This window comes from Mesorhizobium sp. M6A.T.Ce.TU.016.01.1.1, from assembly GCF_003997065.1.
In the GTDB taxonomy this organism is placed as follows: domain Bacteria; phylum Pseudomonadota; class Alphaproteobacteria; order Rhizobiales; family Rhizobiaceae; genus Mesorhizobium; species Mesorhizobium mediterraneum.
This window is the reverse complement of sequence record NZ_RZTJ01000004.1, coordinates 238016-353358: the sequence shown is the minus strand read 5'-3', so window position 1 is coordinate 353358 and position 115343 is coordinate 238016. Positions and strand designations below refer to the sequence as shown.

Sequence of the window (115343 nt, the reverse complement as noted above, 5' to 3'; positions counted from 1 at the left end):
GCTCGCGCGCCGAGGAAATGGCGATCTGCGTCGCATAGTCGTCGACCTTCTCGACCACTTCCATCAGCCGCTGCAGCTTCATCTCGCCGGTGTTCGGATTGATGTCGGCACGGATGTTGGTTTCCTGGCCATAGCGCGAGCGCGCCGCCTTCTGGATCGCATCGGCCATGGCGGCGATGACGATCGACTTGTCGATCGACTTTTCACGCGCGACCGCGTCGGCGATCTGCAGCAGTTCAAGCCTGTTGGCGCTTACAACCATCTTTTTTCTCCCGAGCTTGTTGCCGAGCCTTTGCGCCCGGCAGCCCAATCACATTTCCTGTTCGGTTTCGTCTTCCGCGCCCGCTTCTACGCCCTCTGGCGCGTCTTCGGGTTCGCCGCGGCGCTTCTTGGCTTCCTTGCGCGCCCTGTTGTCCTTCGACAGCGCATCGCGGATAAGGTCATCGGTCAGGATCAGCCGCGCTTCTGCAATCGCATCGTAGGGCACGCGCACCGTCGGCTCCTCGCCATAGGCCGCCTTGTCGCGCTCGATCAGCACGCCGTCCGCATCGCTCTCGGCGATCTTGCCCTTGAAGCGCTTGCGGTCGGCGACAAGGACCGACGTTTCCATCTTCACCAGATGGCCCGTCCAGGTCGCGAAATCCGACTTGCGGACCAGCGGCCGGTCGATACCCGGCGACGACACTTCGAGATGATACGCCTTTTCGATCGGATCATCGACATCGAGGGCCGGCGACACTGCCCGGCTGACCTCTTCGCAATCCTCGACGGTCATGGTGCCGTCCTCGCGCTCGGCCATGATCTGCAGCGTCAGCCCGTTCTGGCCCGTCAGATGCACCCTGACAAGGCGAAAGCCGATGGCACGCAGCACCGGCTGCACGATCAGCGCGACGCGCGCATCGATGCCGCTTTCGCGGATGATGCGGTCGTCGCTGTCGGTCGCCGTTGCGGTCATTCTATTCCTGTCGCTTCATTGGCGGTCGGAAGGTAACAAAAAAGAGCGGGACCGGGTGGACCCACTCTTCGCCATACCGACCAAGAATTTGAGCTTGATATAGACGATCGCGGCCGTCGTTTCAAGTCCGCATGCGGGGTCTGTCGTAAGCAGACGAGTTGCCCGGATTAGGTAGCACACCAGTTGTCCGGTTTTCTGTCTCCGTGAGGAGGCAGCAGCGTTGCACAGGACGCATGGCGGCCATGCGGCAACGTCCCTGTGATATCAGGCAATACGCGCCTATCTATGTTGCGCTGCACAAATTCAGTCACATTGCAGCAGGCGAAAGGGCATAATCATGACCAACCGCAAGGTTTTCTCGGCCATCGGCGATTTCTTCACTGTGTTCGGCAGCGCCGTCGCCGCTTCGCACGCCGTCGAAGCCGGCCGCAAGCCGCGCGCGCACGATCTGCGCAATCTCGGCGTGGATCCGGCCGCCTTCGACAAGATCGGCCGCTTCTAAGACCTGCGAAGCAGGACGAGGACGTCCTTGGTCCTCGTCGACGGCAAAGCGCGCGATGGGGCGCTGCTTAACTTGGTCGCCTATCTTCGGACGAAGGTGAGATAGGCAGGCCGACGGCCTTCGCGAATGGCCTTCGCCTCGTAGCGCGTACCCGGCCAACCCTCATAGGGCCGATGCCAATCGGCTGCCTCTTCAGCCTGCCATTCAAACGCATCATGCGCCCGGCAGTGCAGCAGCGTCCAGTTCACATAGCTATCGATATCGGACGCAAAGCGGAATTTTCCGCCTGACTTCAGGACGCGCGCGAAACGGTCGAGATTGACCGGACTGACGAAGCGGCGCTTCCAGTGTTTCTTTTTCGGCCAGGGATCGGGATAGAGAAGGTCGATGCCGTCGAGCGAGGCTTGCGGGAGCCAGTCGAGCAGGCGCGTGGCATCGTCGTCATAGACCCGAAGATTGGCCAGCGGCCGTTCCCTGACCGCCATCATCATCTTGGCCATGCCGTTGACGAAAGGCTCGACGCCGATAAAGCCGGTCTCAGGAGCTGCCGTCGCCCGATGCAGCAGGTGCTCGCCGCCGCCGAAACCAATCTCGAGATGAATGGCGCAGACATCCGCTTCGAACAGGCTGCGCAGTTCGGCTGGCGGTCCGGCCATCAGATCGAGCCGGTAGGTGCGGAAGCCGCTTTCCAGTGCCGCCGCCTGCTGCGGACGGATGGTCTTGCCGCGCCGGCGACCGAAAAATGCTTCGGTCGCACGGCTTGGCCGGTCTTTCGGATCCACGTCTTTCGGATCTATGGACGCCGCGGCTAGGCCGCGACTGCTTCGGCTGGCGCTTCGGCGAGTGCATCCTTGAGCGCCTTGGCGAGGTCGGTCCTTTCCCAGGAGAAGGACCCGTCGCGGCCGGCCTTGCGGCCGAAATGGCCATAAGACGACGTCTTGGCATAAATCGGCTTGTTGAGATCGAGGTGACGGCGAATGCCGGACGGCGACAGGTCCATCACGGTGCGCAGCGCCTGCTCGAGCTTCGCCTCATCGACCTTGCCGGTGCCGTGCAGGTCGACATAGACCGACAGCGGCTGGGCGACGCCAATGGCATAGGAAAGCTGGATGGTGCAGCGATCGGCGAGCTTCGCCGCCACCACGTTCTTGGCCAGGTAGCGTGCCGCATAGGCCGCGGAACGATCGACCTTGGTGGTGTCCTTGCCGGAAAAAGCACCGCCGCCATGGGGCGCAGCACCGCCGTAAGTATCGACGATGATCTTGCGTCCGGTCAGGCCGGCGTCGCCGTCGGGGCCGCCGATGACGAACTTGCCCGTCGGGTTGATGTACCAGTTGCAGCTGTCGGCGATCTTCAGCTCGCCCAGCGCCTCGCGGATATAGGGCTCGACGACGTTGCGGACCTTCTTCGAATCCCAGCTGGCGTCGAGATGCTGGGTGGACAGCACGATTTGCGTCACTTCCGCCGCCTTGCCGTCGACATAGCGGACGGTGACCTGGCTCTTGGCGTCCGGCCCGAGCCGGCCGGCATCGCCGTTGCCCTCATGGCGCGCGGCGGCCAGCAATTCGAGGATCTTATGGCTGTAGTAGATCGGCGCCGGCATCAGATCCGGTGTCTCGCGGCAGGCATAGCCGAACATGATGCCCTGGTCGCCGGCCCCTTCCTCGCCTTGCCGGTCGGAGGCATTGTCGACGCCCTGGCCGATATCCGGCGACTGGCCGTGCAGCAGAACCTCGATCTTTGCCGTCTTCCAGTGGAAACCGGCCTGTTCATAGCCGATTTCGCGGATCGCCTTGCGGGCGGCCGACTTGAACTTCGCCGGATTGACGAGCGGATGACCGGCGGCATCCATCAGGATATTGCCGGCCTTGTCCTTCTTGAGCAGGGTCTCGGGGACGCGCACCTCGCCGGCGATGACGACGCGATTCGTGGTCGCCAGCGTTTCGCAGGCGACGCGGACCTTCCAGGGGTCCATGCCGGTTTTTCTGGCCTCGCGATAGACCAGATCGACGATCTCGTCGGAGATACGATCGCAAACCTTGTCGGGATGACCCTCGGCAACGGATTCCGAGGTGAATAAATAGTTTTGCCGCGTCACGGGTGTCCCCTCTTGAAAAAATATCGGCACGCTGCCGATTGGCGCGCCACGTGTTAGCTGTGCCGGGCGGCGCTCGTCAAGCGGCGCGGCCATTCTGGCATGAAAATCGCGCTATTATCTTGCACCACTGCGACCAGCGGCAGGATGCCGCCGGCGAGCTTAGTTCCAACACGTTGGGCGTCGAGCAAAATCGATTTCCTCTCCGGCCTGCCTACAGGATGTAAATTCCGCGATCAGCGAGGTCGTGCCCGGCTACGACATCCTCGCCATTTCCGGCTTTAAACTGCCTGCCAACTCAATCGGCCCAATCAATCGACCTCGTCGGTTGAAAGGGCCTTCACGAGCTCGATGATCTTGCGGCGTATCTTGACGTCGCCAATCTTGACGAAGGCCCGGTTGAGTTGAAGCCCTTCAGGACTGCCGCAGAATTCGACCGCAAAAGTCATTGATGCATCCTCGGCAAATCCGCGGTTGCCCACGGCCTCCTGGCCCGGCGCGTCCTCGAAAAAGAAAGCGACAGGAACACCGAGTATCGAGGCTATTGCCTGCAAACGGCTGGCGCCGACGCGATTGGTTCCCTTCTCGTATTTCTGTATCTGCTGAAACGTTATGCCGAGGTTCTCGCCCAGCTTCTCCTGACTCATTCCCAACATATTGCGGCGAAGCCTGATGCGACTTCCGACATGGATGTCGATAGGATTCGGCTTCTTCTTGTTTTCTTCTGCCATTTTTTCCTCGCCGAATTTTTCCGGCTTTTTGTGTTTTTCTGCCCAAACGAAGCCGGCGGCCAGTGCCCCAACAGAACGACGTACCGACTTCGAGAAATTTCAGGCGGTTACAGTATGAGTTTCTAATGTGTCGACTGTCAATTCACCCGTAGCCTTTGCCTTACATTCAATGCGAAAGCGGCCAGGCCAAGCAGCAACATGATCAGCAGTCCGTTAATGCGCCTTTGGCTGGAAGAAACGACGGACTGATTGGAAATCGGCACATGGACATCGATGGCTCCGCGTGCGTCGATCGCCAGTGCGTCAAGGATGCGTCCGCGCGGATCGACTACAGCGGAGATGCCGTTATTGGCTGCGCGCAACAAGGGCACCCCGTTCTCCACGGCGCGAATCTGCGCCTGCCTGAAATGCTGGTATGGACCCGGCGTGTCACCGAACCACGCGTCGTTCGTGACGTTCACAATAAGCTCGGCTGACGTAGCGTCAACCGCCACCAGATCGGGAAAGATGACTTCATAGCAAATGAACGGAAGCGCGCGGATACCGCCGGGCAGCGCGATCGGATGTCGCTCATTGCCCGCCGCATAGGTCATCGGCCCGGCGACAAGCTGTTTGAGCCCGAAGCGGCCTAGCAGGTCGGCAAAAGGCAGATATTCGCCAAAGGGCACCAGATGAACCTTGTCGACGGCATCTGCGATTTCACCCTTGTCGTCGATCGCCACCACCGAATTGTAATACCGCCTGTCGGCATTTGCCGCCGAGCCACCCTCCTCCCGGACAACACCGGCGATCAGCATCTGGCCGTCGCCAAGCATCTCGCCCAGCGCGGTCAGCGCATCGGGACGCTGGGCGAAAAAGAACGGCACGGAGGTCTCCGGCCATAGGATCAACAGCGGCTTGTCATGGCCAGACTCCGGCGCTTTGGCCGAAAGTCCCATCAGCGTGGCGAAGATCCGGTCGGGCACCGAAGCGTCCCACTTCTCGCTGAGGTCAACGGCCGGCTGCACAATGCGGACATCGAGGCTGCGTTCCGCAGGCTTCTCCGGAGCAGCAAGCCTGATATAGCCGAAGCCGACATGGGCCGAGACGAGAACGACAAGCAGTGCAGCCCCCAGGCGGACATGCCGGCGCGCCGCAAGCAGGGCCGGCAATGAAAAGACGAAGACCGTTAGCGCGTTCATGCCAACCATGCCGGTCACCGACACGCTCTGCATAAGCAAGGGCGCCGGCATCGCCGCGTAGCCGACGGCATTCCAGGGAAAGCCGGTGAATAGAAAGTCGCGCAGCCATTCCGCCAGGGCAAAGCCGAAGCCAAGGGCAGCGATGCGGCCGATGTCGTTGCTCCACAGCAACCGGGCAACCGCTGTCGCGAAGCCGTAGAAAAAGGCGAGCGCCAGCGGAATTCCGACCACTGCGAGGGGAAGCGCCCAGGCGAAGCTGTCGGCCTCGACCAGAAGTGCCGAGCCGATCCACCACAGGCCAGCGAGAAAATAGCCGAAGCCAAACCACCAGCCGATGGCGAAAGCAGGCCGCAAACGCCGGAACCAGCCATCGGAGGCTTCGCCGGTCGCGCCGTCGAGAAGCCAGACCAGCAGCGGGAACGAAACGAAACAGACGGCGAAGAAATCGTAAGGCGCCTGGGCAAGAACCGCCAGCGCCCCGGCAAGAAACGCCACAAGCGCGCGGCGCCAGCCCCACAGCAGAATTATCCGGCCGGCCAGGCGCTTCATCGATGCTTCCGAGTCGTGCGAATCACGGAGCAAGATTTATCAGGCCGCGGTCCGCGCTCCAAACGGCCACCGCTTCAGCCAACGTGCCGGATTGAATTCGGCTCGCGACTCCTTGCGGACGCCTGATGCTACGAGCCCGATGACGCGGGCCAACCTTCGCCGAGAACGGAATGAAGAACCGCCGCGTTGCCGCAGCAAGGGTTTGCGATATCGACCGCCTCCCCAAACCACAACCGCGCCTATCGGCGGAGTACCGAATTGGCCGGCTGAGCCGTCGCTATCGGATCGGCATGACGATGCACAATCTTCCAGAGACCATCTTCTGGACGAAAGACTCGTCACGCGTAACGCAAGAGGCGTGACATCGCTGCGACCGCCAACCTTGGACCTGAGCCGCTCTACTTCGACGAGGTATGCCAGCTCAGACGTCACACATGTCGCTATGTTCTCGAAACCGGTAGCGTCGCCGTCCCTATAATTCGATGCCGCTTGCTCCATCGTCTCAACGACCTGCTTCCATCCATGCGCGAAAGGGCCAAAGGGATTGCCCAGTGTTACATCGTCTCGTTGAGAAAAGAGCTTCTTCGCAGGCGCGGGGTTTCCTTTCATGAACTCATCCAAAGCGAGGTGGTATTTTTCAACTGCTTGAGCGAAATCAGTGGCGTCGAGGGACATGTCATCCACCATGTCATTTTATTTTCTGATCTGGACTGGCGACTCCCGCAGGTTCCGCGCCGTGAGGCATTTCCCTAACTGCGGTGCAGTGCAGGTCGGCTTGGTCAGTATAGCACGGCGCGGGACAAGTTTCCGCTACAGCGTGTTGTGACGGCTGGCAAATGGCCGCTTACCACCCGTGCAGAAGTTCGCGGGATCAGCGCGCAGGGTTGCGTGCTTGAAACGGATCGTCGACCGTCATCGGTCGAGCGGCGTCTTCAAGCCTGCTCGGCGCGCACCGCGCGCCGGCGGCGCTCGCCCTTTTGGGTCTCCACGATGCGCACGCGCTTGACGCGGCGCGGATCGGCGTCGAGCACAAGGAATTCGAAACCAGGTATGGCCTGCACCACTTCGCCGCGGGCCGGAACACGGCCAAGCGTGTTGAAGATCATGCCGCCGATCGTGTCGACATATTCGCCATGCTCGCCGGCGGCGAAATCCTCGCCGATCATCTTGGTGACTTCGTCGATCTCGGCCTTGCCGTCGACGACGAACACGCCCTCGCCGGTCTGGGTGATCATCGGCTCGTCCTCGTCATGCTCATCCTCGATGTCGCCAACCACCATCTCGACGATATCCTCGAGCGAGGCCAGGCCATCGGTGCCGCCATACTCATCGATGACCAGCGCCATCTGGGTGCGCATCGCCTGCATCCGCCCCATGAGATCGGAGGCGAGCATCGACGGCGGCACGAAAAGCACCGGGCGGATCAGGTTCAGGTCGCCGATGGTGCGCGCGAGATCGACCTTGGCAAGATCGAGAAGCGTGGTGGCGGCGGCTTTCCTGGTCGTCCTGCCCTTTCTGACGCGGGCGATCTTGGTGATGTGAGCGAGCACGTCGCGGATGTGGACCATGCCGCGCGGATCGTCGAGCGTCTCCGAATAGACCGGCATGCGGGAATGGCCGGATTGCTCGAACAGTCCCAGAAGATCGCCGAGGTTCGTCGTGATCTCGACCGCCTCTATGTCGGCGCGCGGCACCATGACGTCCTCGACGCGCACCTCGCGCAAGCGCAGGATGTTGTTGAGCATGGCCCGTTCGCCGGGCGAAAAGGCGCCGGCATCGCTCGCGGTTTCGGCAAGCGCGTCGGCGATCTCCTCACGCAGGCTGGTGCCGTTGCGCTGCCTGAACAGGCCGAGCACGCGATCGAACAGGGAAGGACCGGCAGGCGATGGCTCGCTGGCGAAGCTGCCGGTCGTGGTACTCGGACTAGAGCCCTCTTCCGTCTGTTCGGATGGCTTGGTCGCACTGCCGGCGTCTGGGCGGGCGGCAGTCTCTGGTTTGTCGTTCATCGTCGTCCGGTCATTTGATCTTTTTAGTTACGCGTAGGGATCGGGAATGGCAAGCCTCGCAAGCGCTGCGCGTTCTTTGGCTTCCATTTCCTCGGCCTCGGCGTCGGTCTCGTGATCGTAGCCCAGCAAATGCAGCAGGCCGTGGATGACGAGATGGGTGATATGGTTGTCGACAGGCTTGTCTTCCAGTGCGGCTTCCCGCGCGACCGTCTCGGCGGCCAGGACGATGTCGCCCAGCATGTGCGGCAGCGGACCGCCCTTGGCGAGCGGAAACGCCGGGAAAGACAAGACGTTGGTCGGTTTGTCCTTGCCGCGCCAGCCGGCATTGAGGCTGCGGATATGGGCATCGTCAGAAAAGACGATGCTGAGCTCGGAGCGGCCGGCGGCGCCGGTTTCGGCAAAAGCGGCGGCAACGGCGCGATCGACCAGCCGCGTCAGCGCGGCCTCATCCGGCCAGTCGCCCGCTTCAACCGCTATATCGATGTCGACGGGAACCGAAAGATCCCCGCCTACAGACTTTTTGTCCTCAGCCATAAGGCCGCATCTTCACATCAGCCTTCGGTGCCCAGGCCCCGGGCCAGCTTGCCGTCGCGGTCGTAGGCCTTGACGATCTCGGCGACCAGCGGATGCCTGACGACGTCGCCTTCGTTGAAGCGCACTGTCACCATGCCGGTGACGCCGTCGAGGATCCGGAGCGCCTCGACCAGACCCGATTTGGTGTTTTGCGGCAGGTCGATCTGGGTCGGATCGCCGGTGACGATCATGCGCGAATTCTCGCCGAGGCGGGTCAGGAACATCTTCATCTGCATCGGTGTGGTGTTCTGCGCCTCGTCGAGGATGACGGCGGCGTGCGCCAGCGTGCGGCCGCGCATGAAGGCTAGCGGCGCGATCTCGATCACCTCGGCGGCAATCGCCCGTTCGACCTTGTCGGCCGGCATCATGTCGTAAAGCGCGTCGTAGAGCGGCCGCAGGTACGGATCGACCTTCTCCTTCATGTCACCGGGCAGGAAGCCAAGCCGCTCGCCGGCCTCGACGGCCGGCCGCGACAGCACGATGCGCTCGACCATGCCGCGCTCGAGCAGCATCGCCGCATGCGCTACCGCCAGATAAGTCTTGCCGGTGCCGGCCGGGCCGATGCCGAAGACGAGTTCGGACCGCTCCAGCGCGCGCATATAGGCGTCCTGGTTGAGCGAACGGGCATAGATCGTCTTCTTGCGCGTCGATATCTGGGCGGCGGACACCTTGCCCTTGCGCTCCAGCGTCGGCAGCGTCAGCTGGTCGTCGGCGGCGATCGCCATGCGCACGGCGCCGTCGACGTCCGACTGGCCGATGTCAGCGCCTTTCTGGAGAATGCCGTAGAGATTATCCAGGGCGCGGCGCGCCTGCTCGGCGGCCGAGGCGGAGCCCTTGATGGTCAGCTGGTTGCCTCGGGATCGGATATCGACGCCAAGCTTCTGCTCGAGCCTGGCCAGATTCTCGTCGAACTGGCCATAAAGGGCGCTGGCAAGCTTGTTGTTGTCGAAAGTCAGAACGATGTGCGCCATATCCGAAGCCCCCGATGGTAGGTTCTGGGGCAGGTTCTTCACTTCCGCAGCGCTCAACCGTCTCTCCTCATCTGCCGAGACCTTCAGGCCAATTCGGCGAACAGGCTGTTGTAACCCGTCTTCGTGATTCGTACCTGGATAATCTCACCGATTTCGCCGGACTTTTCATCAACAATAACCGGCTGCAGCCACGGCGAGCGGCCGACCTTCTGGCCGGCTTGACGACCGGGCTTCTCGATCAGCGTGTCGATGGTGCTGCCGACCAGGCTCGCACCGAAATCCTGCTGCTGCTTCAGCAGCAGCGCCTGCAGCCGCTGCAGACGTTCGTCCTTGACTGCTTCCGGCACATGATCGGCCATCTCGGCGCCCGGCGTGCCGGGGCGTGGCGAATATTTGAACGAGAAAGCCGAGGCATAGTTCACCTGGCGTACAAGGTCCATCGTTGCCTCGAAATCCGCTTCCGTCTCGCCGGGAAAGCCGACGATGAAGTCGCCCGAAAGCGCTATATCGCTCCGCGCGGCGCGGATCCGGTCGAGCAGCGTCAGATAGTCCTTTGCCGTATGCCTGCGGTTCATCGCCTTGAGGATGCGGTCGGAGCCGGATTGCACAGGTAAGTGCAGATAGGGCATCAGTGTCGGCAAGTCACGGTGGGCGGCGATCAATTCGTCGTCCATGTCGCGCGGGTGGCTGGTGGTGTAGCGCAACCGCGCCAGCCCGGGAATCTCGGCCAGCCGGAACAGCAGGCGGCCAAGACCCCATTCGTCGGCGTTTTCGCCCTCGCCATGCCAGGCATTGACGTTCTGGCCAAGCAGCGTCACCTCGCGCACGCCGGCTTGCGCCAGCCGCTCGGCCTCGGCGACGATCTGCGCCACCGGCCGCGACACTTCCGAGCCTCTGGTGTACGGCACGACGCAGAAGGTGCAGAACTTGTCGCAGCCTTCCTGCACGGTCAGGAACGCGGTGACGCCGCGCCTGATGATCTCGGCGCGCTTCGGCTGCGGCAGGTGCTCGAACTTGTCCTCGATGGCGTAGTCGGTCTCGACGATCTTTTCGCCGCCGCGCACCCGTGCCAGCACATGCGGAAGCCGGTGATAGGTCTGCGGGCCGATGACCAGATCGACGGCCGGCGAGCGACGGATGATCTCGGCTCCTTCCGCCTGCGCCACGCAGCCGGCGACTCCGACCAGCATCTCGCGGCCGGCCAGAGCCCGTTCGGCCTTCATCTCACGAATGCGGCCGAGTTCGGAATAGACCTTTTCGGCGGCTTTCTCGCGGATATGGCAGGTGTTGAGCAGCACCAGATCGGCCTCGCCGATAGCATCCGTCGCCGCATAGCCATCAGCGGCCAGTGCGTCGGTCATACGCTGCGAATCATAGACATTCATCTGGCAGCCATAGGTCTTGACGAAGACCTTCCTGGTCGCGGCAGATGGTACGACCGCACTTTCGGCCGCACTTTCGATGTCGTCCCGTTCTATCGTATTCAGTTCCATCCGGCGGCTTCTAACGCCTTTCCCAGACAAAAAACAGACGATTCTGCTCCATAGAGCGGGATGCATTTGGATTGGACGGGGCATCCGGCTCTATTTGTTTGTTTTAGCCGCATTTGTGCGACGCCAAATGATTCCACTTGGCAGCAAAATGCTCTAGCGCCGCGTGTCCTCTTGGATGCGCAAAGAACTATGGAGCACGTGAGCCTTTCCGACCTATCGGCTCGGGCGCGGATCGGCGAGCGCCATGTGCACCATATCACGCACCCGACTTTCCATCAGCCGTGCCGTTTCCTTGCGGTTGGAGCCCTTGGAAAAGGCGACCGGCTCGCCGAAATGCACTTCGACGTCGAGCCCGCCCTCTGCCATCAGAACCTTGAGATGCGGCATCAAATCCTCGTCACCGATCCAGGCGGCAATCGGTCGGTGCCTGCGGCCGAGCGGCACGCCATGCAGGCGCGTGTAGACGATCGCCACCGGCTGGATGAAGACCTTTTCGGCCGCCCCTTCCGAAATCGCCATCGAGGCGGCGCCGAACAGCGTGCTCTTGAACGGCAAGATCATGTTGCCGTCACCGGTCGAGCCTTCGGCAAACAGCACCATGGCGTCGCCCTTGGCCATGCGGCTGGCGATCTCGCTCGCCTGGTCGCCCGACGAACGCTTGCGCTCGCGCTCGATGAAGACGGTGCGCTGCAGCTTCGACAGCATGCCGATCAATGGCCAGCCGGCCATGTCGGCCCTGGCGATGAATGTCACGTCGACCATGGACCCCAGCACCATGATGTCGGTCCAGGAGACGTGGTTCGAAGCAACCAATAGCGGGCGCTGGCTGGACAGGGTTCCCTTGACATGGATGCGCATGCCCAGCGCCCGGATGATGAGCCGGTGCCAGATCTTCAGGATGAACGTCTCGCGCCAGAGCCCGGTCTTCATCGATAGGATCTGCAACGGCACGAGGATCAACGAGCCGGCGACAACGAGGCCCAGCGCCAAGAAAATCCTGATTTTTCCGATCATCCGCTCTTGGCCCTGCCCCGAGTTCTGGCTAGAGCGCACAAGCACGCTCTAGCAATTTTGAATCTGCGCTAGCGAAGATCGCGACGCATGACAAGCGCGCCGGTCGGGCCGTGCTCTGGCGATCTGTAATAGTTGGCACGTTTGCCGACCTCGCGGAATCCGAGCCGCCGGTAGAGCGCGATCGCAGCTATGTTGGTCTCGTCGACCTCGAGGAAAAGCGCCTCGGCGCGTTGCGCGTGCAGTTCGCGCAGCACCGCATCCATCAATTGCCAGCCGAGCCCCTGGCGTCGATGGGAGCGCGCCACCGCGACAGTCAGGATCTCGCCTTCACCGGCAGCCAGGCGCGCCAGCACGAAGCCGACCGGCGGCTTGGCACCCTGTCCGGTCTGTCGCGCAGCATAACCGAACACCGTGTCCTGCTCGAGCAGCATGGCGAACTCGTCGTCGGTCCACGGCCGCACGAAATCCTCGCGATGCAGCACCGACATGGCCGCGCTGTCGGCAATCGTCAGTGGTTCGAGCGCAAAGTCCCTGCGGCGCGGCTGGAGGAAAGGAATGCGCATCAGTTTTTTTGCCTTGATAGAATAAACCCTGCCTGAGGCTTGGCGTCCGCCCCGCGCAGATAGAGCGGTTTCGGCTTTTCGCCCTCGCCGTTGGCAGCGGCCAGACGGGCATAGACGACAATGTCGGCCGTGGCACTTGTCGGGCCAATGTCGAAGGCGCGCCCGGCCGACGCGGCGATTTGCGTGGCCGCTGTGCCGGCCAGAACCGGAGAACTGTCCGCCGCGATAGTCGCGGCTTGCGAAAGCGTGCTCACGGCCGGACCATAGCGCAGAACCGACACTTCGTCGTAAAGTGCTGCATGGATCTCCTCGCGGCCGGCGTCGAGCGCGGCCAGCACGGCGCGGCCGGGAAATGTCGCTCTCGCTTGCGCCGCCAGCGCTTCCAGCGTCGTCACCCCGATTGCCGGGATTTTCAGCGCCAGCGCTAGGCCCCGCGCCGCCGAGACGCCGACGCGCAGGCCGGTGAAGGAGCCCGGACCGGTGGAGACGGCGATAGCGCCGAGGCCGGCATAGTCGGTTCCGGCCGCCTTCAACGCCTCTTCGATCACGGCCATCAAATGCTCGGCATGGCCTTTGCCAAGATCGAGCACCGAGCGGCCGAGCTCCTTCCCGGCCGCTGCGTCGTAGACGCAGGCGGCGCAGAGATTGGCGGCACAGTCGATGGCAAGCAACTTCATGAGACGGCCGGTTGGAGCACCCGCTTGGGCACAGGGTTCGAAAAACAATTTCCCTGTGCCTGCCATGGCTCATCCCCGCAAGGGGATAATGCATAAATCGTTTGACGGCTTCGCTTCGGCCTCGCCTGAAGACGGTAACTTCCAGCGAGCGCAACCGTTAGGGAACCGGTGCCGGAAGCGCTTATCCGGCCTGCTCGATGCGCAGCATGTGATTGTCCCAGACATAGTCCGGCTCAGACCGTGTCGCGCCGCCCACTTCGACGATTTCGCCGGTGCCCGTCGTCGCCATGAAGTTCGCCCCATCGGGCGCCAAACCGCAGACCTCGGCCAATGCGTTGGTGGTGACGATCCGGCCGCTGGCCGCATCGATCACCGCAAGCGAGTTGCCTTCCGGCGAGGACACCGCGACGGTGCCGGCGGCGGGGTTGGCGGCGACCGAGCCGATGTAGTTCCGGAAGCCGGAGAGGACGTCCTGCGGCATGTCGAGCAGTTGCAGATCCTTGCCACGCGCGGCGCGGCCGACCAGCAGCGGACGATCGGTGCCCGGCCCCCTGTACTGGCAGCCGAACCAGACCATGCCGGATCGGTCGAGATCCATGTGACGGATCGACAGCTGGTGCAGCTCCGGCGGCAGTTCGTGCTTTTCGATGAGGTCGCCGGTGAGGCGGTCGACCAGCACATAGGAAGGCTTCATCGTTGCGATGTTGAGTTCGGCGCGGCCGTAATCCGGATGCGTTTCGATGCCGCCATTGGCGACGGCGATCGTCCTGCCGTCACCCAGCAGCAGAAGCTCGTGCGAGCCCATGCCGTAGGTCGGGAACTCACCGATGCGCTTGAATTTCACGCGCGCGTCATAGACGCCGACCACGCCGACGGCATTGTCGAAATCGTTCTCGGTGGCGTAGAGCAGCGCACCGTCGGTCGAAAACACGCCGTGGCCGAAGAAATGCCGTCCACTGACGCTGGCAATGGTCAGTGGCTCGTCGCGGCCAGTGTGGTCGAAGACCACCGCGAAGGTGCCGGGTTGCCTGGCAAAGACCACGGAGCGCTTCGAGACCGGATCGAAGGTGACGTCGTGACCGCGGGCGGGCAGGTCGATGACGTGCAGGACCTTGCCGGCTTCGGACAGGATGGCCCCGCCATAGCTGCCGTCGCGCTTGACGAAGGCGGTGGCGAAGACGGCGTGCGTGCTAAGCGTCTTCGCCCATGCGGAAGGCGCCATCGCGGCAACAAAGCCGATGCCTGCGGCCCTGAGGAAATCACGACGATCAATCAGCGGCGTCTTCAGAGTCAGTCTCCGTCCAACGACGAGAAGCCAGCGGTCAGGCCGAATTCGGCGGTCAGCTTTGTGCCGATCAGGGTCGTCAGGCTGGACGTCACCAGCGAGAAATGATCGAGCTTCTGGCGCAGCGCCGGGTCGGTGAGCGCCTTGTCGATTGGACCTCTGATGGCCGTGGCGTCGGCGGCCCCGTTGACGAGCTGGATGTGGATCGATTGCGCCATCCAGCGCGCGTCAGGCGACAGCGCGTCGCCAAGCTGCGAGGCCTGGAACAGCGCGTCCATGCCCGAAAGATTGCCGGTCAACGAACGCGCGGTGTTTTGCGACCGCCAGTAGATCGCCTGTTTCGGCTTGTCGGCTTGCGGATTGCTGCCCAGAAAGCCTTTCAGGCGCACGTCGCGGACCATTTCCAGCTCGTTGATGAAGACGCCGACCAGTTCGGTCACCGCTTCGGTGCCGTCGCGGTAGAGCGCGTTTTGCGGGCCCGGATTGGCCCAAAGCGCTGCAAAACCGTTTGGCTTGTTCCAGGCGTCGCTGACGTCGGCGGCAATCGTCTCGATGTTGCCGGCGACGGCGGCGCCGTAAGCGCAGCGATAGGGATCGTCCTTGTCGGCGAGCCGCTCGGCGCCATCGCCGTAAAGCACGAATTCCAACGCGCCGAGCCCTTGCATGGCGACGCTCTTTGTCGCCAGTTGGGCCGGATCGGCGGCGGTCTGATCTTTATTGGCCAGCGCCGCCTGCACCTGCCTCAGGCCGATGCTCTTGCGGTCCGGCCAGAACAGCATGCGCTCCAGCCGGTTGTCCTGCGCGATCGGTCCGATGCGGATGATCTCCACGACCGACCAGGCATCCACGGTGCCGGAGAATTCGGCACGCGCCGCATCGAGATGGTCCTGCGAGGGCGCGTCGCAAAGCGTGCGCATTGCCTTTGTCAGGCTGTCCGCATGGTCATGCAGGCGTGCATAGGCCGGGCGGACAAAGCCATCGATCGCCCGCTGGATCACGTCGGAGGCCTTGACCGCGGCGGACGCCGGCAATGCGCCGGCGAGGACTAGCGGGAGAATCACAGCAAGCGCTAAGCAGGCATTCGTGGGCTGGCCCACGAATGCCTGCTTAGATTCTTTTGTTTGTCGCAGGTTCTTGCCGCAACACCGTGGGACACTTTTGCGGAACCTGCTTAGACGCTTCGACATCACAACGACTCCAGGAATTTGACCAGTGCGTCGCGATCGGCCGCATCGGCGGCGGCAAAGCGGTCGCGCGCCTTCTGCCCCTCGCCGCCATGCCACAGGATCGCCTCGGCCAACGTGCGCGCGCGCCCGTCATGCAGGAAGAAGCTGTTGCCGTTGACGGTCTCGGTAAGACCGATGCCCCACAGCGGCGGCGTGCGCCATTCGCTGCCGGTAGCCTCGCCCACCGCCTGCCCGTCGGCGAGCCCCGGCCCCATGTCGTGCAGCAGAAAGTCGGAATAGGGCCAGATCAACTGGAAGGCCTGCGCCTTATTGGGGGTGCCGCGACGGGTGACGAATTTCGGCGTATGGCAGGAAATGCAGCCCATGTCGTAGAACAGCTTCTTGCCGGCCAGCACTTCGGGCTTGTCGAGATCGCGCCGCGCCGGCACGGCGAGGTTTTGCGAATAGAAGGTGACGAGGTCCATGACCGGCGGCGGCGCCTCAACCGGGCCAAGGCGCTCCTGCACGCCGTTGGGCATGGCAAGACATGGCTTTTCGGCCGCGCTGCAATCGCCCCAGTGATTCGGCACTTCCGGCGTCGAAATGCCGATGTCGCCGGCGAATGCGTCCGCCGCTTGCTGGCGGATCGACGGCGTCTGCCCCTTCCAGCCGAAGCGGCCGAGCGTCGGCTCGCCGCTCTGGCCGTCGCGCACGATGTTGGGCTTGCCGGAAATGCCATCACTATTCCGATCGTCCGGATCGGCATTGGCGAGAATGTCCGCCGGGGCGATCTGCTCGACCAGGCCAAGGCCGATCATCGGCGGCGTCAGGCGCGGCGAAAGCGTGGTGCGCGGATCGAGCGGCCCGTTGGCAAGATCATCGACCGAATAGCTCGGCTTGCGCAGCGAAACCACGGTGCCGTCCGGCAGCGTGACTTTCTGCTCCTGATAGTCGACACGCATCCTGCCTTCGCCCCGTAGCCCCGGAACGGCCAGGTCCTGCAATTGCGAGCCGTAGACCGGATCGGGGAAGTTGAGCACCTTGCGGGCGGCCAGCACTGCCTTCTCCTCCTCGGTGCTCGCCTGCCGCGCCAGCCGCAGGAACATGGAGGTGGTCCCGCTGTCGCCTTCCGGCGGATGACCGCGGCCGTCCTTCAGATGGCAATTCTGGCACGCCCGCTCGTTGAACAGCGGCCCAAGCCCGTCCGATGCCTGCGTCGAAGAGGGCGACGACACCCAGTTCTTGCGGAAAAGGGCATTGCCGAGCTTGAAGGTGCCCTCTTCCTCGAAGGTGATATTGGCGGAGGACTGCGAGAAGGCGTCCTTGTTGACGTCCTTCCGCGATGTGCCGGCGCCGCCCTGCATCGGCTCGAACTGCTCGGGCTTGGAAAAATCTGATGTCGGCTTGGTGATGGCGATGACGCGCGCCAGATCCTTCGGCGTCAGATCGGTACGGCTGGTGGCAAGGCCCGCCGGTTCGGGCGCGCCGGCCAACGCCGAGGCCGTAAGCGCGACCACCACGGCAAGCGAAAGCCCGCGAAGCCATCCGTATCGCGGATTTTGCTGGGAAGGCAGGCCGTAATCCTCGGCCCGCCGCAAGCGGCGCAAGAAATCTAAGCGGCGCCGCATTCCCGCATGTCCCTAATCCGCCTCGTCGGCCGATGCGGCGTTGAGCTGGCCATATTTTTCCTCGCCGATCGAGGCGAGCAGGTCGAGTTGCGTCTCGAGGAAGTCTATGTGACCTTCCTCGTCGGACAGCAGATCTTCGAACAGCTTCATCGTCACGTAGTCGCCTGCTTCTTCGCAAATCTCGCGCGAACGCTTGTAGGCGGTGCGCGCGTCGTACTCGCCGGCAAGATCGGATTCGAGCACTTCCTTGACATTCTGTCCGATGCGCAGCGGCGCTACCGACTGCAGGTTCGGATGACCTTCAAGGAAGATGATGCGGGCCACGAGCCGGTCGGCATGGTGCATCTCCTCGATCGATTCCGCGCGTTCCTTCTTCGCCAGCTTGGCGTAGCCCCAGTCTTCCAGCAGCCGGAAATGCACCCAGTACTGATTCACTGCTCCAAGTTCCAGAAATAGAGCCTCGTTAAGCCGCTCTATGATCTGCTGTTCGCCTTTCATGGGTTCTGCTCCCGTATTGGACGCGCAGGCCTCTGACGCGATCCAGGTGTGAAACGATGTCCACGCCGCTCGCCTCCGAGCGGGTGTGGTAATTTTCGGTTACCCGAATGATCGTTTCGACCACATTTGGGAAGCAGCCGCAACAGCGACCACGCTTCTGCATGGCATGATAGATCTTCGCCGGCACGATAAGCTGCCAGGGATCCTGGTCCAGCAGCCCGACGATCGTCTGCTCAATCTCCTTCTCGGTGATGATGTTGCAATGGCAGATCAGCATTATTTGCTCTGTATGGCTGACGGCGCGTGCTCGGCGCCGTGTGGCTTATTTTCTTGGTCGAGCCTGATTCCGAAAACCGTTTTTCATTTGCTATGCGGACCCTCGGTTCGGGCTCGGGGCATCGATGACCTACTGGAACACCTTGTCTGGCGCATCGAGGCTGTCCGAACCCTCGAAGGCGATGGCATTGAGTTTCAGAGTGCCGACGGCGCGTTCGATCGACTTGGTCTGGTCGACCAGCGCATCGATCGCCGCCTGCACGGTGGCGTTGCCTTCGGTGTTGCCTTCGCCGATCTGCTGGTCATAGGCCTCGCCGCCAAGCGCCCGCGCCTTGATGGCTTCCATCTTGGCGACGGTGACATCCAGCTTGTCCGACAGCTCCTTGTCGATCGCCGGATCGGCCTCCTTGACCATGTCGGATACCGAGGGGCCTTCGACGACGGTGCCGTCGAGACGCGTGTAGCTGCCACGATAGGCGGCGCGAATGCCGACGGCATCGTAGAGATGAGAATCATAGGTGTTGTCGGAGAAGCAGTCATGCTCCTCTTCCGGATCGTGCAGCAGCAGGCCGAGCTTCATGCGCTCGCCGGCGAGTTCGCCATAGGACAGCGAGCCCATGCCGGTGAGGATGGTCGAGATGCCGGTCTTCGGCTCGCCATCGGCAAGGTTCTTGCGGGCGGCGCCGCCTTCCTTCCAGTCGTTGACCATGTCCTGCAGATCGGAAACCAGAAGGTCGCTGGCCGACTTCAGGTACTGCGCGCGACGATCGCAATTGCCGCCGGTGCAGTTGGTGAGATCATAGTTCGTGTAGGGCCGTTCGCCGGCGCCCGGGCCGGTGCCGTGCAGGTCCTGGCCCCACAGCAGGAATTCGATGGCGTGATAGCCGGTCGCCACATTGGCCTCGATGCCGCCGGCCTCCTGCAGCGTGCCGGAGAGGAATTCCGGAGTAAGATTGGTGGCGTCGATCTTCTTGCCGTCGATCTCGATCGACTTGTTGGCGATCACATTGGCGGTGTAGAGCGCATTGGCGTCCGACTCGGTGCCGTAGCCGGCGGCGACATAGTCGATCAGGCCTTCGTCCAGCGGCCAGGCATTCACCTTGCCTTCCCAGTCGTCGACGATGGCGTTGCCGAAGCGGTAGACTTCGGTCTGCTGATAAGGAACGCGCGACGCCTTCCAGGCCTCTCGGGCGGCAGTCAGCGTTTCCACCGAAGGCTTGGCGATCAGCGCGTCGACGGCCTTGTCGAGCGCCTGTGCCGTGGTCAGCGAATCCTCATATTTGGCGAGCGCAATATCGGAATAGGTCTTGATGACCGCCTTGGCATCGGTCTCGGCTTTGGCCGGCAACACGAATATCGCCGCCGTCAATGCCGCCGTGGCGCCGATCGCTGCAAGCCTGCTGCCATATCGCGCCGTGATCATCGCTCTCATGATTGTCATCTCCCTCGGGAATTCAGTGAAATGCCGGCGCCAAAGGCGCGTCGGCAGGCAATCGGCGCCATGGCAAGCCCATGCCATTGGGCGAAAAACAGGCCGCGACATAGCGCGGTTCGCGGAAGAAAGACATCGAAATGCCTCCAATCGAAAGGGTTCAAGGCCCAGACATCAAAGGGATGCGCTTGACACGCAAGCTTCCATAAAGCGATGAAGGCGCCGGAAGTCAATCAATTTCAGAAAGAAAAGCCAATCGAAACAACAGTTTAGAATAATTCTAAACTGCAAGTGTCAACTTTAGCCGCATATATAGTGCCGCCATTGAACAGCACTATTCACGGACCGCCGTTCCGGGTGCGACCCGCAAAGGCGGTCTTGCGGCGGCGTCAGACAATTGCCACTTGGCGAGACGTCCTAGACTTGGATTAAGGAATTGGGGCTGCGATGAAAAACGGTGTGGTCATTGTCGGTGCGGGTCATGCGGGCGTGCAAGCGGCCGCCAGCCTGCGCGAGGACGGTTACGACGGACCGGTGATCCTCGTCAGCGACGAGAACGAACTGCCCTACCACAAGCCGCCGCTGTCGAAGACCTTCATCAAGGATCAAGAGGCCAAACCACAGCCGCTGCGCGGCGAGGCCTTTTATACCGGCAGCGCGATCGACTACCGGCCGGGTGTCCGCATCGATCGCATCGATGCCGGCGGACGCAGGCTGGAAATATCAGGTGGTGGCGTGCTGCCTTTCGACCGGCTCATCCTGGCGAACGGTTCGCGACCGCGTATCCTGCCGCTGCCGGGTTCGGATTTTTCAGGCGTTGTGTCGCTGCGCTCGCTCGCCGACGCGCGCCTGATCCGCGAATTGAGCGCGCAGAGCGAGGATGTCGTCATCTTAGGCGGCGGCTTCATCGGGCTGGAGATCGCCGCGACGCTCAAAGCGGCCGGCCGCAAGGTCCCCGTGGTCGAGGCGGTCGACCGGCTGCTTGGCCGGGCGGTGGCGCCGATCATCGCGAGCCATGTGCGGCAGCGGCTGGAAGCGACTGGTGTGCGCATCCTCACCGGAACCACCATTGCGCGGCTCGAAGGTGAGAGCGGCCATGTCTCGGCCGCTGTCAGCTCGAACGGCGAGCGCCTGCCGGCGCAGATGGTCGTAATCGGCATCGGCGTCGTGCCCAACGTCGAGCTGGCGCAAGCTGCAGGCATCACCATCGCCAACGGCATCCGCGTCGACCAGCAAATGCGCACCTCGGTGCCCGAAATCCTCGCCATCGGCGATGCCGCCTCCTACCGGCACTGGCTGACCGGCGGCGATGTGCGGCTGGAATCGGTGCAGAATGCGACCGATCAGGCGCGGCTTGCCGCGCGCACCATGCTGGGCCATGCAGACGCGTTTGCGGCGGTGCCATGGTTCTGGTCCGACATCGGCGACATGAAGCTGCAGATGGTCGGCCTGATTTCGGGCGGCGACAGCCATGTCGTGCTGGGTGACGTCAACGAGAACAAATTCTCGATCTACCACTATGCTGGAAATCGTCTGCTCGGCATCGAATCGGTCAACCGGCCGGGCGACCATATGCTTGGCCGCAAGATGCTCGGCGCCGGCTTCTCGCCGACGCCGCAGACGGTTGCGACAGGACCGGACGGATTGAAGGCGGCGCTCGCCGTCTTCCAGCAGGAAGAGACTGTCCGCGCCGCTGAATAGTCGTATCGCTCAGGCGGCGCGAACTTCGCGGATCGAGCTTTCCAGGATGTCGAGCGCTTCGTTCATGACGCCGTCCTGGATGGTGATCGGCGCGAGGAAGCGGATGACATTGCCATAGACGCCGCAGGTGAGCAGGATCAGGCCCTTGTCGAGCGCCTTGAGCCTGACCGCATTGGCGATCTCGGCCGACGGCAAGCCCTTCTTCACATCGTTGAACTCGACGGCGTTCATGAAGCCGGGGCCTCTGATATCGACGATCTCCGGCGTGTCGTCGCGGATCGATTGCAGCCGCTGCTTCAGCCGGTTGCCCAGCGTGTTGGCGCGGTCGCAGAGCTTTTCCTCTTCGATCACGTCGAGCACGGCATGCGCCGCGGCGACGCCGATCGGGTTGCCGCCATAGGTGCCGCCGAGCCCGCCGGGGTTCGGCGCATCCATGATCTCGGCGCGGCCGGTGACCGCCGACAGCGGGAAGCCTCCGGCCAGGCTCTTGGCCATTGTGGTGATGTCGGGCGCCACTTCGTGGTGATCCATGGCGAACATTTTTCCGGTGCGGGCGAAGCCGGTCTGCACCTCGTCGGCGATCAACAGCATGCCGTGCTGGTCGCAGATCTTGCGCAGTGCCGTCATGAAGTCGCGCGGTGCCTCGTAGAAGCCGCCCTCGCCCTGCACCGGCTCGACGATGATGGCGGCGACACGGGCCGGATCGATATCGGCCTTGAACAGCCGGTCGAGCGCGGCCAGCGAATCGGCGACCGAGACCCCGTGCAGCGCCACCGGGAACGGCGCGTGGAAGACATCGGCCGGCATGGCGCCGAAGCCGACCTTGTAGGGCACGACCTTGCCGGTCAGCGCCATGCCCATGAAGGTGCGGCCATGGAAGCCGCCGGCAAAGGCGATGACCGCCGAGCGGCCGGTGGCGTTGCGGGCGATCTTGATGGCGTTCTCCACCGCCTCGGCGCCGGTGGTGACGAAGATCGTCTTCTTGTCGAACTTGCCCGGCAGCATTCCGTTCAGCCGTTCGGCCAGTCTGACATAGCTCTCATAGGGCACCACCTGGTGGCAGGTATGGGTGAAACGGTCGAGCTGCGCCTTGACCGCCTCGATCACCTTTGGGTGACGATGGCCGGTGTTGACGACGGCGATACCGGACGAGAAGTCGATATAGCGACGGCCCTCGACATCCCAGATTTCCGAGTTTTCGGCGCGGTCGGCATAGATCTGCGTGGTCATGCCGACGCCGCGAGAGATGGACTGGTTCTTACGTTCGGAAATGGCTGAATTCTTCATGATGTCCCTCGCCGGGCCGGCGCCCGTTCTTGTTTGGATGACTGCCGGGAATTGTTCTGGCCTTATTTCACGTTTTCCTCAAGTTGGCACTGGCGGCGGGCCATTGGGCCTGCTGCCGTTGCGTTCACTGGCGGCTTAAACAAACCGCCTATACGCGTACGAGGAGAGGTTTCCTTTTCGCGGGGATCAATTATCCTCGCCATTGTCCGCGCCGTCTTGCCATAGGGAGCGGCCCGCGCGGTTGAGGGAGCCATGAGCAGGAACGCGACATCGTCCGCCTCGCCGCCATCGGTCAAAACCCCCAGCCATTTGTCTTTTCCTGCATCCACAATTCTTGCCTGCGCGATGGCAACGCTGCCTTTGCTTCTGGCCGGCTGCCAGAAGCAGGAGGCGGCGGCGAAGAAATTGCCGGTCATGGTGCGCACGGAGACGGTGGCGATCGCCAACTATGCGCCAAGGACTTCGCTCACCGGCGCGATCGCGGCGCGCACGCTGAACAATCTGTCGTTCCGGGTCGGCGGCCGCGTCGCCGAACGGCTTGTCGATGTCGGCCAGCATGTCGATCAAGGCGCCGTGCTTGCCCGCATCGATCCGCAGGAACAGGAATTTGACCTGCGCTCGGCGCAAGCCGATCTCGACGCCGCGCAGGCGCAATTGACCCAGGCCGCCGCCGCCTTCGAACGGCAAAAGACACTGCTTGCCCGGGGCTACACCACCAGGCGCGACTATGATGCGGCCGAGCAGGCGTCGAAGGTGGCGCGAGGCAGCGTCGATGCCGCTCAAAGCGCGCTCGCCAATGCAAAAGAGAACCTTTCCTTCACCGAACTCAAGGCGGGTGCGGCAGGCGTGATCACAGTGCGCCAGGTCGAAGCAGGGCAGGTGGTGCAGGCGGCGCAGACCGTCTTCACCCTTGCCGAGGACGGCGACCGCGATGCGGTCTTCAACGTAGAGGAAACGCTGGTCGCCAAGACGCCGGCAGCACCGGCGGTGACAATCACACTGTTGTCGGATCCGCAGATCAAGGCGATGGGCAAGGTGCGCGAAATCTCGCCAGCGGTCGATCCGGCTTCAGGCTCGATCCGGGTCAAGGTCGCCATTCCCGACACGCCCGCAGGCATGCCGCTGGGCGCGGCCGTCATCGGCTCGGTCAGCGCCCAGCCGTTGAAAGCAGTGATCCTGCCGTGGCAGGCATTGACCTTGAGCGACGGCAAGCCGGCCGTCTGGGTCGTAGATCAATCGACCAAGGCGGTGACAACGGCACAGGTGGAGGTGCTTGCCTTTGGATCCGGCTCGGTCGTCATCGACAAGGGACTGGAGGCAGGTCAAACCGTCGTCACCGCCGGCGGCCAGTTGCTCAGCCCCGGCCAGACCGTCGAGATAGCGGGAGCGGGGCAATGAACCGGTTCCTGCGCAGCGCTACCGCGCTTGTCCCTGCCCTGTTTGGGCTGGTGCTCGGCGCCTGCTCGCAATCGGAAGAGAAGCCGCCCGAGATCATCCGACCGGTGCTGTCGGTGGTGGTCGAGCCACGCACCATAGAGACCTTCGGCTTCGCCGGATCCGTCGAACCGCAATTCAGCGCCGATCTTGCCTTCCGCCTGCTTGGCCGGGTCGTCGCCCGCGATGTCAAGGTCGGCGATATCGTCACCAAGGGCACGACGATCGCGGCGCTCGATCCGACGGCGCTGGAGCTTGCCGAGCAGGCGGCGAAGGCGGAACTCTCCAACGCGCAGGCGCAATTTGCCAATGCCGCCGCCAGCGAGGAGCGCCAGCGCCAGTTGCTTGCCGCCGCCAACACCTCGCAAGCCGTCTTCGACGCCGCGCAGCAAGCCAGGCAGGCCGCCGCGGCCGGCATCGAGCGGGCCAATGCGGCCCTTGCCAAATCGCAGGAGCAGCTTGGCTATACCAGGTTGTTCTCGGACTTCGATGGCGTGGTCACCGCCGTCGGCGCCGAGGTCGGCCAGACGGTCTCGCCCGGCCAGACCGTCGTCACGGTGGCGCGCTCCGACCCGCGTGAAGCAGTCGTCGACATTCCCGACCAGTTGACCGGCGATCTCGCCGTCGGCACGCCCTTCCAGATCATCCTGCAATCGCTGCCGACGATACGCAGCGAAGCCAGGCTGCGCGAGATCGCCCCGCAAGCCGAAGGTTCGACCCGAACGCGCCGCATCCGGCTGACGCTCATCGATCCGCCGCCGGCATTCAGGCTTGGCTCGACGGTGACGGCGACCCGCATGGCCAAGATCGCGCCGACGATCGAGTTGCCGCTTTCGGCGCTGCTGGAGAAGAACGGCAGACAAAAAGTCTGGATCGTCGACCAGCAGACATCGAGCGTGAGTGCCCGCGACATCAAAATTGCAGCCAAGGGCGCCGCCACCTTCACCGTCGCCGAGGGCCTCGATGCCGGCATGCGCGTCGTCACCGCCGGCGTCCACAGCCTGACCGAGGGACAGAAGGTCAAGATCCCTGAGGGAGGGGCTACGTGAAGGGCTTCAACCTCTCCGATTGGGCGCTGAGCCATCGTTCGCTGGTGTGGTATTTCATGCTGGTCTTCGTCGTGGCCGGCGTCTTTGCCTATCTCAATCTCGGCCGAGAGGAAGACCCCGCCTTCACCATCAAGACCATGGTCATCCAGGCCAACTGGCCCGGCGCATCGGTCAACGAGACGGTGCGGCAAGTAACCGACCGCATCGAGAAGAAGCTCGAAGAGCTCGACAGCCTCGACTATACCAAATCCGTCACCTCAGCCGGCAAGACCGTCATCTTCGTCAACCTGAAGCCGACGACCAGGGCGCGCGATGTCGTGCCGACCTGGCTGCAGGTGCGCAACATGGTCAACGACATCTGGGCGCAGTTTCCGCAAGGCGTGCAGGGACCGTTCTTCAACGACCGCTTCGGCGACGTCTACGGCAACATCTATGCCTTCACCGCCGACGGGCTGACGCCGCGCCAGTTGCGCGACTATGTCGAGGATGTCAGGACAAAGATCCTGGCCGTGCCGAATGCCGGCAAGGTCGATCTGGTCGGTGCCCGGGACGAAGCGATCTACCTCGAATTCTCGACCCGCCAGATCGCGGCTCTCGGCCTCAACCAGCAGGCGATCGTGGCCAGCCTGCAGGCGCAGAACGCGATCACGCCGTCCGGCGTCATCCAGTCCGGGCCGGAGCGCATCAGCGTGCGTGTGAGCGGCCAGTTCACCTCGGAAGAGAGCCTTCGCGCCATCAATTTGCGCGTCAACGATCGCTTCTTCCGGCTGAGCGACGTGGCGACGATTTCGCGCGGCTATGTCGACCCGCCGACGGCCTTGTTCCGCTTCAACGGGCAGGACGCGATCGGCCTCGCCATCGGCATGAAGCCCAACGCCAATCTGCTGGAGTTCGGCGAGGCCCTGCACGAGGAGATGAATAAGGTGCTGGCCGACCTGCCAATCGGCGTCGGCGTGCATCTGGTCGCCGACCAGCCTGTCATCGTCGAGGAGGCGGTTTCAGGCTTCACCCGCGCCCTGTTCGAGGCGGTCGCCATCGTGCTTGCCGTGTCCTTCATCAGCCTCGGCATGCGCGCCGGATTTGTGGTGGCGCTGTCGATCCCGCTGGTGCTGGCCATCACCTTCACGGTCATGGCCTATCTCGGCATATCGCTGCAGCGCATTTCGCTCGGCGCGCTGATTATCTCGCTCGGCCTGCTGGTCGACGACGCCATGATCGCGGTGGAGATGATGGTGGCGCGGCTGGAAGTCGGCGACAATCTGCGCAAGGCGGCGACCTATGTCTACACCTCGACCGCTTTCCCGATGCTGACCGGCACGCTGGTGACGGTCGCCGGCTTCATCCCGATCGGCCTCAACAACAGCGCCGCCGGCGAATACACATTCACGCTGTTCGTCGTCATCGCCGTGTCGCTGCTGGTGTCATGGATCGTCGCGGTGCTGTTTGCACCGCTGCTCGGCGTCACCATCCTGCCGGCGACGATGAAGCAGCATCATGAAAAGCCCGGCCGCTTCACCGCGCTGTTCCGACGCATCCTCGTCGGCTCGGTGCGTCATCACTGGCTGACCATCATCGCAACCGTGCTGTTGTTCGGGGCTTCGCTGGCCGGCTTCGGCCTCGTCCAGCAGCAGTTCTTTCCACCATCCGACCGGCCGGAACTGATCGTCGACTGGAACCTGCCGCAGAACTCCTCGATCGCCGAGACCCGGGACCAGATGGAGCGCTTCGAGCAGCGGGCTCTGGTCGGCAATTCCGATGTCGACCGCTTCAGCTCCTATATCGGCCAGGGCGCGGTTCGCTTCGTGCTGACCTATGATGTGCAGCCGGGCAATCCCTATTTCGGCCAGACCGTCATCGTCACCAAGAGCATCGAGGCGCGCAACCGGGTCAAGCCGGCCCTGGAAAAGCTGCTGCGCGACGAGTTCGTCGGCACCGACGCCTTCGTCAAGCCGCTCGAGCTCGGGCCGCCGGTCGGGCGGCCGGTGCAGTACCGCGTCGGCGGTCCTGACGTCCAGACGGTACGGACGCTGGCGCAGGAATTCGCCGGCATCATTTCCGCCAATCCGAAGCTGGCCGCACCCACTTTCGACTGGAACGAGCCCGAGCGCGTGCTGAGGGTCGACGTGCTGCAGGATAAGGCACGGCAACTCGGCATCACCTCTTCGGACATTGCCAGCGCGCTGAACAGCACGGTGGGTGGCTCCACCATCACCCAGGTGCGCGACGCGACCTATCTGATCAACGTGGTGGCCCGCTCGCGCGAGGCCGAACGGGGTTCGATCGGCACGCTGCAGAACATGCAGTTGCCGACCGGGACAGGCGAGGCGATCCCGCTCGCTGCGGTGGCGAACTTCCGCTACGAGCTCGAACAGCCGACGGTGTGGCGCCGCGACCGGATCCCGACCATCACCGTGCGCGCCGGTCTGGTCGGCGACGTGCTGCCCGCCACCGTGGTCAACGAGTTGAAGCCGTCTGTCGACGCCTTCATCACCAAATTGCCGCCGGGCTATTCGATCGCCACCGCCGGCTCGGTCGAAGAAAGCGCCAACAGCCAGGGGCCGATCGCTGCCGTGGTGCCGCTGATGCTGTTTGTCATGGCGACCATCCTGATGGTGCAGTTGCAGAGCTTCCAGCGTCTGTTCCTAGTCGTGGCGGTGGCGCCGCTCGGCCTGATCGGCGTGGTGGCGGCACTGGTACCGAGCGGGGCGCCGCTCGGCTTCGTCGCCATCCTTGGCGTGCTGGCGCTGATCGGCATCCTGATCCGCAACTCGGTCATCCTGATCGTGCAGATCGAGCAACTTGTCGCCGAGGGCAAGGACCGCTGGGCAGCCGTCATCGAGGCGACCGAGCATCGCATGCGGCCGATCGCGCTAACGGCGGCGGCCGCCAGCCTGGCGCTGATCCCGATCGCGCGCGAAGTGTTCTGGGGGCCGATGGCCTATGCCATGATGGGCGGCATCATCGCCGGCACGGCGATCACGCTGCTGTTCTTGCCGGCGCTTTATGTGACGTGGTTCAGGATCAAGGAGCCTAAGACGACGCCGGAAGACGACACGAGCCCAAACGGTGGCGACGAGGTTCCTACAGGCAGCGTGGCCTGACAGGGCGCTTGCGAATTGCGTCGCGTTCCTTCGCGCCCCCCTCTGTCCTGCCGGACATCTCCCCCACAAGGAGGGAGATCTGCGGTTTCGGCGCCGCGCTCACTCCTGTGACGATAGGCGAAGCCATCGATGACGGCCAATCTCCCCACCTGTGGGGGAGATGTCCGGCAGGACAGAGGGGGGCGCGACGGAGCTCGACGCAGAAAACTACACCCTCACAAACCCTTCGCTCGCCCTGAGCAGGTTGCGCGTGTAGTCCTTCGTCACGTGACGCCGGACGAGATCGTCCGCGGTGAGGTGTTCGACCGCCTCGCCATTCTGCATCACCATCAGCCGCTCGCACATATGGGTGATGATGGCGAGGTCGTGGCTGACCATCAGGAAGGTCAGCTTGCGCCGACGCCGGATCTCTTCCAGCAGGTTGAGCACTTCGGCCTGCACCGAAGCGTCGAGTGCAGAGGTCGGCTCGTCGAGCAGCAGGATCGACGGCTCGAGGATCAGCGCCCGCGCGATGGCGACGCGCTGGCGCTGGCCGCCCGACAATTGATGCGAATAGCGGAAGCGGAAGCCGGTCCCTAGGCCGACTTCGTCCAGCGCCCGCTGGATGCGTTTCTCACCATCCGCAAAGCCGTGGATGGCGAGCGGCTCCTGCAGCAGGCGGTCGACGGTCTGGCGCGGATGCAACGAGCCGTAAGGGTCCTGGAAGACCATCTGCACCTCACGATAGAAAGCCTTGTCACGGCGCGCGCCGAGTCTTTTTCCGTTGACGGTGATGCTGCCCGAAGCGGCCGGTGCGAGGCCGGCGATTGCCCTGAGAAGCGTCGATTTGCCGGAGCCGGATTCGCCGACCAGGCCGAAGGATTCGCCTGACAGCACGTCGAGGCTGACGCCCTTCAGCGCGCGAAAACGGTCGAAGATCACCTCCAGCCTGTCGACGGAAAGGGCCGAAGTCATGCCGCCCACTCCGGCTTGCGGTCGAGCACGGGCAGCGGGTGGCGGTCGGCACCGATCTTGGGCATGCAGTTGAGCAGCCCGCGCGTATAGGGATGCTGGGCGCGGCCGAGCTCCGACGCCGCCAGCTGCTCGACCACCTTGCCGGCATACATGACGATCACCCGGTCGCAGAAGGACGAGACCAGGCGCAGATCGTGCGAGATGAAGATCAGCCCCATGCCGCGCTCGCTGACCAGCTTGTCGAGGATGCCGAGCACGTCGAGCTGCACGGTGACGTCCAGCGCCGAGGTCGGCTCGTCGGCGATCATCATTTCCGGCCCGGCAATCAGCATCATGGCGATCATGGCGCGCTGGCCCATGCCGCCCGAGACCTCGTGCGGATGCAGGTCGAAGACACGGGCCGGATCACGGATCTGCACGGCCTCCAGCATGGCGAGCGCGCGGTCGCGGGCTTCGGCCTTGCCGGCCTTCTCATGCGTGCGCAGCGTCTCGACGATCTGGCGGCCGATGCTCATCACCGGGTCGAGCGAGTATTTCGGATCCTGCAGGATCATGGCGATGCGTTTTCCGCGCAGCGCCCGGCGGTCGCGGGGCGGCGCTGCAAGCAGGTCGATGCCGTCGAAGGCAAGTTTGTTGGCAGTGACCTCGGCCTGCGGCGGGGTCAGGCCCATGATGGCGCGGCCGGTCTGCGACTTGCCGGAACCGCTCTCGCCGACGATGCCGAGCCGCTCGCGACCAAGCGAGAAGGAGACGCCGCGCACTGCCTCGATCAGGCCGGTGCGCGTCGGAAAGGTGACGCGCAGATCGTCGACCTCCAGCAGCGTGCTCATTGGTCGCTACTCATTGATCACCACTCCGGGGGTCGAGCGCATCGCGCAGGCCGTCGCCGAGCAGGTTGAAGCCGAGGCTGACGATGAGGATGGCAAAGCCCGGCGCACCGGCCACCCACCACTGGTCGAGCACGAAGCGGCGGCCCGACGCGATCATCGCGCCCCATTCCGGCAGCGGCGGTTGCGCGCCGAGGCCGAGGAAGCCGAGACCGGCGGCGGTCAGGATGATGCCGGCCATGTCGAGCGTCACCCTGATGATCAGCGACGAGATGCAGAGCGGCATGATGTGGCGAAGCACGATGCGGAACGGCGAGGCACCCATCAATTGCACCGCCTTGATGTAATCCGAATTGCGCACGGTGAGCGTTTCGGCGCGGGCAATGCGCGCGTAAGGCGGCCACGAGGTGATGGCGATGGCGAGCACTGCGTTCTCGATGCCGGGGCCAAGTGCGGCGACAAAGGCCAGCGCCAGGATCAGCTTCGGAAAGGCCAGAAAGATGTCGGTGATGCGCATCAGGATCGCATCGATCCAGCCGCCGGCATAGCCGGCGACCGTGCCGACCAGCAGGCCGATAGGGGCGGCAATGACGGCGACGAGAATGACGACGTAGAGCGTCCATCGCGAGCCGAAGATGACGCGCGAAAGGATGTCTCGGCCGAGGTCGTCGGTGCCGAACCAATGCTCGGCACTCGGCGCCAGGAGGCGCGAGCCCTTGAGGTCGCCGATTGTCGGCGAATAGGGCGCCAGCACATCGGCAAAGGCCGCGACCACCAGCAAAGCGATGATGATGAGCAGGCCGAGAAACGCCAGCCGGTTGGCGGAAAAGCGCCGCCACGCCACATAGGCGCGGCCGAGCCTTGCCTGCATGCGCGATGCCGGCCGCTCGCTGAGCAGCCAGTCGCGACGGCTTTGTATCGCCTCTGCGCTCATCTCACTTTGGTCCTCGGATCGAGCACTCGGTAGAGCAGGTCGGACAGGAGATTGATGCCGATGAAGACCGAGCCGATGACGATGGTGCCGCCGAGCACCGCGTTCATGTCGGCGTTCTGCAGGGAATTGGTGATGTAGAGGCCGATACCCGGCCATGAAAACACGGTCTCGGTCAGCACCGAGCCTTCGAGCAGGCCGGCATAGGAAAGCGCAATCACGGTGACCATCGGCACCGCCGCGTTGCGCAGCGCGTGCCCCCAGATGATGCGTGTCTCCGACAGGCCTTTGGCGCGCGCTGCGACGATGTATTCCTGGGCAAGCTCGTTCAGCATGAACGAGCGAGTCATCCGGCTGACATAGGCAAGCGAGAAATAGCCGAGCAACGAGGCCGGCAGGATGATGTGGCGAAAGGCATCGAAAAACACATCCCACTGCCGCTGCCACAGAGCATCCAGAAGATAGAAGCCGGTGATCGGCGTGAAGGTGTATTCGTAGACGATGTCGAGGCGGCCGGGAAAAGCCACCCATTGCAGCTTGGCATAGAACAGCACAAGCGCCAGCAATCCCAGCCAGAAGATCGGCACGGAGTAGCCGACCAGGCCGATGATGCGCACGATCTGGTCGATGATGCTGCCGCGCTTGACGGCGGCCAGCACGCCGAGCGGCACGCCGATCACCGAACCGATCAGCGTCCCCAGCGTCGCCAGCTCGATCGTCGCCGGAAAGGCGCGGCGGATGTCGGTCATCACCGGATTGGTGGTCAGCACCGATGTGCCGAAATTGCCGTTCAGGGCATTCTTCACATAGATGTAGAACTGCTCGATCAGCGGCAGGTCGAGCCCCATCTCGCGGCGTGTGCGCTCGACGACATTGGCCGGCGCCCGGTCGCCGAGCACCGCCAGCACCGGGTCGATCGGGATCACCCGGCCGATGAAGAAGGTCACCGCGAGAAGACCGAGATAGGTGGTTACCGCGATGACCAGGAAGCGGGCGATCGACGACGCGACAGCGACAGCACGGGCGCTGCCGCGCCCTGCCGTCGCTTCGCTTTCAACAGTGCTCATGCGGCGCGTCCGCCGGCGTCATTCCTTGGAGATCTGGCCGACGAAGTTGGTGTCGAAGCTCGGGCCGAGCGCGAAGCCCTTGAGGTTCTTGCGCAGGCCGGCCACTTCCAGCTGCTGGTGAACGATGATGAAAGGACTGGTTTCGAGGATCTTCTTCTGCAGATCCTGGTACATTGCGGCGCGCTTGGCCGGATCCTTCTCGAGCAAGGCTGCTTCGGTTTCCTTGCTCAAGTCCGGAATGTCCCAGGCGTTGCGCCAGGCCAGCGTCTTGGTCTTGCCTTCATCCGAATTGTCGGGGTTGCTGGCGAAAGTCTGGGCGTTGGAGTTTGGATCGAAATAATCCTGGCCCCACTGGCCGATATAGATGTCATGGTTGCGGGCGCGGTATTTGGTCAGCGTCTGCTTGCCGTCGCCGGGAATGATCTCCAGCTTGACGCCGGCCTGTCCCAGCGTCTGCTGGAACGATTCCGCCATGCCGGTCACCGGCTGGGTGTTGCGCACGTCCATGGTGACGCTGAAACCGTCGGCGAGACCGGCCTTGGCGAGCAGTTCCTTGGCCTTGGCGAGATCGAATTTGAACGGGTTCTCGTCCAGTTCGCCGAGCACGCCTTTGGGCAGGAAGGTCTGGTGGATCTCACCGATGCCCTTGAGGATGGTCGAGCTCAAGGCATCATAGTCGACGAGATATTTGAAGGCCTGGCGAACCTCGGGCTTGGCGAGATTCGGGTTCTTCTGATTGAGGCTGATGTAATAGACCGTGCCCTTCGGCGCGCTGGTGGTGGTGAGATCGGCATTCTTGGCGATGGCGTCGAGGTCGTTCGGCTCCAGATTGCGGGCAACGTCGATGTCGCCGGCCTCGAGCGCCAGGCGCTGGCCCGAGCTTTCCTTCATGTTGCGGTAGATGACGCGGGCAAGCTTGGCCTTTTCGCCGTGATAATTGTCGTTGCGCTCCATGACGACGACCTCATTGGCCCGCCATTCGCGCAGCTTGAAGGCGCCCGAGCCGGCATAGCCGGTCTTCAGCCACGCGTTGCCGAAGTCATTGTCGTATTTGTAGTCGGCGCTCGGCGTGACCGCGGCGACATGCTCCTTGACGAGCTTGGCATCGACGACCGAGGCGACGGTCGCCGACAGGCAGTTCAAGACGAAGCTCGGCGCATAGGCTTTGTCGACAGTGAACTGGAACGTCGTGTCATCGACAGCCTTGGCTTTATCGGCAACGTTGTCGCCATTGATGCCGAACTGTCCGATGATGAAGGCCGGGCTCTTGTCGAGCTTGATGGCGCGCTCGAACGAATAGGCGACGTCCGCCGCCGTGATCGGATTGCCCGAGGCAAATTTCAGGCCGGGCTTGAGCTTGAAAGTATAGACCAGGCCGTCGTCGGAGACCGTCCAGCTTTCGGCGAGATCGCCCTTGACCTTGGACGTATCGCTCAAGTCGAGGCGGACGAGCAGGTCATAGGTGTTGCCGGTGACCTCGGCGGTCGACAGCTCAAACGCTTCGCCCGGATCCATGGAGATGATGTCGTCGATCGCGAAACCCTCGACCAGCGTGTCGGCGGGCGTCACGGCAAAGGCAGGCGCGCCGGCCAGAAGCAGCGCGGACATGGCTGCGCCCGCGAGCAAGAAGCGGGAGCGTAGAGCAAACTTTTCCATCATCATTTTTAACTGTTCCCTGTTTTGTTGACCTGAGTTCCCGGCTCAGGGTTGCAGCGTTCTTTGCCACATCGGCCCGAAAATCGGAATCGATTTTCGGAAAGCACGATGTGTAGTCCAAAGTCTTAGAGCGTCCTTTGCGCGTCCAACGGACGCGGCGCTCTAACCGAACGATGGCCCCTGGACCGGTTGTCGCGGCAATTTTTGCCCAGTTCCGCCTCACCATATCCGGCGCTTTCAAGCACGGCAACGAGCATTTGCAAAGCTGTTGGTTGGACCAGATCGGGCAGCCACCACGGCCGTGGCGCGACACCCGGAGTGCAGCTATTTCAACGCGGTGACCAAGTCGGCGTCGGGAAAACAGGTGGCGGCGCGACCGTTCCCGGCCTGCCACTTGCCGATCGAGCGGCGCGTCTTGAAACCGGGCAGGCCGTCGGCGCTGCCGACATCGTAGCCCTCGGCCTCCAGCGCGCGCTGCAAGGTGGCGATGTCCGACCTGTGGAGCCCGCCGACCGCGCCCCAGCTGCCGGAAAAATTGCTGTCGCCATGGGCGATGCGATCAGCGCCGTGGCCGATGAACAGGGCGTAGAGATCGCTGGTGTTGTATTGCTTCAGCACGTAGAAATTGGGCGTGACGATGAAGGCCGGGCCGCTACGGCCGGCCGGCATCAAAAGAAAGCCTTCGGCCTTCAACTCGCGCGCCGGAAACGGCTTTGCCGCGACCCGCTTGATGCCCATATCAGCCCATTCGGAAATCCTCTTGCCCTGGTCCGGACCTTCGAGCGAGCAGGAAACCGTTTCAGGCACAGTCACCTCGAAACCCCAGCCGCGGCCCTTCACCCAACCATAGTGGACGAGATAGTTGGCGATCGAGGCCAGCGTGTCCGGCACCGAGTTCCAGATGTCGGCCCGACCATCGCCATCGAAATCGACGGCATGGTTCAGGAACGAACTCGGCATGAACTGCGGCTGGCCGAGCGCGCCTGCCCAGGACGACTTCATCGCGCTGACAGGGGCCAGCCCACGCTCGACGATCTCGAGCGCTGCGAGCAACTCGGTGCGAAAGAAGTCCTTCCTGGTCGCCATGAACGCCTTGGTGCCCAGCACTTCGAAAGCATCGTAAGGCATTTTCGCCGCGCCGAAGCCGGTCTCGCGGCCCCAGATCGCCAGCAGCACCTCGCCCGGCACGCCGTAGCGTTTCTCGATCGCGGCGATCGTCCTGGCATTGGCCGCCGCGCGCGACCGACCGCCTGATGTGACGGCGCGAACCGTCTTTTCGGCGAAATAGGCGCCGGGCGAACCGAACTCCGCCTGATGCTGCTTCTGCGGTGTCGTCGCTTTTTTGCCCGGCATCACCAGGTCGGGCAGTTTGAGGTTCGGCTTGACGCCGTCGAAGGCGGCGTCGAAGGTTTTTCTGGAGATGCCTTTGGCGTTGGCTTCGGGCCAGAGGTCGCCTTGCAGCCAGGCGTGAAACTGGTCGTCGATTTTTGCTGCGGAGGCGGGGGTGGCGAGGAGGAGGACAACGAGCGTAGCAAGAAAGAACGCCAATCCGCAAAGTCGACGTTCTGTCGCGCCCCCCTCTGTCCTGCCGGACATCTCCCCCACTTGGGGGGAGATTGGCAGCTTTGGCGATGGCAGCTTTTCTCCAGCGTTGAAGGTTAGCGAAAGCCGGCGTGACGTCCGATCTCCCCCCGTGTGGGGGAGATGTCCGGCAGGACAGAGAGGGGCGCGAAAGAATGCAATCATCTCAAGAATACCCCTCCCCCAATCGCCTCAAAACGCCGTACGCGAGCGCAGCGCCGCGGCCAGCGTGCCTTCGTCGAGATAGTCGAGCTCGCCGCCGACCGGCACGCCATGCGCCAGCCGCGTTACCTTGATGTCGAAGCCGGACAATTGGTCGGTGAGATAGTGCGCGGTGGTCTGGCCCTCGACCGTGGCGTTGACGGCGAGGATCACCTCCTTGACCTCGCCGCCGGCGACGCGGTCGACCAGCGAGCGAATGTTGAGCTGCTCGGGGCCGATGCCGTCGAGCGGCGACAACGAGCCGCCGAGCACGTGGTAGCGGACATTCATGGCGGCCGCCCGCTCCAGCGCCCACAGGTCGGCCACGTCCTCGACGACGATGAGCGTGCCGGGGTCACGGCGCGGATCGGTGCAGATCATGCAGGGGTCGGACGTGTCGACATTGCCGCAGGTCGAGCAGATGCGCACCTTGTCGACCGCCTCGCTCATGGCGGCGGCGAGCGGCGCCAGCAGCTGCTCCTTCTTCTTGATGAGGTGGAGTGCGGCTCGCCTGGCCGAACGGGGACCGAGCCCCGGCACCTTGGCCAGGAGCTGGATCAGGCGTTCGATCTCGGGACCGGCGATTCGCTTCGACATCGCATCGGTTTAGGATTTTTCAATGGGTTTTGAAACACCGCAGCGGCGGGTGATGTTCAACGCAACGACGCTGCTGCGGGACAATCGCGTCGGCTTGCGCCGCCCCTCATTGCCCTGCCGGGCATTTCTCCCCGTATAGTGACGGGGAGAAAGGGCAGACCGCGACCTCGGCACCCTTCCTGCAAGGCTGACGATTGGCGAAATCATCGACGAGAGCGTCCTTCTCCCCGTCACTAATACGGGGAGAAGATGGCAGCCAGATGAGGGGCGGCGCCGACGTCGACCGCCTCAGTTTTCTTCCAGCGGCCGGGTCTGGCCGGCGATCATCGCACCGATGGCGTCGGTGTTCTCGGGGGTCGATTCAAACGCCATTGTCGGCTCGGCCGACGCGGCCGGGAACGAGGTGACAGGCCGGGTGTCGGCCGTGCCGCCGAAACGGGCCGCGTCCGGCTCCTGCATCGGTTCTTGCATCGCAACAAGGGTCGCCTTCTGTGGCGTCACCTTCTCCAGAGTCGGCTTTACCGGCTGCGATGCGATCGCGGTCACATAGGTTGCCTTGGCGGGTGTTGCTTTGGGAACCGGCGCCGCGGAGGCGACGAGCGTCACCGGAGCGGTGGCCGCCGGCGCCCGCGGCGTGGCTTGTGCCACCGCGACCGTGGGCTCGTCCGGCAGCGGCTTCCAGTTCCGGCCGCGCTTTTCATAGAAGGCGTTGCCGCCGGCAACCATCGTGTAGTGCATGTTCTTGTAGGGGAAGCGCAGGCCGGCGGTGTGAAAGAACATCGTGTTCTTCAGCTTGGCCTTGCGCTCGCCCTTGAGCACCGCCTCGGCGGCCTCCTCGACATCGGGCATCGCCTTCGAATTCATCCGCCGTGTCATCACGCCCGGCGCAAACTGCCCGCGCTCGCCGACCACCTGACAGATGGTGTTGCCGTGCTTGCCGGAGCGCAGCCGGTTCATGACCACGGTGCCAACGGCAATCATGCCGTCACGGCTCGACCGGTTGGATTCGAAGAACATCGCGCGCTGGAGGCACTCCTTGTCCTTCGCTGTGTGACTGGAGGGCCGGGACCTGACGGCATCGGTCAGACTGGCCACGGACAGGCCATGCGAGGTGGTCTGACTGCAGGCGGCCAAAAACAGCGGAGACGTGACGACGCCGAGCAACAACGGCATCTTCCATCGGGTAGAGATCAACAGGTATCCCCTCGTTTCTGCTGCCAGCCCGCCCAGGCTGCGGCAAGAATGAGACACTTTCAGGCAAAAAGATGGCTAAAGCGTTATTAAGCGGAAAGTGGCAGAACAGACACACCCGATAGAGGGCAGATTTAACTGGCTGACGGCACGAACCGTTGCCCGGGTTCGGCCTCATCGAACTCCTCCGAAAACAGCCCGCGTTGCAGGAACAGCATCCGTGCGACCGTCGCTTTCGGCGCAATCTGCCGCGGCCAGCCGCTTTCGACGAACTCAGCCTTGGTGAAATCGGGCATAGCCACGCAGGCTTCTTCTAGAAGATGGGCGATTTCCAGCACGATGGCACGTTCATCCTTCGACAGGACGGACATGCCGGATTCGATGGACGGACGATGGAGGAAATCGTCGAAGAGATTGAAATAGCCATTGATTCCAACGAGATTCACGCCCGCATCGCAGTCGGCCAGGATTTCCAGGATCTCATAGATCCTGTTTCGGAGGCGCTGCTCTATCAACCTGGCTGATGGCTCTTTGGTCATGGCGCCGCTGAACGCTAAAGCTCAGATCTAGAACGGCAGCTTCATTCCCGGGGGTATCGGCAGTCCCGCGGTCAGTGCCTGGGTCTTTTCCTGCATCATCTGCTCGACCTTGGCCCTGGCGTCATTGTGGGCGGCGAGAAGCAGATCCTCCAGAATCTCGACCTCGTCCTCCTTGAACAGAGACGGGTCGATTTTCAGCGACTTCATCTCGAATTTGCCGGTCAGCGTCACGCTGACCAAGCCGCCGCCGGCCTGCCCGGTGGCTTCCAGCGTGGCGATCTCGTCCTGCATGGCCTGGAACTTGGCCTGCATTTCCTTCGCTTTGCCCATCAGGCCGAGAAGATCTTTCATCGCGTGGTCCTCTAGATTGATCTGTATCAGGTTTCGTCGTCGTCCGCCGCCGGCTCGACCGGAACTTCGGCCTCGACCGCATCGGCTTCCGGTGCGTCGGGAATGCGCACGTCGATGATCTTGGCGCCGGGAAACCGCGCCAGGATGGCGGCGACGGTCGGGTCGCTCTTGGCATCGAGGAGGGCGTTTTCGCGTTTGGTCGATTCCATTTCGGCCAGCGTCTGACCGCCCTCTTCCTTCGACAGCGACACCAGCCAGCTGCGGCCTGTCCAGGCGCGCAATTTGGCGGTCAGATCGTTGAGCAGCATTTTCGGCGCGTCATCGGTCAAGCTGACGTCGATGCGGCCCGGCTCGATGCGCACCAAGCGCACGCAGCGCTTCACCAGCACCTTGAAGGCCATGTCGCGCTGGGCGTCGGCAAGCGCGACGATATCGGCCAGCGATTTCACCGGCACTGGCGGCGCATCCGCAATCGGCTCCGGCGCGGGAACGAAGGCTGCAGGCATCGGCTCGGGCTCGACCAGCCGCATGGTCTGCGCGCCGCCATTGGCCGTCGGCATCCGCGTCTGGGCCACGGCGCTGGCGCCGCCGCCATTACCGGCACTTGCTGGGCCGGGACTTGCCGGGCCAGTATTTGCGGGCGCACCATTCGAGCGTGGCGCGCCGTTCGGCACCAATGCTGTGCCCTCCAGCGATTTCAATGCCTCGTCCAATGTCGGCAAGTCGGCGGCATGGGCCAGCCGGATCAGCACCATTTCGGCGGCGCTGACCGGCCGATTGGAAGACTGCACCTCGGGAATGCCTTTCAACAGCATCTGCCAGGTCCGCGACATTACCCTGACCGACAGCGCCTTGGCGAAGTCGGCGCCGCGCCGGCGCTCGTCCTCGGACAGCGAGGCGTCATCGAGGGCAGTCGGCACGAAGCGCAGTCGCGTGACGAGGTGGTTGAACTCGGCAAGGTCGGTCAGCACCGCGGCCGGATCGGCGCCGGTATCGTATTGGTTGCGGAACTCGGCCAAGGCGGCCGCCACGTCGCCCTTCATCACATATTCGAACAGGTCGACGATGCGGGCGCGGTCGGCCAGCCCGAGCATGGCGCGCACCGCCTCTGCACTGACAGTACCGCTGCCATGGGCGATCGCCTGGTCGAGGATGGACAGCGAATCGCGCGCCGAGCCTTCGGCCGCACGGGCGATCATCGCCAGCGCGTCGTCGTCGACCGCAATGCCTTCCCTAGCGGCGATCGAGGAGAGATGCGCGACCAGCGCGCCGGCATCGATACGCCTGAGATCGAAGCGCTGGCAGCGCGACAAAACGGTGATCGGAACTTTTCTGATTTCGGTGGTGGCGAAGATGAATTTGACGTGCGGCGGCGGCTCTTCCAGCGTCTTCAGCAGGCCGTTGAAGGCCTGGGTCGAGAGCATGTGCACTTCGTCGATGATGTAGACCTTGTAGCGCGCCGACACCGGCGCGTAGCGCACGCGCTCGATGATGTCTCTGATATCGTCGATGCCGGTGTGCGAGGCAGCGTCCATCTCGATGACGTCGACATGGCGGCCTTCCATGATCGCCTGGCAGTGCTCACCCGGAACGGCAAGATCGACCGAAGGCTGGTCGACAGTGGTGGTCTTGTAATTGAGCGCCCGCGCCAGAATGCGTGCCGTCGTCGTCTTGCCGACACCGCGCACGCCGGTCAGCATCCAGGCCTGGGCGATGCGGCCGGTGGCGAAGGCGTTGGTGAGGGTGCGGACCATCGGCTCCTGGCCGATCAGCTCGGAGAAGTTCGCAGGACGGTATTTGCGCGCCAGAACGCGATAGGCGGCGGCCTTTTCCGTTCCCGAATTTCCGGCTTCGCTCATTCGCCCGTAAAGCTCCAAGGGCCGCCGCTGCAGGCGGCCGATTCCTGCGCATAGTTTCGCCCGCAGGGCTTGGCGCCGTCAATGTCGCCGAAGAAAGGCGGGTGGCGGGAGAAAGGCGAAGGCGGGAGGCTGGAACAATGACCCGTTCCGGGCTCGTTAGGGCTGCTTCCTTCCGGACCTGACCCGGTTGGCGAGTGGACCGTCCACCACCAACCTCCCGTTCTCCATATCGGCAATTCGGCGATGAAATGCAAGTGCGCAGGATCAATCAGCAGGGGTGACGCCGAAAGCTGAAACAAAAAACCCGCCTCGGAAGGCGGGTCATCGGCGCAAATCAGCACCATGCCCAAATCAATAGCATAACTGCCGTCACGGAGCAATGATTCGCTTGCCGCCCTCTTGCGGCCCCCCGGCAGCCGCTTTAGCGTTCATGAAGTTTAAAAAACACTACAAAAGCGAAGGAAACGCCGATGTTGCCGGGCCTCAAGGCCGGATTCACGCTGGATGCTCGTCTGGAGACGGACAGCGAACAGTTGATGTGGCTCGGGCTGTGCGAGTTGCGGGTGATGAACGATCGCCGCTGGCCGTGGCTGCTTCTGGTGCCGCAGCGACCGGGTGTGGAGGAAATCCACGATTTGACGCCGCTCGACCAGGCGATGCTGACCTTCGAGACCAATATGGTGGCGCAGGCTCTGAAGAGGGTGACTGGCTGCACCAAGATCAACACCGGCGCACTCGGCAACATCGTGCGCCAGTTGCATGTCCATGTCATCGCGCGCTCGGAAGGTGATCCCGGCTGGCCGGGCCCGGTGTGGGGCCACGGCCTGCGCGAGCCTTATCAGCGCCCGGACCTGCGCCGGTTTGCGCAACAGATAAAGGCGGCGCTATAAGCCTGTCCCGTGTCCATCCTGGAATCCAGAGTCTCCCATGAGCTTCCGCCTGTTTGACGCGCCCTTGCGCGAGCCGAGCCAGTTCGTCGGCTTCGCCGGCAATATGATCGACCGGCAATCCGAAAACCGCGCCGACGATTCCGTCGAAAAGGCACTCGCCGATCCCTCAGCCAGGCTTTTGCTGATGCATGGCGGGCGCCTTTATCTGAAGCTCGTTGGCGACGGCTTCGACCCCTGGTTCGGCGCCGAGGAGAGCCAGCCGCTCCAGGCGTCGCTCGACCATGGCGTGCTGCTCGGTTTTTCCGACAGCGGCCCGGTGCTCGCCGTGCCGGCTGGAATCGATCCCGAACAATTGCCGGAGACGATCAAGGCCATCGACTATCGTTCGGTCTACATGCAGGGGCTGATCGACGAAGCGGCGGCCGGCGCCATGGCGCAAGGGGCAGCGCTGCTCGCCTGGCATGCGAGCCACCGCTTCTGCAGCAAATGCGGCACCGAAGCCGAAATGCGGGCCGGCGGCTACAAGCGGCTTTGCCCGGCCTGCGCCACCGAGCATTTTCCGCGCACCGATCCGGTGGCGATCATGCTGACGGCGACGCGCGAAAAATGCCTGCTTGGCCGCGGCCGGCATTTCGCGCCGAGGATGTATTCGGCACTTGCCGGCTTCATCGAACCCGGCGAGACGATCGAGGCGGCTGTGCGCCGTGAAACGCTGGAGGAGGCCGGCATCAGGCTTGGCCGTGTCGTCTACCACGCCAGCCAGCCCTGGCCGTTTCCCTATTCGCTGATGATCGGCTGCTTCGGCGAGCCGCTCAACGACGACATCCAGGCCGACCTCAACGAGCTGGAAGACTGCCGCTGGTTCTTTCGCGACGAGGTGCTCTCGATGCTCGCCCGCGAGCATCCGGGCGGCCTGGTCACGCCGCCGAAGGGGGCGATCGCCTATAACCTCATCCGCGCCTGGGCCGACAGCGCGTAAAAGGTTTGTGGGACCAAAATGACTGGGCCATTTGGGTCAGAGCCTTCGGGCTTCGGCGCGGTTGCAGCGATATTGCAACTGCACCGAACCCTCGACCCTGACCCAAATCCGCCCCACCACAACACTTCAATCCGAGCAAGAATGCTGCAGGTCGGCCATAGCGATCGCCCGTCTGCCGCTATTGGAACTTCGATAGCCCGGTCTGAATAAGTTTGACGCCGGCCTGACGGAATGCGCCTCCGAGCGCCTCGTTGACAACCTGCGCTGCCGCGCTCTCGAACCGGACGCCCATTACCGCCAGGTCGGCGCCACTCAACTGCTCCTGCCACCACGGCGGCGGTGGAACGGGCTTAGGGAATTTGAGCCTGAGGCCGTTGCCGCAAAGCTCGTCGACATACTGCAGAAGACGGCCGCTGACGATGATGATGCCGCGCTGTTCCCCCTGCTGCGGCAGCCAGTCCGCGATTTCCTGAGCAGACGCTGCGCGCTCTATCAACCCGTCGGCCAGAGCGGCGGCGAAGGCGATGCGGGGCGGTAGCGGCTGCGGATTGAGCGCCACCCGAAACAGAGGGCCGCCAAGGATATCCCACAGTTCAGGATGCCGCTGGGCGATGACGTGAAACAGCGCCGTGGACCACCGAGCCGATGGCCCCGACCCGAACAGCGAGTGCCAGGGCTCCGGATGTGGACCGAACCATGCCATTCGCTGCAAGGCGGCAAAGATGATTGGATCCCAGGGACCTGGCGGCTGCGGTTCGTCTGGATTCGGATAGCTGCCCAGCAGGTCGCGGACGAAAGAAACAAACATGTCTCGCGAAATGCTGCCTGAGAGATGAGAAGATGAAACGTCATGCATGGTGAACCTCCGAGCAGTGAATTGTGCCCGTACGACCATGCGAGAAGCGCACTTACGGATGGCATACGGATGGGTGAATTCCGTTGCTTGCGTCTGCATCCATGGCTTTGGAACGAAGGCTATCGAACTGCGCTGTTTGAATTTCGATGGCTTTTTCGCCTAGTCGAGATGCGGGTGGGCGGCTACAAGCGACACTGCCCGGCCTGCGGCACCGAGCATTTTCCGCGCACCGACCCGGTGGTGATCATTTGTCCATCACCTGATCCGCGCATGGGCCGACAGCGCGTAAACGCTATGGGGAGCAGAAATTGATCCGTCACACTGTGGTGTTCAGGCTGAGGCACAGGGAGAACTCGGCCGAGGAGGTGAAATTCCTCACTGATGCGAAAGTGCTCGCGGCGATATCGGGCGTCGAAAAGTTCGAGCAGTTGCGGCAGGTCAGCCCGAAGAACGATTATCGCTTCGGCTTCTCGATGGAGTTCGCCGACCAGGCCGCCTATTCCCGTTACAACGACCATCCCGACCACGTCGCCTTCGTTCGCGACCGCTGGATCCCGGAGGTCGAGGCGTTTCTCGAGATCGACTACGAGCCGCTGACCTAGGACCAAAAATCCAATCGCTCTGAACGAGCAAGTTCGACCAGACGACGCCCGGCTCACCTGCCGCTCGGCGCGAGCAGGTAAGCCAGGTCGCCGCTTATCACTGGCCTGACGCATGCTGGTGGGACGCACCGGGGTTGTGATGCTCACAGGTCACCCGCGGGTTGAACTGGGCGAAGATGCCGTTCGGGTTTGCTCGATAGAGCCAGACGTGCCGGTCGTGATGCGGCTCGAAGTTATGCGCCTCATCCGCAGGCGTCGCCGGGTCGTCGATCATAGTGTCCCAGGGAATGCCGTGGAACGACGGCGGGGCGTCGTGGCCGGCTTCCTTCCACGCTTTCGCGAAGACGAGATTCTCCACCGCGATCAGCTCGAGCGATCCGTCGGCCTGCGGCTCGTAGACGAGGACCGCGGGCTTGCCGAAGTCCGTGTGCGTCCCTGTGCCGTCGACACGCGGATTGGGCGGAGCGGTGATGCCGAGCATATCGGGGCGAAAGTAGTGGAGGCCCATAGCCCCTAATTTCTGCGGCTGTCCTGTCATTTCGGCGGTCTCGCACATGTTGGCAGGATCGCGGATGTAGCCCTCCGCGAGCGCGACGTTGACATTGCGGAACCGCTCCGTTGCATGGCGGATTTCGGCAAGGCTCGGCTCGCCGGGCGCGGGGAACGACGATGCGTCGATCCGCGCTGCCTCCGCCGGTGTCAGCGGAGCGGCCGGGGCGGCGGCGGTGGTAGTCATGATCGCGATTGCAGACGCGACCAAGGTTGTTGATCTTGAGCTCATCTGGATGCTCCTGTATTCCTAGGCTTCTACGAAACATCTCGGATTCGGTTGGTGTAGAAAGTAAATATTTAATAGAAATACCTACCTCCATGTTCCGAGGGAAAATTGAATACCAGCCCAATATTTACGCAGTATGTCTCGAATGTTTCAGTTGAAATACATCAACTTTTTTGGTCGATAGTTCCATCTAGCTGGCGCAGCAGTGCGCGTCCGCGATAGCGATTTCGTCATTACTATTTCCTCGTCAGGCGTGAGAATTGAATGGTGGCTATGACGCGGATGCGGACGGCAGAGATAGCGGAGACTGTTCACTCGCCTGCCGCACCAGTTGCTCGACCTCCTGCCGCAACGCCTCTTCGGGCAGCGTCAAATCGAGCGGATCCCCGTAAGGCTGATCGAAGGCCATGCCGGTCGCCCAGTAGACTTCGACGAGATTTCCCTCAGGGTCTTCGAAATAGAACGCAAGCGATACACCGTGATTGAAGGCCATCTTGATCGGCAGCCCCATGTCGACGATGCGCCTGTAAGCGGCGCGCAAATCGGCCAATGTGCCGACCTTGAATGCGATGTGGCGCAAGGCAGGATTGGTGAAGATAGCGATCTGATGGGACTCTTCGGCCGGATCGCTGCTCAGGAAGGCGGTGGCGCCGAACGGGTTTTCTTCGCCACTGCCACCGACCACCTGAAGGCCGAGGACATCCTCATAAAATCGCGCAAGCGCAGCCGGGTTTTCGGCGACCATGCCGACGTGGCGAAGACCAACGATCCGTGGCGCGGTCGGCCTGCCTGTTTTCTTCGTAGTCATGGTGACAAACTCCGTGTTGACTCAAATTCCGTCCGCTCGGTCGATCCGATGCGAACGACGGCGGGGGCCAAAAATTCGCGGAGGGCGTTACATTCTGATTTCAGGAGGGCAGGAGTCTGCTTTCAATTGAAACACCTTCCGCGACCCGCCTGTCATGTACATGGCCGGTCGGCTCGTGATGGTGTGCAAAAGGGCCAACACCAGTCATCGCGCGAACGTCCGCTTTGGGAAACAACGAGAATGTCTGTCCGCCCAAAGCGGACCGCGACGCTAGGGTAAGCTGCCCTTTGCGATCGCCGGGGCGGGCCGGACGCTTCCGGGGTGGAGAAAAGCGATTGGCTACCTATTTCGGAAGGGAGCGGATGGGGAAGGCCGAAATCTTGGCTTCAAGGCGAAAGGAACCCGCAATGGCGAAGAATACGATCTGCCTCTGGTACGATAAGGACGCCGAGGCTGCCGCCCGCTTCTACTCCGCGACCTTTCCTGACAGCGTGGTGAGTGCCGTGCACCATGCACCCAGTGACTACCCAGCCGGCAAGGAGGGCGACGTGTTGACGGTCGACTTCACAGTTGCGGGCATTCCTTGTCTCGGCCTCAACGGTGGTCCCGCTTTCAAGCACAACGAAGCCTTCTCGTTCCAGATCGCCACCGACGATCAGGAGGAGACCGACCGCTACTGGAATGCCATCGTCGGCAATGGCGGCCAGGAGAGCGCGTGCGGCTGGTGCAAGGACAAGTGGGGCGTTTCCTGGCAAATCACGCCGCGCGTCCTGACTGAAGCGCTGGCGGCTGGCGGCGACGAAGCAAAGCGCGCGTTTGATGCCATGATGACCATGAGGAAAATCGACGTCGCCGCGATCGAGGCGGCGCGGCGCGGTTGACGGCCGGCTCACCGCCCAGTGCTCGTCAATCGTGCGTGACCGCCGCAACCGAGGCGCGTAGCGCGCCGGCGAAGTCGGGATGGCCATAGAGGTCGTTGTGGCCAGCCGCTATGGCGATGTGGCTGCGCAGGTCACGGGCGGCCTCACGCAGAGGTGCCGAGCGTGCCGCGGGAACGATGGTGTCGTTCTCGGCAGTGATGACGGCCGTGGGCACATCGAGGTCGCGCAGAGATTCTGCCGCTTCCATGCGGTGCCGCAGCAAGAGGCGCACCGGCAGCCAGGGATAGTGGTGGGCGGCGAGTTCCTTCAGCGAGTCGAAGGGCGTCACCATGACAATGCCGCGCAAGGGCCGGACGGTCGCCAGATCGACCGCAACCGCAGCGCCGATGCTAAGGCCGATGGCGACGATGCCGGCTTTGGCGTCGGTGGCCAGGTGGTCATGGGCGCGTCGGGCGTCCTCGAACAGGGCGGAGGCTGACGGGCTTCCGCTGCTCGGCGCATATCCGCGGTAGTGCAGCGCCGCGACCTCATGTTCGGGGAATAGCTGGTGCAGCATGAGGGCAAGCGCGTCGGCATTCCAGGCATTGCCGGCGAACCCCAGCAGGAGCGGGCGTGGCTCGGCCTGTCTTGCCGGCAGGCGCACCAGAACGAAGCGCTCGCCATCCTGCGTCGCCAACTCGACATGGCGGGCCCCGGCCGGCAGATCGGGTCCGAAAGCCGCAAAGCCGGCCGGAAAGATCAGCCAGGACTGAAGCACATACGCGACGGCGACAACCGCCGCATACAATCCAGCGGCTGCGAGCGCCAGTTTCAGGAGCCACATGCCAGGAATGTCGCCCGGCACTCGTCATCTGGCAAGGCGCCAGGTCAGGACGCCGCAGAGCTCTCGATGAATGCTAGCTAATCCGCCACCTTCCATTGCTCGCGCGATTCGCTGGCGGGATAGACACCCAGGATCCGCATTTCGCGCGAGAAGAAGCGCAGCTCGTCAAGCGCCAGCTTCACCAGCGGATCGTCGGGATGGCCCTCGATATCGGCATAGAACAGCGTCGCCGTGAAGGCGCCGAGCTGGTAGCTCTCCAGCTTGGTCATGTTGATGCCGTTGGTGGCAAAGCCGCCCATCGCCTTGTAGAGCGCGGCCGGCACGTTGCGGACGCGGAAGATGAACGTCGTCATCATCTTGGCGGCGTCGGATGGGCGTTCCGCCCATTGCCTGTTCTTCGTCAGCACGACGAAGCGGGTGACGTTGCTGTCGGTGTCCTCGACATTCTCCTCGATGATGTCGAGCCCATAGAGCGTCGCGGCCAGCGCCGGGGCAAGCGCCGCCATAGTGCGATCTTTCACCTCGCCGACCAGCTTGGCCGAACCCGCCGTGTCGCCGGCGACCACCGGCTTCCAGCCGTTCTTGCGGATGTATTTGCGGCACTGGCCGAGCGCATGGATATGGCTGTGCACGGTCTTGATCTCGTCGCGCCTGACGCCCGGCAAGACCATCAGCTGGAAATGGATCGGCAGGAAATATTCGCCGACGATGTGCAGCTTCGATTCCGGCAGGAGATGGTGGATGTCGGCAACGCGGCCGGCAATCGTGTTCTCGATCGGGATCATGGCGAGGTCGGCCTTGCCGGTCTCGACCGCGTTGAAGGCATCCTCGAAGGTCGGGCACGGCAACCGCTCCATATCAGGGAACATGTTGCGGCAGGCGGTGTCTGAATTGGCGCCCGGCTCGCCCTGGAAGGATATTCTGTTGGTTTTTTCAGGCATGCCAAATGTCTCGGGTTGACCAAATGTCTCAGGTTGAAAGGATGGTTCTGGCGCGTTCGAGGTCGTCCGGCGTGTCGACGCCGAACGGCGCAGACTGCACGATCTCGGCGTCGATGCGCATGCCGGCCTCCAGCGCCCGCAACTGCTCGAGCCTCTCGCGCCGTTCCAGCGGCGACGGCTTCAGCGCGACGAAGCGTTCGAGCGCTGAGCGGCGATAGGCGTAGAGGCCGATGTGGTGATAGAGCGGCCCCTCCCCCCAAGGTGCCGTGGCGCGGGTGAAATAGAGCGCCCGCAACCGCGTCTCCGACAGCGGCGAGCCGACGATCTTGACGACATTCGGGTTGGTCTTTTCGTCGTCGCGGACGATCTCGGTGCCGAGCGTGGCGATGTCGACCGTCGCATCCTCGAAAGGCCTCAGCGCGGCATTGATGATGTCGGGATCGATGGTCGGCAGGTCGCCTTGCACATTGACGATCGTTTCGACCTTGCGCCCGGGGTCCAGCGTGGCCAGCGCCTCGAAGATGCGGTCGGAGCCCGATTCGTGATCCGCCCGCGTCATGACAGCCTCGAACCCATGCGCGCGCACCGCTTCCGCCACGCTTTGCGTATCGGTGGCGACCACCACCCGGCCAAGCCCGGCCTCGGCGGCGCGGCGGGCGACGTGGACGATCATCGGAGCGCCGGCGATATCGGCCAGCGGCTTGCCCGGCAGGCGGGTCGAGGCCATGCGGGCCGGGATGAGGATGAGCGTGGACATCGGGTGACGAAGCGTTCGAAAAAGAGGATGGGAAAAGTGGCAAAAGGTCTCACTGGAAGCGCCCTTATAGGTGTTGCAACGCCAGAGCAAAAGACCTAGTTTCCGCCCGATTTGACCGCCTCGCGGGGTGGTTCACGATTACCGACGGACGGAGTGGACGGATCGGTCCGCCGGAAAAGGGAGCCTGGGGCGTATGGACTCTTTCGAAATCAACAAGCTGATCGGCGGGCTGCTCGGAACCGTGTTCGTCGTGTTCTCCGTCGGCATCGTGTCCGATGCGCTGTTCGCCTCCCCCGCACCGGAAAAACCCGGCTTCGCCATCGAGGCGACCGAGGAGCCTGCCGAGGGCGGCCCGGCAGCCCCGGCGGCAGAAGCCAAGCCGATCGCCGACCTCCTGGCCAACGCCAATGTCGAGGCGGGTGCCGCCGTGTTCAAGAAGTGCCAGGCCTGCCACTCCGGCGAAAAGGGCGGGCCTAACAAGGTCGGCCCCGATCTGTGGGACGTCGTCGATCGTCCAGTGGCCTCTCACGAGGGCTTTGCCTATTCGGCTGGCATGAAGGAATATTCGAAGGCCGGCGCGGAGAAGTGGACCTACGAGAACCTCGACCACTTCCTCTTGTCGCCCAAGAAGGACGTGAAGGGCACCGCTATGGGTTTTGCCGGCCTGCCGAAGGATGAGGACCGCGCCAACGTCATCGCCTATCTGCGCACGCTGTCGGACAATCCGAAGCCACTGCCGACGCCTGGCGCTTCGGCGGCTGCACCCGCTGAAGGTGCGGCGCCGGCCAAGCCGGCAGAGGGTGCAGCACCTGCTGCTCCCGCACCAGCCCCTGCTGCTCCCGCACCAGCACCGGCGCAATAACGCAATTGTCATGTACATATCTTTAGGAAAGCCGGGCTCAGCCCGGCTTTTTTAATGGGAAAAGCGCATCTGCGGCGACAAAGCCGGCCTGTCGCGGTTTTCATGAGCGTCAAATGATCTAGATTGTCCGCTAAACAGCCATCGCGAAGAGGAGAAGGCATGACGGTTGGCCGAACGTTTCTAAGATCGGTGCTGGTTATGGCGGCTTTTGCCGGCGGCCTGCAGGCAACCTTCGCGGACGAATGGCGCACCACCTCGTCGCTGATCGGCGAATCCAAATATGGCGATAATTTCCAGCACTACGACTACGTCAATCCGAACGCGCCGAAGGGCGGCACGCTGAATTTGGTGGTGCTCGGCACGTTCGACAGCTTCAATCCCTATATCGTCCAGGGTTCGCCGGCAGCCGGCTTCACACAGTTCGGCGGCGGGCTGCTCTATGACACGCTGATGGAGCAGGCGACCGACGAGGGCAGCGTCAGCCATCCGCTGATCGCCGACGCCTACAAACATCCGGACGACTATTCCTCGGCGACCTACCGCCTGGACCCACGGGCCAGGTGGCACGACGGCCAGCCGATCACCACCGACGACGTCATCTGGTCGTTTCAGGTGCTGAAGGCCAACAGCCCGATGTACAGTCGCTATTTCGAGAATGTCACCGATGCCGTCGCGATCTCGGACCGCGAAGTCGAATTCCATTTCAGCCAGAAGGGCAATCGGGAGCTGCCGAAAATCATCGGCGATCTCGTCGTGCTGCCGAAGCACTGGTGGGAAGGTACCGACGCCAATGGCAAGAAGCGCGACGTCACCAGGCCGACGCTGGAGCCGCCGCTGGGGTCCGCCGCCTACAAGATCGCCAGCTTCAAGCCGGGCTCGGAAATCATCTGGCAGCGCGTGCCCGACTATTGGGCAGCCAAGCTGCCGGTGAAGATCGGCCGGGAGAACTTCGACACCCAGCGTTTCAGCTACTTTCTCGACGATAATGCGGCGTGGCAGGCCTTCACCAAAGGCGGGCTGGATGACATTAAGCCGGAAAACAGTTCGAGGCGCTGGAACACGGCCTATAATTTCCCGGCAGTCCAGGCTGGCGACGTCATCAAGAAGGAATTCAAGACCGCCTCACCCGAACCGATGCAGGCGTTCATGCTCAACACGAGACGTCCGTTGTTCAGGGATCGCCTGGTGCGCGCCGCGCTGACTTACCCGCTCGACTTCGAGTCGATGAACCGCACGCTGTTCTTCGGTTCCAACACCCGTACATCAAGCTATTTCCAAGGCACCGAACTGGCATCGAGCGGACTGCCGCAGGGCAAGGAACTGGAGATCCTTGAGCAATATCGCGACAAGCTGCCGCCCGAAATCTTCACCCAGGAATTCAAGCTGCCGGTCTACGATTCGCCACAGGCGGAGCGTAAGTATCTGAAGACTGCGGTCGATCTGTTCGCCAAGGCCGGTTGGGTGATCAAGGGCGGCAAAATGGTGAATGCCAAGACGGGCGAGCCGTTCAAGTTCGAAATCCTCGGCTGGAACGACACCGACCAGGTCCTTTCCAGTCCCTACATCGCCAATCTGCGCAAGATCGGTGTCGACGCCACGCTGCGGCTGATCGACCAGACCCAGTACGTCAACCGCGTCAACAACTTCGATTTCGATGTCACCATATCGCAGCTGGGACAGTCGGATTCGCCAGGCAACGAGCAGCGTGACTTCTGGAGCTCGAAGGCCACCGACACGCCTGGATCCCGCAACTATGCCGGCATCAAGAACCTGGTCGTCGATGCGCTGGTCGACCGCGTCATCTTCGCCACCGATCGCGACGATCTGGTTGCTGCCACCCATGCGCTCGACCGGGTGCTGCTGTGGAATTACTATGTCGTGCCGCAACACCATCGGTCGGTGGTCTGGATGGCCTATTGGAACAAGTTCGGCATCCCGGAAAAGCAACCGGCCTATAGCGGCGTCGATCAGAATTCCTGGTGGATCGACGCGGACAAGGAAAAGGCGCTGGCGGCAAAATACAAGAGTGGCAATTGATGGCGGCGCTCCCCCGGCGCGACTCTCTGGCCCGCCGCGACTTTCTGGCTCTGGGCGCCGCGGCCACGGCGGCAGCGCTGCTGCCAGGCCGGGCCTTCGCCGCCATCCCGACCGGCGTAAAGCTGCACGGCCTGTCGGCCTTCGGCGACCTTAAATATCCCGCGGACTTCACGCATTTCGACTATGTCAATCCGGACGCCCCCAAGGGCGGCCAGATGAATTTCGCACCGCCGAACTCCACCTTCAACCAGAGCTTTCTGACGTTCAACACGTTGAATTCCCTGGTGTTGAGGGGGGATTCGCCGCCGCGCACCGAACTCTGTTTCGATTCGCTGATGGCAAGCGCACTCGATGAGCCTGACGCGGTCTATGGCCTGCTTGCCGAGTCCGTTACCTTATCGCCGGACCGCAATGGCTTCCGCTTCAGCCTGCGACCGCAAGCGCGCTTCCACGACGGCTCGCCACTGACCGCTGAGGACGTCGCCTTCGCATTGAAACTTTACAAAGACAAAGGCCATCCGAACCTTTCCCAAGCGTTGCGGCATATGACTGAAGCGGTCGCGGTCGATCCGGTTACCGTCAACCTCACCTTCAACGGCAAACAGTCGGCGCAGAATATCCTTGCGATCGTCGCAATGCCGATCGTGTCCAAAGCCTTTTATACGGTCAACGAATTCGATGCCTCGACGATGAAACCGTCGCTCAGTTCCGGACCATACAAGGTGGGGCGCGTGGCGGCCGGACAGACCATCGAATATGAACGTGTCGCCGACTATTGGGGCCGCGATCTGGCCGTGAACCGCGGCCTCTACAACTTCGACCGCATCCGTATCGATTTTTACATCAATCGCCAGGCAGCGTTTGAAGCCTTGAAAAAGGGCGACACGCATTTTCGCGAGGAATTTACCGCACGGGTATGGGCGACCGGCTACGACTTTCCGTCGCTGAAGGACGGCAGGGTCATCAAACGTGAATTTCCCGGCGAGAAAACGCCGGACATGCAGGCTGTCGCGCTGAACCAGCGTCGTCCGCAATTCCGTGATGTGCGCGTGAGACGGGCGATCGCCAGTTGCTTCGATTTCGAATGGACCAAGCGGGTTCTGTTTTACGGCGCCTACGAGCGTTCGCACTCGAACTTCGAACAGTCGGATTACAAGGCCGAGGGCCTGCCCTCGCCCGAGGAATTGACCCTGCTGGAGCCGTTCCGAGCCGAGTTGCCGCCGGAAACCTTCGGCGAACCGGTGATGCAGCCTGTCTCCGACGGTTCGGGCCACGACCGTAAGCTGCTGCGTGAGGCTTCGAGACTGCTTGCCGAAGCCGGCTGGAAGCGAGCGGGCAATTTCGTCGTCAATGAAAAGGGCGAGCGACTGCGGGTGGAAATGCTGGCCGAGGACGATGGCATCGTTCGCCTTTTCTCCCCGTGGTCCGAGAATATGAAGGCGATCGGGATCGACGCTTCGATCCGGCAGGTCGATTCGACGCAATACGAAGCGCGGCAGAGCAATTTCGATTTCGATTTCAACCTGTTCAGATGGTCGATCGGGGCGACGCCGACTGCCGACGGCCTGGAAATCCTCTATGACTCCCGGATGGCGAAAATGCCGGGGATGCGCAACTATCCCGGCACGGAAAGCAAAGCCGTCGACGCGCTGATCGAGGCAGCCGGCAAGGCGCAGAGCCGGATCGAGCTGGTCACAGCGCTCAAAGCGCTCGATCGGGTCTTGCGCGCGCGGCTAGACTGGATTCCAACATATCATCTCGCGAATCACCGAGTCGCCTATTGGGACATGTTCGGCTTTCCCGAGCAGAAGCCCGATTTCGGCTTTCCGGTCGAGGTACTGTGGTGGTTCGACAAGGATAAGGCGGCAACGATTGGCAAAGCCTGAAATTTTCGCTCAAAGAACGCAGAGAGCCTGATGGGCGCCTATATCCTGCGCCGCATCCTGCTGATGATCCCGACCCTGTTCGGCATCATGGCTATCTCCTTCGCCGTCATCCAGTTCGCGCCGGGCGGGCCGGTCGAGCAGGTCATTGCCAGGCTGACCAACCAGGGCGGCAGCGACCGCCTTGGCGGCGGCGGTGGCGACGCGGGCGGCAGCAATGTCGACGTGGCCGGCGACGTCGGTTCGAAATATCGCGGCGCGCAGGGGCTCGACCCCGAATTCATCGCCAAGCTGGAAAAGCAGTTCGGCTTCGACAAGCCACCGCTCGAGCGCTTCGGCATGATGCTGTGGAACTACATCCGGTTTGATTTCGGCGACAGCTATTTCCGCGACATTTCAGTGATCGATCTGATCCTGGAGAAGATGCCGGTGTCGATCTCGATCGGGCTGTGGATCACGCTCCTCTCCTACCTGATCTCGATCCCGCTCGGCATCCGCAAGGCAGTCAAGGACGGCTCGGCATTCGACGTATGGACCAGCGGCGTCGTCATTGTCGGCTACGCCATTCCGGGCTTCCTGTTCGGCATCTTGCTGATGGTGCTGTTTGCCGGCGGATCGTTCTACGACTGGTTCCCGCTGCGCGGCATCACCTCCGACAATTGGGACCAGCTGTCCTGGCCGGCGCGGATCGTCGACTATTTCTGGCACATGACTTTGCCGCTGACGGCGCTGGTGTTGTCCGCCTTCGCCACCACGACGCTTCTGACCAAGAATTCGTTCCTCGAGGAAATCCGCAAGCAATATGTGGTGACCGCGCGCGCCAAGGGCCTGTCGGAACGGCAGGTTCTCTACGGACACGTCTTCCGCAACGCCATGCTGATCGTCGTCGCCGGCTTTCCGGGCGCCTTCATCTCAGCCTTCTTCACCGGCTCGCTGCTGATTGAGAATATCTTTTCGCTCGACGGCCTCGGCCTGCTCGGTTTCCGGTCGGTGGTCGAGCGCGATTACCCGGTGGTCTTCGCCAATCTCTACATCTTCTCGCTGCTTGGCCTGATTGTCGGGCTTCTGTCCGACCTGATCTATACCTGGGTCGACCCGCGCATCGACTTCGAGCGGAGAGACGTCTGATGGCCGGGGCCGTAGCCGAAACGGCGCCGGACCGGATTGCCCGGCCTTGGCTGTCACCGCTCAACCAGCGGCGCCTGCAGAATTTTAGGGCCAACCGGCGCGGCTATTGGTCGTTGTGGATCTTCCTCGTGCTTTTCGTGCTGTCGCTGTTTTCCGAATGGATCGCCAACGACAAACCGGTTCTCGTTTCCTACAAGGGAGAGATCCTGTTCCCGGTCGTGGTCGCTTATCCCGAGGAGAAGTTCGGCGGCTTTTATGCGGTCACCGACTATCGCGACCCGGTCATCCAGGACGAGATCAATGCCCATGGCTGGATGATCTGGCCGCCGGTCCGCTACTCCTACCGGACCGTCAACAACGCCATCCCCGAGGCGGCACCCACCAAGCCGTCCTGGCTCTACGACGTCAAGACACGTTGCAACCAGTATCCGCAAGGTGCCGCCGATCCCAATTGCGTCGTCGGCAATTGGAACTGGCTGGGCACCGACGACCAGGCACGCGACGTGCTGGCGCGCGTCATCTACGGGTTCAGGGTCTCGGTGCTGTTCGGCCTGATCCTCACCGCCGGATCGGCGCTGATCGGCGTGACGGCCGGCGCATTGCAGGGTTATTTCGGCGGCTGGACCGATCTTCTGTTTCAGCGCTTCATAGAAATCTGGTCGGCGATCCCGGTGCTCTATCTCTTGCTGATCGTCGCCGCCATTCTGCCGCCCGGCTTCTTCATCCTGCTCGGGCTGATGCTGCTGTTCTCCTGGGTGGCGCTGGTCGGGGTGGTGCGGGCCGAGTTCCTGCGCGCCCGCAACTTCGAGTATGTCAACGCGGCGCGCGCGCTCGGCGTGCCCAATGGCACCATCATGTTCCGACATCTGTTGCCCAATGCCATGGTGGCGACGCTGACCTTCCTGCCCTTCCTGCTCAGCGGCTCGATCTCGACGCTGACCTCGCTCGACTACCTTGGCTTCGGCCTGCCTCCGGGCTCGGCCTCGCTGGGCGAGCTCCTGAAGCAGGCGCAGCGCAACCTCAACGCACCATGGCTGGGCATTTCCGGCTTCGTCGTCATCTCGCTGATGCTGTCGCTGCTGGTCTTCGTCGGCGAGGCGACCCGCGACGCCTTCGATCCGCGCAAGACGTTCAGATGAGCGAAGCTCCTATCCTCTCCGTCCGCGATCTCAGCGTCGCCTTCGTGCAAGAAAGCCGCCAGTCGATGGCTGTCGACCACATCTCCTTCGACATCGCCAAGGGCGAGACGGTGGCGCTGGTCGGTGAATCCGGGTCCGGCAAATCAGTCACGGCCCTGTCGGTGCTGAAGCTGCTGCCCTATCCGGCCGCCAGCCATCCGTCGGGAAAGATCCTGTTCCAGGGCGCCGACCTGCTCGCCACCGACGAGAAGGCATTGCGCCGCGTGCGCGGCAACAAGATCACCATGATCTTCCAGGAGCCGATGACCTCGCTCAACCCGCTGCACACGATCGAGCAGCAGATCGTCGAGGTCCTGACGCTGCACCGGGGCCTGGGCGACCGCCAGGCCAAGGCGCGCACATTGGAGCTGCTCAACGAGGTCGGCATCCGCGAGCCGGAGAAGCGGCTCGACGCCTATCCGCACCAGCTTTCCGGCGGCCAGCGCCAGCGCGTCATGATCGCCATGGCGCTGGCCAACGAGCCGGAACTGCTGATCGCCGACGAGCCGACAACGGCGCTCGACGTCACCGTGCAGGCGCAGATCCTCGAACTGCTTGAGGAGCTGAAGAGCCGCAAGGGCATGTCGATGCTGTTCATCACCCACGATCTCGGCATCGTCAGAAAGATCGCCGACCGGGTCTGCGTGATGACAAAAGGCAAGATCGTCGAGACCGGGCCGACGAAGGATATTTTCGCCAACCCGCAGCATAGCTACACGCGGCATCTGCTGGCCGCCGAACCGAAGGGCAAGCCGCCGGCGGCCAACGCTGCCGCCAAGCCTGTGATGACGGGCCAGGACATAAAAGTCTGGTTTCCGATCAAGAAAGGCTTTTTTCGGCGCACCGTCGACAATGTGAAGGCGGTCGACGGCATCGACGTCACCGTGCGCGCCGGCCAGACGCTCGGCGTCGTCGGCGAATCCGGCTCGGGCAAGACGACGCTCGGCCTGGCGCTGGCCAGGATGATCTCTTCGACCGGGACCATTCGGTTCAACGGGCGCGACATCAACGAGCTGACTTTCAACGCCATGCGGCCGCTGCGGCGCGAGTTGCAGATCGTCTTCCAGGATCCGTTCGGGTCCTTGAGCCCGCGCATGTCGGTCTCCGAGATCATCGAGGAAGGGCTGAAGATCCACGAGCCGAAACTGTCGCCCGATGAACGTGATAAGCGCATCGTCGATGTGCTCGGAGAAGTCGGGCTCGATCCCGCCACGCGCAATCGCTATCCGCATGAGTTTTCCGGCGGCCAGCGCCAGCGCATCGCCATCGCCCGCGCCATGGTGCTCAACCCGCGCTTCGTCATGCTGGACGAGCCGACCTCGGCGCTCGATATGAGCGTGCAAGCACAGGTGGTCGACCTTCTGCGCAGCCTGCAGGCGAAGCACGACCTCGCCTATCTGTTCATCAGCCACGATCTGAAGGTCATCCGCGCGCTTGCCAACGACGTCATCGTCATGCGCAATGGCAGGATCGTCGAGGCCGGCCCCTCCGAACAGATTTTCGAACGGCCGCAGACCGACTATACCAAGGCGCTGATCTCGGCCGCGTTCAGGATCGAGACGGCGCCGGTCGGCATCGTCAGCGAGTGACAGGGTCGCGTAAATAGGAAAAAGAATCCGAAATGGAAAAAGGCCGTATCCTGCTTGCCGTCACCGGCTTTCATCCGCAACGCTGGCGCGAACTCTTGTCGGCGGAACGCGAGGTGGTGCTCGAGCCGGACGGCGCCAGCGATCCCTCGATCACCTATGCGGTGGTTTGGAAGCAGCGGCCGAACCTTCTGTCGTCTCTGCCCAATCTGCGCGCCATCTTTTCGATCGGCGCCGGCGTCGACCACATCTTGGCCGATCCCACTGTGCCCGACGTGCCGATCGTGAAGGTCGTCGCCGACAACCTGACCCAGTACATGACCGAATATGTCGTCTGGCGGGTGCTCGATCATCACCGCCAGGGCATGCTCTACCGAACGCAGCAGAAAAGGAAGATCTGGCACGAGCCGCCGCAGCGCCCGGCCGGCGACATCTCTGTCGGCATCATGGGGCTCGGCACGCTTGGCCGCGCAGCAGCGTCGGTGCTTTTATCGCTCGGCTTTGCGGTCAATGGCTGGTCGCGCAGCGAGCGGCCGATGAAGGGCGTTTCGACCTATGCTGGCGAGGCCGGATTGATCCCCTTCCTCAATGCCACCGACATTCTGGTGGTGCTTTTGCCGCTCACGCCGCACACGCAAGGTATCGTCAATTACGGCGTGCTGAAGGAGCTGAGGAAACGCAACGGCCTCGGTGGCTCGGTGCTGATCAATGCCGGGCGCGGCCGCCTGCAGAAGGATGCCGACATCGCGCGCGCGCTGGAGGACGGCACGCTGAAGGAAGCGAGCCTCGACGTGTTCGAGGTCGAGCCGCTGCCGAAGACCAGCCCGCTATGGAGCCACCCGAAGGTGTTCGTGACGCCGCATGCGGCGGCGACCTCGGACCCCGTCCATCTGGCGCCGATCATGCTGCGCCAGATGGCCGCCTTCGAGCGCGGCGAGAAGCTCGAGAACCTGGTGGATCGCGACGCGGGGTATTAACTAGGCAAGCCAAGCTTGGTCTGCTTGGCCGGCTTGCCACATTCGCGGCGGGCGATCGACCGGTTCATGGCGTCGATCCGGCCGCTTGCCTGTTCGACGTCACGCTGGGTCTTGGAACGGACGTCCGGCGTGAATGGGCCGAGGCCCACCCCCGGATCGGAGAAGGACGGCTTGGCATCCTGCGAAAGGCGATATCGCTGCGCCAGCTCGTTTCGTTGCGCCAGCAATTGATCGCAAGGCACGCTATCATATTGCAGCGACGACTGGACATTCTCATCCTGTCGTTCGGCCATCGAGGCGCCGGCGCAGCCGGCCATCGCCAGGCAAGATGCCAAGACCACCAAGTTCCAGCGCATGGAATGTCCTCCGTATCGATGTCCCGCCCTTTCGGGCATGCGAATCGGGCTTTTTCGCAGCCTGTGCCACACGTGGCGCAGGTGAACGAAAAAGGGCGCCGGACGAGGCCCAAAAACGGAGGTCCCGCCGGCCGTTGCCTGTAGGCCGAGTCAGCAGTCACTTGCAACAGGCTTCCCGCGCCGGAATTAGCAACTATCTCTAAGCCATGCGCGCCAGCGACCTGCTTCATCCCCGGCCTGAGGGCCTCTATTGCCCACCCGGCGATTTTTTCATCGATCCGGTGCGGCCGGTCGACCGGGCGCTGATCACGCACGGCCATTCCGACCATGCCCGTTCCGGCCACCGCTCGGTGCTGGCCACACAACAGACGCTGGACATTATGGGGCTTCGCTACGGCGAAGGCTTTGCCGGGACGACGCAAGCGGCCGCACTTGGCGAGACGATTGCGCTGAACGACGTCACCGTAACCTTCCATCCGGCCGGCCATGTGCTCGGCTCGGCGCAGATCGAGGTCGTGCATCAGGGCACATGCATCGTCGCGTCGGGCGACTACAAGCGCCAGATGGACGCGACTTGCGAGCCGTTCGAACCGGTCAAATGCGACGTATTCATAACCGAGGCGACCTTCGGCCTGCCGGTGTTCCGCCATCCGCACGATACCGAAGAGATCGCCCGCCTGCTGAAATCGACGGCGCAGTTTCCCGAACGCGCGCATCTGGTCGGCGCCTATGCGCTCGGCAAGGCGCAGCGCGTCATGCGCTTGCTGCGCGATGCCGGCTACGACAGGCCGATCTACATCCACGGCGCGCTGGCCAAGCTCAGCGACTACTACCAGGGCCAGGGCATCGACCTCGGGACACTGGAGCCGGCGACGGTCGAAAGCGGTGGCAAGGGCGATTTCACCGGCGCCGTCATCGTCGGCCCGCCTTCGGCCTTCGCCGACCGCTGGGCGCGGCGCTTTCCCGATCCGATCTCGTGCTTTGCGTCCGGCTGGATGCGCATCCGCCAGCGCGCCAAACAGGGCGGCGTCGAGCTGCCGCTGATCATTTCCGACCATTCCGACTGGGACGAACTGACCGCGACGATCAAGGAGACCGGCGCCGGGGAAATCTGGGTGACGCATGGCCGCGAGGAGGCCCTGGTGCGCTGGTGCGAGCTCGAAGGCATTGCCGCGCGGCCGCTGCATCTCGTCGGCTATGAGGACGAGGGCGATTGATGGCGGGAGGTTCGGTGGTCACCTGCGCAGAGCTCTACGGCGCCCCCCTCTGTCCTGCCGGACATCTCCCCCTCAAGGGGGGAGATCGGATGTCGCGCCGGCTTTCGCCAATCACTGACGTTGCAGGACGGGCGGCAAGAACGAAACTGCCAATCTCCCCCCTCGTGGGGGAGATGTCCGGCAGGACAGAGGGGGGCGCGAAGGATCGCAAGCTTTCCCGATTGGCCTGGCGCGTACCCTCATGAACCGCTTCGCCGAACTCCTCGATCGCCTCGTCCTGACGCCGTCGCGCAATGGCAAGTTGACGCTGCTGACCGATTACTTTCGCAGCGTCGAGGATCCGGATCGCGGCCTGGCGCTGGCCGCCATCACCGGCGATCTCACCATCGCGGCGGTCAAGCCGGCGATGCTGCGCATGCTGGTGATGGAGCGCATGGACCCGGTGCTGTTCGGCTATTCCTATGACTATGTCGGCGACCTGGCGGAGACGGTGTCGCTGGTCTGGCCGCAATCGCCCGAGGATATCATCAACCACGAGCCGACGCTCTCCGAGGTCGTGGCAAAGCTGCAGGCGGCGAGCCGTTCCGATGGACCGAAGGTGCTGGCCGGATTGCTCGACAGCGCCAGCATCTCGGCGCGCTTCGCCATCATAAAGCTGGTGACCGGCGGCCTGCGCATCGGCGTCTCGGCGCGGCTGGCCAAGCAGGCGCTGGCCGATCTCGGCAAGGTCGACATCGCCGAGATCGAGGAGCTGTGGCATGGGCTGACGCCGCCGTATGCCGAGCTGTTCGCCTGGCTGGAAGGCAAGGCCGAGAAACCTGAGAAAACGGCGCTGGCGCTGTTCCGGCCGGTGATGCTGTCGACGCCGGTCGGCGACGGCGATCTCGAAAAGCTCGATCCGACCGACTACGCCGCCGAATGGAAATGGGACGGCATCCGCGTCCAGGCGGTTTGCGAAGGCGGTGTGCGCCGGCTCTATTCGCGCACCGGCGACGACGTCTCCGGTGCCTTTCCGGATCTCGCCGACGCTATGGACTTTTCCGCCACCCTCGACGGCGAGCTTCTGGTCGGCGATCCCTTGCAGGCGACCGGCACTTTCTCGGACCTGCAGCAGCGGCTGAACCGTAAGAGCGTGACGCTGAAGATCCAGCAGCAATACCCGGCCTTCATGCGCTGCTACGACATGCTTCAGATCGGCGACGAGGACTTGCGGCCGCTCTCCTTCCACGAGCGGCGCAGCCGCCTCGAAGCCTTCGTCAGGAGTCTCGATCCGAGCCGCTTCGATCTTTCGCCGCTGGTCGAGTTCACCGACTGGCAGGCGCTGGAGGAATTGCGCCGCAAGCCGCTGCATCCGGTCATCGAAGGCGTAATGTTGAAGCGCTGGGATTCGCCCTATGTCGCCGGTCGGCCGAAAGGCCCATGGTTCAAATGGAAGCGCGATCCGCACACGGTCGACGCCGTGCTGATGTATGCCCAGCGCGGCCACGGCAAACGTTCGAGCTTTTATTCCGATTACACGTTCGGCGTCTGGTCCGGGCCGGAAGGGTCGGAGGAACTGGTGCCGGTGGGCAAGGCCTATTTCGGTTTCACCGACGAAGAACTGAGGCAGATCGACAAATATGTCCGCGACAACACGATCGAGCGTTTCGGCCCGGTCCGCTCGGTGCGAGCCGACCGCAGACAAGGCCTCGTGCTGGAGGTGGCGTTCGAAGGACTCAACCGCTCGACACGGCACAAATCCGGCGTCGCCATGCGCTTTCCGCGCATTTCACGGCTGCGCTGGGACAAGCCGGCGGCCGAAGCCGACCGCATCGAGACGCTGCAGGCCCTGCTCGACCGTTAGAGCGACGTGCGTCCAATTGGACGCACAAAGTACGCTCTAACACTTTTGGATGCGTTGAAGCTCAAGGAACGATCGAGACGCGGATCTCGTAGATGTCGACCGACTTGCCCTGCTTGTCGAAGTCGGAATTGATGGCGATGGTGCCGGCAGCACCCGGACGCTTGTCGGGAAACCGCACGTCGAACAGATATTCGTTGTTCTCATGGCCGACCGCGTAGCGCTTGCGGCCGCAGTCACCGAGTTCGCCGAAATTGCAATCGACGGAGATCTGCGTCTCCTTGCCTTCCTCGGAGCGGGCGATGATGTCGAACACGGCGTGCTTGCCGGCGAGCCTTTCCAGCACGCCTTGCCCAACGTCAAAGCTGATGGCCGAGCCGGAGGCGCCCGACCGGATGCGCAGGAAGGAGCCGCTGTCGTCCTGCATGACTTCGGCCTTGGCATCCGAAGGCGCACTGACAAGCGCCGGGTCGCTCGGCGAAAACACATTGATCCAGTCGCGATCCTCATCCGCCGCACCGGGGGTCAGCGGCGAGGCCGTGTCGCTTGGCGGCGTGAAATCATCGTCCTCCACCGTCGGAGGCGCTTGCGGCGGCGCCGTGTCGAGTTGGGCCGCCGACTTGAAGACGCCGGTCTGCGCAGCGAAATAGAGGCCGATGCCGGCGGCGGCGAGCAACGTGACGCCGAGGAAGATTGCGGTGAGAGGCAGGCGGGGGCCTCTCACCCGCCTCTCGTCGCGGTCGGGCATCACCTCTGCGTCGTCGTCTCGGGTCGATGCAGGGGACGACATGTCGATCTCCGGCACATCGGCAGAAACCGCCTCGGGCATGATATCGGGAACGACCGGCAAGACGCGCGACCGGGGCATATCGGATGCACGAGGCCCTACCGGACCGTCGACAACGACGTCAGGCGACGGCGCGGGTCCAGCATCGGCATCCGCGCCCGGTTCGACATTGGCTTCAGCTTCAGCTTCGGCTGCGCTGTCAGCCGGCTTCTCCGTCGCCGGTGCTGCGGCGTCATCATCGGTCGGTAGGGCGACATCGGGAACCGCCGGCAGGAACTCGGATTCGATTTCCGTGATCTTGGCCTGCACCGCCTTGCGGCGCTTGATGGCGACTTCCACCGTCACGCTCGGGTTGGCCTGCAGGGCGCGGTCCAGTGCGGCGAAGGCCGATCGGTAGACCCGCTCGCGAAACGCCCGGTCGTCGGCATTGCCTTTTTCGAAGGCGTTCCGGATCGCTTTTTCGATCGCGTCCAAGCGGGATCCCTCTGCACGTACGGTCACATTGTCATGATCGTTAGCCGTAGGCGACCAATCAATCAACGGGCCAGCGGCCGCATTCTACCTTGGCGACGCATCCAAGGCCCATTTCGGCGATTTTCGGTAAAGGAATCAACATTTTTCACCGATTTTCTCGCCACGGCGCCAACGTGGCGGTCGCGCGACCTGCCGGTGCGGCATCACGCGACCGCATGGCGGATCGGTGCGGCCCCCTTATAGGCCCGGCATGAGCCCCAACGCGAAATGCCAAAGTCCCATCTTGAATTTGTGGCGGGTTGCGTTTATCACCCAGCGCATCTTGGAGGCCCTGGCTTCCCGGGCCGCTTTAGCTCAGTTGGTAGAGCACATCATTCGTAATGATGGGGTCAGGTGTTCGAGTCACCTAAGCGGCACCACTATTTCTCAAGGCTTTGCGGGTTCTGAGGGTATGGCAGAAACCGCGTGGTAGCACGCTGTCTTCAGCGGCGCCTTTTCGCCCCTTGCCTCATGTACAGGCTCGCCTCCGTCTTCCTCAATTTCAAACGCGCCCATCATCAGGATGCGAGCGACCCAGCGCACGATCCCGTCCGTCGGGATCTGAAAGACAAATGAGCGCAAATGAAACCCAATTGAGACACAACTGAAACACATCTACGCGCAGGCGACATGCACGCGAAACGTTTTGGCAGGATGTTCCGAGCCTCACAAGGCCAGCAACGCAGGAGCGTCGCCGATGACACCCGACCAGATCAGACTTGTCCAGGACAGTTTTCGCGAGGTCGTCGCAATACGCGTGGCCGCCGCCGCGCTGTTCTATGAACGCCTGTTCGCGATCGACGCGGATCTTCGCACGCTGTTTCCGGTGACAGACATGGCCAAGCAAGGCGCCAAGCTGATGGCGAGCCTGGGCTTCGTCGTGCACGGATTGGACCGTGCCGACACCATTCTCCCGACGGTGCGCGTGCTCGCCAGGCGTCACGTGACCTACGGCGTCAAGGAGCATCATTACCCGATCGTCGGGCAAGCGCTCATCGAGACGCTGGCGGCCGGCCTCGGTGAGGCTTTCACGCCGGCCGTGCGCGACTCTTGGGAGGCAGCCTACGGGTTGCTCGCAAGCGTGATGATCGCGGCTGCCCGCGAGGATCAGCTCGCAGCGTGATTTATTGGGATGCAGCCGAAGGCGACCATCCACCCGAACGACAATTCTAAATGGAGAGAAAAACGATGTTCAGATACACAGCTCTTGCAGCGCTTTGCGTTGCGGCAAGTTCCGCTTCTGCCGGCGAACTCACGGCCCGTCAGGGTGGGACCGTCGATCTCGGCAACTTTCACGGCGTCGTCTACTACACCGAGGCCGATGACGGCTATCGAGTGGTCACCACGATGGCGGCGGGCGAAGAAAACCTGCCCGTGCGCTTCGTCGCGACCCTCACCGAAGGCCAGGCGATGGTGATCTCGGTTCCGGGCGAGTTGGCAAAACCCGGCCAGACACTCGAAATCTCGCGCGCCAAAGGCAAGCTCGTCGTCGCGAAGGTCGAGTCCACCCAGTAACGGGTGGAAGTTGACGTCGCGACGCAACCGGGTAGTCTTGCGCTTGCTTTCCGCGCCTCCAACAACGCGAAGAGACAATCGGCACCACCTTTGGGATGGCTATCATTCCAACCTCGGAGAACGAGATGCTCAAGGTGCAACGCGCAGAAGTTCGATTTCGGCTTTTTGAGCGCGGACGATTTTTCCTTGTCCTGCTAGGCGCCGGTGCACTTGCGTCGGCCGCCTTTGCCGATGTCGTCGAGCCCCCGACCCTCGCCGTCGCGGATTTCGAGTTCAGGGATACGTCAGGCGAAGTCAGAGACCAGACCGCCGAACACGAAACGCGACTGAAGGCGTTTGGCGTTGCATTGCGGGATGGTCTTTCGGAGAAGATCGACCTCGTCGCATTACCCTGTCAGGCAGAACGGTGCACCATCAGGGACCCCGGCCTTGTCGATCTCTCGAAGCAGGCAAGAACAGCCAGCGCGAACTATCTACTGATCGGTCAGATGCACAAGATGAGCACGCTGGTTGGCTGGGTGAAGTTTGCAGTGCTGGATTTGAACAACAACAAGCCTGTCTGCGATCGATACCTGACTTACCGGGGAGATACCGACGAAGCGTGGCGACGAGCAGCAGAGTTCACGGCGCGCGACATCGAGAAGCACTGCATTCCGTAGGTGCGTCTCTATCACCAACGCATCTTGGAGTGCTTTGGCTTCCCCGGGCCGCTTTAGCTGAGTTGGTAGAGCACATCATTCGTAATGCGGGGATCGCGTGTTCGAGCCACGCAAGCGCACCAAAAATTCTCCAAACGAATCGGCCATCGAAAGGCCGCCGATCCAAGCCATTGTGACTCCGGCCAAACTTATCCCAACGCTTCTCGGTTAAGCAGCGTGTCGTCGCCGTGCCTCGGTCGTCGCCCTTCGAACAGGGCACTCTGGTCGCCGATCCGCGCAATCATATGTTCGCGAAAGACCCTCACCCGTTTGGTGCGCCGCAAGTCGGGATGATAGAGCAGCCATAGCCCCAGATCGTGTATCGGGTCAGGCGCGCGGAAGCGCTCCAACCGGTCGTCCCCGTCGCCCATGAAGCATGGCAGGTAGGCCAGCCCAAGTCCGTGTTTCATGGCTGCGAGCGTAAGCAACGTGTCGTCGACAAAAAAGCTGTGACGATGATCCGGGCAGGCCTCGTTGGTCCAGGATTGATGGAAAGCGCAGCATTCCACCCCCAGCCACCTTGGTTTGGCGCTGCCGGCGCGCAAAGCCTTGAGGTAGTTTCTTTCCCCGTAGACGGCTGATGCAACGTTGGCGAGCCGGGTACCGACCAGAGTGTCAAGTGGCGTGTTGGTCAGGCGAATGGCGATATCCGCGTGCCGCTCGGCGAGGCTGACATACTTGTTGGAAACCTGCACATGCAGCTCGATGTCCGGATAGCTTTCGTTGAAACTGGCAAATATGGGCATCAGCACGGATGATGCCATATTGTTGATCGCCGACACCCTCAGCTCGCCGGCAATCCGATTTTCCTGACCGCCGAGAGCGCCCTCGACTTCGAGGACCTCCATCTCCATCTTACCGGCCGCCATTTTCAATTCCTCGCCGGCCGCGGTCAGTTCGTATCCGGACTTCTTGCGCTCGATCAGGCGCGTGCCAAGCTGCGTCTCCAGCACCCTGATCCGGCGCGACACGGTGGAATGCTGAACGTTCATGCGTTTGGCGGCGCCGCTGATCGAGCCGTCGCGCGCGACCGCCAGGAAAATCCGCAAATCATCCCATTGCATCATGGAGCCCCGATCTGTGCAATTTTGCAAAATGGGCGTCTAGATTTCGAGAATTGAGCCGAAACTACGCGCCCAATATCGTTTCCTGCAAGACAATACTGTCTTCCGGATGCCGTCCGGTTTCCGAGGTTATGCGCCAGGAGGCGACCATGGATCAGCAGCAACCGACTTTCGATCCCGTCAAATTCAAGGAAACGACCCGCAAGCAATGGGACAGCGCGGCCGAGGCATGGAACCGCTGGGGTCCGCTCCTGTCCCGGTGGCTTGGACCGGCGACGGAACTGATGCTGGACATGACCGATGTAAAGCGCGGCAGTCGCGTCCTCGATGTCGCCGCCGGTGCCGGGGAACAGACATTGACCGCGGCGCGGCGCGTTGGCCCCGAGGGTTATGTGCTCGCGACCGACATTTCGGCCGGGATTCTCGATTTCGCCGCCAGCAACGCGAAACTGGCGGGCCATGGCAACATCGACACCATCGTCGCCGACGGCGAAATGCTGGGCGCCATATCCGCTGACCCCTTCGACGCCGTCATTTCGCGCGTCGGCCTGATCTACTTTCCGGATCAGAACAAGGCGCTGGGCGGAATGCGCGACCACCTCAAACCGGGGGGAAGGGTCGGTGCAATCGTCTATTCCACGGCAGACAAGAACCCGTTCTTTTCGATCCCTGTCGGTATCATTCGCCGCCGCGCCGCGCTGCCCGCACCACTGCCCGGCCAGCCAGGCCCATTCAGCCTGGGCGATCCCACGGTTCTAGCAAAACGTCTGATTGATGCCGGATTCCGTAACGTCCGGATCGAAAGGATCGATGCGCCGGTGCGGCTGCACTCGGCCCTGGAATGTCTGCAGTTCGAGCAGGAATCGTTTGGCGCGCTGCATCAGATGCTCGCCGGCCTGTCCGCCCGGGAACAGGACGACGCGTGGGCGGAAATCGAAGAGGCGCTTGGCCAGTTCGAGCGGGACGGACAATTCGCGGGACCATGCGAAATGCTAGTCGCGGCCGCCACAAGATAGGGACACGCCGGCCTCTGTGCCGAAGCGAGGAGGAACCTCATGACGAGAATTGCCATTGTCCAGGAACCGCCGGCTTTTCTGGATCGTGAAGGGACGATCGCCAAGGCAGTGCGGCTGGTTGCCGAGGCCGCGAATGGCGGCGCCGAGCTTGTGGTCTTCTCCGAGGCGTTCATCCCCGGATACCCCGCCTGGATCTGGCGCCTGAAGCCGGGGGCCGACGGCGGCCTGGCAGGCCAATTGCACGGGCGCCTGGTCGACAATGCCGTCGACCTCTCGTCGGATCAACTGCGCCCGCTGTTCGACGCCGCCAGGACGTTCAAGGTGACCATCCTGTGCGGCATCGACGAACGCGACAGCCAGTGGAGCCGCGCCACTATCTACAACAGCGTCATCGTAATTGGCCCGGACGGTTCGCTTCTAAACAGGCACCGCAAGCTCATGCCCACCAACCCCGAGCGGATGGTCTGGGGATTTGGTGACGCCAGCGGGCTGAAGGTCGTCGACACGCCTTCAGGACGGGTTGGCTCGCTGGTTTGCTGGGAGAACTACATGCCGCTTGCCCGGTACGCGCTCTATGCTCAAGGCATCGATATCCACGTCGCCCCAACCTACGACAGTGGCGACGGCTGGATCGGCACATTGCAGCATATCGCCCGCGAGGGCGGCTGCTGGGTCATCGGCGCCGGCAATGTCTTGCGGGTGGAAGACTTGCCGCGCGACTTTCCCGACCGTGACCGCCTCTATCCGGACGCGGACGAGTGGATCAATCAGGGCGACTCCGTGGTCATCGCGCCAGGGGGAAAAATCGTTGCCGGCCCTTTGCGCAAGGAAACAGGCATTCTGCATGCCGACATCGATCTCAAGGCGGCAATTGCCGCTCGCCGCAGTCTCGACGTCGCCGGGCACTACAGCCGGCCGGATATTTTCACCTTGCAGGTCAACGCAAAATCGCAAAGGCCGGCGGAATTCAGCTATTAGCTCTACTGCAGCGACGCCACGGTCTTCAGCGCACCATCGAGCATATCGCCCTTCTCGTCCTTTAGCGCGGCTTCGCGCAGGCGGCGGATCCAGTCGGCAGCATCCGCGCGGCCCTTGAGCAGGTCGAGCGCCGACAGCACCCGGTCGAATTTCGACTGCGCGCGAACATGGGTGTCGCTGTAGCCCTTGATCAGCCGGCGGCAGTTGAGGATCTCGACGGCAAGCGCGTAGTCTTCCCTGACATGGCCGAGCGCCAGCGCGTACCAGCGCTCGAGATGCGCGGTCTCGACCTTGTGGCGCAGCAGGCGGCGACGCCAGCGGCGCATGCCGCCGATGAACCAGAGGGCGGCAAAGCCGGCGAAGCTGTCGGTGCGGATGCGGCGGCCGCGATTGATACGGCGGTCGAGAAAGGCGGCAAGCTTCGGCCGCGCCTCGATGTAGCTGCCGAGCCCGGCCGGCAGCGTGCCGCAGAATTCCTCGATGCGCGGATGGAAATATTCGGTCACCTGGAGGATCGAGCCATCCTTGACGCCGACCTCGCGGCGCACGCGCTTGTCGCGAGTCGAGCGCGTCTTCAGGTCAGCGACGCGGATCATGTCGTCGTAGCACATGGCGTTGGCCAGATGCTTTGCCGCAGCGATCGACAGCGCGTAGTCGTGGCCGGCATTGTCCAAGACGACCGCCCGGTCTAGTCGGTCGAGATACTCGCCGCCACAGGCGATGTCCTGATAGTCGACGACCTTTTTCAGACCGCGAAACGCCATGTCGTGCAGGGGAAGCGGCAGCGCGTCGACGCGCGCCGCAAGGTCCTGCCAGCCCTTCAGCAGGCTTTCCGGGCCGCTCACCTTTGCCGCCGCGCCCGAGCCGATTTCGGCAGCTTTCGGCTCTGCGATCTTGTCGCCCAGAGGTGGCGCGTTCGTAATGCCGCGGGCGCGATCAAAGGCGGCGCCAAAAGCGGCGAGGCTGGCCTTGACGCCGCGGCCGCCGGCACTGACCGCCTGCTCATAGCTCTCGCGGGTGAACGGCAAGGCATCGGACCCCGCCAGTGCGCCGAGCAGGCTGGCCGAGATCATCGAGCCATTGTCGGCGGCGATCTTCTCCATGTCGAAGGCGATGAAGCGCTTGGCCGCGGCTTCGGCTGTCGCATGCACCTTTGGCGACGAGGCCCGGCCGTCGCCGGGCTCGATCTTTTCCGACACGGCGGCGATGCGGTGCGACGAGGCGATCAGCGTCGTGCGCTCGGGCGTGACGAAGCCACGGATGATGGCGCGGCCGGCTTCCATCAGTTCGGCGGCGATCAGTATGTCGACGTCGCCCTGCGAAGGCGACAGCGCGAAGACCGGCAGCCGGCCGGTGTCGCGGCACATCTCGACATAGTAGATGGTGGCGCCGGTGCGCTGGGCGACGCCGGCGACCGACGTCGACTGCGCGACATAGCCGTTGCGCTCGGCGACGTCGGTGATCCAGTCGGCCAGCACGCCGCCGCCCTGGCCGCCGACCGCCAGCACGGCAAGTTTGATGACGCCCTCGTCTTCGGGAGCGCCGGTTTTCAAGCGCGATGAGGGGACGGCGTCAAGCATCGGCGAATGTCAGGCGCCGGCTTTCACGGCGCCGCTGCAAGAGGCTGATCGTGGCGCGACGGGCGGCTTCCAGGAAACGGTCCCAGCGGCTCGGATTGTGCACCATGTCGGCGCGGTAGAAGGACGGGCACAGCACCGCCGCATCGGCGACCTCGCCGCAATTGCCGCAGCCGACGCAGCTCTGGTCGATATGCGCCACCGGATCGTCGCGCAGCGGATCGTCCAGCGACTTCACCGACAGCGACGGGCAGCCGGAAAGCCGCATGCAGGCATGGTCGCCGGTGCAGATGTCCTCGTCGACGCCGAATTTCGGCTTGACGATCCGCTCACCGCCCTTGATCGCCTTGTCGACCAGCGGCTTCTCGCGGCGCTGCCGGTTGAGCATGCATTCGGACGAGGCGACGATGACTTTCGGGCCCTTCTCGTCCGTCGTCAGCGCCTCGCGCAGCGTGTCCTGCATCTTGGTGACATCGTAGGTGCGGTCGATGTGGCGCAGCCATTTAACGCCCATGCCTTTCACCGCCTCGGTGATCGGATGCTTTGTCGATTTCGTCTTATTGCCGGCGCGGGATGAAAGAATATCCTGCCCTCCCGTCGCGGCAGAATAGAAATTGTCGACGATGACGATGACGCCGTCGTTCTTGTTGAACACCGCATTGCCGATCGACGAGGTCAGTCCGTTGTGCCAGAAGCCGCCGTCGCCGACGAAGGAGATCGAGCGGCGCTTGGCGTCGGGCGAATTGAACGCCGAAGCCGAGGCCGGCCCCAGCCCGTAGCCCATTGTGGTGGCGCCAAGCTCGAAAGGCGGCATGATCGAAAACAGATGGCAGCCGATGTCGGAGGCGATGTGGTGCTTGCCCAACTCCTGCTCGACCAGCTTGGTGGCGGCAAAGATCGGCCGCTCCGGACAGCCGACGCAGAAGCCTGGCGGACGGCCCGGGACGACATTGACTAGGTCGGCGGTATCGAGCCCGTCGCCGATCTTGTTCGGCGCGCGGACCTCGCCCGGCAGCAAATGGGGGATGGTGGCGCGCAGGAACGATCCGATGCCGTCGAGCATGACCTGGCCGGTATATTCGCCGGCCATCGGCAGATGTTCCTTGCCGACGAGCTTTGTGCCGCGCCCGGCTTTGTGCAGCATCGCGGCAAAGGCCTGCTCGATATAATTGGGCTGGCCTTCCTCGACGACGAGCACGGCGTCCTTGCCCTCGCAGAAGGACAGGAACTCGTCATCGACCAAGGGATAGACGGCATTCAGCACGTAGAGCGGCACGTCTGTCTCGCCATAAGTATCGGCAAGGCCGAGGCGCTGCAGCGCGCGGACGACCGAATTGTACATGCCGCCCTGCATGACGATGCCGACCGAGCCGTGCTCGGGACCGAAGAACTCGTTGATCTTGTTCTCGCGGATGAAATCCACCGCCGCCGGCCAGCGTTTTTGCACTTTTTCCTTCTCGTGCAGGAAGGAGGCTGGCGGCAGCACGATGCGGCCGGTGTCACGGCGCGGCGCGTCGAGCGCATCGGCCACCGTCATCGCCGGCCGCTTGTTGTCCTTGGCGATGAAATGGCCGTGGACATGGCAGCAGCGGATGCGGACCTGCAGCATAACCGGCGTGTTGGAAATCTCCGACAGCTCGAAGCCGTCCTCGACCGCCTTGACGATCGACGGCAGGTTCGGCCGCGGGTCAAGCAGCCAGACCTGGCTCTTCATGGCGAAGGCATGGCTGCGCTCCTGCATGATCGAGGAGCCTTCGCCATAGTCCTCGCCGACGATGATCAGCGCGCCGCCGGTGACTCCGCCCGAGGCGAGATTGGCGAGCGCATCCGACGCAACATTGGTGCCGACCGTCGACTTGAAAGTCGCCGCGCCACGGATCGGATAATGCACCGATGCCGCCAGCATGGCGGTGGCGGTCGCTTCTGAGGCGCTCGCCTCGAAATGCACGCCGAGCTCACCCAGAATATCCTGCGCGTCGGCCAGCACGTCCATCAGATGGCTGATCGGCGCGCCCTGATAGCCGCCGACATAACCGACCCCGCATTGCAGCAGCGCCTTGGTGATGGCGAGAATGCCCTCGCCGGAAAACTCCTCGCCAGCGCCGAGCCTGAGCTTTTCGACTTCCTTGGCAAAAGACCGTTCGGCCATTTTTTGGCTCCTTCCGTTACCGCCGGCATCCGGCAGCGCGTAAGATCAAATGTCGTGCTTGCGAATGTTCTTCAGCATCTTCTGCAGCGTCGCGATCAGCGCCGAATATTCGGCATCGTCGACGTCGTCGAACATCGCCTCGAACGCGTCATGCATGGCCGGCCAGGCGCGGGTGAACTCGGCGCGACCCTCGTCGGTCAGGAACACATGGCGGATGCGGCTGTCGGTTACCCCCTGCTCCCGCCGCACAAACCCTTGTCCTTCCAGCGTGTCGAGCGTCCGGCTCAACGTCGACTGCTCGATGACCGTATAGACCGAGAGATCGTTGACGGTGACGCCGTCGGCGACCGACAGCACGGCCAGCGTCCGGACCTGCGGAATGGTCAGGCCCTGCTTGCGGAAATCGTCGCGCAAGGTGGCGTTGTAGCGGCCCATGATGCGGTTCATCAGATAGGGCGCGAATTGCTGCAGGCCGATCTGGCCCAAAGTCGAGATGCGCTGGCGCTTTTCAACCTTCTGTTCCATCACAGCCTCCCCGCCAGCAGGAAGCCGGAGCCGCCGCCAAGCCCGGCGCCGGGATGGGTGGAGGCGCCGATATGGTAGAGGCCCTTGATCCCGGTGGCGTGATTACGGCTCGTCTTGAACGGCCGCCACAGGAACGACTGGTCGATGGTCGAGGAGCCACCATAGGGATCGCCGCCGACCAGATTGATGTTCATCGCTTCCAGATCGGCCGGCGAATAGGCGCGGCGTGCAATGACGCTGTCCTTGAGCCCGGCGATATGGCTGGCGAGGATCGCTTCGGCACGGTCCGCGTAGGCTTCGCGCAATGCCTCGGTCCAGCGGCCGTCGGCCGGCGTCGGCAGCTTGCCGGCGGCATCGCCCTTGATATGGCGTGGGGCCTCGGGCAGTTGCAGCCACAGGATCGCCTTTCCGTCCGGACAGCGCGAAGGATCGAGCGCATGCGGTTGGCCGACGCAGATGGTCGGAACCTCCGGCAGCATGCCGCGCGTGGCCTCGTTGCAGGCTTTCGATACACCGTCGAGCCCGGGGGTCAGATGCAGCAGCGCGACCTTGTCCAAGCCGTCGCCGCGCCATGCGGGTGGTTTGTCCAAGGCATAGTGGATCTGGAAATTGCCCTTGCCGTAGCGGTATTTTTGCGTCGCTTCGACGTCGGCTTTCGGCGCTGCGTCGCCGAGCAGCCGCTCGTAGAGCTGGGTCGGCGTGACCGAACAGATGACGCTCTTCTTCGCGGTGACCGTTTCGCCCGAAGCCAGCCGCACGCCGGTTGCTCGGCCTCCGCTCTGGATGATCGAGGCGACGTCCCCGCCAGTCCGGATCACGCCGCCGCGCTCCTTGATTAGCGCTTCGAACGCGGACAGCAGGTTCTTCGCGCCGCCCTTGACGATCGGCGCCCCGGCCGCTTCGAGCGCAAAGGCGATTACCCTGGCGATCTGGCCGGAGAACGCGTCTTCAGGCCCAAGGCCGGCATGCAACACCCAGGGCGCCCAGAGCGCGCGGGTGGTTTCGGATTGGTAGGTGCTCTCCAGCCAGCCGCGCGCCGGCACCAGCGCTGCGCCAAGAAAGGCGGCAAGCTCACGCGGGCCGCGGCGCCAGGCTTCGCCCGCCAGCAGCTTTGCCGTGGGGTACGACCACAGGCTGCCGCCAAGCAGGCCGAACAGCAGGCCGGCATTGCGCTCGATCTCACCGACATCGCTGCCGTGCCGGTCGCCGTCACCTGCCGTCATCGTATTCATCCCCGCGACATTGGCGGGGCGGTCGGTGCGCAGGATGGCATGGCTGCCGTCCGGGCGCAGCACGCCGGTCGGCGTGCCGGTGTTGCAGAATTCCAGGCCGTGCCGCGCCAGATCCTTGCCCAGCGCCGCATAGGCCGGCGAGGTGATGAACAGGACGAAGGTCGTCGCCATCACGTCATGGATGAAACCAGGCGCGGTGATCTCCTCGGTGCGCATGCAACCGCCGATGCGGTCGTTGCGCTCGAGCACCAGCACCTTCGCCCCCTTGCCGCTAAGCATCGCCGCGCAGACCAGCGCGTTGATGCCGCTGCCGACGATAATGTGATCGGGCGCGTTCATCGACGATTGCTCCCCGTCGGCAGGAGTTCAATTGGGGAGATTGGCGCTCTACGGCGCCCCCCTCTGTCCTGCCGGACATCTCCCCCTCTTGGGAGGAGATCGGCCGTCACTGCGGCCTTCGAAAATCTCCAAGGCTGTAGGAATGAGCTGGGCGTCGGAACTGCCGATCTCCCCCCTGGAGGGGGAGATGTCCGGCAGGACAGAGGGGGGCGCCGTAGAGCCGCAGCGTTACAAGGCTGCCGCTCCCAAATCGTCACTACAGCGTTACCTGCGACCATGATCTTCTCCCGAAGACCGCCACCTCGTCCTATTGTCTCGGCACCAGCGCCAGTGCGCGGATCGGGCTGCCGGTGCCGTGCTCGATCTTGAGCGGTGCGGCGATCAGGATCGCGCCTTTCGGCGGCAGCCGGTCGAGATTGCAGAGGCTGGCGAGGCCATAGCGGTTGGCCTTGTGCATCAGGCTGTGCGCCGGGAATGGCGGCTCCATTCCCCCTGCTTTGCCAGCATCCGTGCCGATCGTCTCGCTGCCCCAGCCCTTGATGTCCTTGCTGATCAGAAACTGGATGGCCTCGGCCGTCGGTCCGGGCGTGTGCGGTCCGGTCTCGTCGGCGTTGAGGAATTCGGCTTCCGAGCCGTTGCGCTTGTACCAGTCGGTGCGCATCACCACCCATTCGCCGGCATTGATCGCGCCATGCTCGGCTTCCCACGCCTTGATATGGTCGACGGTGAGCAGGAAATCATGGTCCGCGGCGGCTTGCTTTGAGCAGTCTATGACATTGACCGGTCCGACGAAGTTCTGCGCCGGAATGGTGTCGGTGGCGCCGTCCGGATAATCCTTGCCGGTGATCCAGTGCTGCGGCGCGTCGAAATGCGTGCCCGAGTGCTCGCCGAGCTTCAGCCAGTTCCAGGCCCACCACGGTCCGTTCTTGTCATAGGCGGAGATGGCGTGGATCTCGACCTTCGGCGTATCGACGGCGAGTTCCGGCGGCAGCTTGATCAGCGGCGTGTTCGGCCCAAGCGGGGCCGTCAAGTCGACCACCTGGATGGCGCCTGAAAGAAGCTGGCCGGCGACCTCGCCGAGGAGTTTTTGCGTGTCCATGGTCTCTGTTCCCTCTTCTTAGATGGCTCTGAAGGCTCGTTGCGGCCCTTAATATCCTACTAGACGAAAACATATGCATCTGCAATTATCTTTAAGCATAAAGGAAATGGGTTGGGTGGGGTGTGAGCGAGTTTGACGCCATTTTCGTCGGGGCGGGCCACAACAGTCTGGCATGCGCAGCGCATCTGGCGTTGAAAGGTTGGAAAACCGCGATTTTCGAGCGCAGCGCAACAATCGGCGGCGCCGTCCAGACCCGCGAATTCACGCTTCCCGGCTTCCGGCACGATTTCGGCGCGATGAATCTGAGCCTGTTCGCCGGCTCGGCCTTTCACAAGAAATATGCAAATGAATTGAAAAAACACGGGCTGGAATTTGCGCCGGTCGCCGACTGCTTTGCCAGCGCCTTTCCCGACGGACGCTGGTTCGGTGTCAGCCACGACCTGGAGAAGACCGCGTCGCGCATCGCCGGATTTTCGCAAGCCGACGCCGCCACCTGGCGCCGGCTGGTTGACGCCTTCCCGGCGGAGGCCGAGCATCTGTTCCGGCTGCTAGGAGCGCCGATGAGCGGGCGGGCGCTGGCCGGCACTGCATGGAACCTGTGGCGCAGGAAGGGCTTTGCCGGCACGCTCGACACCGGTCGCCTGCTGCTGTCGTCGCCGCGCGCGTGGCTCGAGGAGAATTTCGAGACGCCGCATGTCAGGGCGACGCTCGCCACCTGGGGCATGCATCTCGATTTCGCCCCCGACGTCGCCGGCGGCGCGGTGTTCCCATACCTTGAGTCCATGGCCAACCAGTGCTTCGGCATGGTGCTCGGCAAGGGCGGTGCCGACACCATCATCCGCGCCCTGTCGGGCATGGTAACCGCTGCCGGCGGCCAGATTATCACCGGGGCTGAGGTGGCCGAGATCACGGTCTCCGCCGGCAAGGCGACCGGCGTGCGGCTCGCTTCCGGCGAGACCCATACCGCCACCAAGGCTGTCGTCGCCGGGGTTGCACCAGGGGCGTTGCCCGGCAGACTGCTGCCTGATGGTTCCGGCGACGCCGGCTTCGACGCGGCGATGAAGAAATTCCGCCATGCGCCGGGCACGATGATGATCCATCTGGCGCTAGACGATCTGCCGGACTGGCGCGCCGGCGCCGAGCTTCGGCAGTTCGCGTATGTGCATCTGTCGCCTTCGCTCGACGCCATGTCGCGGACCTATCAGCAGGCAATGTCGGGCATGCTGCCGGACGAGCCGGTTCTGGTCGTCGGCCAGCCGACTGCGGTCGATCCGTCGCGGGCGCCGGAAGGCAAGCATGTGCTGTGGGTGCAGGTGCGCATGCTGCCCGCCGAAATGTCAGGCGATGCGGCGGGCAAGATCGCGCCAGCCCACTGGGACAACGTCAAGGAGCGCTACGCCGAGCGCGTTCTCGACATCATCGAGATCTATGCGCCCGGTCTTCGCCGGAAGATCCTCGGCCGCGCCGTGTTCTCGCCGCTCGACCTCGAACGCGAGAACCCCAACCTCGTCGGCGGCGACCAGATCTGCGGCAGCCACCATCTGGCGCAGAATTTTCTGTTCCGCCCGGCGCGCGGTTATGCCGGCTGGAACACGCCAGTCGGGAATTTGCATCTCACAGGCGCTGCAACATGGCCGGGCGCCGGCACTGGTGCCGCCTCGGGCTATATGCTCGCCCAACAGCTTGGCGGGAGGTAGAATTCAAAACACCCGTGGGTGAAGGAGGGCAAGGCGCGGTTGCCCAAGGAGCCTGAACCCACTGAACGACAACGACGACGCGCATAGAAAACCAACAGGGGAACGACCATGACAATCAACAGACGAGAATTGCTCGGATATGGCGCAGCAGCACTTGGCGCCACCGTCATCGGCCTGCCGCAAATGGCCAAGGCAGCCGGCGAACTGACCATCGCCTACAACGTCAACCTGCCGTCCTGGGACCCGACCACCGGGCCTTCGGCGGTCAACCCGACGATCCAGGGCCTCTACCAGTCGGTGTTCGACCAGTTCATTCCGCAGAAGCCGGACCTGTCCTTCGCGCCGGGCCTGCTTACCGAATGGGGCTGGAATGACGACCGCACCAAGATCATGATGACGGTGCGCGACGGCGTCACCTGGCATGACGGCTCGCCGTTCACGGCCGAGGACGTGGTCTGGTCGCTGCAGCGGGCGGGCAACGAAAAGACCGGCAACCCGATCCAATTCGTCTGGAAGAACGTAAACAACTTCAAGATCGACGGCAACAAGATCACCGGAGACGTCGTGCAGTTCGACCCGGTGTATTTCAAATGGATGTCGTTCCTGACCGGCTACATCATGCCGAAGGCCTATTACGAGAAGGTCGGCGCCGAAGGCTTCGAGAAGGCTCCGATCGGCACCGGCCCGTACATGGTCGACAAATTCGAGCGCAACGCCTTCCTGCGGCTGAAGGCCAATCCGAACTATTGGGGCGGCAAGCCGGCCTTTGAGAATGTGACGATCAAGTTCGTCACCGATGCGGCGAGCCGCGTAGCCGAAATCGAGTCCGGTTCCTCGCAGGTGACGCTCGAAATCCCCTATGAGGAATATGACCGCCTGATCGCCAAGGACGGGCTTGCCGGCTCGTGCAAGAATGTTTCCGACATCGGCATGATCTTCTTCAACGACATCGACGTGATGCTGGACAAGAACGTCCGCCAGGCTGCCGTCATGGCGGTCGACAAGAAGCTGCTGGTCGACCGCCTGCTGCGCGGCTATGGCCAGCCTATCCATACGCTGGAGACGCCGGAATACGCAGCCTACGATGCGTCGATCAAGGTCGAGCACAATCCGGAAAAAGCCAAGGAATTGCTGGCCGCCTCCGGCTATTCGCCGGAAAAGCCGGTCAAGTTCACGATACAGACGACCAAGGGCTTCAAGCCCAAGGACTACGAGATGATCCAGGCGATCGTCGGCATGTGGCGCAAGGTCGGTATCGAGGCGACGATCGAGGTCTACGAGATCGCCAAGCACTACGAGTTGCGCGCCGCCGACAAGCTGGCGCCGGCCGCCTTCTACAATTGGGGCAACGCCATTGGCGATCCGACGACGTCGACCGGCTTTGCCACCTATGGCCCGAGCCCGCATTCGGTGTGGGACAGCCAGGATCTGATCGACATGATCAACCCGCTATGGGGCGAGAAAGACGAGGCCAAGCGCATCGGCGGCTGGAAGGCTGTCGACAAGTACATCGCCGAGCAGGCCTATGTGCTGCCACTGATCCAGTATGCGCAGCCGATCGTGCATGCCAAGGGCGTCAATGTCGTGCAGCATATATCCGGCGCGCTGCTGCCGGCGCTGATGACCCCGGCGTGAGATCGGCATAGCGTCCAAGCGCGCCATCGCCGTCGATGGCGCGCCCTTTCCGCAGGCATACGGGCGACCATGCTGCTGCAAAGATTCCTGATCCGTCTTCTGACGATGGCGATCACGCTGTTCGGCGTCGCCGTCGTGGTTTTCGTCGTCATTCGCGTCGCGCCCGGCGACCCGATCGCGATGATGCTGCCGCCCGGCGCCACCGATGCCGACATCGCCCGGTTGCGTGCGCTCTATGGGCTCGACAAGACCATCGTCGAGCAGTTCTTCATCTGGCTGTCCGGCGTTGTCAGAGGCGATTTCGGCACCTCGATCTCGCTCAGACAGGACGTGCTGGGGCTGGTTTTCAACCGGCTACCGGCGACACTGGAGCTCGCTATCGTCGCTCTTTTGATGGCGCTGGCGATCGGCGGCACGACGGCGATCCTTGGCGCGCGGGAACGCGGCACCGCAGTCGAGGCCGGCATCGACATCGCCAGCGGTGCAGCGCTTTCCATTCCCGATTTCCTGTGGGGGCTGGTGCTGATCCTTTTGTTCGGCGTGCTGGTGCCGGTGTTCGACATTTCCGGCCGGGTTTCGCCGCAGCTCGACCTTCCCTTCGTCACCCAGTTCTATCTGTTCGAAAGCATTGCGCGGCTGCGCTTCGACCTGACCAAGGACCTGCTCGGGCACATGCTGATGCCGGCCGTGGCCTTGGCGTTGCCGCTGGCCGCGATCATCTCGCAGCTGCTGAAGCAATCGCTGAAGGAAGTGCTCGATCTCGACTACGTCGTGCTGGCGCGGGTGAAGGGCTTTTCGGAAACGCAGGTCATTTTGCGCGAGGCGCTGAAGAATGCCGCCCTGCCGACGCTGACTCTGGTCGGCGTGCAGTTCACCTTTCTGATCGGCGGCACCGTCATCGTCGAGCGGCTGTTTTCCTATGAGGGTCTCGGCAATATGGCGATCGACGCCGTCATCAACCGCGACCTGCCGCTGATCCAGGGCATCGTGCTGGTCTTCGCGCTGCTGTTCGTGCTGATCAACCTCACCGTGGACATGATGTATGCGCTGCTCAATCCGAGGCTGCGCCATGGATGACGGCCGCATCTCCAGACATGGCTCGGGCGCAAGGCTGTGGCTGGCCGGCGGCTGGCTGCTGCTGGCGCTGCTGGCGGCGATCTTCGCGCCGCTGGTCGCGCCGCAGGACCCGCTGGCGCAGGACCTGATGTTCGAGCGCCTGCCGCCGTTCTGGATGAGCGGCGCCGAATCCGGCTTCTGGCTCGGCACCGACAGCCTCGGCCGCGATCTCCTGTCGCGGCTGATCTTCGGCGCCCGCATCGCCTTCGTCGTTGCCTTCGCGGCAGCCTTGGCCGCCTGTCTGGTCGGCTCGACGCTCGGGCTTGTCGCCGGCTATTTCGGCGGCTGGGCCGACCGCATCATCTCGCGCATCGTCGACGTCTGGATGGCGTTCCCGCCGGTGTTGTTTGCCATCCTTTTGGTTGCCGTGCTCGGCACAGGCCTGAGCTCGGTCATCATCGCCATCGCGGTCATCGACTGGACGCGCTTCTGCCGGGTGATCCGCGCCGAGACCATGGGCCAGGCGCGCATGGATTATGTCGAGAACGCCCGCATCGCCGGCTACGGCCGCATCGGTATCATGCTGCGCGAAGTGCTGCCCAATGTGGTGCCGTCGATCGTCGCGCTGCTGTCACTGGAAATGGGCATCGCCGTCATCGTCGAGGCGATCCTGTCCTTCGTCAATCTGTCGATCTCGACCGACGACCCGACCTGGGGCGGCATCATCGCCGAAGGCCGGCTGTCGATCCATCAGGCCTGGTGGGTGCTGGTGTTTCCGCTGGTCACTCTGATCCTGACGGTGTTGTCGTTCAGCCAGTTCGGCGAGGGTCTCAAGGCACGCTTCGATCCGGTGCTGCGATGAGCGCGAGCGTTTGCCTCGATATCAGTAACCTCAGCGCCGTGCTGCCGAATGGCGCCCGCGTGCTGCGCTCGGTCTCGCTCTCGGTCCAACCCGGCGAGGTTCGCGCGCTGGTCGGCGAGAGCGGCGCCGGCAAGACGATGATCGGCAAGGCGGTGCTCGGCGTTCTGCCACTGAGCGTTCGCATCGTCGAGGGCGACATGCTGCTCGAAGGTGAAGATCTCGGCCGGCTTCAGCCAAAGGCGAGGCGCACCTTGATCGGCGCCCGCACCGCGCTGATCCCGCAGGATCCGCTGACCGCGCTCAACCCGTCGCGCCGCATCGGTCCGCAGATGACCGACCGGCTGGTGCGCATCCTCGGCTGGAGCGGACAGAGAGCCGACGCCCGCACCCGCCAGTTGCTCGACGAGGTGCAGATCCGCGACCCGGACCGCGTCCTCAAATGCTATCCGCACGAGCTTTCCGGCGGCATGCGCCAGCGCGTGCTGATCGCCGCCGCCTTCGCCGCCGAGCCAAGGCTGATCGTCGCCGACGAGCCGACAACGGCGCTCGACGTGACCGTGCAGAAGCAGATCCTGCGCCTGATCGCGCAGTTGCAGCGCGAGCACGGCACGGCGATCCTGTTCGTCACCCATGATCTCGGCGTCGTCGCCAAGATCAGCCAGAAAGTATCGGTGCTCTATGCCGGCAAGGTGGTGGAGGAGGCCGAGACGGCGGCGCTGTTCGCAGCTCCGCAGCACCCCTACACGCGAGCGCTGATGGCGGCGACACCGCGCTACACCGACCCGTTCGCCTCTCTGAGACCGGTGGACGACGCGGTATTGGCCGGGCTGGCCGCGGAGATCGCCGCCGCCGACCAGGCCTGGAGGCGCCCGCATGGCTGAGCCGCTGTTTTCCGTCCGCGGCCTGAAGGTCGCGCTACCCGACATGACGCGCAAGCCGCTGATCGGCCGCGCGCCGCTGGCCGAAATCCTGAAAGGTCTGGATTTCGACCTGCCAAAGGGGTCGGTGACCGGCATCGTCGGTGAATCCGGATCGGGCAAGTCGACGCTCGGCCGCGCCCTCGTACGCCTGCTGGAGCCGAGCGCCGGCAGCATCACCTTCGACGGCCGCGACATCACGCATCTGCCGGAGGCCGAGCTCAGGCCGCTGCGCCGCAATCTGCAGATGATCTTCCAGGATCCGATGTCGTCGCTCAACCCGCGCCGCACCATTGCCAGCATCATCGCCGCCCCCCTCAGGCAAAACGGGTTTGGCGACAATCTCAAGGGGCGTGTCGCGGAGGCATTGCAGCGCGTCGGCCTGCCGCAAAGCTTCGCCAGCCGCTACCGTCACGAACTGTCGGGCGGCCAGCGCCAGCGCGTCGGCATTGCCCGGGCGCTCGCGCTGTCGCCGAAATTCGTGCTGGCCGACGAGATCGTCTCCGGCCTCGACGTGTCGACCCAGGCACAGATCCTGACGTTGCTGGAAAAGCTGGCCGCCGAAATGGGCCTGACGGTCGCCTTCATCAGCCACGATCTGTCGGTGATCCGGCGGCTGTGCCGGCAAGTGATCGTCATGCGCGAAGGCGCGATCGTCGAAGCCAGCGCGACGGACGCTTTGTTCGAGAAGCCGCAGCAGGCCTACACACGCGACCTGATATCAGCCATCCCGCTGCCCGAGATCGATGAAGGCTGGCTGCTGCCCGCCGCTAAGGTGCCGGCATGAAGCATCATTCGCAGCAAATCATTCGCACGCCGAAGAGCGGGCCTCGGGCGTGCGCCCGGCAAGTCACCCACGTCCCGCGAGAAGGATGACTGACATGAGGAATGCAATCCGAAACGCTACGCTTGCCACCGCCGTCCTGGCCAGCATCGGCACCGCTTCCGCCGGCTCCATTCCCGGCATGCGGGGGCACGATCACACCGGGGTTACGGTGCCCGACATGAAGCAGGCCGTCGGCTTCTTCACCGAGATCGTCGGCTGCAAGAAGGCGATGTCCTTCGGCCCGTTCGCCGACGACAAGGGCACGTTCATGCAGGATCTGCTGGGCGTCGATCCCAAGGCGGTGATCGAGGAGATCACCCTGGTCCGTTGCGGCTACGGGTCGAATATCGAGCTGTTCAAATACACCGCACCCGACCAGAGAGACCTGCAGGCCCGCAACAGCGACATTGGCGGCTTCCATATCGCCTTCTATGTCGACGATATCGCCGCCGCAAAAACCTATCTCGATGCCAAGGGCGTGAAGACACGATTGGGTCCGCTGCCGGTTACCGAAGGCCCGGCGGCTGGACAGACCATCCTCTATTTCCAGGCGCCGTGGGGCCTGCAGCTGGAAGCGATCAGCTATCCCAACGGCATGGCCTATGAAAAGGATGCGGAGACGGTGCTGTGGAGCCCGAAGACCCCAGAAAAATAATCCGGGCAAGCGCGTGCTTGCGGGTCTGACCGCAGGCACGCCATAGGCATCCGAGGCAGATCGCTTCAATTATGAAACTTCAAGCTTGAAATAATTTGCCTCACGGGCGATACTAGGCGCAGAAAGCGAAGAGGAGATCGCACGAATGAAGGTTGCGGTTCTCGGCGGCGGACCAGCCGGCCTCTACTTTGCCATTTCAATGAAGCTCAGGGACGCCGCGCATGAGGTGACGGTGTTCGAGCGCAACCGCGCCGACGACACATTCGGCTGGGGCGTCGTGCTGTCGGCCGAAACGCTCGACAATCTGACCAGGAATGATCCGGTCAGCGCCGTCTGGATCAAAAAACACTTCGCCTATTGGGACGACATCGCCGTCATCCATGACGGCGTGCGCACGGTCTCGACCGGCCACGGCTTCTGCGGCATCGGCCGCAAGCGGTTGCTCACCTTGCTGCAGCGGCGGGCGCGTGAGCTTGGCGTGAAGCTGGTCTTCGAGACCGATATCGCCGACCCCAAATCCTATATGGAGAGCCACGATCTGGTTGTCGCCGCCGACGGCCTGAATTCGAAGGCACGGGGCGCTTTCGTCGACGTGTTCAAGCCAGATATCGACACCCGCAAATGCAAGTTCGTCTGGCTCGGCACGCAGCAGAAGTTCGACGACGCCTTTACCTTCGTCTTCGAGAAGACGGAGCATGGCTGGGTATGGGCGCATGCCTACCAGTTCGACAGCGATACCGCGACCTTCATCGTCGAATGCAACGAGCAGACCTGGGAGCGCTTCGGCTTTGGCGCGATGTCACAGCAAGAATCGATCGCCGTCTGCGAACGGATCTTCGCCAAGCATCTCGGCGGCCACGCGCTGATGACCAATGCCAACCATATCAGAGGTTCGGCCTGGATCAATTTCCCGCGCGTGCTGTGCGAACGCTGGTCCTACAAGAATCTGGCGCTGATGGGCGACGCGGCGGCATCAGCGCATTTCTCGATCGGCTCCGGCACCAAGCTGGCGCTGGAAAGTGCTGCGGCGCTGGCCGACTATGTCGATTCCGAGCCCGACCTCGAAGCGGCGTTCCGCAAATATGAAGATGCCCGCCGCACCGAAGTGCTGAAGCTGCAGTCGGCGGCACGCAATTCGCTCGAATGGTTCGAGGAGGTCGAGCGCTATCTCGGCCTCGACCCGGTCCAGTTCAACTATTCGCTGCTGACCCGCTCGCAGCGCATCAGCCATGAGAATTTGCGGCTGCGCGATGCCGAATGGCTGGCCGGCGCCGAGGAATGGTTCCAGCGCCAGGCGGGCGCCGGCGGCAACAGTCTTCGTCGCGCGCCGATGTTCGCGCCGTTCCGGCTGCGCGACATGACGCTGCACAACCGCATCGTCGTCTCGCCGATGGCGCAGTACAAGGCCGTCGACGGCTGCCCGACCGACTGGCACTTCGCCCATTATGCCGAACGGGCGAAGGGCGGCGCCGGCCTCGTCTATATCGAGATGACCTGCGTCAGCCCGGAAGGCCGCATCACGCCTGGCTGCCCCGGGTTCTACGCACCCGATCATGAGGTCGCCTGGAAACGGCTGGTCGATTTCGTCCATACCGAGACCGAGGCCAAAATCTGCGCGCAGATCGGCCATTCCGGCGCCAAGGGCTCGACCCGGCTCGGCTGGCAAGGAACCGACGTGCCACTGACATCAGGCAACTGGCCTGTGATGGCGGCATCAGCGATAGCATGGTCGCCTGAGAATCAGGTGCCGAAGGCGATGGACCGCGCCGACATGGACAGGGTGCGCGATCAATTCGTCGCTTCGGCCGAGATGGCGGCGCGCTGCGGCTTCGATATGCTCGAAATCCATGCTGCGCACGGCTATCTCCTGTCCTCCTTCATCACGCCGCTGACCAACCGGCGCACGGACGCCTATGGCGGCTCGCTCGAAAACCGCATGCGCTATCCGCTCCAAGTCTTCCATGCGGTGCGGGCCGCGTGGCCCGCCGAAAAACCTGTTTCAATGCGCATCTCGGCCAATGACTGGGTCGGCATCGAAGGCGTGACGCCGGCCGATGCAGTCGAGATCGCACGGCTGCTGCATGAGGCCGGCGTCGACATCTGCGACGTGTCGGCCGGCCAGACCTCGGCCGATGCAAGACCGGTGTATGGCCGCATGTTCCAGACGCCGTTCTCCGACCGCATCCGCAATGAGGTCGGCATGGCGACCATGGCGGTCGGCAACATCTACGAACCGGACCATGTCAATTCGATCCTGATGGCCGGCCGCGCCGATCTCGTCGCGATGGCAAGGCCGCATCTCGCTGACCCCTACTGGACGTTGCATGCGGCCGTCACGCTCGGCGACCGCGGCGTCAAATGGCCGGATCCCTATCTGCCGGGCCGCGACCAGATCTACCGGCTGGCCGAACGCGATGCGGCGGCGGGGCTGAAAGTATGAGTGCCGCCGCGACGATCACAGGACGGCACGCGCTGGTCACCGGCGGCGGCTCCGGTGTCGGCCGCGCCATCGCGCTGGCGCTCGCCGGCGCCGGCATCGACGTGACCATTTGCGGCCGGCGCGAGGCAGCGCTTGCCGAGGTCGCCACGGAAAGCGATCGCATTTTCGGCATCGCCGCCGACGTCACCAATGAGGCGGCAATGGCGTCGCTCTACAGTCAAGCCGAGGCGGCGCGCGGGCCGATCGACATCGTCGTCGCCAATGCCGGCATGTCCGGCAGCGCGCCGGCACAGCGGACCTCGCTCGCGGACTGGCAGCGCACGCTCGACGTCAACCTGACCGGCGCGTTCCTGACAGTGAAACCGGCGCTGGCCGGCATGGCCGCGCGGAAATCAGGCCGTGTCATATTCGTCGCGTCGACGGCCGGGCTAAAGGGCTATCCGTATGTCGCCGCTTACGTTGCCGCCAAGCATGGCGTTGTCGGCCTGATGCGGGCTTTGGCGGTCGAGACCGCCAAATCCGGGATGACGGTCAACGCCATCTGCCCGGGCTTCATCGAAACCGAGATGCTCGAGGAATCCATCCAGCGCATCGTCGAAAAGACCGGCCGCTTGGCCGAAGAAGCAAGGACGAGCCTTGCCTCGAACAACCCGCAAGGCCGCTTCATCCAGCCGGAAGAGGTTGCAGCCGCGGTGCTGTGGCTGTGCGGCGATGCAGCTCACTCGATCACCGGGCAGACGATCTCGATCTCGGGAGGCGAGACATGGTAGCCGGTCCCCTGCCCGCGCCATCCGGACCCGGCAAGGATCGCCTGCGGCTGTGGGTGCGGCTGTTGCGCGCCTCACGCAGCATCGAGGCCGAATTGCGCGAGCGCCTGCGGCAGGAGTTCAACACGACGCTGCCGCGCTTCGACGTGATGGCGGCGCTCTACCGCGTGCCGGAAGGCATGCTGATGAGCGACCTGTCGCGCTTCCTTCTGGTCTCCAACGGCAATGTGACCGGCATCGTCGACCGTCTGGTTTCGGAAGGGCTGGTCGCCCGCGCCCGACGCAATGGCGACCGCCGCACCTCGATGGTGCGGTTGACCGAAGAAGGGTCGAAAGCCTTCAGTGTGATTGCTGCCGCGCATGAAAGCTGGATTGGCGAGCTGCTGGGCAATGTGAGCGAGGACGAGGCGCGCCGGCTGACCGGCATGCTGAATTCCTTCCGCAGCAACTGGGAGGGACGGGAATGACAAAAATGGCCGGCCGCAAGCCGAAGCATTTCCTCTGGCAGGTCGAAGGCAAGATCGCAAAGATCCGGCTCGACCGGCCGGAGCGCAAGAACCCGCTGACCTTCGAAAGCTATGCCGAGCTGCGCGATATCTTTCGCGACCTCGTCTATGCCGAGGATGTCGATGCGGTGGTGTTCCTGCCCAATGGCGGCAATTTCTGCTCCGGCGGCGATGTTCACGACATCATCGGCCCGCTGGTCAAGATGGACATGAAGGAGTTGCTCGCCTTCACCCGCATGACCGGCGATTTCGTCAAGGCGATGCTTAATTGCGGGAAGCCGATCATTACGGCGGTCGACGGCGTGGCGGTGGGCGCCGGCGCCATCATCGCCATGGCCTCCGATATCCGCATCGCCACGCCGGAGGCCAAGACGGCCTTCCTGTTCACCCGCGTCGGCCTTGCCGGCTGCGACATGGGCGCCTGCGCGATCCTGCCGCGCATCATCGGCCAGGGCCGCGCCGCCGAGCTGCTCTATACCGGCCGCACGATGAGTGCGGCGGAGGGCGAGCGCTGGGGTTTCTTCAATCGGCTGGTCGATGCCGCAGCGCTTGAGGCCGAAGCACTCGACATGGCCGCGCGCATCGCCTCCGGCCCGACCTTCGCCCACGGGATCACCAAGACGCAGTTGAACCAGGAATGGTCGATGGGCCTCGACCAGGCGATCGAAGCGGAAGCGCAGGCGCAGGCGATCTGCATGCAGACCGGCGATTTCAAGCGGGCGTATGAGGCTTTTGTTGGCAAGCAGAAGCCGGTGTTCGAGGGGGATTGAGGATGTTTTCTTTAATCAAAACGGACAGGTTGGCGGGACAGCGCCCCCCTCTGTCCTGCCGGACATCTCCCCCACTTGGGGAGAGATTGGCAGTTCCATTGCCTCGCCTCTTTTTGCAACGCTGGAAATTGGCGAAAGCGCCCGCGACAGCCAATCTCCCCCCTCGTGGGGGAGATGTCCGGCAGGACAGAGGGGGGCGCCGTAGAGCGCAAGGTCTGGAGAGCGGCGGAGGCAGAAATGCCTGACCGGTCCTTCCTCGCCTGGCCGTTCTTCGAGGACCGACACCGCGCGCTCGCCGAGCAGCTGGACGCCTGGTGCGGGGAAAACCTGCCGGTCGCGCATGACGATGTCGATGCCGCCTGCCGCGAGTTGGTGGCGAAGCTCGGCCAAGACGGCTGGCTGAAACCAACGGCGCTCGACACGGACAACCCCGGACCGCTCGACGTGCGCGCACTGTGCATCACGCGCGAGACGCTGGCCCGGCATGACGGGCTGGCCGACTTCGTCTTCGCCATGCAAGGGCTCGGCACCGGCGCGCTCAGCCTGTTCGGCACGCCGGAGCAACAGCGCTGGCTGGCGAAGACCCGCGCCGGCGAAGCGATTTCGGCCTTCGCGCTGTCGGAGCCGCGCTCCGGATCTGACGTCGCCAATATGGAGATGACGGCCGCGCGCGACGGCGATAGCTATGTGCTGTCGGGCGAAAAGACCTGGATCTCCAATGGTGGCATCGCCGATCTCTACGTCGTCTTCGCCCGCACCGGCGAGGCGCCCGGCGCCAAGGGACTTTCGGCTCTCATCGTGCCTGCAGTCACCAAGGGCCTGACGATCGCCGAGCGGCTGGAGGTGATCGCGCCGCATCCGCTGGCGCGCTTGTCCTTCGATGATGTGCGCGTTCCGGCCTCGGCATTGATCGGCAAGCCAGGCGACGGTTTCCGCATCGCCATGTCGGTGCTCGACGTGTTCCGCTCGACCGTCGGTGCCGCGGCGCTCGGCTTTGCCCGGCGCGCTCTGGACGAAAGCATCAAAAGAGTGGCCGAGCGCAGACTGTTCGGCGCTGCGATGGCCGAGTTGCAGATGGTGCAGGGCCACATCGCCGACATGGCGCTGGATGTCGATGCCGCCGCCCTGCTGGTCTACCGCGCCGCCTGGACCAAGGACATGGGGGCCGCCCGTGTCACCCGCGAAGCGGCGATGGCCAAGCTGTTCGCCACCGACAAGGCGCAAGAGGTGATCGACAAGGCCGTGCAGCTGCATGGCGGCGATGGCGTCCGCAAGGGCCACATCATCGAAAGCCTGTATCGCGAGATCCGCGCGCTGCGCATCTATGAGGGCGCGTCCGACGTGCAGAAGGTGGTCATAGCCAGGCAAGTGATGGGAGCGGCCTGAGGCCAAGCTGGTGGAGAGAAATAGCGGATTGGACTGGTTTCGAATTTTCAACATTGCGACCGGATTTGAGTATCGGGAGGCTTGATATGCACACCATCTTGCAGCCGGAAGGCTGGGCGAAACCTGTTGGATACGCCAATGGCGTCGCCGCGCGCGGGCAGCTGATCTTCATCGGCGGCCAGGTCGGCTGGAACGGGCAAGGCCAATTCGAAACCGATGATTTTGTCGGCCAGGTGCGCCAGACGCTTGCCAACATCGTCGCCGTGCTCGCCGAGGCTGGCGCCAGGCCTGAGCATATCACCTCGATGACCTGGTACTTTACCGATAAGGCCGAGTATCTGGCCAACCTCAAAGGGATCGGTGAGGCCTATCGCGAGGTCATCGGCCGGCATTTTCCGGCCATGGCCGCCATGCAAGTCATGGCGCTGGTCGAGGATCGCGCCAAGGTGGAAATCCAGGCGACAGCGGTGATCCCGGACTGACGCCGGCGTGCTTCCCTTCTCCCCTTGTGTGGGAGAAGGTGGATCGGCGCGTAGCGCCGAGACGGTTGAGGGGTGTTGGACGGAGCGCCGTCGATGCCAAGCTGGAACACCCCTCATCCGACCGAGCTTCGCTCGGCCACCTTCTCCCACAAGGGGAGAAGGGAGAGCCGCAACGCTGGCGCCATTCTTCTCCCCAGTTTCTTCACGGAAGAGAGGGGCTGAGAGAGATTGTACAGCGTGCACTCAGACAGCTTGGCTGTATCTGCAATTTGTGATCAGATGATCACATCCGCGCCGGCTGGCCCGATCGCCTGCCGTTTGCACATAGCTTCTGTCGAAACCCAAGGAAACCAAAAATCGTGGCTCTGGGATTTGAACCTGTATCGGGACGCGTGACCGTCCAGGACGGCGTCTACCAGCAGCTTCGGCATGCCTTGATGGTCGGCAGCTTCGATCCGGCCCAGGTGCTGACCATTGCCTCGCTGGCCGAAGCCTTCGGTACCTCGAACATGCCGGTGCGCGAGGCCTTGCGGCGGCTCGCCGCCGAGAACGCGCTGGAGATATCGCAGAACGGCTCGGCGTGCGTGCCGGTCGTCACCCGCGCGCGGCTCGACGACCTCTGCCGGGCGCGCGTCGCCGTCGAAGGGCTGGCGGCCGAGCTTGGGGCGCCGCGCCTGACCGCTTCCGATATAGCCACATTGGAGAAGATCACCGCCGACCAGCAGGCGATCGGGCGCAATGGCAGCATCTACGAGCTGATCGCCAAGAACCAGCAGTTCCACTTCACCATCTACCGTGCCTCCGGCTCCGACGTGCTGTTTCAGTTGATCGAGACGCTATGGCTGCGCTTCGGCCCCTATATGCGGCTGCTGTCCAACCATGTCGCGCCTTTGATGCGAGCAGGCACGATGGAGCCGTCGGGGCGGCACACGGCGATCATCGCAGCACTGAAAGATCGCGATTTTGCCCGCGCCCGCGAAGAGGTGGTTGCCGACATCAGGACGACGCAAGAGACGCTGCGCGCGATCTGCCCCGACGTGCCGGAAACTAGGCCGGTCGAGTTCGCTGGATTCGGCAAGGCCTCCTGAATCTTCGCTGCGGGTTGAACGCAAGATCGACGCCGGAAAGTGCCGACCCGCGACCGCTCGTGGCCGGAAAAATCGTCCCGATCTTCGCTATTGAATCGCATTTCTTCGCGGGCAACGATTGATCCGTATTCCCTTTTGTGATCACATGATCACAGGGAGTAAAAACGCAGTGTCTGGTTATTTTCTCTACCATTCGATCGGGACGTTTCCCGGCAAGGCGGAGCGCATGGCTGCTGCCCTGTCGGAATTCTCGGGCATCTGGTCGGCGGAAGATGACGGCCAGTGGCCGGCGGGCCTGGCCGCGCGGCAGCGCTTCATCAATGCCTGGGGCGCGCTGATCGATGCGCCACAGGGAACACTGACCACCGCCGAGAACGTCACGTCAGCGCTCTACAGCCTGATCGGTGCTTTGCCGTCCGAGCGCCTGGCGGGAAAGCGCCTGCTGGTCGCTGCCGATTGTTTTCCGAGCCTGCACTTCCTGCTCGCCGGTCTGGCCGACCGCTTCGACTTCGTGCTCGATACGGTGCCGCTGCGGCCCGGCGAGAGCTGGGTGCGCGACGAGGATTTCATCGCCCGCTGGCAGGACGATGTCGGCCTGGCCTTGCTGACCTTCGTCACCTCGACCGCCTCGCATCGCTGCGACTTGGCGCGGCACGCCGCGCATGGTCGGGAGATGGGCACCATCGTCGGTGTCGACATCACGCAAGGGGTCGGCGTTACGCCCTTCTCGATTGCGAAGACGCCGGTCGATTTCGTCGTCTCGACCTCGCTGAAATGGCTGTGCGGCACTTCGGGCGCCGGCGTCCTGCAGGTGACGCCCGAACTGCTGTCCGTCTGCCGGCCTGAGCTTCGCGGCTGGTTCAGCCAGCCAAACCCATTTTCGTGGGATCTCGACAGCTTCACTTATGCCGACGATGCACGCCGTTTCGACCATGGCACGCCGGCCATCCTGGCCAGCGTCGCATCGCTGCCCGGCCTCGAATGGGTGGCCGAAACGGGCGTCGACGCGATCCGCGCGCAGAACGCCGGCATGGCCGAGCGCATTATCGCCTGTGTGCTGGACAATGGCTGGACGGTCCGCTCGCCGCTCGATCCAGACCGGCGCGGCGGCAGCGTCATGCTGACCTTGCCGCAAGGCGTCGACCCGGTGAAGACAGTGTCGACGCTGCGCAGTGAGCGACTTTACTGCGACGCGCGCGGCGCGACGCTCAGGCTGTCGCCCGGGATGGTCACCACGGACGACGCGGTGAATGCCTTGCTGGAGCGTCTGCAACAGTTGATCGGCTCGCGGCAACGCCGCGCGTCCTGACTTCAGGCGCCGCCTCGCCTGCAGTGTCCGGAAAATACGGCGCTGAAAGGGGCGGAAGTGAAAAGCGCCACAGGGAGTGGCCGAACCAGAGGGAACGAAAATGAGCTTCACTCGCCGTAATCTGCTTCTTCTCGCTGCCGCCTTCGGCATCGCCGCCGGCCCAGCCACCGCCTATGCCCAAGAGACGCTGAATGTCGGCGCCTATCCGACCAATCCGCCCTTCGAATACAAGAACGAGAGCGGCACCTTCGAAGGTTTTGAAGTCGACATCGTCAACGAGGCGGCCAAGCGCATCGGCATGACCACGGAAATTGCCGATCTCGGATTTCAGGCCCTGTTCGCCGCCACCACGTCGAAGCGCATAGACGTCGCCATCTCGTCGATCACGATCACGCCTGAGCGGCTGAAGTCGCAGGCGTTCTCGCAGCCCTATTATGATTCCGACATGGGTATCGCCGCCAAGGCCGACAGTCCGATCAAGGCCGAGGCCGACCTCAAGGGCAAGATCATCGGCGTGCTGTCCGGCTCGACCGGGGAAGCCTGGACCAAGCAGCACCAGGAGGCCGGCGGGTTCAGCGAGGTAAAGGGTTACGACACGCAGCAGAACCTGCTGCTCGATCTCAGCGCCGGTCGCGTCGACGCCGCGGTCAGCGACATTCCGGGCCTGGAATACTCCTTCACTAGGATGAAGGATCTCGCCGTGAAAGAGCGTATCAAGACCGGCGAGCAGTACGGCCTGATGATGGCCAAGGATCACCCGCTGCTCGGCAAGCTGAACGACGCGCTGACCGCGATGAAGAAGGACGGCACGCTGGCCGCGATCCACAAGAAGTGGTTCGGCAGCGATGCACCCGCCGATTCTTCGACCGTCAAGGAAATGCCGATGCCGAAGGCCTGAGCGGCAGCCGCTGAAATTGTGCCGGCTTTCCACGCCGGCACAATTTCATGGGATAGCGTTGCGCCCCTGCTGGACGCGCAACGGGCGCCGTAGCCCTTCTTTCACGCATGATCCGCTCCGAAGCCGATTTCGGGGTTTCGGAGTCATGCTTTAGCGTCGCGGGACGCCAAATCTTTCGGGAATGCTCCCCATGTCGCTGATCGAAACCTTCTTCAACGCCGATGTCATGATCTCCAGCCTGCCGGCGTTGCTGCGCGGCTTTCTGAACACACTGCTGCTCGGGCTGTTGAGCATCGGCATCGGTATCCCCGTCGGCCTGGCGATCAGTCTGATGCGGCTCTACGCGCCAAAGCCGCTGCGGCTGTTGGCGGTCGGCTATATCGATATTTTCCGGGCGATGCCGGTGCTGGTCGTGCTGATCCTGATCTACTATGCGCTGCCGTTCCTCGGCATACGCCTGTCGTCCTGGACCTCCGCGGTGACGGCATTCGCCATCATCATGGCGGCCTATTCGGCCGAAGTGTTCCGTTCCGGCATAGAAAGCATTCCGCGCGGCCAGTTCGAGGCGGCGCAGGCACTCGGCCTGCCGTTTTTACTGACCTTGCGCAAGGTGGTGCTGCCGCAAGCGATCCGTGTGGTCATTCCGCCGATGACCAGCAACTGCGTTTCGATGTTCAAGGATACGTCGCTCGCCTCCACCGTGGCGCTGCCCGAACTACTGAAGGAAGCGACCAACGCGCAGTCGCTCTACGCCAACCCCTCGCCTCTGATCGGCGCGGCACTGGTCTATCTCCTCTTTCTCTGGCCGATGGTCCGTCTCGTCAGCCTGCTGGAACGTCGCTTCAAAACCGAAAAGACCCGCTGACGTCGCCAGTTTCCCATCTGTCAATTCTCGCTCCCCCATCTGTCAGGCACTTCGCAGGAGACCATCTTGAACAAGCATCAGATCCACAATGCGAGCGACGTCTCCGCAGCCTTCCCGGTCGACACGATCCGCGCCATGTTTCCAGCCCTGCGGCAGGCCGGCGACTTCATCTTCATGGACAATGCCGCCGGTGCGCAGATCCCGCAAAGCGTGCTCGACGCGGTGACCAACCATCTGGTCGCGCATAATGTGCAGCGTGGCGGCCGCTACGGCCGCAGCGTCGCAGTCGATCAAGCGATCGCCGACGCGCGTGAAAGCGTGGCGCTGCTGATCAATGCCTATAGTCCTGCGGAAATCTGTTTCGGCATGAACGCCACCTCGTTCATCCGCCTCGTCAGTCTCGGCATCGGCCAGATGCTTCAGGAGCGTGACGAGATCGTCATCACCGACATGGACCATGACGCCAACATCGCCACCTGGCTGGCGCTGGAGTCGGCCGGCGCGAAATTCAAATGGTGGCGGATGCGTGACGACGGTAATCTCCATGTCGACGATTTGCGCCCGCTGGTCTCCGACCGCACCCGGCTCGTCGCCTGCACGGTGACGGCCCATTCGATCGGCTCGATCGTCGATGTCGCTTCAGTGGCTGATATTGCGCATGCGGCGGGTGCCGAAGTGTTCCTCGACTGCGTGCATTACGGGCCGCACGGGCTGATCGACGTGCAGGCCTGGGATTGCGACTATCTGGTCTGCTCCGGCTACAAGAATTTCTCGCCGCATATGGGCTTCCTGTGGGGCCGCTTCGAGACGCTGAGGCGGCTGCCGACTTTCCGCGAGGATTTCATTCCCGACGAGCCGCCCTACAAGGTCGAGGCCGGCACCTTCATTTACGAGAACGTCTCCGGCATGGATGCCGCGGTGCGCTATCTCGAATCGATCGGCCGCAATTTTGCGCCAGCGAACAACCGGTCGCGGCGTGACAACCTCGTCGCCGGCATGAACGCCATCCGCGACTATGAGCTGATGCTGGCGCGCGAAATGCTCGGCGTGCTCAAGGATTGCGGCGCGACGATCTATGGCGTCGCCGACGAAGCCCGCCTCAACGAGCGCGTGCCGACCTTCTGCTTCAACATCGGCACGCTGTCGCCGCAAATGATCGTCGAGGCCATGGCCGAGATGCAGATCGGCATCCGCGACGGTCACATGTATGCGCCGCGGCTGATGAAGCGCCTGAACCTCAGCATGGACAGCGGCGCCATCCGCGCCTCGCTGGTCCATTACAACACTGTCGAGGAAGTCCGGCGCTTCGGCGAGGTGTTGCGCGTCGTCATCGCCCGGCTGTCCTGATCGGCGTCGAAATACGCTGGGGTGCCGCGATTGCGGCGTCAGGCAGCCTTCTTCTTCGCCAGCCGCGCCTTGATGCTGGCGACGTCGGCGCGCGGCGTGGCGGCGAACAGCGTCTTGGTGTAGCTGTGCTTGGGGTCGGCAAAGACCTCGTCGCGCGAGCCGTATTCGACGGCCTCGCCGTAATACATGACCATCACGTCGTCGGCGATGTAGCGCACCACCGACAGGTCGTGGCTGATGAAGACATAGGTAAGCTTGAACTCGTCCTGCAGGTCGGCGAGCAGGTTGAGCACCTGCGCCTGCACCGACAGATCGAGCGCCGACACCGGCTCGTCGAGCACCAAAAGGCTCGGATTGAGCATCAGCGCGCGGGCAATGGCGATGCGCTGGCGCTGGCCGCCCGAGAACATGTGCGGGTAACGGTTGTAATGCTCCGGTCCGAGGCCGACCTTCTTCAGCATCCTCATGGCGAGATCGCGCCGTTCGTTGGCCGGCGTGTCGGTGTTGATGAGCAGCGGCTCGCCCAGCACGTCGCCGATCTTCTGGCGCGGATTGAGCGAACCGTACGGGTTCTGGAAGACGATCTGCACCTTGCGGCGCATCTCCTTCGACAGCCCATCCTTGGCGATATCGACCTTTTTGCCGTCGATGAAGAGCTCACCCGCCGTGGCCGGATCGATCAGCGTGATGATGCGAGCGAGCGTTGACTTGCCGCAGCCGCTTTCGCCGACGATGGCGAGCGTCTTGCCCTTGTCGACGCTGAACGAGACGCCCTTGACCGCGTGAACCGTGCGCGAGGGACGAAACAGGCCGCCCCCGACATGATAGTCGCGCACGATGTTCTTGCCTTCGAGAACCGTCACGCTCATGACGCGGCTCCCGTTGCAGACCCGGTTCCCGCAGCCGAGGGGGCTGGTTCAAACAGCATGTCGGAAATGGTCGGCAGCCGGTCGCCGACGGCGTTCTCCGGCAGCGCCGACAGGAGCGCGCGGGTATAGTTGCTCTTCGGCTGCTCGAATAGCGACAGAACGTCGGCCTCTTCCATCTTGCGGCCCTTGTACTGGACGATCACGCGGTCGGCGGTCTCGGCCACCACGCCCATATTGTGGGTGATCATGATCAGGCCCATGCCGTATTTGGCCTGCAGACCGACCAAGAGGTCAAGGATCTGCTTCTGGATGGTGACGTCGAGCGCGGTGGTCGGCTCGTCGGCGATCAACAGCTTCGGATTGCAGGCGATGGCGATGGCGATCATGACCCGCTGGCACTGGCCGCCCGACATCTGGTGCGGGAACGAATTCAGCCGCTCTTCCGGATCGGCAATGCCGACCAGCTTCATCAGCTCGATGGCGCGGGCCCGGCGCTGGGCGCGGTCCATGCCCATATGGAAGCGCAGCACCTCCTCGATCTGGAAGCCGGCGGTGAAGCATGGATTGAGACTGGCGATCGGCTCCTGGAAGATCATCGAGATGTCCTTGCCGACGATCTTGCGGCGCTCGGACGGACTGAGCTCAAGCAGGTCGATACCGTCGAACGCCATGCGGTCGGCCTTCACCGTCGCCGTATTCGGCAAAAGCCCCATCACCGCCAACATCGCCACCGATTTGCCGGAGCCGGATTCACCGACGATCGCCAACACCTCGCGCGGCTCGATCGACAGGTCGATGCCTTGCACCGCCATGAACGGTCCGGCGGCAGTATCGAAAGAGACCGTAAGGTTCTTGATTTCGAGAAGAGGCATGATCACGACCTCTTCAGCTTGGGGTCGAAGGCATCGCGCAGGCCATCGCCGATCAGGTTGATGGCAAGCACGGTAATGAGGATGGCGAGGCCGGGGAAGGTCACCACCCATGGCGCGCGCAGGATGAACTCGCGTGCCGTGGCCAGCATCGTGCCCCATTCCGGGGTCGGCGGCTGCGCGCCGACGCCGAGGAAGCCGAGAGCCGCGGCCTCGAGAATGGCGTTGGAGAAGGACAGCGTCGCCTGCACGATCAGCGGTGCCATGCAGTTCGGCAAGATCGTCTTCACCATCAGCCTGAGATGACTGGCACCGGCCACCTTGGCGGAGATCACATATTCACGGTTCTTTTCGGCCATTACCGCCGCGCGCGTGAGCCGCGCGAAATGCGGCTGCAGCACCAGCGCGATCGCCAGCATGGCGTTGAACAGGCCAGGTCCGAGGATCGCCACCAGAACCAGAGCAAGAAGCAGCGACGGGAAGGCCAGAATGACGTCCATGACGCGCATGATCAGCGTATCGACCCAGCCGCGGAAATAGCCGGCGAGCACGCCGAGGATGATGCCGCTGGTCAGCGAGAAAACCACGACGACCAGACCGATGAACAGCGAGAACCGCGCCCCGAAAATCAGCCGCGAAAGCATGTCGCGGCCAACAGCGTCGGTGCCCAGAAGAAACATCGATTTGCCGCCCTCCTGCCAGACCGGCGGCGTCAGCAGCGCATCGCGAAACTGCTCGTCAGGCGAATGCGGCGCGACCAGCGGCGCGAAAATCGCGATCAGCACCAGAGCCGAGAACACGACCAGGCCGATGACGGCGCCGGTGTTCATCGAGTAGTAATGCCAGAACTCGGTGAAGGCACGTTGCCGACCGCCGGTCGGAATGGAGGCGGCGGTGGCTTCTGCCGTGGTTTGGTCGGTCATCTCACTGCACCCGGATACGTGGGTTGATGACGGCGTAGAGCACGTCGACGATCAGGTTCACTGCCATGACGATCAGCGCGATGATCAGCAAGCCGCTCTGGACGACGACATAGTCGCGCTTGGCGATCGCGTCGATCATCCACTTGCCGATGCCGGGCCAGGAAAAGATCGTTTCGGTCAGGATGGCGCCGGCCATCAGCGTGCCGACCTGCAGGCCGATGGTGGTGACGACAGGGATCAGCGCGTTGCGAAAAGCGTGGAGCCCGATGACGCGGCGCGGCGCCAGGCCCTTGGCGCGGGCGGTGCGGACATAGTCCTCGCCCAGCACCTCCAGCATCGCCGACCGCGTCTGGCGCGCTATGACGGCGAGTGGAATCGTCGCCAGCACGATCGCCGGCAGGACCAGATGACTGGCGGCGGACCTGAAAGCGCCGCTCTTGCCGGAGATCAGGCTGTCGATCAGCATGAACCCCGTTGTCGGCTTGAAGAAATATTGAAGGCCAATGCGGCCGGAAACCGGTGTCCAGCCGAGATAGCCGGAGAAGAATATGATGAGCAGCAGCCCCCACCAAAAGATCGGCATCGAATAGCCGGTCAGCGCCACGCCCATCGTCGCCTGGTCGAACCATGATCCGCGCTTGACCGCGGCGAAGATGCCGGCGGGGATGCCTATGAGCACGGCGATGATCAGCGCGATCGTCGCCAGTTCCAGCGTGGCGGGAAACAGCGCCTGGAATTCACCGAGCACCGGCCGCTTGGTGGCGATCGATATGCCGAAGTCGCCGGTCAGGACCCTGCCGATATACTCCAGATACTGGATGACATAAGGCCTGTTATAGCCAAACCGCTCGACAAGCTCCGCGTAGCGTTCGGGGCTGACGCCACGCTCGCCTGCCAGGGCCATGATCGGGTCGCCCGGCAGAAGCCGGACGAAAGCGAACGCCGCCAGCGATATGCCGAACACGGTCGGGATGATTAGGGCGAGCTTGTGGAGGAGATAGCGGAGCATCTTACTTCATAGAACGGCGGCGCCGGAAGTCCAGCGCCGCCGTCCAATTTCTCAGGAGTTACTCGGTGACGTCGACGCCGTCAAACCGATGAATGCCGAGCGGATCCATGACGAAGCCCGAAACCTTCTTGTTCATCGGCATGAAGACCTTGGAATGGGCAATGGTCAGCCACGGCGCCTCACGCTTGAACACGACCTGAGCCTCCTCGTAGATCTTGGTGCGCTCGGCGACATCAGTGGTCGCCTTGCCCTTCTGCAACAGGGCTTCGAACTCCTGGTTGCACCAGATCGCATAGTTGGACTGGCCGATGGCATCGCAGCCGAGCAGGAACAGGAAGTTGTCCGGATCGCCATTGTCGCCGGTCCAGCCGAGCTGGAAGGCGCCGTCACGATCCTTCTGCTTGCCGCGTTCGCGATACTCGGTCCATTCGTAGCTGACGATCTCGGCCTTGACGCCGATCTTGGCGTAGTCGGCCTGGATCAGTTCCGCGACTCTTTGAGCGTTCGGATTGTACGGGCGGCTGACCGGCATTGCCCAGATCTTCATCGAGAGATCCTTGACGCCGGCGTCGGCCAGCATCTTTTTGGCCGCGTCCGGATCGTACGGATCGTCCTTGATGTCCTTGTTATAGGACCACATCGTCGGCGGGATCGGGTTGATGGCCGCCTGGCCAGCGCCCTGATAGACCGCATCGAGAATGGCCTGCTTGTTGACGGCCATGTTGAGGGCCTTGCGGACCTCGACCTTGTCGAAGGGCGGCAGCGTGGTGTTGTAGGCCATGTAGCCGATGTTCAGGCCTTCCTGCTCGTCGACCTTGAGGTTTGGGTCAGCCTGCAGGCCGGCGATGTCGGCCGGCGCCGGGTACGACATGATATCGCATTCGCCTGCCTTCAGCTTCTGCGCGCGCACGGCCGGATCGGTCGTGATGGCGAAGATCAAATCGTCGATCTTCTGGCGGCCGCCATAATAGCCGTCCCATGCCGCATAGCGCACGACCGCATCGACCTGGTAGTCGACGAACTGGAACGGACCGGTGCCGATCGGCTTCTGGGTGAATTGCTGCCTGGTGCCGGCCTTGTCGAGCTGGTCGGCATATTCCTTGGAGACGATCGATGCGAAATCCATGCCGAGGTCCGGCAGGAAAGCGACTTCAGGCTTGTTCAGCACGAACTTCACCGTCAGGTCGTCAACCTTGACGATTTCCTTGAGAAGATCCGGGAAGCCCATGCCGGTGAAATATTCCCAGCCGGTGCCTTCCAGATAGCTGAACCACGGGCTTTCCTTCTTCCACTGGCGTTCGAAGGAGAAGATCACGTCGTCGGCATTGAGGTCGCGCGTCGGCGTGAAATAGTCGGTGGTCTGGAACTTCACGCCGGGCCGAAGCTTGAACGTGTATTCGAGACCGTCGTCGGAAACCGTCCAGCTCTCGGCGAGGCCGGGCGCGATGGTGGTCTTGCCGTGTTCGAACTCGACCAGGCGCGAATAGATAGTGCGCGACGACGCGTCGAAGTCGTTGCCACCGCTCCACGGCGATGGGTCGAAGCCGGCCGGCGACGCCTCCGAGCAGTAGACCAATTGCTTCGCATTGGCCATGCCGCCGAGGACGCTTGCGGCCAGCAACGCGGCCGCAAAAGTCAGTTTCTTTTTCATGGAGGACTCCCTGATGTTCTTCCAAGCCCCTCTTCAGGCTCGCGAAGCGCGCATATAAGCATCGTTTTTCCGGCTTTGGAACACCCCGTTTGCTTACCCCATGGGAAGCAGAATTTAATTCTTCACTTTCATAAAAAGCGAGAATTAAATGTCAATTTCAGCCGATCACGGTATTATTAACGATTGCATTTTTTTATTATCTTTAACGCGACCGATAGCAGGAACCGCGACCTTCGGCCTGTCGTTGGCGCGGAAGGTTTTCTTCCCGTCTTGCCGCAGGGGCAGACTTGCACGGCTGCCGATAGTCGCAATACATAGATGGCATGTTGGATTTCCTGGATGCCGGCAACAGCGGAGGGACGTCTCTGTCATTCGGAGACGACGCGGCGGGCAAGCAGAGACAATAAGAACAACCGAGGGAGGGACAGGTGGCAAAAACACCAAGGACGACGGCACCAGCGAAAGCGAAGGCCAAAGCTGCCGCAAAACCGGCCAGCCCCGACAAGCCAAAATCGCCGCCCACCAAAGCCGTTGCCGCGGTCAAGCCGAAGGCGGCAGCGACTACGGCTTCATCGGGGTCGAAGCCGGGTTCGGCCAGGAGATTGCCGAAAGCGCCTGCCGCTCGATTGCCGGAAAAGCCTTGGCTCAAAAGCTATCCGAAAGTCGTTCCGGCCGAGATCGGCGCCCTGCCCTTCGGCTCCATCGGCGATCTGCTCGCCGACGTCTGTAAGCAGTACGCCGGCAGGCCCGCATTCACCTGCATGGGCAAGACCATCAGCTATGCGGAAGTCGAGCGGCAATCGGCCGCCTTCGGCGCCTATCTGCAATCGACAGGGCTGCAGAAAGGCGCGCGCGTCGCGCTGATGATGCCGAACGTGCTGCAATATCCGGTGGCGATGATGGCAGTGCTGCGCGCCGGCTATGTCGTGGTCAATATCAACCCGCTCTACACGCCGCGCGAGCTGGAACATCAGCTCAAGGATTCCGGTGCGCAAGCCATCGTCATTCTCGAAAATTTCGCCAACACCTTGCAGGCGGTGATCGCCAAGACGGCGGTCAAGCATGTCGTGGTCGCGGCGATGGGCGATATGCTTGGCGGCCTGAAAGGGACGATCGTCAATTTCGTCGTGCGCCGCGTGAAGAAGATGGTGCCGGGCTGGTCGCTGCCAGGCCATGTCAAGTTCAACGCCGCGTTGAAGGCAGGCGCCAGCGTGAACTTCAAGCCGGTGAAGGTCGCAGCCGACGATATCGCCTTCCTGCAATATACCGGCGGCACCACGGGCATCTCGAAAGGCGCGGTGCTGCTGCACAGCAACGTGCTGGCCAATGTCGCGCAGAACGCGCTTTGGGTCGAAGACGCCTACACGGTCAAGCCGAAACCGGCGCATCTCAATTTCATCTGCGCGCTGCCGCTCTATCATATCTTTGCCCTGACGGTGAACGCGTTTATGGGCATGCAAATGGGCGGCCGGAACATACTCATTCCCAATCCGCGCGACATTCCAGGCTTCGTCAAGGAACTCGGCAAATACCCGATCCACATCTTTCCGGGCCTCAACACGCTGTTCAACGCGCTGCTCAACAATGAGGATTTCCGCAAACTCGACTTCAAGCCGCTGATCCTGACACTAGGTGGCGGCATGGCGGTGCAGAAGGGTGTCGCCGAACGCTGGAAGACGCTCACCGGCTGCCCGGTCACCGAGGGCTACGGGCTTTCGGAAACCTCACCGGTGGCTACCGCCAACACATTCAGCGATGGCAACTTCACCGGCACGATCGGCCTGCCGCTGCCGTCCACCGAGATCGCCATCCGCGATGACGACGGCAATGATTTGCCGCTCGGCGAAGTCGGAGAGATCTGCATCCGCGGACCTCAGGTGATGGCCGGTTACTGGAACCGGCCGGACGAGACCGCCAAGGTGATGACCAAGGATGGTTTCTTCAAGTCGGGCGACATGGGCTTCATGGACGAGCGCGGCTACACCAAGGTCGTCGATCGCAAGAAGGACATGATCCTTGTGTCCGGCTTCAACGTCTATCCGAACGAACTCGAGGAAGTCGTGGCCCTGCATCCGGGCGTCCTAGAAGTTGCGGCGATCGGCGTGCCGGACGAGCATTCAGGCGAAGTGCCGAAGCTGTTCGTCGTCAGGAAGGACCCGTTGCTGACCGCTGAGGTGCTGACTGTCTATTGCCGCGAGAACCTGACCGGCTACAAGCGGCCAAAATACATCGAGTTTCGGACCGAACTGCCGAAGACGCCGGTAGGCAAGATCCTGCGGCGGGCGTTGCGGGGATAGGCACGATTTTGGACGATTGCCTTGCCGGTGGTGAAGCGGTCGACCCGCGTTCCGGCCCTGACCCGGTCGCGTTCATCAGGGCGAACATGCAGCTGCTGCCGGTGCCTTCGCTTCCCGAAATCCGGCTTTACACGGCTCATCCGGGAAGCGGCCTCAGACGGCTCGCCGATCCGGAAGGACAGGGGTTCGAGCCGGAGGGACCGGAAGAAGAAGCGAAAGCCGACGAGAACGAGCTGCAGCCACCCTATTGGGCCTATGCCTGGGCCGGCGGCGCGGTGCTCGCCCGCTATATAATCGACCAGCCGCAGACGGTGGTGGGTCGCCGCGTGCTCGACCTCGGCGCCGGTTCGGGCCTCGTCGGCATCGCCGCGGCAAAGGCTGGCGCCAGCGACGTGATCGCCGCCGAGATCGATCGCAACGGCGTTGCTGCGCTCGGCCTCAATGCCATGGCGAACGGCGTCACGATCACCGTTATCGACAATGATATCACCACGGGGCCGCCACCTGCGGTCGACCTCGTTCTCGCGGGCGATGTGTTTTACGGCCGCGAGGTTGCTCGTCGGGTCACCCCGTTTTTCGATCGCTGCCTGGCAGCCGGTATCGAGGTGCTGGTCGGCGATCCCCGTCGCACAGACTTGCCGCTGTCCCGGCTGCGGTTGCTCGCCGAATATCGGGTGCCGGATTTCGGCGACGCGAAGGGTGCCGCGAGCAAGCCGAGCGGCGTCTTTCGCTTCGAGCCTGAAGATCGCTAGCGCTAGATCGAAACCCCATCACTCTGAATGAGCGGGATCGCGCCATTGCGGTCGTTCAGTTTCGAAGGATCGCATGACCGATCTGACCCTGAGCAGTGACTGGCTCAATCCCTGATTGGAAGATCCTACTGGACCGCGGCCGGAATCGACCGCAGAGTGGAACGACAGGGGAGGAGGGCTGTCGTGACCGACGAGGTGACAATTCGTGAACTCAATGGGCTCGATGAGATGCTGTCGATCTATCCAGTGTTCCGGCAGGGCAACTCGCATCTAGACGAAGCCGCGTTTCGTGAACGACTCTCGGCGATGCTCGCTCAGGGCAATTACCGCTGCATCGCGGCTTATATCGGCGATCGGCTGGTGGGTCTCTCCGGCTTCTGGACGGGCATTCAGATTTGGTGCGGGAAGTACATCGAAGCCGACCACGTGGTGGTCGACACGACGCTACGCAGCCTTGGCACAGGCACCAAGCTGATGGCGTGGATCGAGGCGGAGGGCGAGCGGACTGGATGCGCTGTCTTCCGTATTGCCATGGTGCTTGGCAAGGAACGCACGCGCCAGTTTTACGCTCGAAACGGCTTCTTTGATGATGGTCTTCTCATGGTGAAGGCCCTGAGCAGAGGCGCCGCGGAGTTCCCGGAGTATGTATCGCGACCTGCCGAGCCAGGCTTGCGGGTCTAGGAGCAATTCCAGGAAAAGTGCGTAGCGGTTTTCCGTCCGGAATTGCGTAAGAACAAATACTTAGAGCGGTTCGGCGATTCTATCAAAAGCTGAACCGCTCTAGCGGTTCGCAACCATCCTTTCGGGTGTCCGCTTCTGGCGCAACGTGCCCGTTCTGGCAGATGAGCCAGCGGCAACTTTCCACCCATCTCGACCATTGGCGGGAAAGCCCAGGTTGATTTGAGTTTTGCCCCCGGCCTTGCCAGTCAGTTGGCCAGTCAGGTCGTCTCCTTGACCCTTGCCGAAAGAAAGTCGGGCAGATCGGCAACCGAATCCAGAATGACGTCGGCGATCTGTGACAGTGATTCCCGCGTGCCGGTGCCGGAGAGCACGCCGATTGCCAGACCGCAGCCGCCGGCCCGCGCCATCTCCAGATCGTGGCGATTGTCGCCGACCATGGCGATCGCGGCAGGCCTCAGGCCGGTCAGGTCGCAGAAGGCAAGGATCGTATCCGGCGCCGGTTTCGGATTGGCCACCGCGTCGTAACCATAGGCGGCGTCGAACAGCTGCGCGACGCCCAGCGTCAGCAATGTCTTTTCCGCGCCGGTGGTCGAATCGTTGGTGGCGACGCCGAGCCGATAGGCTTTCCTGTGAAGAACGCCGAGCGTCTCGACGATGCCCGGCAGCGCCACCGCCATCGCCGAGCCCTGCATGGAGGTGATCTCGTTGAAGCGGGCGACGGCAAGCATCTGGTCTTCGTCGGACAGGCGCGGAAACCAAAGCTCGACGACATCCATGTTGGTGCCGGAGGCAAAGATGGAGTCGGGCTTGAAGCGTTTGGTGGCGAAATCGTAGCCCGCCGCGGCAAGCAGCCTGTCGGCCTTCCAGCGGTCGCCCTCCGACGCATCCATCGCCATGAAATCGGCAACGCCGAGCCATGTCGCATTGAAGTCGACAAGCGTGCCGTCCTTATCGAACAATATTCCCTTGATCTCGGCCAAGCCGCTTACTCCGATCCGCGCAATCGGTGGATGTGTCCCACCAGCCCAGCGGTCGACGCGTCCCGCTTTGCGGCATTCTCCTTGCCTTCCACGACAGGCAGCAGCCCGGTCGCCAGTTCCTTGCCCAGCTCGACACCCCATTGGTCGAAGGAATTGATGTTGAAGAGCGTGCCCTCGACGAAGACGCGGTGCTCATAGAGCGCGATCAGCCGCCCGAACGTATGCGGATCGAGTTGTCTGTAGAGGATCGTCACCGAGGGTCGGTTGCCGGAGAAGACGCGGTGCGGGGCGATCCTGTCGACCTCGGCCGGCGTCATGCCTTTTGCCAGCATCTGCGCGCGTGCTTCCTCAAGCGTGCGGCCCTTCATGAAGGCTTCCGACTGCGCCAGGCAGTTGGCGAGCAACAGATCGTGGTGATGCTTGAGGCCCGGCTCATGGCCGATTGCCGCGGCTAGGAATTCGACCGGGATGAAATCGGTGCCCTGGTGCAGCAGCTGGAAGAAGGCGTGCTGGCCGTTGGTGCCGGGTTCACCCCAGACCAGCGGGCCCGTCGGAGTGGTCACAGCGCCGCCGTCGAGGGTGACGCTCTTGCCGTTCGATTCCATGTCGAGCTGCTGTAGATAGGCCGGCAGCCGGGACAGACGCTGGTCGTAGGGAATGACCGCGCGGGCGGGATATTTGCAGATCACCCGGTGCCACCAGCCGATCAGCCCCATCAGCACCGGCAGGTTGCTGGCCAGCGGCGCCGTCTGGAAATGTTCGTCCATCGCATGAGCGCCATCGAGAAATTCGCGAAAATTCTTCGGGCCGACGGCGATCATCACCGGCAGGCCGATCGCGCCCCACACCGAATAGCGGCCGCCGACCCAGTCCCAGAAGCCAAAGACGCGGTCGGACGCGATCCCGAATTTGGCCACCAGGTCCAGCGCCGTCGAGACGGCGGCGAAATGCTTGCCGACCGCTTCCTGGCCGAGCGCCTTCTGCACCCAGTCGCGCGCCGTCTCGGCATTGGTCATCGTCTCGACAGTGGTGAAGGTCTTCGAAGCGATGATGAACAGCGTGGTTTCGGCGGAAAGGCCCTTCAGCGTGTCGTGGATATGGGCGCCGTCGATGTTGGACACGTAATGCGTGCGCGGCCCATCGTGATAGGGCGCCAGCGCCAGCGTTGCCATGGCCGGGCCAAGGTCGGACCCGCCGATGCCGATGTTGACGATGTCGGTGATCTTCTTGCCGGTGGCGCCGGCCGCCTTGCCGGAGCGCACGGCATCGGCGAAGGCGCCCATCGCGTCGAGCACGGCGACGACTTCCGCCTTCACGTCCTGGCCGTCGAGCACGATGCCCTTGCCGTTCAGGTTGCGCAGCGCGGTGTGCAGCACGGCGCGGCCTTCGGTGACATTGATCTTCTTGCCCGAGAACATCGCGGCGCGCCGGCCTTCGAGATCGGCGGCTCCCGCCAGCTTCTCAAGCAGATCCATCGTCTGCGCATCGACCGCGCATTTCGACCAGTCGAGCAGCAGGTCGCCGTCGGTGGCGGAGAATTTTTCGAAGCGCTGCGGATCAGCCGCGAAAGCCTCGCGCATGCTGCCTGATTTGGCCGCACGGTGAGCGCGCAGGGCGTCGAGCTGTTTTTGAAAGGACGATTGATCCACTGGCTTGCTCCAAAGTCTTTGATGCCAACATAACAGGCCGGATGTTTCCGGCGCGTGTCGTCGCGGCAAACTATCTAGCCGAAATCCACTGGTTTCAATGCGCAGCGATGACGCACTGCGTCACGCTGGGGATGACGCGCAGCGTCACGCCGGGGATGACGCAGTGCGTGACCGGGGGATGCCGCAGCGCAGCGAAGGATCACTGGCGTAAATCCCAACGATCAGAAAAATTGATTGGCGCAACGCCTTGTGCCACCGGTACATTCGACTGGTCCAGCCAAATGAAATAGGCTGGCCATCGAGGAACATTTTCCATGCCACAGCGAAACGACACGGCCATGTGGTCCGGCCTGTTCCGGATTTCGGCGGACTCCGGCCAGACCCTGCAGGCGCAGATCCGTCAAGCGATCGTCGCCGCCATCCTCGACCGGCAGATCGCCGCTTCGATGCCGCTTCCGTCCTGCCGGATCCTAGCCGAGAAACTCGGCGTGGCGCGCGGCACCGTGGTGCTGGCCTTCCAGCAGCTCGTCGACCAGGGTTTCCTGGTGGCGCGCGAACGGCGCGGCCATTTCGTCAACCCCGACGTGCTGGCGACCCCGGCGAGGCCGCATCAGAAGGCGCCCGACCAGGCCAACGAGATCGACTGGAAGGCGCGCCGCCAGATCGCGGCCAGCGACATGCCGCCGCCGGCCAAGCACGACAACTGGATCAAGTCGTCCTACCCCTTCGTCTATGGCCAGTTCGATCCGGCACTGTTCCCAACCGCCGAATGGCGCGAGTGCAACCGCATGGCGCTTGCCGTGCTCGAGATCCGCAACTGGGCGTCCGACATGGTCGACCGCGACGATCCGCTCTTGATCGAGCAGATCCAGGCGCGGCTGTTGCCGCGGCGCGGCATCTTCGCCAATCCCGACGAGATTATCGTGACGCTCGGCGCGCAGAACGCGCTTTACATGCTGGCGACGCTGCTGATGACCAAGGGCTCCAAAGTGGCCATGGAAGACCCCGGCTATCCCGACGCACGATCGATCTTCCGGCTGGCGGGCGCCGACGTCACACCGGTCCCGGTCGACCACTCCGGCATCGTAACCGCTTCTATTCCCAATGATTCCGGCTTCGTCTTCGTGACGCCCAGCCACCATTGCCCGACCATGGTGCCACTGTCGGCGGAGCGCCGGCAGGACCTTTTGGCGCGCGCCAACCGCCACAACCAGATCATCATCGAGGACGGCTATGACAGCCAGCTCCTGGACGAGGCGCCGCAGCAGGCGCTGAAGAGCCTCGACCGTTCCGGCCGGGTCATCTATGTCGGCTCGATGTCGAAGACGCTGGCTCCCGGTCTGCGGCTCGGCTACATCGTCGCCTCGGCCGGGCTGATCTCCGAGCTTCGCGCGCTACGCCGCTTCATGCTGCGTCATCCGCCGGCCAACAACCAGCGCGCCGTCGCGCTGTTCCTATCGCTTGGTCACCATGAGGCGCTGGTGCGGCGGCTATCGAGCGCTTTCGACGAACGGCGCAAGCGTCTGATCCATGCGATTACCGCATTCCTGCCGGAGTGGCGCTCGACCGATTCGGCCGGCGGCGCGTCGCTCTGGCTCGAGGGACCGCGCGGCACCGACTCGCGCGGGCTGGCCGAGGCCGCTGCCTCGCGCAGCGTCATCATCGAGCCTGGCGACCGCTTCTTCGACCGCACCGAAAAGCCGTCGCGCTTCATGCGGCTGGGCATCTCCTCGATCGCGCTGCAGCACATCGAGCCCGGCATCCGCGAACTGGCAACGGCGGCCGGGCGCAGGCCGGCGGCGGCTTGATGCCTCGTCCGGGCTGGGACCGGCCACCGTTCTTTAGCGCTCTGGCATATGCGACGGGACCGTCTGGCTCATAGGCTGTGCCAAGGCCGACGGCATAGTTCGAGGCATAAGGGGACGAAGCAGTCCGATGGTGGACCAACCGCCGCCGCCAGCTTCGCAGCTAAAGGTGGAGTGCCTCCATGTCAGTGGCTGTTGAGAAGCCGGATACGCCCTCGGACCAACGTTCGCGGCGTTCCGGCGGGCGTGAAGCGCGCCGCGCCATGCGTGCGGCGCCACTTGCCGACGACATCAAGCCGGTGCGCGCCGGCCTCGAAGGCGGAAGTTACGGGCCGCTCAGCGAAAACGACCGCGAGCGCATCAACGAAGCAGTGCTGACGCTGCTTGAAACGGTCGGCTTCGCCAATGCCATCCCATCCTGCATCGAGGCGTTGACCAAGGCCGGCGCCACTCTCGGCGAGGACGGGCGAATTCGCTTTCCCCGCGCGCTTGTCCTCGACACGATCAAGAAGGCCGCGCGCCACTTCACCTTGCATGGCCAGGATCCCAAGCACGACATGCTGATCCAGGGCAAGCGCGTGCATTACGGCACGGCGGGTGCCGCGGTGCATCTGGTCGATGTCGAGAAGCGCGAATACCGGGAGTCGCTGCTGCAGGACATCTACGACGCTGCCCGCATCGTCGAGGGGCTCGACAACATCCACTTCTTCCAGCGGCCGATGGTGCCGCGCGACATTCCCGATCCGCTCGACATGGATTTCAACACGCTCTACGCCTGTGTGATGGGGACGTCGAAGCATGTCGGCACGTCCTTCACGGTGCGCGAGAACGTCAAGCCGGCGCTCGACATGCTCTACGCGATTGCCGGCGGCGAAGAGAATTTTCGCGCGCGGCCTTTTGTCTCCAATTCGAACTGTTTTGTCGTGCCGCCGATGAAATTCGCCGAGGACGCTTGCGGCGTGCTCGAGGCCTGCGTCGAAGGCGGCATTCCGATCCTGCTGCTGTCGGCCGGCCAGGCGGGCGCCACGGCGCCGGCGGCGATCGCCGGTGCGGTGGTGCAAGCGGTGGCCGAGGTGCTCGCCGGCCTTGTCTATGTCAACGCCATCAAGCCCGGGCATCCGGCGATCTTCGGCACCTGGCCGTTCGTCTCGGACCTCAGGACCGGCGCCATGTCCGGCGGCTCGGCCGAGCAAGCGGTGCTGACCGCAGCCTGCGCCCAGATGGCGCAATTCTACGATCTGCCCGGTGGTTCGGCCGCCGGCATGACGGATTCGAAACTGCCCGACATTCAGTCCGGTTACGAAAAGGGCATCACCGATGTGATGGCCGGTCTTGCCGGCCTCAACCTCGTCTACGAATCGGCCGGCATGCACGCCTCGCTGCTCGGCTTCTGTCTGGAAAGCCTGATCATCGACAACGACATGCTCGGCCATTGCCTGCGCTGCGTGCGCGGCATCGAGGTGACCGATGAGTCGCTGTCGATAGACACCATCGCCGACGTCTGCCTGAAGGGGCCAGGTCACTATCTCGGCAACGAGCAGACGCTGCGGCTGATGCAGACCGAATATTTCTATCCGGCGGTCGGCGATCGCTTTTCGCCGAAGGAGTGGAACGAGAAGGGCAGGCCCGACATCTTGCAGCGGGCAATCATCGAGAAGAAACGCATCCTCGCCGAGCGCTTCCCGCGCCACGTGCCGAAGCTCCTCGACGACAAGTTACGCGCTCGCTTCGGCAATCTGATCCATCTGCCGCGCAGCGGCATGGGCGGCTGAGGACGCTTCCCGTCAAAAAACTGTCAGAGCCTAATCCATCCCGACAAAATCGGGATGGGGCTCTACCTTCTGTTTGACCATGACCTTTTCCGAAAACCGGGTTTCCACTTTTCGGGATCATGGTCTAGTCGGCGCTCAAACCGTAGCGCTCGACGACCTCGCTGCTGATCAGCTTGGCATGCAGCGTCATCAGTATAATTTGCGCATCGAAGCTGTCGCCGGCCTCAAGGGCTGCCTCGAGCCGGCGCTCCGCATCCAGCCTATGTTGAAGGCCGTTGGATTGCTCGAACGCTTCCGGCCCGGCAATACAATAGCCAAATAGCTGCGCCACCGGTGGGTAGGCTTGTGGTGGCGGCTCGTCGGGCCAGTGATCCTTCATCAGATTGACGATGGTGAGCTTTGCTCCCTCCGGCACAAGGGCAGGATGAAGGTCGACGCCACGCAACGCGGCGTCGAGTTGCCTGAGGTCGCCTGAGCGACCGAACATTCCGAGGAAGCCTAGGGAAGAGCGCCGTCTCGCCATGATGTTTCTATCCAATGCCCGAAACCGCAGCGAAGCGACTGCCGCACGCCGCCGTTATCCGCTCGCTGCCAGCAACACAACGCCAGCAAGGGCAGATCCCGCAAGCGTCGGCAGCATGCCGATCTTCAGCTTCAGAATGGCGATCATGGCAGCACACGACAGCAGCGCCGCACCCCAGTCGATCGATGAGAGCACCGGCACGTCCATTCCAAGCCCGATGTTGCGCACCTCGCCGAAAATGACGTGCAAGCCGAACCACAGAGCGAGATTCATGATGACGCCGACGACGGCGGCGGTGATCGCGGTCAGCGCCGCCGACAGTGCCTTGTTGCCGCGCAGGGCTTCAATGTAGGGCGCACCGAGGAATATCCAGAAGAAGCAAGGCGTGAACGTGGCCCACAGGGTGAGCATCGCCCCTAGCGATCCGGCAAGCAGTGGGTTCAAGGCTCCGGGCTGGCGGAACGCGGCAAGGAAACCGACGAACTGCAGGACCAGAATGAGCGGACCCGGCGTGGTTTCGGCAAGACCGAGGCCATCGACCATCTCACCGGGCGCGAGCCAGCCGAAGGACTCGACCGCTGCCTGCGCGACATAGGCAAGGACCGCGTAGGCGCCGCCGAAGGTGACGACCGCCATGACGCTGAAGAACCCACCGATCTCAGTCCACACGCTGGCGGATCCGGTGAACGCCCAGATCAGAAGCACAGGCCCCAGCCAGATCGGCAGCCAGATCGCAATGGTGCGCGGCGCATGCCATCGCGTCGGCCTGGTGTGGGCCAGCTCGCCGCGCTCGAACATCAGGTCGACCGCGCCCTTGACGTCGGGAGCATCGCCCTTGCCGTGCGACGCGCCGGAAAAGAGGCCCGGCGCAACACGGTTGCCAATCCAGCCTGCCAGGCCGGCAAGCAGGATGATGAGCGGAAACGGCACGTTCAGCGCATAGATGGCGATGAAGGCGGTGATCGCGATCGACACCATGACCCGGTTCTTGAGGGCACGCCGTCCGATCCGGATCATCGCCTCGATCACGATGGCGAGCACGGCCGCCTTCACCCCGAAAAACAGCGCCTCGACAAGGGGCGCGTCGCCATACAGCGCATAGAGGATGCTCAAGGTGAGCATCACAAGCGCGCCCGGCGCGACGAAGAGGATGCCGGCGACGAGGCCGCCGATCGTCCGGTGCAGCAACCAGCCGATATAGATGGCGAGTTGCTGGGCTTCAGGGCCGGGCAACAGCATGCAGTAGTTCAACGCATGCAGGAAACGCTGCTCGCCGATCCAACGCCGTTCCTCGACCAGTTCCTTGTGCATGAGCGAGATCTGCCCAGCCGGCCCGCCGAAGCTGAGCAGGCCGATTTTCGCCCAGAGCTTTACCCCTTCGCGGAAGGTTGGCGCTGCCGGCGCTTCGACGATCCCGCCAGTTTTGCCAGAAGCCCCCGTTTTGTCAGACGGCATGGCGCTCATGATGGCTTGCTCGCGCTTGGCCAGTTGTGCGTCTCCTCGGTGGCGTCGCGGCACCATCGGAAAAACGCATCGTAGAGCAGCATCCCTGCCTCCAGCTGTTCAAGATCGTCGCGAAACATCCGCGACAGTCCAAGCGAGGCGGCCAGAAATCCGGCCGCCTGGGGAACCAGATCGAGGCTTGCGGTATCGGCTGCGCGCACAATCATGGCCAAGCGGTCGAGCGCCTCGGATTCGAGCCCGAACTCTTCGATCATCGTGTCGAAGGTGCAGTGTTCGCCGCGGTGTGACCAGAACACATTGTCGATGTCGAAAGGCACGGCCTGAAAGCGATCCGCAGCAGCCGGCACTTCGGCCGCTTCAACAAAGAGAAAAACCGCGCTCGGATCGATGAAACGCCGGATCAGCCAGGGGCAGGCGATGCGATCGACCTTCGGGCGGGCCCGCGTCACCCACACGGTGCGGCCCCTTTCGTCGCGGGTAGGCATCTTGCCGGTGCGGACCAAAAGCCCCTTGGCATCGCGCCAGGCCTCGAACCCGCCTTCGAGGGATTCGGCGGCAATGCCCTCATGCCGCAGCCATGCGGCCACGCCTTGCGAGAGCTTCTGCCCTTTTTGGCAGACGACCGCCACTCGGCTGCCGGTGAATTCGGATGCCCAGGTTGGGACGGTTTTGAAATCACGCTGGCTTGAGGCCGGCAGCAGGCGCGGATCGGCGTTGTAATCATCATCGACGCGAACATCGATAATCGTTGGCGCGCCCGGCAGACCAATCAGACGGGACAGTTGCGATACGGTGATAACGGTTGTTGACGGCATGGCGTCCACCTCCTTGAAAGAGAAGCTTGGACGCGAACGTTGGGCTGACGCCTCACGGGGTCGTCGCGATGCACCCCTTGCCATGATCGTGGATTTGTCGCGCCCACTTGTCAAGCGTCATCCCTGGAGCAAAGGATGCTCCGGCTCCGGCGGCCGGCTTGGCGGAACCAGAACATTTCTGGGAGGAAACCCATGAAAAAGACCTATCTCGGCAGTTGCCATTGCGGCGCGGTGCGTTTCGAAGCCGATATCGACCTCGCCGAAGGCATCCGCAAATGCAATTGCAGCTTCTGCTGGAAGCTCGGCTACCGGAAATCCTTCGCTGCCTATGAGGCCGTGAGGGTGACGGATGGCCGCGACCGGATGCGTGAATACAAGGCGACGCCGTCGAACTGGCCGGAGGGCGACATCAACCACTATATGTGCCCGAACTGCGGCGCGAATTTTCTCTCGCGCGGCTTTCTCGACTTCATGGGCGGGAATTTCTGGGCGGTGAACGTCGCCTGCCTCGACGACGTCACCGAAGAGGAACTCGCCGCAGCACCAATCGTTTACGAGGACGGCAAGCGCGACAGGCAGGACCAAGCGCCGGAGATCACCGGTTATTTGTGAGCGGCGGGCTCAGAAAACATCTGACGGCGGCTTGATCGAACCAAGCCGCCGGCCAGCGGAAGGCGCCGGAGGCCGACGTTAGAGCGGTTCATCGTTTCACGGAAACGCCGAACCGCTCTATCTCTTTGTTTTTGCGCAATTCCGGACGGAAAACCGCTTCACACTTTTCCTGGAATTGCTCTAGTGATTGTCCCGCGGCACGCCCTTGGTGTGCGCCACATCCTGATATTTCACCGCCGGCTTCAGCACCATTCCTTCGGAAAACTGGTCGACCATGCCACGCTGGATCTCCTGCCATGGCGTCTGATGCTTGGGGTAGTGATAGCCGCCACTGTTCTGCAGCTCGGCGCGACGGCGCGTGATCTCGTCATCGGTGACGAGAATGTCGGCAGTGCCCTTGCGCAGGTCGATGCGGACGCGGTCGCCGGTCTTCAGCAGCGCCAGCCCGCCGCCTATGGCGGCTTCGGGCGAGGCGTTGAGGATCGACGGCGAGCCCGACGTTCCCGACTGGCGGCCGTCGCCGATGCAGGCCAGCGCGTGGATGCCCTTCTTGATGAGATGGGCCGGCGGCTGCATGTTGACGACTTCGGCGCCGCCCGGATAACCGATCGGGCCGGCGCCACGCATGAACAGGATCGTGTGCTCGTCGATGCCTTGCGCCGGATCATCGATGCGGGCGTGGTAATCTTCGGGACCGTCGAAGACCATGGCGTTGCCTTCGAAGGCCTCAGGGTCCTTCGGGTTCGACAGATAGCGTTCGCGGAATTCGGGCGAGATGCCGCTGGTCTTCATGATCGCCGAATCGAACAGATTACCCCTAAGATTGATGAAGCCGGCATTGGCCTTCAGCGGCTCGGCGACGGTGCGGATGACGTCGAGATTCTCGTTGACGGCCCCACTGCAATTGTCGCCCATCGTCTTGCCGTTGACGGTCATGGCGTCGGGATGGGGCAACAGCCCAGCCTTCATCAGTTCGGCCACGACCGCCGGCACGCCACCGGCATGGTGGTAATCCTCGCCGAGATATTCGCCCGACGGCTGCAGGTTGACGATGAGCGGTATCTTGAGGCCGACCTTCTGCCAGTCGTCATTGTCGAGCGGCACGCCGAGATGGCGGGCGATGGCGTTGAGGTGGATCGGCGCGTTGGTCGAGCCGCCGATGGCCGAATTGACGACGATGGCGTTCTCGAAGGCCTGCCGGGTCATGATGTCGGAGGGCTTCAGATCCTCATGCACCATGTCGACGATACGTTTTCCCGTCTCATAGGCGATCTGGCCGCGCTCGCGATAGGGCGCGGGGATCGCAGCCGAGCCCGGCAGCTGCATGCCGAGCGCCTCGGCCAGCGAATTCATGGTGGTGGCAGTGCCCATTGTGTTGCAATAGCCGGTGGACGGCGCCGAGGAAGCGACGATGTCCATGAACTCGTCATAGCCGATCTCGCCGGCCGACAGGCGCTGGCGCGATTCCCAGACGATCGTTCCGGAGCCGGTGCGCTTGCCCTTGTGCCAGCCATTCAGCATCGGGCCGACCGACAGCGCGATGGCCGGAATGTTGACGGTGGCCGCTGCCATCAGCAGGGCCGGCGTCGTCTTGTCGCAGCCGATGGTGAGCACGACGCCGTCGAGCGGGTAGCCGTAGAGCACTTCGACCAGGCCGAGATAGGCAAGGTTGCGGTCGAGCGCCGCTGTCGGGCGTTTGCCCGTCTCCTGGATCGGGTGGCACGGGAACTCGAAAGGGATGCCGCCCATCGAGACGATGCCCTCGCGCACGCGCTTGGCCAGCTCGATATGATGGCGGTTGCAGGGCGACAGATCCGAACCGGTCTGGGCGATACCGATCAGCGGCTTGCCCGACATCAGTTCGGCACGCGTCAGCCCGTAATTCAGGTAGCGCTCGAGGTAAAGCGCCGTCATCCCCGGGTTGTCGGGATTGTCGAACCACTCCTGCGAGCGAAATTTCTTCTTAGTTGTGGGGGCGCCGGCCATCATGGTCTCCGTATTTGTATGACAAATCGATATGACAACGCGCGAGAGCAGGCAAGAGGCACGCGCCATCCGAATCCGGACTTTGGTGCGATAGACATACATCGGCCCCCACGCTAGACCGGATCGGGGTTTGTCAATTTTGAATCCGGGAGATTTTGATGGCTTTGGTGATCGAAGGCGAGGAACGCATCGCCGCACCCCTGCAAAAGGTGTGGGAAGCGCTGAACGACCCGGACGTTCTGAGGCAGACCATTCCGGGCTGTCAGAGCCTCGAAAAGAAGTCGGACACCGAGATGGGAGCGACCGTGGTGCTCAAGATCGGCCCGATCAAGGCTACGTTCAACGGCGGGGTGACGCTCAGGAATCTCAACCCGCCGCATTCCTACAC

The 115343-nt window shown here is 63.2% G+C and carries 105 protein-coding genes, 1 tRNA gene, 1 other RNA gene and 1 pseudogene (1 of these 108 cut by a window edge); 50 read left to right on the top strand and 58 right to left on the bottom strand.

Annotation, left to right across the window (positions count from 1 at the left end; translation table 11 throughout):
- A protein-coding gene (nusA, locus tag EOC94_RS10430) for a transcription termination factor NusA (protein WP_029356954.1) crosses the window boundary here: on the bottom strand, positions 1–262 show its beginning. The gene continues 1334 nt to the left of window position 1, outside the view; 262 of the gene's 1596 nt are visible here — the first part of the coding sequence; it begins with the start codon at positions 260–262; its stop codon lies beyond the left edge, outside the window.
- Positions 263–310: 48 nt separating this feature from the next.
- Positions 311–955, bottom strand: a complete 645-nt coding sequence (rimP, locus tag EOC94_RS10425; protein ID WP_095487863.1) for a ribosome maturation factor RimP — start codon at positions 953–955, stop codon at positions 311–313.
- Positions 956–1292: 337 nt separating this feature from the next.
- Here rimP and EOC94_RS10420 point away from each other — a divergent pair, with 337 nt between their 5' ends.
- Positions 1293–1457: a hypothetical protein gene (locus EOC94_RS10420; RefSeq protein WP_095487861.1), complete on the top strand. Its 165-nt coding sequence runs from the start codon at positions 1293–1295 to the stop codon at positions 1455–1457.
- Positions 1458–1537: 80 nt separating this feature from the next.
- Here the strand turns inward: EOC94_RS10420 and trmB are convergent, their stop codons facing one another.
- The 17 genes from trmB to EOC94_RS10330 form a co-directional block, all read right to left on the bottom strand.
- Positions 1538–2239, bottom strand: coding sequence for a tRNA (guanosine(46)-N7)-methyltransferase TrmB (trmB, locus tag EOC94_RS10415; protein WP_095487859.1), 702 nt, complete (start codon positions 2237–2239; stop codon positions 1538–1540).
- A gap of 26 nt (positions 2240–2265) precedes the next feature.
- Positions 2266–3555, bottom strand: coding sequence for a methionine adenosyltransferase (gene metK / locus EOC94_RS10410; RefSeq protein WP_127290247.1), 1290 nt, complete (start codon positions 3553–3555; stop codon positions 2266–2268).
- Between the two features lie 308 nt (positions 3556–3863).
- Positions 3864–4283 carry a helix-turn-helix transcriptional regulator gene (locus EOC94_RS10405; protein ID WP_095487857.1) on the bottom strand — a complete coding sequence of 140 codons (420 nt, stop codon included), beginning with the start codon at positions 4281–4283 and terminating at the stop codon, positions 3864–3866.
- Between the two features lie 137 nt (positions 4284–4420).
- On the bottom strand, positions 4421–6013 hold the full coding sequence (gene lnt / locus EOC94_RS10400; RefSeq protein ID WP_127290245.1) for an apolipoprotein N-acyltransferase: 1593 nt from the start codon (positions 6011–6013) through the stop codon (positions 4421–4423).
- Positions 6014–6945: 932 nt separating this feature from the next.
- A complete protein-coding gene (locus EOC94_RS10390; protein WP_095487854.1) occupies positions 6946–8019 on the bottom strand; it encodes a hemolysin family protein in 1074 nt (357 codons plus the stop codon).
- A 27-nt stretch (positions 8020–8046) separates the two neighbouring features.
- Positions 8047–8553, bottom strand: a complete 507-nt coding sequence (gene ybeY, locus EOC94_RS10385; protein ID WP_127290243.1) for an rRNA maturation RNase YbeY — start codon at positions 8551–8553, stop codon at positions 8047–8049.
- Positions 8554–8570: 17 nt separating this feature from the next.
- A complete protein-coding gene (locus tag EOC94_RS10380) occupies positions 8571–9620 on the bottom strand; it encodes a PhoH family protein (RefSeq protein ID WP_095487850.1) in 1050 nt (349 codons plus the stop codon).
- A 26-nt stretch (positions 9621–9646) separates the two neighbouring features.
- Entirely contained in the window at positions 9647–11056 is a 1410-nt protein-coding gene (gene miaB / locus EOC94_RS10375; RefSeq protein WP_127290241.1) for a tRNA (N6-isopentenyl adenosine(37)-C2)-methylthiotransferase MiaB, read from the bottom strand.
- A gap of 213 nt (positions 11057–11269) precedes the next feature.
- Positions 11270–12070, bottom strand: a complete 801-nt coding sequence (locus EOC94_RS10370) for a 1-acyl-sn-glycerol-3-phosphate acyltransferase (RefSeq protein WP_127290239.1) — start codon at positions 12068–12070, stop codon at positions 11270–11272.
- 68 nt (positions 12071–12138) lie between these two features.
- Positions 12139–12633, bottom strand: coding sequence for a ribosomal protein S18-alanine N-acetyltransferase (rimI, locus tag EOC94_RS10365; protein WP_127290237.1), 495 nt, complete (start codon positions 12631–12633; stop codon positions 12139–12141).
- Positions 12633–13310: a tRNA (adenosine(37)-N6)-threonylcarbamoyltransferase complex dimerization subunit type 1 TsaB gene (tsaB, locus tag EOC94_RS10360; RefSeq protein ID WP_126103758.1), complete on the bottom strand. Its 678-nt coding sequence runs from the start codon at positions 13308–13310 to the stop codon at positions 12633–12635. Before tsaB ends, rimI begins: the two co-directional genes overlap by 1 nt.
- A gap of 181 nt (positions 13311–13491) precedes the next feature.
- On the bottom strand, positions 13492–14598 hold the full coding sequence (locus EOC94_RS10355; RefSeq protein ID WP_127290235.1) for a DUF1513 domain-containing protein: 1107 nt from the start codon (positions 14596–14598) through the stop codon (positions 13492–13494).
- A gap of 2 nt (positions 14599–14600) precedes the next feature.
- The gene (locus EOC94_RS10350; RefSeq protein ID WP_245465536.1) at positions 14601–15692 is read right to left on the bottom strand and encodes an imelysin family protein; all 1092 of its coding nucleotides are present in this window, start codon (positions 15690–15692) and stop codon (positions 14601–14603) included.
- Positions 15693–15781: 89 nt separating this feature from the next.
- Positions 15782–17389 carry a di-heme oxidoredictase family protein gene (locus tag EOC94_RS10345; RefSeq protein WP_127290231.1) on the bottom strand — a complete coding sequence of 536 codons (1608 nt, stop codon included), beginning with the start codon at positions 17387–17389 and terminating at the stop codon, positions 15782–15784.
- Positions 17390–17401: 12 nt separating this feature from the next.
- Positions 17402–17887 carry a bacterioferritin gene (gene bfr / locus EOC94_RS10340; RefSeq protein ID WP_077377191.1) on the bottom strand — a complete coding sequence of 162 codons (486 nt, stop codon included), beginning with the start codon at positions 17885–17887 and terminating at the stop codon, positions 17402–17404.
- Positions 17853–18164 (bottom strand): (2Fe-2S)-binding protein, encoded by a 312-nt coding sequence (locus tag EOC94_RS10335; RefSeq protein WP_126103762.1) that lies wholly within the window; start codon positions 18162–18164, stop codon positions 17853–17855. Before EOC94_RS10335 ends, bfr begins: the two co-directional genes overlap by 35 nt.
- Positions 18165–18293: 129 nt before the next feature.
- Positions 18294–19586, bottom strand: coding sequence for an imelysin family protein (locus EOC94_RS10330; RefSeq protein ID WP_185928211.1), 1293 nt, complete (start codon positions 19584–19586; stop codon positions 18294–18296).
- A gap of 456 nt (positions 19587–20042) precedes the next feature.
- On the opposite strand from EOC94_RS10330, the gene EOC94_RS10325 reads away from it, so the two are divergent.
- Entirely contained in the window at positions 20043–21296 is a 1254-nt protein-coding gene (locus EOC94_RS10325) for an FAD-dependent oxidoreductase (protein WP_127290229.1), read from the top strand.
- Between the two features lie 9 nt (positions 21297–21305).
- On the opposite strand, the gene EOC94_RS10320 is transcribed toward EOC94_RS10325, so the two are convergent.
- Positions 21306–22583: a 4-aminobutyrate--2-oxoglutarate transaminase gene (locus tag EOC94_RS10320; protein ID WP_127290227.1), complete on the bottom strand. Its 1278-nt coding sequence runs from the start codon at positions 22581–22583 to the stop codon at positions 21306–21308.
- A gap of 62 nt (positions 22584–22645) precedes the next feature.
- The gene (locus EOC94_RS34535) at positions 22646–23029 is read right to left on the bottom strand and encodes a hypothetical protein (RefSeq protein WP_245465535.1); all 384 of its coding nucleotides are present in this window, start codon (positions 23027–23029) and stop codon (positions 22646–22648) included.
- Between EOC94_RS34535 and EOC94_RS10315 the strand changes: the two genes are divergently transcribed.
- From EOC94_RS10315 to EOC94_RS10305, 3 genes are read left to right on the top strand one after another with little or no spacing between them, the layout of a single operon-like run.
- Positions 22998–23981, top strand: coding sequence for an efflux RND transporter periplasmic adaptor subunit (locus EOC94_RS10315; protein ID WP_245329988.1), 984 nt, complete (start codon positions 22998–23000; stop codon positions 23979–23981). The two genes, EOC94_RS34535 and EOC94_RS10315, sit on opposite strands and share 32 nt — an antisense overlap.
- A complete protein-coding gene (locus EOC94_RS10310) occupies positions 23978–25066 on the top strand; it encodes an efflux RND transporter periplasmic adaptor subunit (protein WP_185928202.1) in 1089 nt (362 codons plus the stop codon). Before EOC94_RS10315 ends, EOC94_RS10310 begins: the two co-directional genes overlap by 4 nt.
- Positions 25063–28167 (top strand): efflux RND transporter permease subunit, encoded by a 3105-nt coding sequence (locus EOC94_RS10305; protein WP_127290223.1) that lies wholly within the window; start codon positions 25063–25065, stop codon positions 28165–28167. Before EOC94_RS10310 ends, EOC94_RS10305 begins: the two co-directional genes overlap by 4 nt.
- A 207-nt stretch (positions 28168–28374) precedes the next feature.
- Here EOC94_RS10305 and EOC94_RS10295 read toward each other — a convergent pair whose 3' ends face one another.
- The 12 genes from EOC94_RS10295 to ffs form a co-directional block, all read right to left on the bottom strand.
- Complete coding sequence (locus EOC94_RS10295) at positions 28375–29121, bottom strand: ABC transporter ATP-binding protein (protein ID WP_127205373.1); 747 nt, start codon at positions 29119–29121, stop codon at positions 28375–28377.
- A complete protein-coding gene (locus EOC94_RS10290; protein WP_127205374.1) occupies positions 29118–29951 on the bottom strand; it encodes an ABC transporter ATP-binding protein in 834 nt (277 codons plus the stop codon). Before EOC94_RS10290 ends, EOC94_RS10295 begins: the two co-directional genes overlap by 4 nt.
- Before the next feature lie 10 nt (positions 29952–29961).
- On the bottom strand, positions 29962–30882 hold the full coding sequence (gene nikC / locus EOC94_RS10285) for a nickel transporter permease (RefSeq protein WP_095487823.1): 921 nt from the start codon (positions 30880–30882) through the stop codon (positions 29962–29964).
- Entirely contained in the window at positions 30879–31946 is a 1068-nt protein-coding gene (locus EOC94_RS10280; RefSeq protein WP_095487821.1) for an ABC transporter permease, read from the bottom strand. Before EOC94_RS10280 ends, nikC begins: the two co-directional genes overlap by 4 nt.
- 18 nt (positions 31947–31964) lie before the next feature.
- Entirely contained in the window at positions 31965–33608 is a 1644-nt protein-coding gene (locus tag EOC94_RS10275; protein ID WP_127290221.1) for an ABC transporter substrate-binding protein, read from the bottom strand.
- Between the two features lie 318 nt (positions 33609–33926).
- Positions 33927–35198, bottom strand: coding sequence for a lytic murein transglycosylase (locus EOC94_RS10270; RefSeq protein WP_127290435.1), 1272 nt, complete (start codon positions 35196–35198; stop codon positions 33927–33929).
- A gap of 177 nt (positions 35199–35375) precedes the next feature.
- Entirely contained in the window at positions 35376–35981 is a 606-nt protein-coding gene (gene recR / locus EOC94_RS10265) for a recombination mediator RecR (protein ID WP_095487818.1), read from the bottom strand.
- 288 nt (positions 35982–36269) lie between these two features.
- Positions 36270–37154: a cell wall hydrolase gene (locus tag EOC94_RS10255; RefSeq protein WP_164759195.1), complete on the bottom strand. Its 885-nt coding sequence runs from the start codon at positions 37152–37154 to the stop codon at positions 36270–36272.
- A 152-nt stretch (positions 37155–37306) separates the two neighbouring features.
- Entirely contained in the window at positions 37307–37711 is a 405-nt protein-coding gene (locus EOC94_RS10250; protein WP_095487816.1) for a hypothetical protein, read from the bottom strand.
- Positions 37712–37738: 27 nt separating this feature from the next.
- Entirely contained in the window at positions 37739–38062 is a 324-nt protein-coding gene (locus EOC94_RS10245) for a YbaB/EbfC family nucleoid-associated protein (protein WP_023802083.1), read from the bottom strand.
- Between the two features lie 26 nt (positions 38063–38088).
- Positions 38089–39921 carry a DNA polymerase III subunit gamma/tau gene (locus tag EOC94_RS10240; protein WP_127290219.1) on the bottom strand — a complete coding sequence of 611 codons (1833 nt, stop codon included), beginning with the start codon at positions 39919–39921 and terminating at the stop codon, positions 38089–38091.
- A 121-nt stretch (positions 39922–40042) separates the two neighbouring features.
- An RNA gene (gene ffs / locus EOC94_RS10235) (signal recognition particle sRNA small type) lies at positions 40043–40139 on the bottom strand.
- Positions 40140–40391: 252 nt separating this feature from the next.
- Here ffs and EOC94_RS10230 point away from each other — a divergent pair.
- Entirely contained in the window at positions 40392–40811 is a 420-nt protein-coding gene (locus EOC94_RS10230) for an HIT family protein (RefSeq protein WP_095487812.1), read from the top strand.
- A 37-nt stretch (positions 40812–40848) separates the two neighbouring features.
- Positions 40849–41790 (top strand): NAD(+) diphosphatase, encoded by a 942-nt coding sequence (nudC, locus tag EOC94_RS10225; protein WP_127290217.1) that lies wholly within the window; start codon positions 40849–40851, stop codon positions 41788–41790.
- A gap of 178 nt (positions 41791–41968) precedes the next feature.
- Here the strand turns inward: nudC and EOC94_RS10220 are convergent, their stop codons facing one another.
- A complete protein-coding gene (locus EOC94_RS10220; protein ID WP_127290215.1) occupies positions 41969–42745 on the bottom strand; it encodes a hypothetical protein in 777 nt (258 codons plus the stop codon).
- Between the two features lie 66 nt (positions 42746–42811).
- Here EOC94_RS10220 and EOC94_RS10215 point away from each other — a divergent pair.
- Both EOC94_RS10215 and EOC94_RS10210 read left to right on the top strand, forming a co-directional pair.
- Positions 42812–42895: pseudogene (locus tag EOC94_RS10215) on the top strand (NADH pyrophosphatase zinc ribbon domain-containing protein); the annotation flags it as partial.
- Positions 42896–42954: 59 nt separating this feature from the next.
- Positions 42955–43248, top strand: coding sequence for a Dabb family protein (locus tag EOC94_RS10210; RefSeq protein WP_127290213.1), 294 nt, complete (start codon positions 42955–42957; stop codon positions 43246–43248).
- 97 nt (positions 43249–43345) lie between these two features.
- Here the strand turns inward: EOC94_RS10210 and EOC94_RS10205 are convergent, their stop codons facing one another.
- Together EOC94_RS10205 and EOC94_RS10200 are read right to left on the bottom strand one after the other, a co-directional pair.
- Positions 43346–43984, bottom strand: a complete 639-nt coding sequence (locus tag EOC94_RS10205; RefSeq protein WP_245458115.1) for a hypothetical protein — start codon at positions 43982–43984, stop codon at positions 43346–43348.
- 313 nt (positions 43985–44297) lie between these two features.
- A complete protein-coding gene (locus EOC94_RS10200) occupies positions 44298–44834 on the bottom strand; it encodes a VOC family protein (protein ID WP_127290211.1) in 537 nt (178 codons plus the stop codon).
- A 407-nt stretch (positions 44835–45241) separates the two neighbouring features.
- On the opposite strand from EOC94_RS10200, the gene EOC94_RS10195 reads away from it, so the two are divergent.
- Positions 45242–45715, top strand: coding sequence for a VOC family protein (locus tag EOC94_RS10195; RefSeq protein WP_126103778.1), 474 nt, complete (start codon positions 45242–45244; stop codon positions 45713–45715).
- Positions 45716–45740: 25 nt separating this feature from the next.
- Here the strand turns inward: EOC94_RS10195 and EOC94_RS10190 are convergent, their stop codons facing one another.
- The 3 genes from EOC94_RS10190 to EOC94_RS10180 all read right to left on the bottom strand — a co-directional run bounded on the left by EOC94_RS10190 (position 45741) and on the right by EOC94_RS10180 (position 48236).
- On the bottom strand, positions 45741–46538 hold the full coding sequence (locus EOC94_RS10190; protein WP_127290209.1) for a hypothetical protein: 798 nt from the start codon (positions 46536–46538) through the stop codon (positions 45741–45743).
- 77 nt (positions 46539–46615) lie between these two features.
- The gene (locus tag EOC94_RS10185; protein WP_095487796.1) at positions 46616–47479 is read right to left on the bottom strand and encodes a prephenate dehydratase; all 864 of its coding nucleotides are present in this window, start codon (positions 47477–47479) and stop codon (positions 46616–46618) included.
- Positions 47480–47507: 28 nt separating this feature from the next.
- A complete protein-coding gene (locus tag EOC94_RS10180) occupies positions 47508–48236 on the bottom strand; it encodes a 3-deoxy-manno-octulosonate cytidylyltransferase (protein WP_127290207.1) in 729 nt (242 codons plus the stop codon).
- Positions 48237–48429: 193 nt separating this feature from the next.
- On the opposite strand from EOC94_RS10180, the gene EOC94_RS10175 reads away from it, so the two are divergent.
- The 7 genes from EOC94_RS10175 to EOC94_RS10145 all read left to right on the top strand — a co-directional run bounded on the left by EOC94_RS10175 (position 48430) and on the right by EOC94_RS10145 (position 57887).
- A complete protein-coding gene (locus tag EOC94_RS10175; protein WP_126103781.1) occupies positions 48430–49098 on the top strand; it encodes a cytochrome c family protein in 669 nt (222 codons plus the stop codon).
- 159 nt (positions 49099–49257) lie between these two features.
- Positions 49258–51135 carry an extracellular solute-binding protein gene (locus EOC94_RS10170; protein WP_127290205.1) on the top strand — a complete coding sequence of 626 codons (1878 nt, stop codon included), beginning with the start codon at positions 49258–49260 and terminating at the stop codon, positions 51133–51135.
- Positions 51135–53021 carry an extracellular solute-binding protein gene (locus EOC94_RS10165; RefSeq protein WP_127290203.1) on the top strand — a complete coding sequence of 629 codons (1887 nt, stop codon included), beginning with the start codon at positions 51135–51137 and terminating at the stop codon, positions 53019–53021. Before EOC94_RS10170 ends, EOC94_RS10165 begins: the two co-directional genes overlap by 1 nt.
- Before the next feature lie 30 nt (positions 53022–53051).
- Positions 53052–54146, top strand: coding sequence for a microcin C ABC transporter permease YejB (locus EOC94_RS10160; RefSeq protein WP_127290201.1), 1095 nt, complete (start codon positions 53052–53054; stop codon positions 54144–54146).
- Positions 54146–55285 (top strand): ABC transporter permease, encoded by a 1140-nt coding sequence (locus EOC94_RS10155; RefSeq protein WP_127290199.1) that lies wholly within the window; start codon positions 54146–54148, stop codon positions 55283–55285. Before EOC94_RS10160 ends, EOC94_RS10155 begins: the two co-directional genes overlap by 1 nt.
- Positions 55282–56913 (top strand): ABC transporter ATP-binding protein, encoded by a 1632-nt coding sequence (locus EOC94_RS10150; RefSeq protein WP_127290197.1) that lies wholly within the window; start codon positions 55282–55284, stop codon positions 56911–56913. The genes EOC94_RS10155 and EOC94_RS10150 overlap by 4 nt, the downstream gene beginning before the upstream one ends.
- Positions 56914–56945: 32 nt before the next feature.
- Positions 56946–57887 carry a glyoxylate/hydroxypyruvate reductase A gene (locus EOC94_RS10145; protein WP_127290195.1) on the top strand — a complete coding sequence of 314 codons (942 nt, stop codon included), beginning with the start codon at positions 56946–56948 and terminating at the stop codon, positions 57885–57887.
- Here EOC94_RS10145 and EOC94_RS10140 read toward each other — a convergent pair.
- A complete protein-coding gene (locus tag EOC94_RS10140; protein ID WP_095487778.1) occupies positions 57884–58243 on the bottom strand; it encodes a hypothetical protein in 360 nt (119 codons plus the stop codon). The two genes, EOC94_RS10145 and EOC94_RS10140, sit on opposite strands and share 4 nt — an antisense overlap.
- Before the next feature lie 206 nt (positions 58244–58449).
- Between EOC94_RS10140 and EOC94_RS10135 the strand changes: the two genes are divergently transcribed.
- Entirely contained in the window at positions 58450–59460 is a 1011-nt protein-coding gene (locus tag EOC94_RS10135) for a ligase-associated DNA damage response exonuclease (protein WP_127290193.1), read from the top strand.
- A gap of 241 nt (positions 59461–59701) precedes the next feature.
- Complete coding sequence (locus EOC94_RS10125) at positions 59702–61303, top strand: cisplatin damage response ATP-dependent DNA ligase (protein WP_127290191.1); 1602 nt, start codon at positions 59702–59704, stop codon at positions 61301–61303.
- A gap of 61 nt (positions 61304–61364) precedes the next feature.
- Here EOC94_RS10125 and EOC94_RS10120 read toward each other — a convergent pair whose 3' ends face one another.
- The gene (locus tag EOC94_RS10120) at positions 61365–62561 is read right to left on the bottom strand and encodes a hypothetical protein (protein WP_185928201.1); all 1197 of its coding nucleotides are present in this window, start codon (positions 62559–62561) and stop codon (positions 61365–61367) included.
- A gap of 343 nt (positions 62562–62904) precedes the next feature.
- On the opposite strand from EOC94_RS10120, the gene EOC94_RS10115 reads away from it, so the two are divergent.
- The 4 genes from EOC94_RS10115 (at position 62905) to EOC94_RS10100 (ending at position 64774) form a co-directional block, all read left to right on the top strand.
- Positions 62905–62980, top strand: a tRNA-Thr gene (locus EOC94_RS10115).
- A 317-nt stretch (positions 62981–63297) separates the two neighbouring features.
- On the top strand, positions 63298–63723 hold the full coding sequence (locus EOC94_RS10110) for a globin family protein (protein WP_127290187.1): 426 nt from the start codon (positions 63298–63300) through the stop codon (positions 63721–63723).
- Positions 63724–63788: 65 nt separating this feature from the next.
- On the top strand, positions 63789–64115 hold the full coding sequence (locus tag EOC94_RS10105) for a hypothetical protein (protein WP_126103790.1): 327 nt from the start codon (positions 63789–63791) through the stop codon (positions 64113–64115).
- A 125-nt stretch (positions 64116–64240) separates the two neighbouring features.
- Positions 64241–64774 carry a DUF2380 domain-containing protein gene (locus tag EOC94_RS10100; protein ID WP_164547047.1) on the top strand — a complete coding sequence of 178 codons (534 nt, stop codon included), beginning with the start codon at positions 64241–64243 and terminating at the stop codon, positions 64772–64774.
- A 188-nt stretch (positions 64775–64962) separates the two neighbouring features.
- Here EOC94_RS10100 and EOC94_RS10090 read toward each other — a convergent pair whose 3' ends face one another.
- Positions 64963–65877, bottom strand: a complete 915-nt coding sequence (locus tag EOC94_RS10090; protein ID WP_095488059.1) for a LysR family transcriptional regulator — start codon at positions 65875–65877, stop codon at positions 64963–64965.
- Positions 65878–66026: 149 nt separating this feature from the next.
- On the opposite strand from EOC94_RS10090, the gene EOC94_RS10085 reads away from it, so the two are divergent.
- On the top strand, positions 66027–66893 hold the full coding sequence (locus tag EOC94_RS10085; RefSeq protein ID WP_126103792.1) for a class I SAM-dependent methyltransferase: 867 nt from the start codon (positions 66027–66029) through the stop codon (positions 66891–66893).
- A gap of 39 nt (positions 66894–66932) precedes the next feature.
- Positions 66933–67871 carry a carbon-nitrogen hydrolase family protein gene (locus EOC94_RS10080; protein WP_127290185.1) on the top strand — a complete coding sequence of 313 codons (939 nt, stop codon included), beginning with the start codon at positions 66933–66935 and terminating at the stop codon, positions 67869–67871.
- Positions 67872–67873: 2 nt separating this feature from the next.
- Here EOC94_RS10080 and EOC94_RS10075 read toward each other — a convergent pair whose 3' ends face one another.
- From EOC94_RS10075 to EOC94_RS10050, 5 genes are all read right to left on the bottom strand, one after another.
- Positions 67874–69451 (bottom strand): indolepyruvate oxidoreductase subunit beta family protein, encoded by a 1578-nt coding sequence (locus EOC94_RS10075; protein WP_127290183.1) that lies wholly within the window; start codon positions 69449–69451, stop codon positions 67874–67876.
- On the bottom strand, positions 69444–71597 hold the full coding sequence (locus EOC94_RS10070) for an indolepyruvate ferredoxin oxidoreductase subunit alpha (RefSeq protein ID WP_127290181.1): 2154 nt from the start codon (positions 71595–71597) through the stop codon (positions 69444–69446). The genes EOC94_RS10075 and EOC94_RS10070 overlap by 8 nt, the downstream gene beginning before the upstream one ends.
- Positions 71598–71642: 45 nt before the next feature.
- Positions 71643–72122, bottom strand: a complete 480-nt coding sequence (locus EOC94_RS10065; protein WP_095487756.1) for a MarR family transcriptional regulator — start codon at positions 72120–72122, stop codon at positions 71643–71645.
- Positions 72122–73693, bottom strand: coding sequence for an NAD(P)/FAD-dependent oxidoreductase (locus EOC94_RS10060; protein ID WP_127290179.1), 1572 nt, complete (start codon positions 73691–73693; stop codon positions 72122–72124). Before EOC94_RS10060 ends, EOC94_RS10065 begins: the two co-directional genes overlap by 1 nt.
- A 307-nt stretch (positions 73694–74000) precedes the next feature.
- The gene (locus EOC94_RS10050; RefSeq protein WP_127290177.1) at positions 74001–74792 is read right to left on the bottom strand and encodes a cyclase family protein; all 792 of its coding nucleotides are present in this window, start codon (positions 74790–74792) and stop codon (positions 74001–74003) included.
- 122 nt (positions 74793–74914) lie between these two features.
- On the opposite strand from EOC94_RS10050, the gene EOC94_RS10045 reads away from it, so the two are divergent.
- The 18 genes from EOC94_RS10045 to EOC94_RS09955 all read left to right on the top strand — a co-directional run bounded on the left by EOC94_RS10045 (position 74915) and on the right by EOC94_RS09955 (position 94298).
- Complete coding sequence (locus EOC94_RS10045) at positions 74915–76489, top strand: NAD(P)/FAD-dependent oxidoreductase (protein ID WP_127290175.1); 1575 nt, start codon at positions 74915–74917, stop codon at positions 76487–76489.
- 108 nt (positions 76490–76597) lie between these two features.
- The gene (locus EOC94_RS10040) at positions 76598–78124 is read left to right on the top strand and encodes an ABC transporter substrate-binding protein (RefSeq protein ID WP_127290173.1); all 1527 of its coding nucleotides are present in this window, start codon (positions 76598–76600) and stop codon (positions 78122–78124) included.
- A gap of 69 nt (positions 78125–78193) precedes the next feature.
- The gene (locus tag EOC94_RS10035) at positions 78194–79201 is read left to right on the top strand and encodes an ABC transporter permease (RefSeq protein WP_127290171.1); all 1008 of its coding nucleotides are present in this window, start codon (positions 78194–78196) and stop codon (positions 79199–79201) included.
- Entirely contained in the window at positions 79194–80042 is an 849-nt protein-coding gene (locus EOC94_RS10030; protein ID WP_127290169.1) for an ABC transporter permease, read from the top strand. The genes EOC94_RS10035 and EOC94_RS10030 overlap by 8 nt, the downstream gene beginning before the upstream one ends.
- Positions 80039–80923, top strand: a complete 885-nt coding sequence (locus EOC94_RS10025; RefSeq protein ID WP_127205427.1) for an ABC transporter ATP-binding protein — start codon at positions 80039–80041, stop codon at positions 80921–80923. Before EOC94_RS10030 ends, EOC94_RS10025 begins: the two co-directional genes overlap by 4 nt.
- The gene (locus tag EOC94_RS10020) at positions 80916–81746 is read left to right on the top strand and encodes an ATP-binding cassette domain-containing protein (RefSeq protein WP_127290167.1); all 831 of its coding nucleotides are present in this window, start codon (positions 80916–80918) and stop codon (positions 81744–81746) included. The genes EOC94_RS10025 and EOC94_RS10020 overlap by 8 nt, the downstream gene beginning before the upstream one ends.
- Positions 81747–81840: 94 nt before the next feature.
- Positions 81841–82440, top strand: coding sequence for a VOC family protein (locus tag EOC94_RS10015; protein ID WP_127290165.1), 600 nt, complete (start codon positions 81841–81843; stop codon positions 82438–82440).
- A gap of 145 nt (positions 82441–82585) precedes the next feature.
- Positions 82586–84880, top strand: a complete 2295-nt coding sequence (locus EOC94_RS10010; protein ID WP_127290163.1) for a bifunctional salicylyl-CoA 5-hydroxylase/oxidoreductase — start codon at positions 82586–82588, stop codon at positions 84878–84880.
- A complete protein-coding gene (locus EOC94_RS10005) occupies positions 84877–85650 on the top strand; it encodes an SDR family NAD(P)-dependent oxidoreductase (RefSeq protein WP_127290161.1) in 774 nt (257 codons plus the stop codon). The genes EOC94_RS10010 and EOC94_RS10005 overlap by 4 nt, the downstream gene beginning before the upstream one ends.
- On the top strand, positions 85644–86114 hold the full coding sequence (locus EOC94_RS10000) for a MarR family transcriptional regulator (protein ID WP_127290159.1): 471 nt from the start codon (positions 85644–85646) through the stop codon (positions 86112–86114). The genes EOC94_RS10005 and EOC94_RS10000 overlap by 7 nt, the downstream gene beginning before the upstream one ends.
- Positions 86111–86923 (top strand): enoyl-CoA hydratase family protein, encoded by an 813-nt coding sequence (locus EOC94_RS09995; protein ID WP_127290157.1) that lies wholly within the window; start codon positions 86111–86113, stop codon positions 86921–86923. Before EOC94_RS10000 ends, EOC94_RS09995 begins: the two co-directional genes overlap by 4 nt.
- A 237-nt stretch (positions 86924–87160) precedes the next feature.
- Positions 87161–88309: an acyl-CoA dehydrogenase family protein gene (locus EOC94_RS09985; protein WP_127290153.1), complete on the top strand. Its 1149-nt coding sequence runs from the start codon at positions 87161–87163 to the stop codon at positions 88307–88309.
- A gap of 86 nt (positions 88310–88395) precedes the next feature.
- Entirely contained in the window at positions 88396–88791 is a 396-nt protein-coding gene (locus EOC94_RS09980; RefSeq protein WP_126103810.1) for a RidA family protein, read from the top strand.
- A 359-nt stretch (positions 88792–89150) separates the two neighbouring features.
- The gene (locus EOC94_RS09975) at positions 89151–89879 is read left to right on the top strand and encodes a GntR family transcriptional regulator (RefSeq protein ID WP_127290151.1); all 729 of its coding nucleotides are present in this window, start codon (positions 89151–89153) and stop codon (positions 89877–89879) included.
- Between the two features lie 169 nt (positions 89880–90048).
- Positions 90049–91188 carry an aminotransferase class V-fold PLP-dependent enzyme gene (locus EOC94_RS09970; protein WP_127290149.1) on the top strand — a complete coding sequence of 380 codons (1140 nt, stop codon included), beginning with the start codon at positions 90049–90051 and terminating at the stop codon, positions 91186–91188.
- A gap of 100 nt (positions 91189–91288) precedes the next feature.
- Entirely contained in the window at positions 91289–92086 is a 798-nt protein-coding gene (locus EOC94_RS09965) for an ABC transporter substrate-binding protein (RefSeq protein ID WP_095482971.1), read from the top strand.
- A gap of 190 nt (positions 92087–92276) precedes the next feature.
- On the top strand, positions 92277–92951 hold the full coding sequence (locus EOC94_RS09960) for an amino acid ABC transporter permease (protein ID WP_095482972.1): 675 nt from the start codon (positions 92277–92279) through the stop codon (positions 92949–92951).
- A gap of 66 nt (positions 92952–93017) precedes the next feature.
- Positions 93018–94298 carry a cysteine desulfurase-like protein gene (locus EOC94_RS09955; protein ID WP_127290147.1) on the top strand — a complete coding sequence of 427 codons (1281 nt, stop codon included), beginning with the start codon at positions 93018–93020 and terminating at the stop codon, positions 94296–94298.
- Positions 94299–94336: 38 nt separating this feature from the next.
- Here the strand turns inward: EOC94_RS09955 and EOC94_RS09950 are convergent, their stop codons facing one another.
- The 5 genes from EOC94_RS09950 to EOC94_RS09930 are packed head-to-tail and all read right to left on the bottom strand — an operon-like array spanning position 94337 to position 99619.
- A complete protein-coding gene (locus EOC94_RS09950; protein WP_095482974.1) occupies positions 94337–95167 on the bottom strand; it encodes a dipeptide ABC transporter ATP-binding protein in 831 nt (276 codons plus the stop codon).
- On the bottom strand, positions 95164–96039 hold the full coding sequence (locus EOC94_RS09945; protein ID WP_095482975.1) for an ABC transporter ATP-binding protein: 876 nt from the start codon (positions 96037–96039) through the stop codon (positions 95164–95166). Before EOC94_RS09945 ends, EOC94_RS09950 begins: the two co-directional genes overlap by 4 nt.
- A 2-nt stretch (positions 96040–96041) precedes the next feature.
- Complete coding sequence (locus EOC94_RS09940; RefSeq protein WP_095482976.1) at positions 96042–96959, bottom strand: ABC transporter permease subunit; 918 nt, start codon at positions 96957–96959, stop codon at positions 96042–96044.
- Position 96960: 1 nt separating this feature from the next.
- Positions 96961–97968 carry an ABC transporter permease subunit gene (locus EOC94_RS09935; RefSeq protein WP_126103814.1) on the bottom strand — a complete coding sequence of 336 codons (1008 nt, stop codon included), beginning with the start codon at positions 97966–97968 and terminating at the stop codon, positions 96961–96963.
- A 58-nt stretch (positions 97969–98026) separates the two neighbouring features.
- Positions 98027–99619, bottom strand: a complete 1593-nt coding sequence (locus tag EOC94_RS09930; RefSeq protein WP_095482978.1) for an ABC transporter substrate-binding protein — start codon at positions 99617–99619, stop codon at positions 98027–98029.
- 428 nt (positions 99620–100047) lie between these two features.
- Here EOC94_RS09930 and EOC94_RS09925 point away from each other — a divergent pair, with 428 nt between their 5' ends.
- The 3 genes from EOC94_RS09925 (at position 100048) to EOC94_RS09915 (ending at position 103349) form a co-directional block, all read left to right on the top strand.
- Complete coding sequence (locus EOC94_RS09925; protein WP_127290145.1) at positions 100048–101916, top strand: long-chain fatty acid--CoA ligase; 1869 nt, start codon at positions 100048–100050, stop codon at positions 101914–101916.
- Positions 101917–101924: 8 nt separating this feature from the next.
- Positions 101925–102668, top strand: a complete 744-nt coding sequence (locus EOC94_RS09920; RefSeq protein ID WP_127290143.1) for a methyltransferase — start codon at positions 101925–101927, stop codon at positions 102666–102668.
- 183 nt (positions 102669–102851) lie between these two features.
- Positions 102852–103349, top strand: coding sequence for a GNAT family N-acetyltransferase (locus EOC94_RS09915; RefSeq protein ID WP_127290141.1), 498 nt, complete (start codon positions 102852–102854; stop codon positions 103347–103349).
- A gap of 257 nt (positions 103350–103606) precedes the next feature.
- Here the strand turns inward: EOC94_RS09915 and EOC94_RS09910 are convergent, their stop codons facing one another.
- On the bottom strand, positions 103607–104329 hold the full coding sequence (locus tag EOC94_RS09910) for an HAD family hydrolase (RefSeq protein WP_127290139.1): 723 nt from the start codon (positions 104327–104329) through the stop codon (positions 103607–103609).
- A 5-nt stretch (positions 104330–104334) separates the two neighbouring features.
- Positions 104335–105978 (bottom strand): glucose-6-phosphate isomerase, encoded by a 1644-nt coding sequence (gene pgi, locus EOC94_RS09905; RefSeq protein WP_127290137.1) that lies wholly within the window; start codon positions 105976–105978, stop codon positions 104335–104337.
- Between the two features lie 314 nt (positions 105979–106292).
- On the opposite strand from pgi, the gene EOC94_RS09900 reads away from it, so the two are divergent.
- Both EOC94_RS09900 and EOC94_RS09895 read left to right on the top strand, forming a co-directional pair.
- The gene (locus tag EOC94_RS09900; protein WP_127290135.1) at positions 106293–107786 is read left to right on the top strand and encodes a PLP-dependent aminotransferase family protein; all 1494 of its coding nucleotides are present in this window, start codon (positions 106293–106295) and stop codon (positions 107784–107786) included.
- 179 nt (positions 107787–107965) lie between these two features.
- Positions 107966–109555, top strand: a complete 1590-nt coding sequence (locus EOC94_RS09895) for a trimethylamine methyltransferase family protein (RefSeq protein ID WP_095482983.1) — start codon at positions 107966–107968, stop codon at positions 109553–109555.
- Positions 109556–109679: 124 nt separating this feature from the next.
- On the opposite strand, the gene EOC94_RS09890 is transcribed toward EOC94_RS09895, so the two are convergent.
- Genes EOC94_RS09890 through EOC94_RS09880 form a run of 3 tightly spaced genes read right to left on the bottom strand, consistent with a single transcriptional unit; the run spans position 109680 to position 112357 of the window.
- Positions 109680–110078, bottom strand: coding sequence for a hypothetical protein (locus tag EOC94_RS09890; protein ID WP_126103819.1), 399 nt, complete (start codon positions 110076–110078; stop codon positions 109680–109682).
- A gap of 54 nt (positions 110079–110132) precedes the next feature.
- On the bottom strand, positions 110133–111542 hold the full coding sequence (gene chrA / locus EOC94_RS09885; protein ID WP_127290133.1) for a chromate efflux transporter: 1410 nt from the start codon (positions 111540–111542) through the stop codon (positions 110133–110135).
- Positions 111539–112357 (bottom strand): sulfurtransferase/chromate resistance protein, encoded by an 819-nt coding sequence (locus EOC94_RS09880; RefSeq protein WP_127290431.1) that lies wholly within the window; start codon positions 112355–112357, stop codon positions 111539–111541. The genes chrA and EOC94_RS09880 overlap by 4 nt, the downstream gene beginning before the upstream one ends.
- 192 nt (positions 112358–112549) lie before the next feature.
- On the opposite strand from EOC94_RS09880, the gene EOC94_RS09875 reads away from it, so the two are divergent.
- Positions 112550–112969, top strand: coding sequence for a GFA family protein (locus EOC94_RS09875; protein WP_095482987.1), 420 nt, complete (start codon positions 112550–112552; stop codon positions 112967–112969).
- A 180-nt stretch (positions 112970–113149) separates the two neighbouring features.
- On the opposite strand, the gene EOC94_RS09870 is transcribed toward EOC94_RS09875, so the two are convergent.
- Positions 113150–114955: an IlvD/Edd family dehydratase gene (locus EOC94_RS09870; RefSeq protein WP_127290131.1), complete on the bottom strand. Its 1806-nt coding sequence runs from the start codon at positions 114953–114955 to the stop codon at positions 113150–113152.
- A gap of 158 nt (positions 114956–115113) precedes the next feature.
- Here EOC94_RS09870 and EOC94_RS34530 point away from each other — a divergent pair.
- On the top strand, positions 115114–115343 hold a 230-nt coding region (locus EOC94_RS34530; RefSeq protein WP_245465534.1), incomplete at its 3' end, for a carbon monoxide dehydrogenase subunit G.

Excerpts from the sequence above, each read along its gene's own strand:
- rimP (WP_095487863.1), bottom strand. The coding sequence starts at position 955 with ATGACCGCAACGGCGACCGACAGCGACGACCGCATCATCCGCGAAAGC.
- EOC94_RS10420 (WP_095487861.1), top strand. The coding sequence starts at position 1,293 with ATGACCAACCGCAAGGTTTTCTCGGCCATCGGCGATTTCTTCACTGTG.
- EOC94_RS10405 (WP_095487857.1), bottom strand. The coding sequence starts at position 4,283 with ATGGCAGAAGAAAACAAGAAGAAGCCGAATCCTATCGACATCCATGTC.
- lnt (WP_127290245.1), bottom strand. The coding sequence starts at position 6,013 with ATGAAGCGCCTGGCCGGCCGGATAATTCTGCTGTGGGGCTGGCGCCGC.
- EOC94_RS10390 (WP_095487854.1), bottom strand. The coding sequence starts at position 8,019 with ATGAACGACAAACCAGAGACTGCCGCCCGCCCAGACGCCGGCAGTGCG.
- ybeY (WP_127290243.1), bottom strand. The coding sequence starts at position 8,553 with ATGGCTGAGGACAAAAAGTCTGTAGGCGGGGATCTTTCGGTTCCCGTC.
- miaB (WP_127290241.1), bottom strand. The coding sequence starts at position 11,056 with ATGGAACTGAATACGATAGAACGGGACGACATCGAAAGTGCGGCCGAA.
- EOC94_RS10370 (WP_127290239.1), bottom strand. The coding sequence starts at position 12,070 with ATGATCGGAAAAATCAGGATTTTCTTGGCGCTGGGCCTCGTTGTCGCC.
- rimI (WP_127290237.1), bottom strand. The coding sequence starts at position 12,633 with ATGCGCATTCCTTTCCTCCAGCCGCGCCGCAGGGACTTTGCGCTCGAA.
- tsaB (WP_126103758.1), bottom strand. The coding sequence starts at position 13,310 with ATGAAGTTGCTTGCCATCGACTGTGCCGCCAATCTCTGCGCCGCCTGC.
- EOC94_RS10345 (WP_127290231.1), bottom strand. The coding sequence starts at position 17,389 with ATGCGGCGCCGCTTAGATTTCTTGCGCCGCTTGCGGCGGGCCGAGGAT.
- bfr (WP_077377191.1), bottom strand. The coding sequence starts at position 17,887 with ATGAAAGGCGAACAGCAGATCATAGAGCGGCTTAACGAGGCTCTATTT.
- EOC94_RS10335 (WP_126103762.1), bottom strand. The coding sequence starts at position 18,164 with ATGCTGATCTGCCATTGCAACATCATCACCGAGAAGGAGATTGAGCAG.
- EOC94_RS10330 (WP_185928211.1), bottom strand. The coding sequence starts at position 19,586 with ATGATCACGGCGCGATATGGCAGCAGGCTTGCAGCGATCGGCGCCACG.
- EOC94_RS10325 (WP_127290229.1), top strand. The coding sequence starts at position 20,043 with ATGAAAAACGGTGTGGTCATTGTCGGTGCGGGTCATGCGGGCGTGCAA.
- EOC94_RS10320 (WP_127290227.1), bottom strand. The coding sequence starts at position 22,583 with ATGAAGAATTCAGCCATTTCCGAACGTAAGAACCAGTCCATCTCTCGC.
- EOC94_RS10315 (WP_245329988.1), top strand. The coding sequence starts at position 22,998 with ATGGTGCGCACGGAGACGGTGGCGATCGCCAACTATGCGCCAAGGACT.
- EOC94_RS10310 (WP_185928202.1), top strand. The coding sequence starts at position 23,978 with ATGAACCGGTTCCTGCGCAGCGCTACCGCGCTTGTCCCTGCCCTGTTT.
- EOC94_RS10295 (WP_127205373.1), bottom strand. The coding sequence starts at position 29,121 with ATGACTTCGGCCCTTTCCGTCGACAGGCTGGAGGTGATCTTCGACCGT.
- EOC94_RS10290 (WP_127205374.1), bottom strand. The coding sequence starts at position 29,951 with ATGAGCACGCTGCTGGAGGTCGACGATCTGCGCGTCACCTTTCCGACG.
- nikC (WP_095487823.1), bottom strand. The coding sequence starts at position 30,882 with ATGAGCGCAGAGGCGATACAAAGCCGTCGCGACTGGCTGCTCAGCGAG.
- EOC94_RS10280 (WP_095487821.1), bottom strand. The coding sequence starts at position 31,946 with ATGAGCACTGTTGAAAGCGAAGCGACGGCAGGGCGCGGCAGCGCCCGT.
- EOC94_RS10275 (WP_127290221.1), bottom strand. The coding sequence starts at position 33,608 with ATGATGATGGAAAAGTTTGCTCTACGCTCCCGCTTCTTGCTCGCGGGC.
- EOC94_RS10270 (WP_127290435.1), bottom strand. The coding sequence starts at position 35,198 with ATGTCCGGCAGGACAGAGGGGGGCGCGACAGAACGTCGACTTTGCGGA.
- recR (WP_095487818.1), bottom strand. The coding sequence starts at position 35,981 with ATGTCGAAGCGAATCGCCGGTCCCGAGATCGAACGCCTGATCCAGCTC.
- EOC94_RS10255 (WP_164759195.1), bottom strand. The coding sequence starts at position 37,154 with ATGCCGTTGTTGCTCGGCGTCGTCACGTCTCCGCTGTTTTTGGCCGCC.
- EOC94_RS10250 (WP_095487816.1), bottom strand. The coding sequence starts at position 37,711 with ATGACCAAAGAGCCATCAGCCAGGTTGATAGAGCAGCGCCTCCGAAAC.
- EOC94_RS10245 (WP_023802083.1), bottom strand. The coding sequence starts at position 38,062 with ATGAAAGATCTTCTCGGCCTGATGGGCAAAGCGAAGGAAATGCAGGCC.
- EOC94_RS10240 (WP_127290219.1), bottom strand. The coding sequence starts at position 39,921 with ATGAGCGAAGCCGGAAATTCGGGAACGGAAAAGGCCGCCGCCTATCGC.
- EOC94_RS10230 (WP_095487812.1), top strand. The coding sequence starts at position 40,392 with ATGTTGCCGGGCCTCAAGGCCGGATTCACGCTGGATGCTCGTCTGGAG.
- nudC (WP_127290217.1), top strand. The coding sequence starts at position 40,849 with ATGAGCTTCCGCCTGTTTGACGCGCCCTTGCGCGAGCCGAGCCAGTTC.
- EOC94_RS10220 (WP_127290215.1), bottom strand. The coding sequence starts at position 42,745 with ATGCAGACGCAAGCAACGGAATTCACCCATCCGTATGCCATCCGTAAG.
- EOC94_RS10205 (WP_245458115.1), bottom strand. The coding sequence starts at position 43,984 with ATGACTACCACCGCCGCCGCCCCGGCCGCTCCGCTGACACCGGCGGAG.
- EOC94_RS10200 (WP_127290211.1), bottom strand. The coding sequence starts at position 44,834 with ATGACTACGAAGAAAACAGGCAGGCCGACCGCGCCACGGATCGTTGGT.
- EOC94_RS10195 (WP_126103778.1), top strand. The coding sequence starts at position 45,242 with ATGGCGAAGAATACGATCTGCCTCTGGTACGATAAGGACGCCGAGGCT.
- EOC94_RS10190 (WP_127290209.1), bottom strand. The coding sequence starts at position 46,538 with ATGTGGCTCCTGAAACTGGCGCTCGCAGCCGCTGGATTGTATGCGGCG.
- EOC94_RS10185 (WP_095487796.1), bottom strand. The coding sequence starts at position 47,479 with ATGCCTGAAAAAACCAACAGAATATCCTTCCAGGGCGAGCCGGGCGCC.
- EOC94_RS10180 (WP_127290207.1), bottom strand. The coding sequence starts at position 48,236 with ATGTCCACGCTCATCCTCATCCCGGCCCGCATGGCCTCGACCCGCCTG.
- EOC94_RS10175 (WP_126103781.1), top strand. The coding sequence starts at position 48,430 with ATGGACTCTTTCGAAATCAACAAGCTGATCGGCGGGCTGCTCGGAACC.
- EOC94_RS10170 (WP_127290205.1), top strand. The coding sequence starts at position 49,258 with ATGACGGTTGGCCGAACGTTTCTAAGATCGGTGCTGGTTATGGCGGCT.
- EOC94_RS10165 (WP_127290203.1), top strand. The coding sequence starts at position 51,135 with ATGGCGGCGCTCCCCCGGCGCGACTCTCTGGCCCGCCGCGACTTTCTG.
- EOC94_RS10160 (WP_127290201.1), top strand. The coding sequence starts at position 53,052 with ATGGGCGCCTATATCCTGCGCCGCATCCTGCTGATGATCCCGACCCTG.
- EOC94_RS10155 (WP_127290199.1), top strand. The coding sequence starts at position 54,146 with ATGGCCGGGGCCGTAGCCGAAACGGCGCCGGACCGGATTGCCCGGCCT.
- EOC94_RS10150 (WP_127290197.1), top strand. The coding sequence starts at position 55,282 with ATGAGCGAAGCTCCTATCCTCTCCGTCCGCGATCTCAGCGTCGCCTTC.
- EOC94_RS10145 (WP_127290195.1), top strand. The coding sequence starts at position 56,946 with ATGGAAAAAGGCCGTATCCTGCTTGCCGTCACCGGCTTTCATCCGCAA.
- EOC94_RS10140 (WP_095487778.1), bottom strand. The coding sequence starts at position 58,243 with ATGCGCTGGAACTTGGTGGTCTTGGCATCTTGCCTGGCGATGGCCGGC.
- EOC94_RS10135 (WP_127290193.1), top strand. The coding sequence starts at position 58,450 with ATGCGCGCCAGCGACCTGCTTCATCCCCGGCCTGAGGGCCTCTATTGC.
- EOC94_RS10125 (WP_127290191.1), top strand. The coding sequence starts at position 59,702 with ATGAACCGCTTCGCCGAACTCCTCGATCGCCTCGTCCTGACGCCGTCG.
- EOC94_RS10110 (WP_127290187.1), top strand. The coding sequence starts at position 63,298 with ATGACACCCGACCAGATCAGACTTGTCCAGGACAGTTTTCGCGAGGTC.
- EOC94_RS10105 (WP_126103790.1), top strand. The coding sequence starts at position 63,789 with ATGTTCAGATACACAGCTCTTGCAGCGCTTTGCGTTGCGGCAAGTTCC.
- EOC94_RS10100 (WP_164547047.1), top strand. The coding sequence starts at position 64,241 with ATGCTCAAGGTGCAACGCGCAGAAGTTCGATTTCGGCTTTTTGAGCGC.
- EOC94_RS10090 (WP_095488059.1), bottom strand. The coding sequence starts at position 65,877 with ATGCAATGGGATGATTTGCGGATTTTCCTGGCGGTCGCGCGCGACGGC.
- EOC94_RS10085 (WP_126103792.1), top strand. The coding sequence starts at position 66,027 with ATGGATCAGCAGCAACCGACTTTCGATCCCGTCAAATTCAAGGAAACG.
- EOC94_RS10080 (WP_127290185.1), top strand. The coding sequence starts at position 66,933 with ATGACGAGAATTGCCATTGTCCAGGAACCGCCGGCTTTTCTGGATCGT.
- EOC94_RS10075 (WP_127290183.1), bottom strand. The coding sequence starts at position 69,451 with ATGCTTGACGCCGTCCCCTCATCGCGCTTGAAAACCGGCGCTCCCGAA.
- EOC94_RS10070 (WP_127290181.1), bottom strand. The coding sequence starts at position 71,597 with ATGGCCGAACGGTCTTTTGCCAAGGAAGTCGAAAAGCTCAGGCTCGGC.
- EOC94_RS10065 (WP_095487756.1), bottom strand. The coding sequence starts at position 72,122 with ATGGAACAGAAGGTTGAAAAGCGCCAGCGCATCTCGACTTTGGGCCAG.
- EOC94_RS10060 (WP_127290179.1), bottom strand. The coding sequence starts at position 73,693 with ATGAACGCGCCCGATCACATTATCGTCGGCAGCGGCATCAACGCGCTG.
- EOC94_RS10050 (WP_127290177.1), bottom strand. The coding sequence starts at position 74,792 with ATGGACACGCAAAAACTCCTCGGCGAGGTCGCCGGCCAGCTTCTTTCA.
- EOC94_RS10040 (WP_127290173.1), top strand. The coding sequence starts at position 76,598 with ATGACAATCAACAGACGAGAATTGCTCGGATATGGCGCAGCAGCACTT.
- EOC94_RS10035 (WP_127290171.1), top strand. The coding sequence starts at position 78,194 with ATGCTGCTGCAAAGATTCCTGATCCGTCTTCTGACGATGGCGATCACG.
- EOC94_RS10030 (WP_127290169.1), top strand. The coding sequence starts at position 79,194 with ATGGATGACGGCCGCATCTCCAGACATGGCTCGGGCGCAAGGCTGTGG.
- EOC94_RS10025 (WP_127205427.1), top strand. The coding sequence starts at position 80,039 with ATGAGCGCGAGCGTTTGCCTCGATATCAGTAACCTCAGCGCCGTGCTG.
- EOC94_RS10020 (WP_127290167.1), top strand. The coding sequence starts at position 80,916 with ATGGCTGAGCCGCTGTTTTCCGTCCGCGGCCTGAAGGTCGCGCTACCC.
- EOC94_RS10015 (WP_127290165.1), top strand. The coding sequence starts at position 81,841 with ATGAGGAATGCAATCCGAAACGCTACGCTTGCCACCGCCGTCCTGGCC.
- EOC94_RS10010 (WP_127290163.1), top strand. The coding sequence starts at position 82,586 with ATGAAGGTTGCGGTTCTCGGCGGCGGACCAGCCGGCCTCTACTTTGCC.
- EOC94_RS10005 (WP_127290161.1), top strand. The coding sequence starts at position 84,877 with ATGAGTGCCGCCGCGACGATCACAGGACGGCACGCGCTGGTCACCGGC.
- EOC94_RS10000 (WP_127290159.1), top strand. The coding sequence starts at position 85,644 with ATGGTAGCCGGTCCCCTGCCCGCGCCATCCGGACCCGGCAAGGATCGC.
- EOC94_RS09995 (WP_127290157.1), top strand. The coding sequence starts at position 86,111 with ATGACAAAAATGGCCGGCCGCAAGCCGAAGCATTTCCTCTGGCAGGTC.
- EOC94_RS09985 (WP_127290153.1), top strand. The coding sequence starts at position 87,161 with ATGCCTGACCGGTCCTTCCTCGCCTGGCCGTTCTTCGAGGACCGACAC.
- EOC94_RS09980 (WP_126103810.1), top strand. The coding sequence starts at position 88,396 with ATGCACACCATCTTGCAGCCGGAAGGCTGGGCGAAACCTGTTGGATAC.
- EOC94_RS09965 (WP_095482971.1), top strand. The coding sequence starts at position 91,289 with ATGAGCTTCACTCGCCGTAATCTGCTTCTTCTCGCTGCCGCCTTCGGC.
- EOC94_RS09960 (WP_095482972.1), top strand. The coding sequence starts at position 92,277 with ATGTCGCTGATCGAAACCTTCTTCAACGCCGATGTCATGATCTCCAGC.
- EOC94_RS09950 (WP_095482974.1), bottom strand. The coding sequence starts at position 95,167 with ATGAGCGTGACGGTTCTCGAAGGCAAGAACATCGTGCGCGACTATCAT.
- EOC94_RS09945 (WP_095482975.1), bottom strand. The coding sequence starts at position 96,039 with ATGCCTCTTCTCGAAATCAAGAACCTTACGGTCTCTTTCGATACTGCC.
- EOC94_RS09940 (WP_095482976.1), bottom strand. The coding sequence starts at position 96,959 with ATGACCGACCAAACCACGGCAGAAGCCACCGCCGCCTCCATTCCGACC.
- EOC94_RS09935 (WP_126103814.1), bottom strand. The coding sequence starts at position 97,968 with ATGCTCCGCTATCTCCTCCACAAGCTCGCCCTAATCATCCCGACCGTG.
- EOC94_RS09930 (WP_095482978.1), bottom strand. The coding sequence starts at position 99,619 with ATGAAAAAGAAACTGACTTTTGCGGCCGCGTTGCTGGCCGCAAGCGTC.
- EOC94_RS09900 (WP_127290135.1), top strand. The coding sequence starts at position 106,293 with ATGCCACAGCGAAACGACACGGCCATGTGGTCCGGCCTGTTCCGGATT.
- EOC94_RS09895 (WP_095482983.1), top strand. The coding sequence starts at position 107,966 with ATGTCAGTGGCTGTTGAGAAGCCGGATACGCCCTCGGACCAACGTTCG.
- EOC94_RS09890 (WP_126103819.1), bottom strand. The coding sequence starts at position 110,078 with ATGGCGAGACGGCGCTCTTCCCTAGGCTTCCTCGGAATGTTCGGTCGC.
- chrA (WP_127290133.1), bottom strand. The coding sequence starts at position 111,542 with ATGAGCGCCATGCCGTCTGACAAAACGGGGGCTTCTGGCAAAACTGGC.
- EOC94_RS09880 (WP_127290431.1), bottom strand. The coding sequence starts at position 112,357 with ATGCCGTCAACAACCGTTATCACCGTATCGCAACTGTCCCGTCTGATT.
- EOC94_RS09875 (WP_095482987.1), top strand. The coding sequence starts at position 112,550 with ATGAAAAAGACCTATCTCGGCAGTTGCCATTGCGGCGCGGTGCGTTTC.
- EOC94_RS09870 (WP_127290131.1), bottom strand. The coding sequence starts at position 114,955 with ATGGCCGGCGCCCCCACAACTAAGAAGAAATTTCGCTCGCAGGAGTGG.